We start from the raw sequence: 109,529 nt of genomic DNA on the forward strand, positions 1-109,529 counted from the left end.
CGCATCCCGCGACCCGCGCTTCTTTGCTGTCGGTGATTGTCCCATGGAACGCTCCTCCTTTCCCTGAATTGCACGGAAAGAAGATTAAGTGAACAACTAGAGCGGTTCTGGCACCTGCGACGGCCCTACAGCATGGAGCGCCTGGATGACATCGTCGAAGCGTTACGCCATGTTGGACGGACAGTAAACGAACGGTTGTTGGAGGCAGTCCTGTACGAGCTGCGGCGAGGCATTTCTCGGGGAGCTGACTCATTCAATGACGGGGAGAGATTACGCGAATTCCATCTCTACGGCCCGCTGCGCGGGACCTATGCCGGCGAAGTCCTGGACCGGATGCGCCAACACAGCTGACGCCACTGCCCCACCCAGGTCCTTGCACTGCCCATACGCCGTCGGGGAAGTGGCGCACCCGAGAGGATTCGAACCTCTGGCCTCTGCCTTCGGAGGGCAGCGCTCTATCCAGCTGAGCTACGGGTGCTTCGCGCGGATGCTATAGGCGAAAGCCGTGGCGCTCGCAAGCGCCCATCCGCGGATTCCGGCAATTTTGGTGCGCCTCCGGGTCAGGCAAATAGATCGTGACAAAGCTCCAGCCCCTCGACCAGCGCATCGACCTCATCCCGCGTATTGTACAGACCGAATGATGCGCGCACGGTTGCGGTTACGCCGAAGAACTCCATCAACGGCATGGCGCAATGCGAGCCCGCACGAACGGCGATTCCGCGCTTGTCCAGCACGGTCGAGACGTCATGCGCGTGGGCACCACCCTGCAACGTCATCGAGAAGATCGCGCCCTTGCCCGGGGCCGTTCCCTGCAGGTTCAGCCAGTTGAGACCCGAAAGCCGCGCTTGCGCATAGGCGGCCAATTCGGCCTCATGCGCGGCGATATTCTCCATCCCCAGCGCCATCAGATATTCCAGCGCCACGCCCAGCCCGATCTGCTGGACGATCCCGGGCGTGCCGGCCTCGAACTTCATCGGGGGATCATTGTATGTGACCACATCGCGGCCCACTTCGCGGATCATGTCGCCACCGCCCAGGAAGGGGCGCATCTCTGCCATGCGTTCCTTGCGTATCCAGATCGCGCCCGAGCCCGAAGGACCATACAGCTTGTGTCCGGTAATCGCGTAGAAGTCACAGCCGAGCTTTGCGACATTCACCGGCCGGTGCACCGCGGCCTGACTTCCATCCACCAGAACCGGAACATCGCGCTCGCGCGCGGCCTTGCAGATCGAGGCCACGTCAACGACGGTACCCGTGACGTTAGACATATGCGTCACCGCCACCAGCCGCGTCCGTGGACCGATGGCGTCGATCACCTTCTGAGGGTCCAGCGACCCGTCGGGCTCGGGCTCGACCCATTTCAGGACCACGCCCTGCCGTTCACGCAGGAAATGCCAGGGCACGATATTGGCATGGTGCTCCAGCACGGTCAGAACGATCTCGTCGCCCGCCTCAAGACGAGGTGCCGCCCAGGCATAGGAAACCAGGTTGATCCCCTCGGTGGACCCCGTCGTCATCACGATTTCCTCGGGGTCCGGCGCCCCCAGGAACCGCGCCACGATGCCACGAACGGATTCGTATCGCTCGGTCGCGACCGTCGAGAGGTAGTGCAGACCGCGATGCACGTTGGCGTATTCGTGCTCATAGACTTGTGTCATCGCATCGATCACCGCACGCGGCTTCTGGGCCGAAGCGCCATTGTCCAGATAGACCAGCGGGCGCCCGTTCACCTCTCGTGACAGGATCGGGAAATCGGCACGGATACGCGCGACATCATACATGGATCAACCTCCGGGCATCTGAGGCACAAGCCCCAGGGCCGAAAACACGATAGCGGCGGCGACCGCCATCAGAATGAAACCCGCAACAAGGCCCAGAAGAACCTTCATTGCATCGGCAAAGCCATGCAAGGCGGCGGTGAACTGGACCATCAGCCATACGAAGACCGCAAGCGCCGCAATTCCGACGGCCAGCCCGATGGGGGGTAGCAAAAGCAGCGCCACGGTCTGGACCAGCTGCGCAATGGTCAACACGAACTCGACCCAGGCGACCAGGATCAGCGCATCGGCAAAGCGTCCATTGCCACCGAAGATCCGCCCGCCCTGGGCGATGGCTGCCGAAACGATGGCAAGCGTCGCGAATTGCATCAACGCCGCTGTCAACGGGTTGGCCATCATCAGGAATGCCGGGCTCTGTCCCAACCGGGGAAGAATCATCACCGCCAGATGGGTTTCAATAACCGACAGGATCGAAACCAGCCCAAGCGCGGCCCAGCGCGCATCGACTGGCAGATCCAGCGCCATGAGCCGTTGCGCAGCAAGCCGCGGTTCTCGGAAGGTCTGGACCAGAAGGTCCCGCAGAAAATCAGTCAGCCTCATTCCCTGCCCCTTGCTGCAGCCGAAAGACCCGCCCACCAGAAGCAGGCAAACACGGCAAAGACCGCCAGCCCGACCAGCCCGGCCTGAAGCCCCGGACCCAGGAAGCCGCGCACCAGTCCATGCAGCAGGACCAGAGGCGAGACCGCCAGCAAGGCCCAAAACAAGGCCACGCGCGCCTCATAGCCCGCAATCCTTCGTCCGGCCAGACGCGCGGCAAGCCGCCCAAGCAACGCCAGCAGATAGAACACGGGCAACGCGGCCAGTGTCGCGAGAAACGCGGCGAACATCCTCTGCGTCAAGGGAATTTCGGGCTGAAGATGTGCGGCGCGGGCAAGCGCCGGCCATTGCGCCACATAGAAAATCAGCAACGCAAAGATCAGATAGGTCAGCGGCCGGGCCTCGTGCCGCTCGCCGCGCAAGATACGCGCGAACACGACACGAGGCCCGCGATAGGTCGCGACGATATCGTCCGTTACAGCCATCAGCCCTTCCGACGCTGCAACCAGGCTTCCAGCCGCTCGACGATTTCCGCCGCAAGGCGCTCGTCATCGATCTCTTCGATCGCATCGGCCAAGAAGGACATGACCAGCATCGCGATCGCATCTTCCTTGGGCACCCCGCGCGAACGCAGGTAGAAAAGCGCCGTCTCGTCGATCGCCCCGGTGGTCGAGCCGTGCGAACATTTCACGTCATCGGCATAGATCTCCAGCTCGGGCTTGGCCAGGAACTGGCTGTCGCCGTCCAGCAGCAGCGACTGGCTGATCTGATAGCCGTCGGTCTTCTGCGCGCCGGGACGCACCAGGATCTTGCCCTGGAACACGCCGACCGCGCCGTTCTTCAGAACCTTCTTGAAGACCTGGCGGCTTTCGCACCGCTCGGCGCCATGGGTGACAAAGACCGTGTCGTCCTGGTGGAACGGTCCCGTCTTGCCATCGCCCAGGGCCGCGCCTGCGACATGAGCCACGGCATCGTCGCCGGCAATCTCGATCACACATTCATTGCGCGTCAGCTGACCGTTGAATGTCAGCGTGAAGCTCTTGAAAGACGCGCCTTCAGCCACGCGCGCAAAGACATGCGTGATCGCGCGGCGTTCGTGGTCGCGCCCCTGAACCCGCACATGGTGAAAGCGCCCGCCCGAGGCGACATCAACCTCCATCACCGAATTGAGCCGCGCCGCCGCGGGACCGGTCTCGATCAGGGTAAACTCGGCGCCCTCTTCGACGCGGATGCAGTGATGCAGGACGGCGTCAGAAACGTCGGATTCGTGGCGATAGATCACATGCACGGGGCGATCGACCTTGCCGGTCACGCGGATCAGGATACCGTCGCGCGCCGCGGCTGTGTTCAACGCGGCGAAGGGCCGCGCGACAGGGGATTGTCCACGCGATTCGAGCACACCGTAAAGCGATTTCGCCCAGTGAATATCGGCCTCGTCCGCTTCGGCCAGTCGCTGGATCTCGACCCCCGCAAGCGCGGGATCATCCGATTCAGCGCTTGAGAACACGCCATCGACGAAAACGATACGCAGCGCACCGATTGCGCCGAACAGCTCGGGCTCGTCGTCCGTGAACACGGCCGCACCGGGCACATCCACCGCGTTCAGTGCCGCCGGATCGGTGAAACGCCAATATTCATCGCGCCGCGTGGGCAACCCCATCTCGCGCAGACGCGCCAGTGCGTCCCGACGGGCTGCGGCGGTAAAGCCACCCTCGGGCAGGTCCAGCGCCGCTATGCGGGCCTCGGTCATCTCGGCGCGCGTGTCATCCTTGCGAACCGGCGAGGCCATCACAGCACCTCCTTCAGGATGTCGGCATAGCCATTCTTCTCGACCTCGAGTGCAAGCTCCGGCCCGCCGGTCTTCACGATGCGGCCATCGGCCATGATGTGAACGACGTCCGGTTTGATGTGATCCAGCAGCCGCTGATAATGCGTGATGACCAGGAAGCCGCGATCCGGCGAACGCAGCGCGTTCACGCCGTCGGCGACCAGCTTCATGGCATCGACGTCAAGGCCGGAATCGGTCTCGTCCAGGATGCACATGCGCGGCTCGAGCACCGCCATCTGAAGGATTTCGTTGCGCTTCTTCTCGCCGCCCGAGAAGCCGACATTGACCGGCCGCTTCAGCATGTCGGAATCGATCTTCAGCGTCTTTGCCTTTTCGCGCACCAGCTTCAGGAAGTCGCCGGCGCTGATTTCTTCCTCGCCGCGCGCCTTGCGCTGGGCGTTGTATGCCGTGCGCAGGAAGTTCATGTTGCCCACGCCCGGAATCTCGACCGGATATTGGAAGGCAAGGAACAGTCCCGCGGCGGCGCGTTCCTCGGGCTCCATCTCCAGCAGGTCATGCCCGTCCATGACGACCGAACCTTCGGTGACGACATAGCCCTCGCGCCCGGCGAGGACATAGGACAGGGTGGACTTGCCCGACCCGTTCGGCCCCATGATCGCATGCACCTTCCCGGCCTCGACCGTCAGATCCACGCCCTTGAGGATCTCCTTGTCCTCTTCCTCGAGTTTCACGTGCAGGTTCTTGATTTCCAGCATGTTCATTCCTTTCAAATGCCGACAGCGGCCAGCGGGCCAGTCATGGCCCGGGCCGCAGGGATAGCTGCAGAAACAGGTTTGGCGGGCGCCGTCAGCCCGTTGGCGTCAAGCGGAAGTCCCGGCCTTTCTCGGCCAGGCTTGCGGCATAGTCTGCCGGGAAGAATTGGGCCCAAAGATCCGGCGCGTTCGCGGCAATCGCGACCTCGCCGTAATACATCGCCAGGCATCCCAGGGCGAGCGCCAGGGCGCGACCCTTGGTCATCAGCCCGAAGGCCACGATCATCAGAACCGAGATCACGAACGCGATCAGCACGACGCCGCGATCTTCCAGCGTATAGACCGCGGGCGGCAAATCCTCGATCTGCGTCAGGCCGAAATAGCCCAGCCGAGCCGCCAGCATGGCAATCATTCCGCAAAGAAAGGCGAAGGGCACCGCCAGCCTGGCCCGAAGCCCGACCTTCTTGCGTGCGGCTTTCTGCCGCTGCATCAGCCTCTTCTGCGCGTCCCTGGACAGAACATCCGACGGTTCCAGTTGCCGCCCGGACTGAATGCGCGCCAGCCTCTCGGCAAAGTCGGTGCGCTGCCGGCCGCTCATCGTCATGGACATCTGCCACCCCCGTGCAAGTCGTAACCCGCAGACAGGATGGCGTTGCATTGCGGCGGAATTTTGAAGCCATCGCGGCGATTTCCGCGCGGGTCACTACCGGGCCCGTGCGCATCTGTCCGCGAATGTCCTGCAACATCGCCGTCATTCCACCACCACCGCCGTGCCCGAGGCCGAAACCATCAGCATGTTGTTGATGACCTCGTAGTCCAGATCCACGCCCACGACGGCATTCGCGCCCATTTCGGCGGCGCGCTCTTCCATTTCGGCCAATGCCGTGCGACGGGCCTTGCCCAGCTCGCGTTCATAGGCGGCCGAACGGCCACCCACAATGTCGCGCACCTGGGCAAAGAGGTCACGGAAGATGTTCGCGCCCAGAATGGCCTCGCCGGTCACGATCCCCTTGTAGGCGGTGATCCGGCGCCCTTCGATCGAAGGCGTCGTGGTCGTGATCATCCCACCGATCCTTCCAGCGAAATCGCCACCAGGCTTTGCGCTTCCATCGCGAACTCCATCGGCAGCGCCTGCAGGACCTCGCGGCAGAAGCCGTTCACGACCAGCGCGACGGCCTCTTCCTCGCCCATCCCGCGCGAGCGGCAGTAGAACAGCTGGTCCTCGTCCACCTTCGACGTGGTCGCTTCGTGCTCGACACGCGAGGAATTGTTCTTGACCTCGATATAGGGGACCGTATGCGCCCCGCACTTGTCGCCGATCAGCAGGCTGTCGCACTGGGTATAGTTGCGGCTGCCCGTGGCCTTGGGGTGAATGGACACCAGCCCCCGATAGGTGTTCTGCGCATGGCCCGCGCTGATCCCCTTGGACACGATCCGCGAGCGGGTGTTCTTGCCCAGATGGATCATCTTGGTGCCCGTATCGGCCTGCTGCCAGTTGTTGGTGATCGCGATCGAATAGAATTCGCCGATCGAATCGTCGCCACGCAGGATGCAGCTGGGATATTTCCAGGTGATCGCCGATCCGGTCTCGACCTGGGTCCACATCACCTTGGACCGCGGCCCGCGGCAATCGGCACGCTTGGTGACGAAGTTGTAGATGCCGCCCTTGCCTTCCTCGTCGCCGGGGAACCAGTTCTGGACGGTGGAATACTTCACCTCGGCATCGTCCAGGACGACGATCTCGACCACGGCCGCGTGCAGCTGATGCGTGTCGCGCTTGGGCGCGGTGCAGCCTTCCAGATAGCTGACATAGGCGCCCTTGTCGGCGATGATCAGCGTGCGTTCGAACTGGCCGGTATTTTCCGCGTTGATGCGGAAATAGGTGGACAGCTCCATCGGGCAGCGCACCCCTTCCGGCACATAGACAAAGGACCCATCCGAGAAGACCGCCGAATTGAGCGTGGCAAAGAAGTTGTCCGAAGGCGGCACGACACTGCCCAGGTATTTCCGGACCAGATCCGGATAGTCCCGGATCGCCTCGGAGATCGAGCAGAAGATCACGCCTGCCTTCTTCAGCTCCTCCTTGAAGGTGGTGCCGACGCTGACTGAATCGAACACGGCATCGACGGCCACCTTGCGCCCGTCGGCCGGGGCGCTCTCGGACCCTTCGACGCCGGCCAGGATCATCTGCTCGCGCAGGGGAATGCCCAGCTTTTCATAGGTCTCAAGCAGCTTCGGATCGACCTCGTCCAGCGATTTCGGCCGCTTGGTCAGGCTCTTGGGCTTGGCATAATAGTACTGCGACTGGTAGTCGATCGGCGGGTATTTCAGCATCGCCCAATGCGGCTCTTCCATCTGCAGCCACCGGCGATATGCGGCCAGCCGCCATTCCGTCATCCAGTCCGGTTCGCCGTTCTTCTCGGAAATCAGGCGCACGATGTCCTCGTTCAGGCCCATCGGCGCGTATTCCGTCTCGATGTCGGTTTCCCAACCGTGCTTGTAGGCCCCCATGTTCCTGACGGTCTCGACCGTCTCGCGATCGACGCCCTCGCGAACCTCGAGCTCTTCACCTGTGTCCATGATCTCAGCCATCTTCGTTTCGTCCTTTCCTTGCCGGGCCGCCATCAGGCCGCCCGCGAACGCTGGCGCGTACGCGCGGCGGTCCACGCCGCCACCAGGCGTTCGATTTCCGATTCCGTGGTCGCAGGCCCCAGCGATACGCGGATCGCCGACCCGGCCTGAATTTCGTCAAATCCCATCGCCAGCAACACGCGGCTGACACGCACCTTGCCCGAGGAACAGGCCGAACCCGCCGAGACGGCGATTCCGGCCAGATCCATCTGCATCACCTGTGTCTCGCCCTTCCATCCCGGCGTCAGCAGACACGACGTATTGGCAACGCGCGGGCTGTCGCGGCCGACCACGATCGTCTCGGGTGAGGCATCGAGAATCCGGGCCTCCATTGCATCCCGCAATTGGCGAACGCGGTCCCAAACGCCCGCTTCCTGGTCCGACAAGGCCGCGCGCGCGGCCGCACCGAAACCGGCGATCCCGATGACGTTCTCGGTTCCCGAACGGCGCCCCATCTCCTGCCCTCCACCCGGACGCAGGGTCTCGATATCGACGCCCTCGCGCAGGATCAGGGCGCCGACGCCCTTGGGCCCGCCGATCTTGTGCGCCGAGAGAATCGCGAAATCGGCCCCTGTCCAGGCAAAGGCGAAGGGTTCACGCCCAACGGCCTGCACGACGTCCACAAACAGCCGCCCGCCGGCCAGATCGTCCAGCCGAAAGATCCCGTCTTCTCCGCGCTCGGGAGGTTGCGTGACAATGCCCGTTTCGCTGTTGACTACGCCAAGTGCCAGAACCGCCGCGCCATCGCCCGCATCGCCTTCGCGTTGATGGGCCACCACGCAATCATGCGCCGTCGGCTGCACCCGCACCGCGACACCGGCGGGCAATCCCGCCAGCACCGCTGCGGCCTCGGTCGCACCCGAGGTGAACACGATCTCCTTGGGCGAACATCCGACCAGGGCGGCCACGTCCTCGCGCGCGCGCTCGATCAGCGCCTTGGCCGCGCGGCCCTCGGCATGGACCGAGGACGGATTGCCCACGACATCCATCGCAGCGATCATCGCATCGCGCGCCTCGGGCCGCAGCGGCGCGGTCGCGTTCCAGTCCAGATAGATCCGTTCCTTCATTCGTCCACCATCTGGAACAGGGCCGGCACGGCCGGACAGGGCTTCAGTCGATTTTCCACGACATCGGCCAGCGTGGTCTGATGCAGGAAGACATAGACATGGGCGGAAAAGCCCTCCCACAACCTGTTGGTCAGCGACTGGGCCTTCGTGCCGGACTTCGCGCCGCTTGCCGCAGCCCCCGCACGCATGGCGCTGACGGTTTCGTCCACGGCCTGCAAGACCTCGCTGACGCGAATCTCGGATGGGTCGCGCGCCAGCCGATAGCCACCGCCCGGTCCGCGGACCGATTCGACCAGACCCGCGCGCCGAAGCTTGACGAATAGCTGTTCCAGGTAGGGCAGAGAGATATCCTGGCGTTCCGATATGTCGGCCAACGAGGTCAGGCCACCATCGCCCACCGTGGCAAGATCGGCCAGCGCCACCATCGCGTATCGTCCCTTGGTCGAAAGCTTCATCTGTCGGGCCGCCCTGAAACCGGTTCTCTTGCACCTGTCATCGAATCCGGCGCGCGACACGCCAAACACATTGACGCAAGGCGGAAGGGTGCTTAACTCCACTCCACACCACGGTCGGTCACGGCCGGAATTTAGAACTGTTCTAGGGTGTCCGAGCAAATCAGTCAAGAATGCACCCCGCATTTCTTGCCGCCCGGCCCCATCAAAGAGAGAATACAGGCGATGCCCGAAGTGATTTTCGCAGGTCCCGAGGGGCGGCTGGAAGGCCGATATCACCCTCAGAAGAATCCCGACGCGCCGATCGCGATCATCCTTCACCCGCATCCGCAATTCGGCGGCACGATGAACAACCGCGTGGTGTACCGTCTGCACTACGCGTTCCACGAGATCGGATTCACCGTACTGCGGTTCAATTTCCGTGGCGTCGGCCGCAGCCAGGGCGAATACGACCAGGGCGTGGGCGAACTTTCCGACGCCGCGGCCGCGCTGGATTACCTGCAGTCGATGAACCCCAATTCAAAGCATTGCTGGGTCGCAGGTTTTTCCTTCGGGGCATGGATCGGGATGCAGCTGCTGATGCGCCGGCCCGAGATCACGGGCTTTGTCTCGGTCGCTCCGCCGGCAAACATGTATGACTTCTCGTTCCTTGCGCCCTGCCCTGCTTCCGGGCTGATCATCAACGGCACGGCCGATCGCGTGGCTCCCCCCAAGGATATCCATGCCCTGGTGGCCAAGCTGCGCGAGCAGAAGGGCATCACGATCACGCATGAGGAAATCGAGGGCGCCGATCACTTCTTCAAGGACGAAGAGGCGCACATGAACCCGATGATCCGCACGGTGCAGGAATATGTCGCGCGCCGTTTGACCGAGGGTACGCGCTGACATGCCAACGACCGAGGAACTAGGCATCAGGCTGGCCGAGGAGGTTCTGAAGGCCGTCGAGGAGACCGGTGACGAGGCCCTGATCGCCGAGGTCAACCGCATCGTCGAATCCCAGTCATCTGCCTTGCAAGAGGCCTATATGGCGGCGGTCCGCGCCCAGCGTGCTGCCGCGGCCGCCCATCGCCATGTCGAAGCGCGTCTGAAAAAGGCGCGTCTTGCAAAGGCAAGCAATGAACCGGATCCGACGCCCGGCCAGGAAAATGCACCCCAATCGTGATGCGGACGGGCGCGGACGGGCTGCGCCGTGGCGGATTTCCTGACGAACCGCCGACGGGATCGCAGTATACCACCGCATACCATCTTTCCCTCGGCCCCGGTTTGGGCTATTAGACGCGCGGAACGTCAATCCCAGCGGAGAGGATCATGGCCAAGATCAAGGTTGAAAACCCCGTCGTCGAGCTCGACGGCGACGAGATGACGCGGATCATCTGGCACTTCATCAAGGAAAAGCTGATCCTGCCCTATCTGGATATCGACCTGAAATATTATGACCTGTCGATCCAGAACCGCGACGCGACCGATGACCAGGTGACCGTCGACGCGGCCCACGCGATCAAGAAATATGGCGTCGGCGTCAAGTGCGCCACGATCACGCCCGACGAGGCCCGCGTCAAGGAATTCGGGCTGAAGAAGATGTGGCGCAGCCCGAACGGCACGATCCGCAACATCCTGGGCGGCGTGATCTTCCGCGAGCCGATCATCTGCAAGAACGTGCCGCGTCTGGTGCCGGGCTGGACCAAGCCGATCGTCGTCGGCCGTCACGCCTTTGGCGACCAGTATCGCGCGACCGATTTCAAGTTCCCCGGCAAGGGCAAGCTGACCATCAAGTTCGTCGGCGAAGACGGCACGGTCATCGAGCACGAGGTCTTCGATGCACCGGGCTCGGGCGTGGCCATGGCCATGTACAACCTTGACGACTCGATCCGGGATTTTGCCCGCGCTTCGCTGAACTATGGTCTGATGCGCGGCTATCCGGTCTATCTGTCGACGAAGAACACGATCCTGAAGGCCTATGACGGCCGCTTCAAGGACATCTTCCAGGAAGTCTACGAAGCCGAGTTCAAGGAAGCCTTCGAAGCCAAGGGCATCCATTATGAACACCGTCTGATCGACGACATGGTGGCCTCGGCGCTGAAATGGTCGGGCGGCTATGTCTGGGCCTGCAAGAACTATGACGGCGACGTGCAGTCCGACACCGTGGCGCAGGGCTTCGGCAGCCTTGGCCTGATGACCTCGATCCTGATGACGCCTGACGGAAAGACCGTCGAGGCCGAGGCCGCCCATGGCACGGTCACGCGCCACTATCGCCAGCATCAGCAGGGCAAGGAAACATCGACCAACTCGATCGCCTCGATCTATGCCTGGACCGGTGGCCTGAAGCACCGCGCCAAGCTGGACGGCAACGAAGAGCTGAAGAAATTCGCCGAAACGCTGGAGCGCGTCACCGTGCAGTGCGTCGAGGACGGTTTCATGACCAAGGACCTGGCCCTGCTGGTCGGCCCCGATCAGAAATGGCTGACCACGACGGGCTTCCTGGAAAAGGTCGACGAGTATCTGCAGAAGGCTCTTGTCTGAACAGGTATCAGCCGACGAACGAAGGCCGGGCCATGCGCCCGGCCTTTTCGTTTTTGCCCAGCCGATGCAGGTCCGGCTGATACGAAAAACACTGACGGCCCTATGCTGTACGGTATAGTCTGCATTGACGTGTTCTTGGATTTGATTTTCAGCGTTTCGGATTGTTCACATGCCACAGGATCGACAGCACGCGCAGCGCAGCGCACCCCACGGCACGCTTGCGCCTGCAGGGCAGCCGCCACCGGTCCTGTCCATCGTCACCGCGGCCTATAATGAAGAGGACGTGTTGCCCGCGTTTCTTGCACGGCTGAAAAGCGTCCTGGATGACATCGGCGAACCTTGGGAAATCATCTGCGTCAATGATGGAAGCACCGATCAGACTCGCGAGATCCTGACCAGGGTCGCGCACGAAGACGCCCGGATCAAGGTGATCAACCTGTCGCGCAATTTCGGCAAGGAACGCGCCCTGACCGCGGGCATCGACCATGCCATGGGCCAGGCTGTCATACCCCTGGACGCCGACCTGCAGGACCCACCGGAACTGATCGCGGATTTCGTGCGCCTGTGGCGAGAAGGTTATGACGCCGTCTACGCAGTGCGCGACGAACGCGACAAGGACAGCTGGATCAAGCGCAATACCGCTTCGGCCTTCTATGCCGCGATGAACCGTCTGTCGAATGTCGAGATCCCCGCCAATGCAGGCGACTTCCGCCTGATGGACCGCCGTCTGGTTGATGCGCTGGGCCAGATGCGGGAACGCAATCGTTTCATGAAGGGATTGTTCGCCTGGGTCGGATTTCGTCAGACGTCCGTTAGCTACCGACGCCCAGGCCGGCCGGCTGGCAAGACGAAGTTCAACTATTGGAAATTGTGGAACTTCGCGCTGGATGGGATCACCGGCTATTCCACTGCCCCATTGAGGATCGCCGGGTATTTCGGGCTTCTCTTTGCCCTTCTTTCAATGTGTTATGGCGTTTTCCTGATCATTCGCACGATCGCGTTCGGCACTGACGTGCCGGGCTATGCCTCGACCATGGTTGCGGTGATCTTCATGGGCGGGATCCAGCTCTTCGTTCTGGGTATCATCGGCGAATATCTGGGCAGGCTCTACAGCGAGGCAAAACAGCGGCCGCTCTATCTGATCGAAAGCCGTATCGGCTTTGACGATCCTGCGCCGCCGCCCCGCGGGACCGGCGCGCAATGACCGGCCATGTTGCAGATCCAAGGGGGCAGCCGCCACGCTGGCGAACGGCCCTGCTGACGGCACTGGCATTGTATGGTGTCACGGCTGCCGCCGGAATATTGGCAGACGGCCATCACTCGGATGACTGGCGTCACATGGCCGGTGCGTCCGATCTTTGGGTTGCGGTCGAGGGGCGCTGGCTGCTTGACGCAATCTTTCGTTTTGTTCTGGGCGAACGCTTTCTGTTGCCGATGCAGATTGCGCTGGCTTTTCCATGCCTGTGGGGATTTTCAACGATCATCGCGCGGCACGCGGCAAGCCCCACAATGCGGCCAATCGCAACGCTTGCCATATTTGCTGTCGGAACGAACCACCTTTTCCTGGCAGACGCACTTAGCTTTGCCAGCAGCGTCTTTGCCTATCCACTGGCCCTGGTTCTCTCTGCCGCAGGATACGATCTGATCACACGGCAGGCACGCACGCCGATCAGGCGGTTTGCGCAACTTCTCGTGTCGGCGCAACTGATCGCCGCGTCCATAGGCATCTACCAGACCTATGCGGTCGCCGGGCTCATCGTGCCCACGGTGGTGCTCATCCGGTCAGACCGTCATTCTTTCCCAGCCGCGCTGCGCGTGGCAGCACTCGGCGCCGCGGTTTCGGTCGCGGCCATTGCGGTTTACCTGGTGGAATGGCGCACCTATGCGGCCGTGATGGACATGACGATCGAATCCCGCCGCTTTCAGCCCGTGACGCTGGACGGCCTGTTTGAGAAGTTGAGAGAATACCCCGCCCTGATAAAGAGCCTTCACACGGGCTCGATCATGCAGATCCCGCGACCGGTTCGCATGGCGATGGGACTCTTTGCAGCCTTTTCCATCCTGATGCCCATTCTTGGCGCAGCCGTCATGCGGGGCCGACAAGGCCCGGCTCTGAACATCTTGCGCTCGGCAATCGGGGCGGGTCTTGCGATGTTCATCTTTCCCACCCTCTTTTGGCTGTTTTATGCGGGCGACGCCGCGCCGGCGCGAGCGTTTGGCTTCATTGGTTTCTGGAGCGCTTCGCTGGTCATTTCCGGGCTCTCGCTGCTCGAAGACCGGACCTTGCGCGTTCTGCGACCAGGCCAGGCGATCGTGGGCGCTGCGGTCACGGCCATGGCCATGTTGAATGCCTTCGTCGTCAGCGCCTTCTGGTCGGACAGCGCCCATCTTGGCCAGCGGGACGAGGAACTGGCGCGCGCCATTCATGCAAGGCTGGCCGCGACCCAAGGATATGACGGAACCTTTCGCCTGGCCGGTGGAATACAGGACAGATCATTTTCCTGGGGTACGCTGGCCGGGTGGACCAGCTTTCATGCCGGCAACCCAAGCATCGGATTGTTCCGCGAGATGTTCGGCCTTGAAGGAAGTTTTGCCGCGCTGCCCGTCAGCCCGCGCGCCTGTCACGGATTTCCGGCCGCGGGTTCGGTGTTCCGTCATGAGGGCAAGACCTATGTCTGCCTTCAGGACCTTCCGGCCTATACCGACGACATGCGCTGCGCCGACATCGACAACATGCCGGGCGACAGGATATGCCTTGCCGATCGCGCCATCATACATGTCTCGATGACCTGCCTGACACGATCCGTCGGGAATGGCGATCTGAATTTTGCCTTCCTGTATCGCGACAGTTCTCACCGGGCGCTGCGGCGTTTCTCCACGGCCAACTTCCCCGTCCTCATGCACGACGAATGCCATACCATCGCGCTGGCTCCGCCGACGCGTAACCTCGATGCAATAGAATTGTGGATGCAGACGCCCGACGGAGGTGCCGCGTGGCGCGAGAGGATCGACATCAAGGCGTTCCGCGCCACCCCTTGACGGCGCGTCCCCGCAACGCCCGTGGCCGATTTGCGCGCCATGGCGTTTTCGCCCCCGCCCCGACCGAAGTCAGTCCGGACGCGGGCCCGACACCGATCGATCAGGACTATCCTTCCGCTGCCTCGCGCGCGATCTCGTCCAGCAGTTTCTCGACCTCGTCCATCGGGCCGTCGGGCAGATTGCGGTATCCGATCATCACCTTGCCATCCCTGTCGGTCACGAAGATGCCATAGGGACAATGGGCGATGTTCATCGGATCGGCCTCCATCACCTTTCGCGACAGGACGGCCGAACAGAAGAGGAAAACGTCAGCCTTGTCATAGATCTTCTTGTCGCTTCCGACATCCTCACCCGTGCGGTTCAGCATGTCACCGACATGGCTGCGGTAATCGATGACCAGGCCACGGTTCACGATGGCATTCTCGACCGCAAAGGTTGCGTCCTCGAAGCTTCCATCAAAGGAATAGGTTGTCGCCTCCTGGGCGGCCACCGGTGCGGCGCCAAGCAACCCCGCCATTGCGAAAGCAGCAGCAAGCATGTGTTTCATCGGAATTCTCCCTTCATGATCCTGACCGCGTTTCCTCAGATTTCCGGAACAAAGCGATAGCCATCTGCATTGCGCTCTGCCCGCCCCATTCCTCCGTCCGACAGATGATAACCGATCAGGATCATCTTTTCATGGACGATGCGCTCCAGCAGCGCGACCCGCGTCTGCGCTGCTGTTTCCATGTCCTGATCGTTTCCCGACAACCATTCGGGGCGCTCGAATGCCACGTGATGGTTGGCGATACTGTCGCCCAGGACCAGGACCGGGTCGGACGCGGCGATTTCGAACGCCATGTGACCCGGCGTGTGGCCCGGCGTCAGACGCGCAACCACCCCGGGCAGGACGTCTTCGCCATCTTCCAGCAAGCGCAATTGCCCGGCAAGCGTGTTCAGCCGTCTTGCCGCGCCAACGGCAAATGTCGTGCGCGTTTCGTCGATCGTGTTCACCGTGTCGGGATCGGTCCAATAGTCAAACTCGGCCCGCCCGATCATGTGCTGTGCATTGACGAAAAGCGGCTCGTCGAAATCGTCCAGAACACCCCAAAGGTGATCGGGATGGGCGTGGGTAAAGACGACGTGGGTAATGTCATCGACGGACACACCAAGCACGTCCAGTGCTTCGCTCAGCCGCCCGGCCGAGGCCTGGAAGTCAGGACCCGCCCCGGTATCGAACAGAACCGTGTTGGTCCCATCGCGAAGCAGCGTCACATTGCATGGCGGGGTCAGTTGGTCGGCAGACTGCCCATAGCGTTCCAGGATCGGCAGCAATTCATCCCGCGGCATATGGCCCAGGATGAAATTGCCCGGAAGTGTCAGGTAGCCATCCGAAACCGTGTCAATACGCATCCCCCCGGCTTCATAGCTCGTGGCGGCCCAGACACGCCGCGGGGCAAAGGGCGCACAGGCGGCAGCGGCGATGAGGGTGCGGCGGGTAAGCATCGTCTTCTCCTGTCATGCGGGGTGCGCGCACCGACCGGCCGCCCGCACCCCTGATTTCCGGCCTAGCCAAAGATGTCGGCGGTGATGCCGGCATACCAGCCAAGGCTTTCTTCATAAGTTGCCTTGCGCAGATCCGCGGGCTCTCCGGTCTGGCTGATGAAGCTGGATACCGACGCGATCTTTTCGTCGGTCGCTTCATACGAGGCGCCGACCTTGATCCCGTCATCGGTATCGATCAACGACCAGCAGGTATTCGAATACCGCGCCGGGAAACGTTTCGATCCAATCAGCTGGCTGCGGATATCCATGGCCGCAACCTTTGCCTGGCTGTTGGCGGCAAAGCCCGACTTGGGCATGTCTCCCTGGGCCGAAGAATCGCCCAGAACATAGATGTTTGAATCGACCCGGCTGGCCATGGAATGCGGATCGACGGGCGCCCAGCCGCTGTCGTCGGTGACGCCCGCGGCGGTCGCGATCGCGCCGGCCTTCTGTGCCGGAATGACATTGCAGACATCGACCTTTTGCACGTCGCCGTCGATCACGACTTCCATCGTCTCGGGGCGAACCTCGACCTTGTCGCCGCCGAAATCCGGTCCGATGCGATCGATCATGCCGGGATAGTGCTTCTGCCAGCCTTCCTCGAACAGCGCCTGCTTCGAAAACTTCGGCTTCGGATCCACGATCAGGATCTTGGCGCTTGGGTTCTTCTCTTTCAGAAGGTGTGCCACCATCGAGACGCGCTCATACGGTCCAGGCGGACAGCGATACGGGTTCGGAGGGGCGATCATGCAGAACAGGCCACCCTCACGCATGGATTCGACCTGCGATTTCAAAAGCTGCGTCTGCGGCCCGGCCTTGTAGGCATGGGGCATGATGTCGGCCTTGGACAGATCCCAGCCCGGAACCGACCCTTCGCGGAAATCGATGCCGGGGGCGATCACCAGGCGATCATACTCGACGGTTTCGCCACCGGCCAGCGTCACGACGCGCGCCTCTCGGTCCACGCCCGCCGCCATGTCGCGGATCAACCGAATGCCGTAATCGTTCGCCAGCTTGTCATAGCGGTGCGCGAGGCTCTCGAATGTCCGGAACCCGCCAAGATAGAGGTTCGAAAAGAAACAGGTGTAGTAGACCTCGGATGGCTCGATCAACGTGACGTCGATCGCACCGTCGGAGTCCTTGGCGACGTAGCGTGCGCAGGTCGCACCCCCCGCCCCGCCGCCGATGACCACAAGCCGTGGCCTGGCCTGGCCCAGCACCGCCGGAGCGGCGATCATCGCGCCCGTCGCGGCCGCCGATCCCAGGAACAATCTTCTGTTCAAGCGCATTTTGTTGGTCCTCCCTGTTCGCTTGAGTCAATGAATTTCTTCAAATCCGGAGTTATTCCTCCAGGGTCGCAAAATACGCGGCCAACCCGGCGATTTCTTCATCGCCAAGCCGCGAGGCAATCATCTGCATGACGGGATGCGGCCGAAGCTTCTGCTTGTAGGCGTGCATCGCCAGCACGAAGTCCTCTTCCGGCCACCGCGTGATCGAGGGGATCCCCTGATCCGAGCCATCGGCGCGGTGACAGGTCTTGCACTCCGCGGCAAGATATTCGCCGTATTCCGGGTCGCCCTTCAGCGCCAGGATCTCGGGCGACAGGTCCGGGTTGTCGGGCCGCGCGGTGGGCTCTGCCTCGGGGATGTCCCGAGGCTTGTCGGAATACTGGCGCAGAAACGCCAAAAGATCTTGGCGGTCCTGCGCATCCTTCATGCCAGGATAGGACATGCGCGTGCCGCTGGCAAAGACGCGCGGGTTTTCGATATAGGCGTCGAGCGTCTCGAAGGTCCAGACCAGACCATCCCTGCCGGCGCGCGTCAGGCTGCGTGAATACGGGAATCCCTCGATCGAGGCTGCCTTGCGCCCGAAAACCCCGTTCAGATGCGGTCCAATCGCATTTTTCGCATCCGGACCGATCCGGTGGCATCCCGAACACTGACTCCACAATTGGGCGCCGCGTTCGACATCGCCCGTTTCGGCGGCGGCCAGGGGCGTTGCCATGGCCACCGCGATGGTCAGGGATACCGACAGGCCGCGGATTTGCCCGACCCACTTCATCCTAACCTCCGAACGTCGAAAGATAGGCAATCACCGCGTCAATGTCCTCGGGCTTCTTGAGACCGGCAAAGGACATCTTGGTGCCCTTGATGAACTTCTTCGGCGCGGCAAGGTATTCGTGCAGGTTCTCGGGCGTCCAGACCAGACCGTCTTCCGCGGCGGCCTTCATGGCGTTGGAGTACTTGAACCCGTCAACCGCAGCGGCCGGGCGTCCGACGACACCGTTCAGGACCGGACCGGTGCCGTTCTTGGCACCCTCGCCGACCTTGTGACAGGCCTTGCACTTTCTGAACACCTTTTCCCCGGCCGCGACCAGAGCTGGATCGGGCGCGGCCATGGCCGTAGCTTCGGCCTCGGCCGCCGGTTCGGCCTGAGCCTCATCCGCGGGGGCTTCGGGTGCGGTGTCGTTCTGGGCAACTTCGAACCAGTCCGGAATCGTGCCTGCCGGGCGCCCGTCCGGGTCGGTCGGAGTCACTTTCAGGTCGGCCGCGCGCTTGGTGATCTTCACCTCGCCCTTGCAATCGGTCATGCAAGGTTCGACGCGGAACTTCGGATATTCGACCTCGGCCCGGTCATCGGGGTAAAAGCCGTTTTCATTGGGCAGGTGGATTTCGGTGAAGTTCTCTTTCGACAGCACGAAATCTTCGTCCACCAGTCCGTTCGAATACAGCAGGAAGGCCGTGATCGCATAAGTCTCGTCCGGGGTGACCGTCTGAGCGGCGCCAAACGGCATCGAACGGTGGATGTAATCCCACACGGTCGAAAGATAGGGCCAGTAAGAGCCGATCGTCTTGACCGGGCGGCGATCGGTAAGGGTTCCCTGGCCACCGGCCAGAACGGGCCAGTTGTCGATGCCCTCGGCGAAATCACCGTGGCACATGGCACATTTCTCGGCAAAGACCTCCTCGCCGGTGGAAACGTCGCCCGACCCTTCGGGCAGACCGCGCCCATCGGGCAGAACGACCACGTCCCAGGCCTCGATTTCCTCGGGGACCGCGGGGCGCCCAAGGCCCAGCTTGTCGGCCCAGACGGGGCTTGCGGCCATCACGGCGGCAAGCGACAGGGCAAGCTTAAGAGACTTCGACATTCTCGACCTCTCCGTCTTCGCGGACCCACCAGGTCTGGATCCCGTTGTTGTGATAGACGCTGTTCAGCCCCCGGATCTCGCGCAGCTGATCCTTGGTCGGCTGGACATAGCCCGTTTCGTCCATCGCGCGCGATTGCAGCAGCATTTCGCGCCCGTCCCAATCGATGTTCAGATGGAACCGGGTCAGGGCTTTCGGCTTGATGTCACCGCTCAGCTGGGCCTCGGTCCATGTACGGCCGCCATCCAGCGAAACGTCGACGCGGGCGATCTTGCCATGGCCCGACCAGGCAAGCCCGGTGATGACCAGCGGCCCCTTGCCGTGACGGATTGGCGCCTGCGGGCTGGGCGAGGTGATGACAGACTTGGCATCCATCACCCAGGTCCATTTGCGCGCCCGGCCATCGGGCATCAGGTCGGTATATTTCGACGTCTCCTCGCGGCTTTCGACCGCGCGGTCATAGACCGCGATGCGGCGCAGCCACTTGACCCACATGTTGCCTTCCCAGCCGGGAACGACCAGACGGACCGGATAGCCATGCTCCTTGCGCAGGGCCTCGCCATTGGCAAAGAAGGCCACCATCACGTCGTCCATCGCCTTTTCCAGAGGGATCGACCGGCCGTTCGAGGATGCGTCCGCCCCCTCGACATAGACCCATTTGCCTTCCGGCTTGATACCGGCTTCGTTCAGGATGTCTCGCAGCAGCACCCCGGTATATTCCATGTTATGGATCATGCCATGGGTGAACTGGGCGCCTTGCAGCTGGGCGCCGCCCCATTCCATCCCGCCATTCGCGGCGCATTCACAGAAGAAGGTCTGAACGTGGCGCGGGAAGCGCGTCAGATCTTCGTAGGTGAAGACCAGCGGCGTATCGACCAGGCCGTTCACCATCAGACGGTAATCCGATTTTGACAGCTCGATCGCGCCCGAATGGTGGCGCTCAAAGGCGCAGCCCTGCGGCGTGATCGTGCCCTCGAGTGCATGGATCGGCGTGAAGTTGATCGACGAAATCGGGCTTTCCGTCAGCCACGGCACGTTGCGACGCACCACATGGCTTTCAAAGCGGATGGGCATGCCATAGGGCGTGGCATCCACCGGGTCGCCGAATTCGCTGGCCCACGGTTGAACCTGCGTAATCAGCGGGTCGGGCACGGCCGCGGACACGCGCCCCGCGGCGATCGCCCCGCCCGCGGCAAGCCCTGCGCCCAGAATGGCGCGGCGGCTTGTGCCTTTCTTCTCGGTCTCGGACATTGAAACCTCCTGCACGTTGTGTTCCTGCCCCAACCGGGGCGACTTGATCAGGCGCCGACGACCTTCACCGAGTTGTTCGGATCGATCGTCACGGTCCCCTTGCGACGAATCCAGCTTTCCACCAGATCCCAGATCGCGGGGCCTTCGGTGCCCTCGTTCACGCTGGCCCAGCCGGCCACCACATAGCTGCGGTTCGGATCGATCGGCTCGCCGGTCTTCAGCAGCGTCATGTCCGAGATCCGGCTGCCTTGCGGCTTGGTGATACCGATGCGGTAGCCCATGCCACCGACGCGAACCATGTCGCCGCCCTGCTGGTAATAGGGATCGGGGTTGAACAGGTTGTCAGCGACATCCTCCAGTACCGTGTGCAGAACTTCGCCTGTCATCTCGGTCCTGTAGGCCTGCGGATAGGACATCGAGGTCACGTTGAAGAGATCCTCGCGCGTGATCGGTTCGCCCGGCAGCAGCGACGGCCCCCAGCGGAAACCCGGGCTGAGCGCGATATCGGCCTCGCGCTCTTCGATCAGAGCGTTGCAGATCAGGTCGTCCCAGGTTCCATTGAAATTGCCGCGCCGGTACAGCAGGCTTTCGGACGTGCCCAGGACCTCTTCCAGCTCGGACTTGTAAGGCGCGCGCTGCTCGTCGATCAGGGCCGCGATTTCGGCATCCGGCTGAATCACGTCCGAGAAGATCGGGATCAGCTTGTGACGGAAGCCCATCATCCTGCCGTCGCGGACGTCCAGATCGACCCGGCTGACGAACTTGCCGTTCGATCCGCTGGCGATCAGGATGGTTTCCCCGACCAGCACCGGCTCGGGCAGGGCGTCATGCGTATGGCCAGTCAGGATCACATCGATACCGGGCACGCGCGCGGCCATCTTGCGGTCCACGTCAAAGCCATTGTGCGACAGCACGACAACCAGATCCGCGCCAGCGTCGCGCACCTCTTGGACGACCTCTGCCATCCGCTCTTCCCGAATGCCGAAGGACAGGCCGGGGAACATCCATTTCGGGTTGGCGATCGGCAGATAGGGGAAGGCCTGGCCGATCACCGCGACCTGCGCGCCGCCGACCTCGAACATCTTGTAGGGTTCATAGGCAGGCTCTTCCCATTCGGCGTCGAAGATGTTGGCGCCCAGCATCGGGAAAGGAAGACTTTCGACGATCTCGTTCACGCGGTCGATGCCCAGGGTGAATTCCCAATGTGCCGTCATGGCGTCGGGCTTCAGCGCGTTCATCACGTTGACCATGTCCTGGCCCGCGGTGCGCAGCGCCGTCAGCGAACCCTGCCAGGTATCCCCACCATCAAGCAGAAGGGCATCGGGGCGCGCGGCCCGGATGGACTTGATCACGGTCGCCACGCGATCGAGCCCGCCCATCTTGCCATAGGTGCGGGCAAGCGCCACGAAATCCTCGTAGGTCAGCGCATAGGCTTCGGGGCTGCCCGGGGTAATACCGTAAAGCTTCAGAAACTCCGCACCGGTCACATGCGGCACCTTTCCACGCGCCTCGCCAACGCCAAGATTGATCTCGGGCTCGCGGAACCAGATCGGCTTGAGCTGCGCGTGGATGTCGGTAATGTGGATCAGCGTGACGTTCCCGAAATCGGGAAATTCCAGCAGTTGATCCTGGCTCAATTGCTGTTGTGCGGCCAGGCGGGCCCAGCGCCCGGTGCCCGAGCCGCCCCAGATCGCGGATGCCGCCAAGGCGGCCTGCAGGAAGTCACGCCGAGAAATCATGCTCTCACCCTGAGTTCAGGCAACAGAAAGACGTTCCCGCAAGCGGGTGACGCTGCCTGTTGATTGATCGATTGTCAGGCCGAGCGGTCGCCCGCCCGGCCAATATTCCAAGATGTCAGTTCCGCACCGAAGGTCCTTCGACCGACAGCCCATTGCCGCGCGATGCGACATAGACCTCGAGCGCGATGAATTCGGGCGACCCTTCCTTGAAGGTTTCCGCCCGCGTGTCGCGGATGCAGCCCTTGAAGCGGCTGTGGATCGAATTCAGCCGGGCGTTCTTCAGACGATAGGTCGGAAAACCGTTGATCTGCCCCTGGCTGAGGTGGTCGGCGCGAATGTAGTTGCCGTAATTGTCTTCGTGACAATTCGCGCAGGAAAGCTCCAGCTGACCGTAGCGGGTATAGTACATTTCCTTGCCCTTCTCCCAATAGGGGGCGGCAGGACCGTCAATCGCCACGTTCATCGGAATTCCGCGCGAAACATACGAGATCAGCGCCGTCATGTTCACCATGTCGGCGTCGTTCCAGCCCCAGGCCTCGGCGCCCATCCGTTCGGTGCGGCAGTCGTTGATGTACATCTCCAACGTGTACATCTCGCCCTTGGCCTCGTTGAACTTGGGCATCACGGCGCGCACACCGCGCAGCGATTCCGGTTCGCCATGGCAGCTGGCACAGGACTTGCCCTCGGTGCCGTCCGCGGTGTTCCAGACCTCCTTCGCCGCATCCACGGCCAACATGCCGGGATTGTCGAAATCGTCACGCTCCATGTCGCGCGTGTCCGCGTCGCGGAAATGCCAGCCCGAATATTGTTCGGACAGACCCTCGATATAGTCGGGGGCCTTTTCGGTATGGGTGATCATCTCGATTTCGCCGTTGATCACCAGCTTGTCTTCGGCCGGATCGGCCCAGGTCGCCATCCCCGTCAGGGCGACCAGTGCCACGGATCCCGCGAGTGTTCTGATTTTCATGCCTTCTCCTCCCTGAAGGGTGTCAGGCGAAAACCGCCCGACGCCTTCGCATGACCGGCCTCAAGCGATCTCGATCGACTTCGTTTCCTCGTAGACCGAGCCATCGTCGTCGTACCAGGTGAACTTGAATTCGCCCGACTGATCGACCCGCGCTTCGAACTCGAAATACGGGTTGGTCGAAATCGCGGGCTCGAGCGTCACATCGATGACGTTCTGGCCGTTGAAGTCGCAGGTAAAGCGATTGATGATCGAGCGCGGAATGATGTTGCCATCCTTGTCCTTGCGCTGCCCCGATTCCATCGGGTGGCTGATCAGGGTCTTGATGGTCACGACCTCGCCGGCAGAAGCCTTCGACGGGACCTTGACGCGGGGTTTGACATTGTCTGCCATGTTGATGCTCTCCCTTTCCTCAGCCGCCGCAGCCGCCGATCGTGACCTTCACGGTCGCCTGTGTCTTGACGACCGAACCGTCCGCCATCTTCGCCAGCGCGATGACGTCCTGGGTCTTGGCCAGGCGAATCCGTGTCGAAGCCGATTGCGAGCCGGCAGCCGGGCCGAACCTGAATGTCGCCACCGGCGGCGTCGGGTTGCCCGTGGCCAGAAGCATGATCGCCTCGGCGCCCGGGGCGCTGACGCTGACCGGGACGGTATTGCCGTTCTCGGCAATTTCCGGGGCCGTCAGCGTAATGCCGCCTTCGCCGATTTCGGCGCCACCGGCAAATTCCGCCATCAATTCTTCCACGGTGCTGGCCATGGCCGGCATGGGCAGCATGGTCGCGGCGATTCCGCCAAGACCGATCGCCAGGGCTTCTCGTCTGTTCAGTTTCATTGCGGTTTCCTCACTAGATCGTATGCGCGCGGCAACCCGACAGGTCGCGGCGTCATTCCTTGAGCGTCATCAGGTAGGCGACGACATCCTCGACCTCCTGCGCCGAAAGCAGCGGCGGCAGATCTCCCTTTGGCGCCTTGCCGGTAAACCCGTCGCCCGGACGGATATAGGGGCCGGTCTTGTAGAAGGACGGCATGATCGTGCCTTCAAAGGTCTTCTTGGCGTCCGCCACGATGCCACGCAGCTGCGCCTCGCTCCAGCGATCGCCCGCACCATCCAGCGCGGGGCCGATATTGCCCTGGAACGGCACATCCGGCAGCGCCGACACCTGATGGCAGGCCACGCAGTTTCCCTTGCTCTTGTTCGAGACGATTTCTGCGCCACGCGCGGGATCGCCCGGCTGGCCTGTCAGCGACTGGGCAACGGCACCATACTCGTCGTAAACGACATCGCCCGGCGCGATCTCTGCCATCGCGGCGCTGGCGAACGATGCCGTCAGGGCCAGGCCCCAGATTGTCTGACGCTTCATCGACGTCCTCCCTGTTCTCTCCCGCCCAAAGACTAGCGCATGGGTCGGGCTGCAAGCAACATGAAATTCGGTTGCGTGAATATGAGCCCGCGCAAACCTCTATTGAGACTGCCCGCCCGTCATCCGTTCGGCCAGATATTTCTGAAAATGCTGCCCGGATTCGTAACCGTGGTCGCGCACCCAGGTCAGAAGCGCGGCCGTGGTCCCCTTGCCGAAGGCGCCCGGCATCGTCGCGACCGCGGCCTGAGCGGCGGTCTGCCCTTCGGGCACCTCCTCGGGCAGGAAGATCATCGTCGGCGTGAAGACGACACCCCATTTCACGGCCATGTCCTTTTCCGGCAGCGTTTCGCCGTCAAAGTCGGTGACCTCGACATCACCGAACAGGTTCATCTGGATGACGAAGTAATGATCACGGATCAGCCTGTCGATCTCGGGATCCACAAAGACCTCTTCATGCATCTTCGTGCAGTAGATGCAGCCGCGCTGCTCGACGATGATCATCAGCCGCTTGCCTTCCGCATTGGCTTCGGCCAGGTCCTCGCGCAGATCCTTGAACGTGTCGCGCAGCCAGTCGGGCTTGTGAAGGCCGTCGTCGCCCAGGGGCGGCGGCTCGATCGCCGCGACCGGAAGCGCCATCGTCAGCGCCGTCAGGGCAGCAGCAAGTGTTTTCTTCATGGTTTCCTCCCTCCTCACAGGAAACGTGTCGTCCAGGGCATGTGTCGGATCATGAAATCGGCAATCGCATTCACGGACCCCGTCGCAATCAGGATCGCGAACAGGATCAGCATGACGCCCATCGCCTTTTCGACATAGCCAAGATATTTCCGATGCCGGTTCATCCAGCGCAGGAAGGGCCGCGCAAATGCCGCGGCCAGCACGAAAGGCGCGGTCATACCAAGGCCATAGACCAGCAAAAGCGCCCCGCCCTGCCAGATCGTATCCTGGCCCGAGGCCACCATCAGGATCGCGGCCAGCGCCGGACCAACGCAGGGGGTCCAGCCAAACCCGAATGCAAGCCCCATGACATAGGCACCAAGCATGGTCGAGGGCTCGACCTTGGCTTCAAGCCGTGCCTCGCGATACAGGATCGGGATGCGGATCACGCCCAGGAAATGCAGGCCAAACAGAAACAGGATGCCCGCCGCGACCCATGCCAGCGGACGCAACCATTCGCGAAAAAGCTGACCAAGGGCCGTTGCCCCCATGCCCAGCAGAACAAAGATCGTCGTCACGCCAAGCGCAAAGGCAATCGCCGACAGGACCAGCCGTATCTGCGCCCCCGGGGCGATGGTCGAATCCGACCTCAGCTCGGCCATCGAAATTCCGGCCATGTAGCACAGATAGAATGGCACCATGGGCAGGATGCAGGGTGAAAGAAACGACAGCAGCCCGGCAAGGGCTGCACCGCCAAATGTCGGATCGGTCAGCATGATCGGTGTGGCTCCTCCGCGCCGTCGGGCGCACAGATCGCCCAGGTTGTGCGCCGACGACATTCATATTAGAATTTTTAGATACAATTTTCGGGGCGTCAACATGGCTTTCATGCGCAGCCTGGCGACCGCTGCCCTCGCCGCCATGACCTTGCTTCTCGCCGGGACCTTGTCCGCGGCGGAATTGCGACTGATCATGGTCGAACAGCCCGGATGCATATATTGCGCCCGCTGGGATGCCCAGATCGCGCCGATCTACCCCAAGACGCCCGAGGGCAGGATCGCACCGCTTGAGCGCGTGCAGCTGCGCGGACCCTATCCTCCGGATGTCAGGCTTCAGCGCCCCCCGACCTTTACGCCGACCTTCATCCTCGTGGCCGATGGGGCGGAAGTCGGCCGGATCGAGGGCTATCCGGGCGAGGACTTCTTCTGGGGGCTGCTGGACCAGTTGCTGCAAGAGGCCGGGGCCTGGCCTGCGGAAACGGGCCAATGACGGCCGGCCCTGTTCACGCGCGCCGCGACGACAGCGCGGCGACGGCCGGCCCATCGCCGATTCTGGCGCCAGGCACGGCGGTCGAGGATGCGGCCGCATTCCTGAAGGCACTTTCGCATGAGGGGCGGCTGGCGATCCTTTGCCTGCTTCTTGACGGCGAAAAATCGGTGACGGAACTCGAAACCCTGCTGGACCAGCGCCAGTCGGCCGTCAGCCAGCAACTTGCCCGCCTTCGGCTGGAAGGGCTGGTTCAGCCGCGCCGCGAAGGCAAGGTCGTCTACTATTCGTTGCAGGATGATCGTTGCCGTCGCATGATCGCGCTGCTGAGCGAATTCTTTTGCGCGCCACCCCAGCCGAACGCCAAGCAGGCAAACGGGACGGGGCGAGCGAACGGAGACAGACCATGATCGAAACACTGCCCGCCGGTGTCTGGGCAGCCATATTCGGGCTGATCGGCGGTTGCGTTCTTGGGCTTGCTGCCCGTCTGGGCGACTTCTGTACGCTCGGGGCGCTGGAATCGGCGGCCTACGGTGCCGACCAGCGAAGGCTTCGGTTATGGGGCATCGTTCTGGGCGTTGCCATCATCACGACATTTCTTGCCGAAACCGCGGGATGGGCCGAGCCGCGCCAGACATTCTATCATACCATCTCGTGGAACCCGATTGCCTCGGTCCTGGGCGGGCTGATCTTCGGTTATGGCATGGCAATGGCGGGGAATTGCGGTTTCGGCGCCCTGGTCCGGTTCGGCGGGGGCGATTTGCGTTCCTTGGTCGTCGTTGTCGTGATCGGCATCTTTGCCTTTGCAACGCTTTCGGGCCCCATCGCGCCCCTGCGCGTCCTTCTTTTCCCGCAAGAGCCCGCAAGTACAACCCAGGGCATTGCACACTTGCTGGCCGCACAGACCGGCCTGCCGGCACTGACATATGCCACGATCGCCGGGATCGCGGCCATTTCCTGGGCCCTTGCACATCACCCGCTGCGCCAACGGCCCGGCATGATTGCCTGGGGCGTCGCCGCCGGGCTTGCCGTGACTTTTTGCCTGGTCGCAACCACCTGGGCGTGGCGCGAATCCTTTGGCGAAGTCAGTGTCGAGGGCCCGTCCTTCACCGCCCCGCTTGGGCGCACGCTGATCTATTTCATGACCTCGACGGCTGGAGGCATCAGCTTTTCCGTCGGCATGGTCGCAGGCGTGCTGGGCGGGGCCTTTGCCGGCTCGGTGTTCCGGGGTCGTTTTCGGTGGGAAGCCTGCGAAGATCCGCGCGAGCTTGGCCGACAGGTGATGGGGGCCGCGCTGATGGGCATCGGCGGCACATTGGCGCTTGGCTGTTCGATCGGCCAGGGCGTGACGGCAATGGCGACGCTCGCCGTCTCGGCCCCGGTGACGCTGGCCGCAATCGTTGCCGGCGGATTGATCGGGCTGCGCCAGCTGATCGAAGGCTACCAGCCTGACTAGACGTTACGGGCGGGGACAGCCCCGCCCGAGAGGTCAATAGATCACCACGCTGCGGATCGACTCGCCCGCGTGCATCAGGTCGAAGCCCTTGTTGATCTCGTCCAGAGACAGCCGGTGCGTGATCATCGGGTCGATCTCGATCTTCCCGTCCATGTACCAGTCCACGATCTGGGGCACATCCGTCCGCCCCCTGGCACCGCCAAAGGCCGTGCCTTTCCAGACCCGCCCGGTGACCAGCTGGAACGGCCGCGTCGAGATTTCGGCACCGGCAGGCGCGACGCCGATGATCACACTGACACCCCACCCCCGATGCGTGCATTCCAGCGCATCGCGCATGACCTTCACGTTTCCGGTGCAGTCGAACGAATAATCCGCGCCGCCGATCCGGTCGAAAGGCGTCTTCGTCATCTCCACGATTTCCTGGACGACGTTTTCGCAATCCTTGGGATTGATGAAATGGGTCATGCCGAACCGCTCGGCCATGGCCTTCTTGGCCGGGTTCACATCGACGCCGATGATCATGTCGGCACCGGCAAGCCTCAGCCCCTGGATGACATTCAGCCCGATTCCGCCCAGACCGAACACGACGGCCTTGGCGCCGATCTCGACCTTCGCCGTGTTGATCACCGCGCCGATGCCGGTCGTCACCCCGCAGCCGATATAGCAGATCTTGTCGAATGGCGCGTCCTCGCGCACCTTCGCCACGGCGATCTCGGGCAGAACGGTATGGTTCGAGAAGGTCGAGCAGCCCATGTAATGCAGGATCGGGTCGCCATCGAGCGTCGAAAAGCGCGTGGTGCCGTCCGGCATAAGCCCCTGCCCCTGCGTGTCGCGAATGGCCGTGCACAGGTTCGTCTTGCGCGACAGGCAGGACGGGCATTCCCGGCATTCGGGCGTGTAGAGCGGGATCACATGGTCGCCCGGACGCACGCTTTTCACGCCTTCGCCGACCTCGACCACGACGCCCGCGCCCTCATGCCCCAGGATCGCGGGAAAGCGACCTTCGGGATCCGCCCCGGACAGCGTGAATTCGTCGGTGTGACAGATGCCGGTGGCCTTGATCTCGACCAGAACCTCGCCCGGACGGGGGCCTTCCAGATTGACTTCCATCACCTCCAGCGGGTTGCCAGCCTCGATCGCCACCGCGGCCCTTGTACGCATTGTGTTCTCCCCCTGTCGGTTGCTTCGATTTGTAAATGATAGAACACCGCGTGATTGCCCCCGGGGCGAAAGCCGACCGGGCATCGGCGATCAACGGCGCGTGAGTCTGCGAAACCACCCCTTCTTTGGCTGCGCCTCGGTGTCGTCAGCCTGGGCGGCCTCGACCTCTGCCTCTTCGGGTTCCTCGACAGCCTCCTGAAAGCGAGAGAAGAACTCGTCAGCCAGCTTGCGGGCGAATCCGTCGATGATCCGACTGCCCAGCTGCGCGAGCTTGCCGCCGACCATTGCCTCGACTTCATAGGAAAGGGCGGTACCGTCTCCTTCAGGGGCGACAAGAACGCGCGCACTGCCCCTGGCGAAACCGGCTGGACCGCCTTTGCCCTCGCCGCTGATCGTCAGCGACCTGCCCGGCACGATATCGTCCAGCGAGACACGCCCCGTAAAGCGCGCCTTGACCGGTCCGACCTTCTGGACGACGACGGCCTCATACCCCTCTTCCGGACTGCCGTTCAGGCTCTCGCAGCCCGGTATGCAGCGGCACAGGACCTCGGGGTCCAGAAGCGCGGCCCAGACCGTATCGGGGTCGGCCGCTATGACGCGGTGATCCTTCAACTCCATGCAATCCTCCCTGCCCGCCTGACTTGGCCCTTGCGTCAAAGTGTGACCTGCCGCACGCGGACGCGCAACAGCGGGTTTCATCATGCAGGACGACACGTTGCGAAGGGGCGCGGTTTCGCCCATGATCGCCGCCGGGCAATCATGTGAAGGCAGGCAAGATGCGTCAATTACTGGTTCTGAACGGCCCCAACCTGAATCTGCTGGGCAAGCGCGAGCCACAGCTTTACGGCGCGACGACCTTGGCCGATCTCGAGGCGCTTTGCACGCGCACGGCCGCGCGGCACGGGTTACGGGCAGATTGTCGTCAATCGAACCGCGAATACGAACTGATCGACTGGATTCACGAGGCGCGCGACCAGCATGCCGCGATCGTCATCAATGCCGGCGCCTACAGCCACACCTCGATCGCGATTCTGGACGCGCTGAATGCCTTCGACGGCCCCGTGATCGAGGTGCATATCACCAACATCCACCGCCGCGAACCGTTCCGGCATCATTCCCATGTCTCGGCGCGGGCGGACGCGCTGATCGCGGGGGCCGGCGTGCAGGGATATGCCTTCGCGATCGAGCGTGTCGCATCGCTTCTGGACGGCACGGCCATCTGACTGATTACTCGGCCAATTGTCGACGATTGTGCAGGATCGAGGACACCAGCGCCATGCCGATGAAGGCCGACCCAAGCAGCCCCGTCACCAGTTCGGGAATGTGCCACAGGGTCTGGGCGAACATGATCACCGACAGGACGAGGATCGAATAGAAGGCGCCGTGCTCGAGATAGCGGAATTGCGCCAGCGTCTTGCGCTCGACCAGCATGATCGTCATGGAACGGACATACATTGCCCCGATCCCAAGGCCGATCGCGATCAGAAACAGGTTGTGGGTCAGCGCGAAAGCACCGATCACGCCATCGAAGCTGAACGAGGCATCCAGCACTTCGAGATACAGAAACGCCCCCAGACCGCCCTGGGCCGCAGCCGATGCCATGCGTTGACGGGAATCGAGCACATGGCCCAGAACCTCGACCGCCAGGAACGTCAGCAATCCGCAGATCGCGGCGAACAGGAACCGCGCCTGTTCATGCGGCGGCATGACCATGGCAAACAGTGCCACCGTGCCAAGGACAAAGGCAATTTCCAGCCCGCGGATGCTTGCACACTGGCGCAGACGACATTCCAGGCTGCGGATCCAGTCCACTTCCTTGCCTTCGTCGATGAAGTAGTTCAGCGCCACCATCATCAGGAACGTTCCACCGAACGCGGCGATCGAGTGATGTGCCCCGGCAATGATGCGCGCATATTCATCGGGGTGCATGGCGGCAAGACGGATGGCCTCGACAGGACCGATCCTTGCCGCAATCACGACGATCAGCAAGGGAAAGACGATCCGCATTCCGAAGACGGCGATCAGAATACCCCAGGTCAGAAAGCGGCGCTGCCACAGCGGTGACATCTGTTTCAGCTTGTTGGCATTCACGATCGCGTTGTCAAAGGACAGCGAGATTTCCAGCACCGACAGGACCGCCGCGATGACCAGGAAGCTCAACGCACCGGTCAGGCCATGGCCATATCCCCAGCCCAGCCAGAAGGCGGCGGCAAGTCCGCCCAGCGTAACGGCAAAAGCCCAACGGAAATAGTGCATCGCGGTGGATGTCATGTGCTGTGCGCCTTCCTGGCCATCCTGCATACCCCGGTGATTGCTGCGCAGATAGGTGCGATGACCGGCAGCCACAAGGGCCCACCCTTGGCCATCGGTTTGAACGAAACTGTCGCCGTTGTCTCGCCGCAACACCGCGTTAGGACATCGACAACGTTCCGGCGGCAAAATTCCCCACCGGTGCCGCATTCGTGCCGCGTTTGCTGGCAAGGATGTCTTCATGGTGCAAAGGAGTCAGTGATGCAGTTTCTCAGCCAGATCTCGTTCGACGAAATCGTCGCCAGCCTTCTGGCATGCCTCATCCTGCGTGAGGTGATGATCCTCGCGCTGCCTGACCGGATTGCCGGCCCCGGCGGCTGGCTGATCGACACGGGCGAGGAAGAAGCCTGATTCCGAGGGACGAAACGTCCCGCCCGCCTGCACGCATCTGGTCAAGCGCGGCCGAATATGGTTGTTGCTAGCGCAAAGCCACATGGAACGCGCGCAAAGAATGACCAATTCCGACAGGCCCATTTCCCATTCCGATCCGTCAGATCCCCGGCAGTTCCGGGAGGCACTGGCACATTACGCGACCGGTGTGACCGTGGTCACCGCGGTGGGAAGAACCGGTCCGGTCGGGATAACGGCCAACAGCTTTACCTCGGTATCCCTGAATCCACCGCTTGTTCTGTGGTGCCCTGCCCGCGCCTCGGCCCGGTTCGAGACATTTGCCAAGGCCGATTTCTACGCGATCCATGTCCTCGCGGCCGATCAGCTGGACCTGTGCAAGCGATTTTCCCGCTCTGGCACGGATTTCTCGGGGCTTGATATCCAGACCACCCCCGAGGGCATGCCGATCTTGCCGAATTGTCTGGCGCGCTTCGATTGCCAGGCCCATGCCTGTCACGACGGAGGAGACCACGCGATCCTCGTCGGGCGGGTCTTGCGCGCGACAACCCGCGACGGCGATCCTTTGCTGTTCTGGGGCGGGCGCTATGGCGACTTCATGCATCACGACTAGATTCACGCCGCGTTCATGCCTATCTTCGCCTCGCAAGCCCAAAGCCATGATGGATGTTCACGTGCCGGCAACAGCGACACAACTTGCGCAGGCCAAGCTTGACGAAGACACCGTCGCGCGTATGGCCCAAAGCGCGGACAACGCCGCCGCGTTCCTCAAGGCACTTGCCCATGAAGGCCGGCTGATGATGCTGTGCCATCTGTCGACGGGCGAAAAATCCGTGACGGAGCTCGAGCAATTGCTGGGCGCGCGGCAGGCCGCCGTCAGTCAGCAGCTTGCACGCCTGCGTCACGAAGGGCTGGTGAAGGCCAGGCGCGACGGCAAGGCAATCTACTATTCCCTGTCGGACCCCAAGACGACGCGGCTGATTGCGCTGCTCTATGACCTGTTCTGCCGCGACGTCTGAGACCAAAGCCTGACCCGACCGCCATGCCCAGACAGGTACACGGTCTCATCGTGACCCTGGTCGTGCGTATTTGGAAACCGGAATTTTCTGCTTGTCTGGTGCCCCCAGAGTGGGGCGGAATTCTTAATTCAGACAACGCGATAGGCCGTCCCGCGCGGAATTTCTGCGACAATCCGCCTGGACGATGCTTTCGCTTCCATCCCTGAGAGACTGGGGATAACCTCGCGGCGAATTCGCTCCAGAGTAGACCACCATGATGCATTATCCCGATATCCGGAAGCCGACCGACAGCACACCCATGGCAGGCATCTTCCTTGGCGCAGCGGTGGCCTTCCTGGTTCTCTGCGCCGCCTTCTGGCCATTCGTCGCCGATGACGCCTTCATCGTGGGCCGGTATGCGCTGAATGCCGCGAACGGTCACGGCCTGGTCTACAACATCGGGGAGCGGGTCTCGGCGTTGACCTCGCCGCTTCACGCCCTGATCGAGTCAGCCGTTGCCATTTTCACCAGCGACCCCGTGCATGTCTATCGCCTTGCCGCGCCGCTGGTCGTACTGGCGGGGTGGCTGGTCGCCATTCGGCACACCGGCCTACGCGGGCATGCGCTTTGGACGTTCACGCTTCTTTCGCTGTTTTCGCCCTTCCTGATCCTGTGGACGGTCGGCGGGCTCGAAACGCCCCTGCTGACCTGCCTTGCCACGATCTTTGTGGCCCGTCTGACAGTCATCGTGCGTCGGGGGCGTGCCTTTGACGCCGATTTCCTCTGGCTTGGGGCGCTCGCGGCGGCGATGTTCCTGACGCGCCACGACAGCGCGGTCGTCACCGCCCCGATCCTTCTGGCGATCACGTTTGCGGAATACCGTCGCCCGTCGCTCTGGCGCGCGGCGATCCTGGCCGCTGTCATCGCCGGGTCGTGGTTGGCCTTCGCCGCCATCTATTACGGAGACATCTTCCCGACGTCCTTCTACCTGAAGCTGGCGCTTGGCGGACGCGCCCCGATCGACAGCATCTCGGCGCTCGTGAACTTTGTCGCGCTTTCCGGCCTGCTGGTCGCGGCCCTGGCCGTTCGGCTGCCGCGAATTGCCGAACGGCCTGCCATCTCGCGCGCCATCCTGCGCGGGGGCGCCGTCGCGACGATCCTCTTCCTGGTCTATGCAAGCCGGGCGTCGGGGCAGCACATGATGTTTGGCTATCGCCTTTTCGTTCCATGGCTGATGCCGGCTGCGCTGGTTCTGTCGCAGGCGATCGCGCGGCCGCGGGCCGCCATGACCACGGTCTTTGCGATCTGGCAGATCGTGATGCTGGGCGTGGTGTACTTCATCGGCGTCAATCCGGCCCCGCTTCGGGCCCTGCCCGGGCTGAACCATGCCTTTGCAGAATATGAGTACATCCGCCCTCGTATGTTTCTCGAATGGAGCGAGATGCTGAAACACCAAGCTGCGGATATCACGCAGCATTGGGAAGATCTAAACCGCACAGAAACTCCAAAAATCTATCTCAGATCAGGCGGCATGGGCTATTGGCTGCCCGATTTCTACGTCTTTGAGACGCTCGTATCCTACCGACACGATTGCGGCGAGCCTGCTCGCGCGATGATCCGTGCATCGCATTACGCGCAACAGCTGGGTTTCAGCATGACAGGGACCATGGTCGAGCAGATCGCGCGTGAACGTGCCGACATTCCCGACGACGCACCGCTGCTGTTCGCCACGACGATCGAATGGATGGGGCGGCCTGAAGTCACAGGCTACCTGTTCGGGCCAGAACCTGTGGAAATCTCCCTTGGAGATACCGTGAACGCGAAATGCGTCCTGAACGACGCGGCCCGTCAGATCGCGGAAACAGAGTAGAACGCCCCAGGCGCCTGCATATTGTCATGCACCGCCGCAATCCACGCATCCGGCACGATGTCATGGCGCAGCCAAGCGTATTGGTAATAGGCTTCGCCGACCTGTCCAAGGGAATGGCCATTCAGCCGGAACTTCGCCGATGCTGTATTTGGCCGCACTGCCGTCGCGGAATCGAACCCGGTCACGGTGCCGTTGACGAATAGTTTGCGGCCATTCGTCCCGTCATGCCATCCAGCGATCGCGAATTTCTCGTATCCCGCTGGATTAACCGCAGGGGACGTGTAGAGCCATCCATCGCTGCTGTTCCACATGCCCAACTTGTCGGGACCTTCGTCGTAGATCAGGTGCTCCATATTTGAGGAGGCCCCACCGTCATAGGACAAGAAAGCCTGTTGCAGATCGCCCGCGGGATGCTGCCACCACACCTCCGCACCCATCGACCATTGTGCCGCCGGGGCAAGTTCGGCCCAGAAGGTGGCGTAGTGCAGCCGCGCCCAGTCATGGCGGGCCGGGTCGATCATCAGCCGTTCGGCGTCACCGTCACCGTCCATGATCCAGAGATAGGTGCCGTCCCACGCCACGCCTTCGTTGGTGCCAGTCGTCGGGCGGTTGTAAACGGGCGTCGTGTTCACGGTCCCGTCGGTCCAGACTTCATACAGCGGATTGCCGGACTGATCGCACGACAGGATGAACCGATCCCCGATCCAGGTTATCCCTTGCGCGTTTATCTGCGCGGCGGACAGGGTGACAGCGCCATGATAGGTGCCGTTCAGATCGTATTTGTGCAGCCTTTGGCCGGTCTCGTAGTTGCAGCCGTAAAGACGCGCCTGTCCCGGCACATAGGTGATCCCCGAAATCTGCTCGCCTGCCAGTCCTGACAGGTTGTAGGTGCGCTTGAGCGCCAGCGTCGCCACGTCGAAAACCGCAAGGTATTCCTGGTACGGACTCTGCGCCGGGTAGTTGTTCACCGGCACCCACAATTCGTCCCCGATGATCGTGCCGTCGCACAGATGGTCCACCGTGCTTCCGGTTGCGGTCCGCACCGCCCCGCACGGGTCGGCATTGCTGGCCACGACAGTCGTCAGGTTCGGCCAGACATGGCGGCGCAGATAGTTGGTGTCGATGGTGATGATATTCCCAGCCCCATCCACCGCGATCCCCTGGTGCGGGTTGCCGGGAAACTCGTGATACAGGTCGCGCTTCCATGCGTGCCATGACGGCGTGGTGCCACCCTGCGTGTAGGTCTTCCCGGTTCGGTTCACGGTCTGCGGGAAAACCCAGACCACTTCGTAATCCGCCCAGACGGCATTGCGCCCGATGGGATCGGTCACGGCGGGCGCGGTATTGGCAGGATCGGTGATGGCAAGAAAGATCGTCGTGGCCTGGGACGCGCCAAGCGTCGGCACGCGCACGAAGGCACGGCCACGCTGGAGCGACGGATAGAACGCCGTCACGTCCAGCGGCAGGGGTGTCGTCATGGCCTGATCGGCAAAGGCCCGCAGGTTCCCGCCATCGGACCGCAGGTTCGGGCTTGACCAGAACGACGCCGGGAACGTGCCGAAATCCAGCATCAGGGGATAGCCGGACAGGTCCGATCCCACCGTTCCCGCGGGGACTGTTACCGAAAACAGCGAGGCAGAAACCGGCGGCTGCGTCTGTTTGCGACGCTTCAAGACGGCAGAAGGGATATTGAGCATCATGTCATGCCTCTCCCTTCAACGTGATCCACAGCCCGGCGATCGCGGTGTCTGCCGTGCTTGGCGCGACAAAATCCAGCTTGCTGCCAGACGCAACCGTAACCGGCTGCCCTGCTGTCGTGGCGAATGTCGCGGCCCCGGCAGTCGAAATCGTCACGGTTCCGATCTCCGTCCCGTCATCACGGACGGACAGCACGAAAGCCTGTGACGGCGGCGTGGCGACGAATGCCACCGATCCGGCGAAGTTCGCCGGGAACAGAATGTCGCGCACGACAGGGATCGCATCGATCAGCTCGGACGCATCGGGTGCGTCGAAAAATCCCGTGCGAATGTCGTACCCCTGCACGCCGCCTGTCTGCCCGGGCACCCAGACCAGGTTCGTCGCGTCCCACACGATGGTGTCGCCATCCGCCAGCCCCGACAGATCCACGTCCGCAAGGTCCCCGACCGACGGGGTCGCCGCGTTCCACGCAGCGCCGTCGTAGACGATCGTCACGCCCTCGTCCTCGACCCATGCACGCCAGCCAGTGCGCGGCGGCAGCCGCATCCACGCGCCGTCCACCCAATATGCGATCGATCCGTCCCAGCCCGCCCAGGCACCGGTCGCCCCGGGCGCCACGAGGTAGCGCGCGCCATCCGCCGGGCTCGCTGGCGGGGCCGTCAGATCGCGATCCACGACCGACAGCTGCACGATCCCGTCAAGCAACCGCAGCGCGTCGTTGTGGGTGACGTGTTTCTGCGCCTGCGCGGCCTGCAGATAGGGCAAAAGCAGATTGACCGTGTTACTCATTACAGCACCTCTAGATCACGATTGTGGCGGCCAGCGGATACCCGCGACCGACGGCATTCGACAATTGATAGATCCGCACGTCCAGCGTATCCCCGCGCGCCAGGGCCGCGCCGAAATCCGCCACCTGCTGGGCCTGCGTGTAGACGACACTCGCCGTCGTCGCGGTCAAAACCCGCTTCACAGCAGCACCCTGCAGGATCTCGACCTCGTAGGCCTCGGGCGTATCCAGCAGAGGAACCTCGACGCTGTTCCAGCTGTCAGCGGCCAGTGCCCGCGATCTCCTGATCCAGCTGATCGTCAGATCGCCCTGGCTGTGAGGCGCGCGCCAGACCTGCACGGGATGGACGGGCGAGAACGGCCGCAGCCCGACGCCGCCCGGCGTGAACGAAAATTCGTCATAGGCGTCCGACGATACCGGCTCGCTGGCCGGACCGATCCGCCAGTTCCACGGAATGCCGATATCCGTCTCGGCGATCGGCACGGGCACCACGGCCTCGTCCAGCAGGACCGCCACCGCGCCCGCGGGCGTCGGATTGCCCATCGCATGTTCCGTCCCGCGCTGCCCGCGCAGGAGCCGGGCCAGGCGATACTGGTTTGTCCCGATCAGCGTTGCCTCGCCGAACTGCACGACCTCCCAGACGCCGTCCGCGCTCTGGATCGCAAGCGCGTTCGCCCCGCCGAGGACCGACAGGTCCGTCGCGCTGGTCAACTGGCCCTCCTCGAGTGTCAGCACGATCTCGTTGGCGAGATCCCAGCGCGATGTCGGGCCGGCAGGCAGGGACTGGTCCAGGTATCCGATCACGGCGGGCGCGTCGATCGTCGTGACCAGCTCCCAGCCGTCGGTGGATGCGCTGCGATAGAGAGCGAGCGAACCGGGCCACGGTCGCGCCCAGCCGAACACCAACGGGCGGTGGGCGGCGTAATCCTCGCTCAGCTGCGGCATATCCATGATCGCGGCGATCGGCGGCCGTGCCACCGGCAGGCTCTGCACCCGCGCCTCGCGGGCCTCGCCTGGCGGACGATCATAGACCCAACGGTCGTGCCGCACGAGCTCAAGCGCGCGGTCCTCGCCGTCGGCCGTCGACACCACGCGCCAGGGCAGGACGCGGCCGTCATGTTCGATCTCGATCACGTCGGCAGGGTCGACAGCCAGCCGCGACGGCGGCAGGCGCAGGGTGGCGGTCTCCCGGCCGATCCACGTCTCGGCCAGCGCGCGGCGCACGCGCTTCTCGGCCTCCTCTGGCGGCACGGCGACCGGATGCGTCTCCGTCGTGACCCGCGCGGAATCGACCGTGATCCGCCGCGCCTCGACGACGGCGTAATCGTAATCCTCGTCGGCGCGCGCCAGCTGCCACTGGATCGCCTGCGGCAGCTCTGTCTCCTGCGCCCGCGTGAACTCGATCACGTCGCCCTCGCCAGGCTCGACCAGGTCGTCATGGCCTAGCCTGGCCACAGGCTCGCGCCCGCGCATGACGAAGCGGATCACGCCGCCGGTTTCCACCGCGTCGAACCCGAAATGCCGCGCAAGCGTCTCGATCGACGCCCGCGGACTTTCCAGCGCGGAAATCACGTAGCCGTCTACCGCGCCCCACAGGCCGGAAACGTCCACGCGATCGGCAGGCAGGCCCGCGCGCAGGCACAGATGGCGCACCAGCGCGGGCAGCGAGGCCGCGCCCAGGCGCCCCGTCAGCCAAGGACCCAGCCGCCACCGGTCCGCATCCGCCCAGCGATCCTCGAGCGTCGGAAACCACGGATAGGGACGCACGTCCCACCGCGCTACAACGGTTTCGTCCGTGTCGATCATCCGCCCGCCATAGACGGAGGATGTCGGATTGTGCGCCGGGTCGCTCCAGTATCCCAGGACAGCGTCCAGGTAGGCGCGCTGGATCTGGTCGTCGCGCCAGCCGCGCGAGTACCGCGGCAACGGCATCGATGTCGGCGACACGTGCAGGTCAGGCTCGTTCGATCCCCGGTCCACGGCCGGGCAGGACACCTCCGTGAAGCGGATCGGCTTCGACTCCGGCACCCATGCCGTCGGCGTTCCGCTCTCGACACCGCCCGGACGCGCATGGTGCGGGTTCGACCACCAGTTCACGATGTCCTTCTGCCGGAACACCCAGGGCTTCCCGCCGGGATCGGTGATCGGGGTGCGGATCTGCGCATCGCGGTCGGCCTGGCTCGCGTAATACCAGTCAAAGCCCTCGCCGCCATCGATGTTCGCCTGCAGATAGGCCCGGTCGTAGATCGACGGCCAGCCAGCCTGCGCATCCGCGTGCTCGAACCCGTCGCGCCAATCCGACAGCGGCGCGCGCCAGTTGATACCAACGAAGTCGATATTCGCATCGGCCCACAACGGGTCCAGCGGAAACAGGACGTCGCCGCTGCCATCGGTCGGCACGTAAGCGCCGTATTCGTTCCAGTCGGCCGCATAGCCGATCTTGACAGACGGGCCCAGGATCGAACGGACGTCGGCCGCAAGCTGGATCAGCTGCTGCACCGCCGGATGCGCGCCCGTGTCGTCGCGCACGATCGTCAGCCCGCGCATTCCGGATCCGATCAGGAACGTGTCCACGCCGCCCGCCGCCGCGCAGAGATGCGCGTAGTGCAGGATGAAGCGCCTGTACCCCCAATCACTTGACGGGCCGGCATAGGTGACCGCCGATCCCGACCGCGTGAAATCCGATGGCTGGGCCGCGCCGAAAAACGTCGCGATCTGGCTGCCCGCGTTGGACGTCTTGTCCGCCGTGTTCGGATACCCGGGCGCCTGGCTGACGGTGATCAGGCGCGCATCGGGATATGGCGGCTGCGTGCCGTAGAACGTGTCATTCGCGGTCGAATATGGCGTCGGGCGGAACGCCGGAACATCCATCAGCAGCTTGGGCGCCAGCGTGACACGCAGCCCGCGCGACTGCAGGTCCGCGATCGCATCGATCACGGATGCGTCGTTCGGCGTTCCGCCATAGGCTGGCAGGCCGTCAATCTGGCTCACGATCCGCGCGTTCCAGCGATGCAGGCCATCCACGCGCCACTCGCGGCTCGTGATGATCTCGTCGTCCGACACGGCCGGCTTGATCTTGGTGTTCCAGCACCGCAGGTCGTCTGCAATCCACGCCACTGGCAGCGTGACTGCCTGCAACCCTTCGGCAGCCGCCTCCAGCGCGTCCATGCTGGTGACGTAGTCGGCCACGGTGCCGCCAGCAGAGACATTCACATAGTTCTTTTTCTTCTTGGCCTCCTGAATCTTTTTTACAGCCTGGATAAACCCTAACGCCGTGTAGGCAGACTGCATCTGATCCCCGAACGGATCGTTCCGTGCCCTCAGCAGATCCGCGAGGGCCAGAAATTCTACTTCCGATCCTGAACCTAATATCCTGTTGAGCCTTGAAAGAAGGCCACCGCTGACGTAGGGCTTGGCGTCTACAGGCTTCGGATCATAGGCGAACTCCCCGTGCCCGGGACCGATCGTCACGGACGGGGCGCCCAGATCGCCATCAACACCGGCAAACACCTCGAAGGTCAGCTGAGGAATGCGGTTGCCGTAATCCGTGAGATTGAGCTCCTCGAACACCACGTAGGCCGTGCCGCGATAGGCCGGGGCATTCCCAGCCCCCATCTTCGCCTCGATGAACGGATCCGGCAGCTGAGCCTCGTCGCCCGGATACCAGCGCAGCGTGACCTTGGATGTGTCGAGCAGCTCGCCATCCGCCCAGATGCGGCCGATGCCCCTGATCGGACCATCGCACAGCGCGACGGCGAAAGACGCGTAATAGGTATAGGTCGTTGTCTTGACCTTCGGGCCGCCACCCTTGCCGCCAGATTTCTTGGTCTTCTTTTCCTCGCGGAAGTCGGTCGCCCAGATCACGTTGCCGCCGATCCGCATACGTCCGTAGACCCGCGGGATCACCGCGCCCTCGGTCGACGACGTGAGGCGGAGGCTATCGAGCCGCGCGCCCTCGATTCGCTGCGCCGGGGCAAGAGACGACAGAATCATGCTGTCGACGACCGAGCCGATGGCCGATCCGATCATGCCGCCGATTGCAGCGCCGGAAAGGCCGAGGATCGTCCCGCCGAACGCGGCGCCGATCGCGCTGCCAGCGGCCCCCAGAATGAGCGTCCCCATCAGTGCACCTCACCGGCTGGAAGCAGGAACTGCGCCGCCACGCGCCGCGCCCAGGCGCGCGTGAACGGCTCTTCGATGACGCCCGTCCGCTCGTAGGCATGCACGAACGTGCCGTCGCGTGTGAGAACACCAAGGTGCTTGGCCACGGCGCCGGGAACCATACGGAACACCAGGACACATCCCGGCTGCGGCTTGGCGACCTCGATCATCCGCGCGCGGCACTCGCGCAGGACATATTCCCTGCGCCCCACCTCGCCCCAATCGGCGCTGTAGGGTGGCAGCCCAGCGGGCTCTGGCCCCACGACCTCCCGCCACACGCCACGCACCAGCCCAAGGCAATCACACCCGACGCCGCGCAGCGATGCCTGGTCGTGATAGGGCGTGCCCAGCCATGCCCTGGCGGCCGAGATCACGCGATCAGGATCGGCGCCGACCATCACAGCACCTCCCCGGTATTCGACCCGCTCTGCTTGCCAAAGCGCAGGACCGTATCCTGCCCCGGAATATGCGGGAACCCACGGAAATTCAGCGCGTTGTTGAAGCGCGCGGCGCAGGTCTCAAGCCGTTTGTCGCACCCCGCGCGCAGGATGAACAAATGCCCGTTCGCAATCGGCCTCACCGGCGCCTCCGCCAGCGTCACGTCGACGACAGCATAGAAGGCTACCTGGAACGCGCGAACGCGCAGAATTTCTGCGCGGCGACCGGCATTCGGACCCGTCGTCCACTCGATGGTGCCCAGGTCGTAGAGACCTGAATTCGCCTTGTCGACATATCCAAGCGGCGCCTCACAACGAAACACGCGATCGTCGATCCTGGCCGTGACGCCGTAGGTGTACTGATCAAGCCTGTAGGCCGGATCATCCAGATCGACCCCGCAGCGCGCATCGCCCAGGGTTGCGTCACAGCCATACTGGAAGGTCCGCCCGACCGTCTGGTTCAGGACATGGGCCAGAGAGCGCATCTCGGCCACGAAGGCGACCCTACCGCGCCGGATCTGCCCGATATTCCCGCGCCGCAGCAGCGCCCGCTGCGACGTGTCGGCCCAGTTCACGCGCCAGACCTCGACGGCCGCGTTGTCCCAGCGCCCGTCCAGGATGTCGGTTTCGGTGATCCGGTCCGAGCTCAGCACGCCTTGCGCGTCCTGCGCGTCCACCGCCAGATCGGCACCGCCGCGCAGCTCCGAGGCCGTGAACCCGCTTTCCGGCTCGAAACTCGTTCCGTCAAAACTCAGCGTCCGGTCGTGGTCGGTAAAGCCGAACACCTGCCCGTCCGACCGCGTGATGCGCCAGCACCAGGCCAGCGTCGTCGTGCCGTCGTCCAGATGCGCCTGCAGCGCGGGATCCAGCGCTTTCATCGACACACCCCCGTCATCCGATCGTCAAGGTCCGCGATCCAGACCGCCCACGGGCGCGGCACCTCAGCCACCGACGCAGCAGACGGTCGCGCCAGACGTGCCTCGGCATACGCCGCACAGCCCGCATCACCACCGCCCGTCGTTGCGGCGCAGCCGCTCAGCAGGATCGCCAGCGGCGCGGCCATCGCGCACAGCTTCGCGCCCGCGCTCCAGCCGCTTACTCGCATTCGCCTGACCATCTCGCTCTGCCTCCCGTCTCCCCGCGCGGCGGCCGGCCAGATGACCGGCCAGCGCTCCAACGATCACACCGATCACCGCCGCGATCGCGGCGAGTATCTCAGTCACGCCCACCCCCCTGATCGATCAGCCGCCCGATCAGCCCGCCGATCGCCACGGCCGAGACGATCCAGGGCATCCATGCCTCGGGGACGTAGGATTTCAGGTCGGGCGGCAGGCTGACCCACACCGCGGGCAGCACTGCCAGCGCCGCGAAGGCCTGCGCCGAATACCAGCGCCATGCCTTTCGCCAATCCTTGACCATCCTCATCACGCCCTCCCGACCAGTCGGCCAAGCAGCTGCACCAGCGCCACCAGCCAGCCGGGCGCATCGCCCGTGGGCGGCTCCTGCCGCTGATCCTGGCGCAGCAGCGCCAGCGCCTCGGCCTCGCCCAGCAGCTGGTAGGGCGCGCTCCAGTCGATCCGGCCAGCATCATCCACCCGCCAGACCGGGATCGGCCCGCGTGGGTATTCGCCGCGCAAGAAAAGGTCACGCTCGGCGCGGCGGCGCGGGATCACGGATTCGGGCTTGGACCAGTTCATCAGCGCGAACGCGGCTTCGCGCCGGTGCCCGCCGTTGAGCAGCTTCGTGGCGGTCGCCCGCGCAATCCCGCCGGTGTTGTAATGGAACGAGACCAGCGCATCGAACTCGTGCTGCGAGAGCGGCACGGTCACGGCGCGGCGCACTTCGTCCTCGTATCGCTCGACATCGGCGCGGAACAGGCGCAGCGCCCGGCCGATCTCGGCCATCACGTCGCGCGGCATGCCGCGCGGCATCTTCGCGGGGTCCGGCGCGCCTGCCTCCGCCGTGTGGCCGACGCCATAGGTCCAGACTCCCCTCACGTCCCGATACGGCCCCGGCACGATCCCCTCGTGGCGCACCAGCGCCAGCAGCCCCTTTTCGCTCATCCTCATCATTTCCCGCTCCTTCCCTCGATCCGCGCCAGCGTCTCGGACACCCGGTGCAGCGTCTGGATCGCGTCATTGGCCAGGGGCAGCAGCGCCTCGATCCCCTTGCGCGCGGCCTCCAATTCCTCGTGGACACGCGACGTCTCGTTGCGGATACCTTTCAGCTCCGCGTTCGTGATCCGCCATTCCTTCAGGTTCTCGGCCAGCTGATCGACCTGGCGTCCGGCCAGTTCCTCGACGCGCGATCGACGCTGCAGCCACTCGATCAGGGGCTGGCGATAGATGATCAGGCCGATCAGGATCAGCCCGTAGACCACGAGCGGTTCGCGCAGCAGGTTAACGTCGACCGGCATCCCACACCCCCCTGACCAGCGCGGCCACGTCGACCGCCGTGTTGACCCACACGACGACAGACACGGCAGCAACGAACGAATAGACGGCCCACGCACTTGCCGCGGCGTAGAGTGCGTGCCACGCCAGGAACAGCGCCACGCCGGTCAGGCCACCGACGCCAACCAGCCGCACGACCGGCGACCAGCGCCAGCGGCCGTTGATCCGGCACCCGATTGCCAGCACCAAGCTCGACAGGATCACGGCGATCCCCGTCGCGCGCGACTGCTGGTAATCCAGCCCGGCCCAGCCCAGCCCCGGCGAGCCCGGCCACAGCGCCACAACCGCGCCCCAGTAGAGCGCCGCAAGCCCCAGGAATATCTCGCCCGCGCGCGGGTGCTGCGTGATCCCCAGCCTCATCGCCGCACCTCCACCAGCGGGATCGACGGGATCGACCCCAGCCGCTCGATATCCAGCGTCAGGTCCAGCGTGTCCGTATCGAACCGCACCGGCACGTCGAACTCGAACCCGGCGGTGATCACGGCGCCAGACGCGGGCGCAGAGGTGAACGTCACGACACCGGTCGTCGTGTCGACCGACCAGCCGGATGCCGTGGCTCCGTCCACGGCCACCGTTACCGTGCCCGCGACCGGCTTGGTGATCACCCGCGTCCATGTGCGGCTGCCGGACGTGTACCGCTTGACCAGCTGGAACGCCTTGGTCGACCCGTCGCCCGTGCCGATCTGCTGGTCGGTGGCCGCTGGCGTCTGCGACGGCAGGCAGGACTTGTAATCGGCCCAGTCCTTGAACCGGAACCCGTACAGCCGCCCGTTCCGCGCCTCGAAGAAGGCCACCACCGCCGCCAGGTCATCCGCATGCCGGATGCCGTAGGACACGTCATAGCGCCGGCGGCTGTTCGCCCAGCTGGCGTTGCGCTCCTCGTCGCCCGAAGCCAGCTCCACGACCTGCGTGCGCCGCTCGGGCCCGCCGCGCGCGCCGCGGCTGATCGCGTCGGGGAAACGTACCTCGTCGAACGCCATCACATCCCCCTCCGCCCGATCGAGATCGCCCGGCTGATGTCCGCCGCGATCTGCGTGCGCGACTTGCGGAAGCTCTCGGCATCCCGCGCATTGATCGTGATGTTCACCGCAGGCTGACCGCCGCTCCCCATCTGGGCCACCTCGCGGCGGCTCAGCACCCGCTCGCCGCGCTGCAGGATCGCGGGCACCTCGTCAGGCCTCAGCCCCGCCCAGCCGCCGCTGTGCATGCGCGGCGCGCTCAGGAACACGCGCGGGTCCACCCGCCGCGTGGCGGGAACGGAACCGACGACGCCGCCGGAATGATGGACGGCTGCCCCGCCGCCAATCCATCCCGTCAGGGACGAGATGAAACCGCCCAGAAGCCCTGATCCACCGCCCTGCGTCGCGAACATGCCCTCGTTGAACAGCAATGCCTCGAACGCGGCCCTCTGGATCACGCGGATCAGGTTCGAGAATGCGTCCTCAAGGCTGGTGACATCGCTCAGGGCGTCCAGAACGCCGGATTTGAGGCTCTCGGCGAACTGATCGGCCCCGCGCGAGGCTCCGTCCAGGCCCTGCTTCACGCGCTCCAGGACGTCCGCTGCAACGTCCTTGCTGACGATCCCCTGACGAACGGCGTCGTTCACGATGCGCTCGGCCTCCGCGTATCGCTGCTGCGCCGCATAGGCGTCGTCCACGCTGGCGCGAAGACGCTCGAACGCATCGCGGGTCTTGTCCGTATCCCGGATCGTCGCTGCCGATGCGGAACGAGACACGGACCTGCCGACAGAACGCCCGCCACGGTTCGACGAAACCAGCGCCTGCTGGTTCCGCGCCGCCTCCTCTGCCGCAGCCACCGTCTCGGCAAGCCGCTGGTCGATCTGCGACCGCAGGATCGGATCGAATCCGGAATAGTCGCCAACGCGCGACTTGAACCGCTGTTCGGCCAATGCCCCTGCAAGCTTGACCGGATCGTCCTTGAATTGCACGCGCAGCTGGCTCTCTCGCGCCGCATCCGACGCCGCGGCAGCGGCATTTGCAGCCGCATTCCAGGCGCGCTCCATCTCGCCGGCCAGCGCCGAGGCCTGCGCGGCAGCAGCCGCGATGCCGCCCGCAATGTCCTCGGTCGCCAGCCCGCGCGCAGCGTCCCATGCCTCCATCAGTGACTGCTTCAGCTCGTCGCTGATCTGCATTTCCTCGACACGCGCGGCGAAGGCGGCCCGCGCCTGCTCCACGCGCAGTCTCTCGACCTGGACGCTGTCCTCGCCGTAGAGCTTGATCGCGGCGCGGATCTGCGCCTCGTCGTTCAGGGTGGCCAGCATCGCCTCTGCGTCCTGGCGCGCCTTCTCGGCCGAGCGCGAGTGCCCTTCCATGGCGGCGTTGACCCGAACCACCTCGATGGCCATCTCGCGCGCGGCCCGGGCTGCTTCGCGCGTCGTCTCCGGCAGATCGCGCGTGCGCTCCAGAACCCTGTCGAAGGCCTCGTTGACCCGACCGACGGCATCGGCGATCTGATCCGGCCCCTGGGCACCGGCAAGGTCATCAAGCGCGGCGGCGAGATCGCGTGCCTCCTGTTCCGTCAGGCCGAAATCCTCGCGCAGGTTGGACAGGATGCGCCGACGGACGAACGCCTGGTCGTCCGGGTGCTCCCCAAGCGTCAGCGCGTTGTCGAGCACCTGCAGCTGGCGGACATAACCGGTGATGTCTTCCAGCTCTGTGCGCATCGCCTGCGCCGCGCCGACAATGTTGTTCGTGGCGTCCAGCATCGCCAGATCCGCCATTGCGGAATAGAGCTCGCGGACCTGAGCGGCCGAGTCTCCGAAATCGATCCGGAGTTCCGACAACGGGGCAACCGACAGTTCGCGCAGCTTCTCCATCTCGCGGATTGTGTCGCGCAGACCGTCCAGCTCCTCGGCCAGAGACTTTGCTTCTTCCCTGCTCGACGTGAACCACTGCACAAGGGCCGCGCCAGCAGCGATCGACCCAAGCGTGATCAGGTTCATCGGCGACAGCATGGACATGAGCGCCTGCCCAAGGGCACGCACCGCACCAGCTGCTCCCATCGGGCCGAGAACCTGCGTGATCTGGGTGCCCTGCTGGATGGCCAGCATGAGCGGGCTTTGCCCGGCCGCGAGCATCTGCCCGATGTCGTTGAACTGGGCCGTCAGGTTCGCCACGGACCCCGCGGCCAGCTGCATATTCTCCTTGGTCTGCTTGCCCCCTTCGGCGGCCTTCTTGCCGGACGCACGGGCCTTCTCGCCCATCCGCTCGACGGACTTCGCGGTTTCGTCGATTTCCTTGCGTGCCGCGCCAGTCTCCGCGTCGACGCGCAGTCCTACTCGCAGGTCAGCCATCGGCACCTCCCGCCAGCCCAAGCGCCGACGCTGCGGTGTCGATGCCGTCGAGATCACCGACGCTTTCCGAGCCGCCGATCACGCGGCGCAGGTCGTCCTGGGAACCCCAGACCGCCATCCGCACGGTGATCAGCGTCTTGCGCTCGGTCATCTCATCAAGCTCCACATGCGCGTCGACCAGGGCCCGCACTGCCGCGAGCGTCAGGCCGAGGATTTCGTCGAGGCTGTGCCCGTTCCGGACGAGGTAGGCGAAGACCCCTGCCCAGCTGTCACTTCCGCCACCGTCCGCATCGCCTCCGCCACCGCCGGGGCGAGGCGTTGGGCGAAAAAATCCGAGTTCACCCGCAACACGACCGACAGCAGGCGCACGAGGTCGTCGGGGTGACGATCCTCGAGGAAGCCGCGTTCGACGTCGGTAGCGGCGATCACGAGGTCGATGACGTGTTCGGACATCCGCAGCGCGACGGCCGCCGCGTCCTGCCCTGAATTGATCGCCTCGATGATCGGCGCGACGGCCCGCCCGAAAGCGGGCAGCTGACGCACCCGGATCGGCTCGACGGCGATCTCTCGGTCGCCGATCGTCACGACTTCGCGCGGCGGAACGAAGGCGTCGAGATCGCTCATGCCGTCACCACCGTCAGCTCGTCATCGCCAGACTGCGGCAACAGCGTCAGCTCGGTGCCCAGCAGCACCGTGCCCTCGTAATCGACCACGGACGGGGTGCGGCGCTGGACCGCGGGCGCGAACAGGCGCACGATGTTGCCCGCCTGCGATCCGTGCTGGAAGCCCAGCGAGGTCAGCACGATGTTGCGGATGTCTGTCAGCCACGCGACCTCGTCGCCCGCGGCCAGCTCGACGGACAGGTTTCCCTGAACCGCGCGATCCGTGATCTCCGCCCGCTCGGAGCCGAGCAGAAGGATGTGGTTGACCGTCGTGTTCAGGTCGATGCGGAATTCCCGCATGTTCACGGCCGTCCCGCCGCTCAGCGTTCCGCTGGCCGGAACATAGCTCGAGCCGATCAACAGGCTGGAATTTGCCGCCGGCCGCACCGTGTTCGGCGTCTGCCATCCGGCATAGGACCCGGACGCGCTGGCGGCGACGGATCCACCGTCGAGGCCGGTGAACTCGAAGCGCACGATCGGCCGGGAATAGGCGTCGAGCGTCCAGGTCGCCGTGCCGCGCGCGCCAAGCGCGAGATGGGTCACGCCGTCGACCACGTAGCGCAGGGCGAGGCTTTCGAACCCGTCCGAGATCGGCGTGTATTCGACATGCGATCCCGTGACCACGGTCTCGGCAAAGCCGCAGGCGCGCAAGAGCTTCCCCCACGCCGGCGGGGCGTCGGCCGTGCCGCTGCCGGCAACCTCGACGTCGAAGGCGATCTCGACGCGACGCGCGCGGATAAGGCTTTCGCTCGCCCCAAGCGTCGGGCGCAGGAGATCGCGCGACACCTCGTCCTGGACAAGGTTGACGGACGGGTTGGAGATCAGGATCGCATCCGAGCCGCCCCATCCGCCCGGGTCGGTTCCGTACGCGGTTTCCAGCTTGGCCTGGATGACGGTCTTGCGCGTCAGACGGCTCATTTCGTGCCCTCCTTATCGGCCTTCGCGGCCGGTTTCAGCTTTCCGGTTTTCGGGTCCCTGACCCATGCGCCGCCACGCGTCGGGCGCTCGATCTTGCTGCTCATGGAGACCTCCATTCATCCTCGACCGCGAAATCGAGGGCGTAGATGACGATGCCCGACCGGATCGACACGAGGTCGCCGCGAACGAGCGTCATGGTGCCGCGCGCGGACGCGGCGATGGACGGCGGCTCGTACCCAGCCAAAGCCGACATCACGCCAGCGATCAGCGCCTCGAGGTCGGGCCGGTCCGCGGCTCCCTGACCGTCATACGCGCGCATCGCGATGACCACGGACACCTGCCGACTGATCGTCTGGCGGTATGCACCGACGATCCCCTGCTCCTGCTGGCCGACGATCGCGCCCGGCAGGACCCAGCAATAGGGTGACGCCGCCAGCCTGACCTCTCGCCCCATCAGCAGGCCGAGATCGAAGGCAGTGCCAACCCGTCCGGCGAGCGACGGGACCAGCGCCTCGAGACGGGCAACGACGTCCGACACGATGCTCATGTCACGTCTCCCAGCCAATCGGTGATGGCGTCGACGATTTCGGACCGCGCCTCCGCGGACACGCCCAGGAACGGACGCGCCGGGATGTCGCCCCATGGGATCGGCGCGCCGCGCGATGTGCGGCCGAACGCCCCCTTCCGCGCCCCGAACTGGTGCGTGGCGGCATATTCGACACGCGACCCGACGACGACGCTGCGGGGGCCATCGACGTCGCGCGTGATGCTCTGGCGCAGGACGCCGGTGTCCTGCAGGATGCGATGCGCCGTGCCACGCCGCCTGGCGACGGTGACGGGGCTCAGCGGCCGCCACGCCGCCCCTTCGGGCGATGCCTGATCGGAGAAGGCCTCCATCGAAGCCTCGCGCAGGGCCTCGCCGATCTCCGCCATCACCGGGCGCATGTCGTCCAGCCTGTCCGACAGCTTGTGCAGACCGGAGATGACGTCATCATCGTCGACGGTAATCGTGATCATCTCGGCCACCTCGGAAGCATCGGCGCCAGGGCGCTGTCGGTGAAGGCGCGCTCGGGCCCGAAGGCCCGAAGGCTGGGAGACGACACGGACGCGCCGTTGCCGTCGATCAGCTCGATCTTGCCAGCGGCCGCATCGCGCAGCGTGGCGATCGCATCGCGGTAGGCGACGTAGTACGGATGCTCCGGATCGACGTCGCGGCGCGCGAGGTTGTAACGGGCGATGACCGCCACGATCTGCTTGAGCATCTCGGGCACCGGGGTCGGCAGAGGGCCGGAAAGCGCGGGGCCGAGACGCGCGATCGCCTCGGCCTCCGCATCCGCGATAGCGGCATTGATCACACCGCTGTCCTCGCCCCCATCCGCGTCGCGGTCCGCAAGGCGCGCGATCTCGTCGACACCGAAGCGGCTTTCGAGATCGGTCTTGTCGATGATCGCCACCTGGGCCCCCTGCTCACTTGCCGCTCGGCTTCGCCTTCTCCGGCTTGGCCTTGTCGCCAGCTTCCTTCACTTCCACGGCGCGGCCGTCACTCACGAGCGCCTTGGCCTTGGCGTCCGGCAGATCGATCACGCAGCCAGCGTTGATGATCTGCGTTCCGGACTGCAGCGGCTGGATCAGCTTCACTTGCATGGCGTCCTCCATCAGTTCGAGCTGAACAGCCGGACCAGGACGGCCGGGCGCTTGCAGATGGGCAGGCTGTTGGACTGGCTGTGCAGCTCGTAGCCGCGCTCGAACTCGACGGGCCGGACTTTCGCGTAGAAGGGCTGCCCAATCGTGTTGACCGCCTCGTTGAAGTCGGCCGGCGCGTAGTAGGTCGAGAAGGTGTCCATCGTGCCCTCGGGGAAGGCGTGGCCTTCACCGGCGGCGATGAAGTTCTGGCCGCCGATATTGGCCCGGTATTCCTCGAAGGTGACGCCGCCGAAGGTGAAACCGCGCCGGGTATCACCGGACGCCAGAACCGAGGCGTTCTGCCAGTTGACGAAGAACTTCTCGACGTTGGCGTGGGCCACGAGACGGCGCCAGAAGTCGGGGCTGACCAGCGCGCGCACGCCGGTCATGGCGTCGTCTCCGAGGTTGTCGGCGATCTGATCGACGACCTGCTCGCACTTGGCCCGGATGTCGGACGTCGCCGTTCCGAGCTCGAAGTCGACCGAGACGGGCGTGACGTTGAACTCGCTGAACAGGTTGACGATTGTCGAACCGGAGGCGTTTGCGACAATGCCCTTCAGCGCGCCCATGCGGCGCCATTCCAGCGTGATGTCGTGCTTGGCGCGCATCCGCTGCAGGCGCCGGGCGATGACGCCCTGTGCGGTTTCCAGCGCGCTGTCCGATCCGAAGGCGCGGATGTCCTGGATGTCGTCGGGCAGCACCTTGTCGTTGTGCACCGTCTGCGGGATGTGCAGGGCGCGGACCAGGCGCGCCTCGGGCGCGGCGACGGTGCCGTTGCCGCCCCATTCGTGGGCGTCGAGCACCGCAAGCGTTCCCGCGCGCTCCTCGATGCGGATTTCGCGCGTGCGCACACCCTCGTCGGTGAACAGGCCCATCTGGTTGATGCGCCCCCACTGGACGGGGAACTTGTTGATCGCGGCCGTGAGAGTGGCGGCGTCGAAAGCGTCGGTAAGCATGTGATATCCTCCGTCAGGCGGTCTTGCGTGCCAGGATGCCGCTCGCGGCAAGGCTCGCGATGGCGGCGTCCTTCTGTGCCTGGGTCGGCGATCCCGCCCAGACGAGGTTGTCGGAATCGACGACGATGGCGTGGCGGGCCACGATGACGGACTGCACGTCTCCGTTCGTCGCGTCGGCATTGGCCGCCATGACCCCGATCGCGGTCTCGGAGCCGTCGGTGGCTGCCGGGTCCCACGCCTTGATCTTGCCGCTGGCCGTGATGCGGCCGACCACGGTTCCGGCGGTCAGGTTCTGTCCTGCGACGACGGTCACATCGTCGCGCGAATAGCCCATGGGCGCTTCGTACTTCACGAAGTCGCTGGCGGTCTGCTTGAGAATGGTCGGCATGTCAGTTCACCCGATTGCGTGTTGAAAGGGCCTCGACCGCCTGGAACAGGCGGGCGGACGGTTCGATGTTGCTGCCGCTCGTGGCGCGGTCGATCGCGGACGAACGGAACAGCTTCGGGTCCACGGGGGGCTTCGCCCCGGCCTCGGACAGGGCAGACAGGGCAGCATCGAAGGCCTTGTCGCTCATCTCGACCCATGGGCCGATGTCATCGGGCACCTCGCGTCCATGCGCGGCAAATGCCGCGCTGAGGCGCTGCTTTCGAACCTCGGCGCGCATCTCGGCGATCTGTGCCTCAAGCTCGGTGACCCGCGCGGTCGCGGCCGCAAGCTCGGCCTCAAGGCGGGCGCGCTCGGGATCCTCCTGCGGCTCCGGGTCTGACTTCGGAGGCTCGATATCCGCGCACATCATCACCTCGCGAACGCCGGCGAACTGGTCGGCGGGGACCGCGACGAACGAAACCTCGTGGATCTTCGGGTCGCGCAGTACAAAATCGACGCGCACGCGCCGACCGTTGACGTCCGTCTCTTCGGTCATCTCCTCGAAACGCGACCGAAACCCGATCGACATGCGCAGCGGGAAGCCCTCGGCCAGAAGCCCGGAGATCTGGCGCCCGGCTTCGGTCGTGCGGGACAGCTGGCCTTCGATCCGCAGCTCCTTGCCGCCATCCTCGGCATCGGCCACGAAGATGCGGCCCTTGCCTGCCAGGGCGTCGATCTCGTTGTCATGGTCCGTCAGGACCGGAATCTCGGCGTCGGTGACGCCAGCCAGGTCGACGACGAACGTCTGCCCGTACTGATCGACAGGGTTTCCCGAATAGGCAACGCCATGGAAGCGGACCGGGCCGTCCTCCTGGCTCTCGTGGCTGACCGCGAACGTCACGGTTGCCGTCCGCTGCTTTGTCTTGGTCATGGCGGTCTCCGATTGCACCATCTTCGGCGCGATCGTGCCACACATCGTCGAGCGAGTTGTGCGGACAGCGGTCCGACAACTTTATCAAGCTATATTAATGACTTAGATGTGTTTCGCCGGTGCGGCGGTACAGATGATGCGGTGTCATGGCCGCGCCACGGATGGATTGACCTTTCGCGCTTGGCGGGCAATCGTCCAGCATCATGATCGGGGAGAGTGCATGAGACTCAGTTGGCCTGAAGTCAGGGCGCGCGCGCAGCAATTTGCCGATTCTTGGCGCGGCGAATCCTATGAGAAGGGCGAGGCCCAATCGTTCTGGAATGATTTCTTTCAGGTGTTCGGCGTTCCGCGGCGCCGTGTGGCACAGTTCGAGCGTCAGGTGCAAAAACTCGGCGGCGGCACTGGGTTCATTGACCTGTTCTGGAAGGGCGTCATGCTCGCGGAACAAAAAAGCGCCGGCCGTGATCTGGCGCAGGCACGTCAGCAGGCATTGGACTATCTCGACGGCCTCAAGGACTCCGAGTTGCCACGCTACATCGTGCTCTCTGACTTCCAGACCTTCGAGATGCTTGACCTCGAGACGAGCGAAGAAACGCAGTTCTCGCTTGAGCAATTGCCCGATCATGTCGAGAAATTCGGCTTCATCCTCGGGGTTACACCGACCACCTTCCGGGATGAAGACCCTGTCAACCTTGAAGCCGCCGAGCTTGTGGGAAGACTCCACGATGCGCTCAAGGATGCGGGCTATTCGGGTCACGATCTTGAGCGCTTTCTGGTTCGGATCGCCTTCTGCCTCTTTGCAGACGATACGGGCATCTTCGAGCGCAACCTGTTCGTTGACACGCTCGAGTCGCGCACCCGCGAGGATGGGTCCGATACTGGGCCGCTGCTTGCCCAGATATTCCAGGTTCTCAATACGCCGGAAGACCTCCGTCCGCGTAATCTTCCGGCCGACATTGCCGCTTTTCCATACGTCAACGGCGAACTCTTCGCCGAGAGTCTCCGCATCCCTTCCTTCGATGGCGACATGCGTGAGAAACTTCTCGAAGCGGCGCGCTTCGACTGGTCCGGGATCTCGCCTGCGATCTTCGGGGCGCTGTTCCAGTCGGTCATGGACCCGCAGGCCCGCCGGGCGCTGGGGGCACATTACACGTCCGAGAAGAACATCCTGAAGGTCATCGGACCATTGTTCCTTGATGATCTTCGCGACGAATTCGAGCGCATCCGTGTCCTCAAGACAGGACGTCGGAAGCGACTGGAGGAGTTCCACGCCCGCTTGGCATCCATGACCTTCTTCGACCCGGCCTGCGGTTGCGGCAACTTCCTCGTCATCGCCTATCGAGAGCTGCGCCAGCTCGAGATCGACCTTCTGAAGGAGCTGCAGGCGGAGCGCGAGGATGCGCGCACTCTGGAGATGGACGTCCAGTTCATGTCCCGGATCGACGTTGATCAGTTCTACGGCATTGAGATCGAGGAGTTTCCGGCCCGCATCGCCGAGACCGCGCTGTGGATGATGGATCACATCATGAACGACCGGCTCGGGCGCGAATTCGGGAAGTCTTTCGCGCGAATTCCGCTGAAGAAGAGCCCGAACATTCGCCACGCCGACGCGCTGGAAACTGACTGGGATGACCTTCTGCCGGCCGAAAGGTGCAACTTCCTGTTGGGCAACCCGCCCTTCCTGGGCGCCAAGGTCCAGACCCCCGCGCAGCGCGCCCAGGTGCGGCGGATCGCCCGGCTGGGCGGCTCGGGCGGCACGCTCGATTTTGTGGCGGCATGGTTCATCAAGGCCGCGGAATACGCCGCAAAGGCCGATAAAGCCGGCGCCGCCCCGCCCCGCATCGGCTTCGTCGCCACCTCCTCAATCTGCCAGGGCGAACAGGTTGCCCAGCTCTGGCCGATCCTGTTCGGGCGCGGGGGCGTCGAAATCTCATTCGCCCACCGCCCGTTCAAATGGGGCAACGAGGCGCGCGGCGTGGCGCAGGTGCATGTGGTGATCGTCGGGCTCGACCGGCGCGGGCGCGCGCCGAAGGACAAGCGGCTGTTCCTCTATCCCAGCATCACCGCCGACCCGCAGGAGGTCAGCGTGCCGGTCATCACCGCCTACCTCACCGACGGACGGCGGCTGGCCGATCCGCATGTCGTCGTGAAGGAGGAGGCGCGACCCATCAACGGGATGCCGTCCATCATCTCGGGCTCACAGCCGATCGATGACGGGCACTACATCCTCAGCGAGGAGGAATACCGCGAACTCGAGGCCTCCAAACCGGCCGAGGCGCGCTGGTTCCGCCCCTTCATCGGCGCGCAGGAATTCCTCAACGGCGGGCGGCGATGGATCGTGCATCCCGACTCGATCCCGCCCGCGGAACTGCGCCGTCTGCCGGGCATCCTCGAACGAATTCGAAAGGTTCGAGAATTCCGATCGAGAAGCAAAAGAAAGCAGACGCTTGAGAAGGCGCAAACCCCAGGCGATTTCAATGTCACCGTCATCCCTGACCGCCCTTTCCTCGTGCTGCCCGAGGTGAGTTCGGAACGCCGCGACATCATGCCCATCGGCTGGCTGGAGCCGCCGGTGATCCCGAGCAACAAGCTTCGGATACTCCCGGATGCCACCTTGGCCCATTTCGCGCTGCTGACCTCTGCCATGCACATGGCCTGGATGCGGCTTGTGACCGGGCGGCTCAAGAGCGATTACCAATATGGTATCGGAATTGTATACAATACCTTTCCGCTGCCGCCGGGCGGGCTGGAAACGCTCGCAACCCCGCGCATCGAGTCGCTGGCGCAGGCGGTGCTCGACGCCCGCGCCGCGCATCCCCAGGCCACGCTGGCCGACCTTTACGACCCCGACGCCATGCCCGCCGACCTGCGCGCCGCCCACCGCGCGCTGGACCGCGCAATCGACCGCCTCTACCGCCGGCAGGGCTTCGACACCGAGATTGAACGGGCCGAGCATCTGCTGGCGCTTTACGAAGCCGCCGCCGCGACCCTCATCAGGCGGCCACGGCGTTCCAGAAGTCGTTGATCTGTATCCTTTGGCGACTTGAGCAATTGAAATCCGCTGCGATATCCAACACCATCATGCGGGAAGCGCTGTCACGGCGGACCCTGCCATGCCTTGCATGTACGCGGGACCGGGCGCCACCCGGGGCGCTTCTCACCGCAGCATTTGACAATGGACGAGACGCCCACAAATATTTCGCCTGAGCTGTCGGCAATGGCTCCCTCACCCTTGGCATTGCCATGAGGAGGTGACCGGGCGTGCCGACCCGGGACAGCTCGCGCTTTTACTCAACGCAAAGTCACGCTATAGTGTGGTCGGCAGCGTCGCTATCAGGCTGGCTTGCCCTTGCGCCCAACGGCGCTTGATGAGGCAACCGGGATCCGCCGCCCCGGGCCGCTGCCAATCATCGGATACGCGTCGATTTTGCGGGCACAAGCTTTCTTCCGCCAACTCTGAACAGAGACACGGCCCAACTCCACTGAAGGCTGCGTTCGACCTTCACGGTCAGCCTGTATCCTCCAAGTACGAAAAGGAAATGGCGATCTGAACGCGCTGCCCATACATGCCCCGATGTGGCCATTTCCTGTATCATTGCGTATTGCTCGGCACCGATTTCAGGATGCTTTGCGAGATGGGATGCAAGCGTCTGCCGGGACAGCCAGACGACCCTGTTCCGCACTCCGAGTGTCGCCATCAGGTCATCGTCCAGCGCGGCGATCGGCCATAGATCTGGCGCCCCAGGCGCGCCTTCGACGAAATCCCGAAACAGCTCCGTTCTCGCTGCGGCGGCGCACGTCTCGGGGTCCGGGCGCGTATATGCCGTCAGCAGGGTCAGGAGCTCCGCCGCGCGTGCCTCCGAGCACCAGATCGGCCTGCCCGTCGGGTCAGACACGAAGTCGCGCGCATCGCATCTTGCGGCCCTTGCCTCGACGGGATCGCTCAGGCGCTCAAGCAGCTTGCGCGGCCGCCTGCCCCATTGCCCGCCATCGGCGTGCCCCTCGGCCGGAATGATCTCGGTCCTGCCGCCGCGACGACGCGCGGCCCGGTCGGTCAGGGACCGCAGCGTGCAGCGGCAATTGAACCCCAGTGGCGGCGAGATCCTGTCCCATACCGGATCGTCCACGGCCCGGATCACGCCGTCCAGCGCGAGATGATGCGGCCGCACGCGGCTGTCGTTGATGGCATCGAACATCAGCCAGGGGCGCGAACGGCGGGCCAGCTCGAAGTTGCGCCAATGCCCGGCCATGTAGTTGGTCTGCAGGTTCGTGCGGAAGATCGTCTCGAGCCGGTGACGCGGTAGTGTCCATTCCTGCGCCTCGGCCCAGGCCTTCCACCTGGCGAAGGACCAGCCTTGTTCCTCCGCCCGGATCAGGCTGTCGGCAACGGCCTGCACCTGGTCGAGCCGAGCGAGCCCTGAGACCGTGAATGCCAGCGCGCGCTTCTCCGGCGTCAGGCCGTAGAACGCCTCGGCCAGCATCGGTGCCATGGCGCGCGCCTGGGCGACCTGTACATGAAACGGCGCATCGAAGGAGATGCCGCCGCCATCTGCTGCGGGCATGTCACTCCTCCGCCGTTCGCTCGGCCTCGATGACGCCCGTCAGGTCAGCCGCCAGCATCGCGCGCTCCAGCATCTGCCTGAACGTGTGGTCGTCCGCTCCGGCGGCCACGACCGCCAGACGCGCGGCCAGCTCTGCCTTGTCCCGCGCCCCGCGGATCGCCGATGCGATGGCCGCCGGCGGGATCGGGCCATGGGCGGAGTCCGTGAGGCCCGCGATCGCGTCCTCGATGCGCTGCTGCCCGTCGGTGAAGCGCTGCTGGGCGTCGGTGAACGAGAAGGCCGCCCGGCCACCGTCCTGAGGTTGATCGATGGCGAAGTCGTCGGGCTCAAGCCCGTATTTCTCCTCGTAGTAGCGCGGCGTGAAACGGACGCCCTGCCGCCAGAGCACCTCGTCGCGCGACGCGCGGTCGGCCTCGAGGCTCTTGGCGTCCTCCATGACGAACGACAGCCCGCGCCCGAAGCCGTTCAGCCACGACAGGCGGTCGACCACGGTCTGCATCGTGCGGACCACCATGCGGATATCGGCGCGGCGCTTTTCCTCGCGCACGCGCTCGTGCACCTCGCCCAGGGCGCGGTTGCCCGATCCGCCGTCGGTGCCCGACGTCAGCGTCTGGCCGAGGATCAGCCGCTGGATCCGGCGCGCGCAGGCCTCCTCGAAGGCCTCGAAGTTCCGGGACGGCGACTGGCCCTGCTGCTGCACGTCCTCGTCCGGGCCGACGATGACCGCCGGGCCCGACGTGATGGCCTTCAGCTGCTCGATAACCGCCTCGCGATCCGTGGCCGAACGCCCGACCAGGAGAGGCACGGCCGTGTTCTCGAGGAACCGTGACCACATCTTCCAGCCATGCGTGCGGAAGAACCACGGCCACCACGCCTTTGCCAGCAGCGCATCGCCCATCGGCTTGCGGATCGAGCCGTTGTGGACGGTCAGGAAGAACTTCTCCGGCACGTCCTCTGGCTGCATCGTGTCGCGGCGCAGCAGCGTCCCGTCGGGCCGCACGACGTACCAGTCGAACGGCAGCCGCACGATGCGCTCGATGCCGATCCGACCGCCGCCGCGATCCGCGAACACGACCTCGAAGACCGAGTAACCGTATGGGACGGCCTCCCAGATCGCTTCCATGATGTCGACGGCGTGCGGCTCCAGCTCGGACCAGACGAAATCGCGGGCCCTTGCGCGCTGCCCCTCGATGCGCCAAGGCGTTCCGACCACGGCGTGCCGCCGCGTCTCCAGCGCCGATGCGACCTCGTCGTCGTCGGCCACCTGACGCAGCGCCGACCGGCTGATGCCAAGGCGTAGCAGCAGCTCGTCGGCATCGCCGATCCATGTGAACCGCGACAGAATGCGCTCGATCGAGATCGCGGACGTGAGTGTTGCAGGTTTCCGTGCCATGGGGTGACGATGGCACATTGCCGCGATCAAATCTGCCGGACCGCTGTCCGACAAAAAAGGGCCAGCTGTGCCGGCCCTTGCGAGTTCGAGGGTTCGAGATGAAGTTTACCCGGGGAAAAGCTCAAAGAGACTGCGGCGCTCGAACGTCGAGCCGCGCGAAGCGCCGAAGGTGGTCTTCAGGCCGATACCGATGAAGGTTTCGGAACCGCCGCCCAGCGACTGATCCAGTTCCCCGGATCCGATTTCGCCGGTGACACTGAATCCACCCATACCGTATTCCCCGCGAAGGGCAATCCGGGAGGCGTCGAACCCTTCCAGGTCCACGTTGTGATAGGCAACACCGAGCTTGAACGCTTCGGTGACGGCATAATCGGCGCTGATCCCCAGAAGCGTGACATCGGCACCTTCGATTTCCGAGAGCGCCACATAGGCCTCTCCGGACAGGCTGCCGAACTCGTGCCCGACCTCGGCCCCGTAGACGGTTTCACCGAAGCCTTCGAATTCTTCGCGACCAACGAAAAGCCCGACGGATGTTGCATCGCTCACATGGCCGATGCCGTGCAGCGTGAGGTAGTTCGAGTCGATGTCATTGTCGAAGAACCTGAAGCCGATATCGCCCTGAACCGAGAATTGCTTGGTAAATCCAACCTCGACGGAGCCGGAAATCGACGTCGCATCGTAGTCGAGGTCATCACCGGTGAATGTCGAATATCTCAGCTGGATATCACCGCCAGTGACCTCGGCAGCAAACGACTGACCTGCCAGAAGCGACGCGATCAAAGCCGCTGTAGAAACGTATTTCATAACTGCTCTCCTGCCTTTGCGGGTTGCATCCCGCGCGTGCAGTAAAAGCAGTTCCGCCGGCATCCACAACGCGATGACACGTCGCGCGCCACAACTGTTGCGCGCAAGTCACCTTTTGTGATCACATCTTGGGAGGCAGCAGCGGCAGCTGCATCTGGCTCGCTTCGATCTCCTGGCGGACATTGCTGGCGATCCGCCGGACATGCCGAACGCTCACGCGGCCGATCACACGGACGTCGGCGGCAACCTCTTCTGGGCTGCGCCCCTTGCGAAGCTCGCGAATGATCGCGTTCCTCAGCTGCTCTCTCTGTCCGTCCGCGTTGGTCGGAACGTAGATACGCTCGCCGGAGAACAGGTGCACGAATCGCGCCGCCTCTTCATCGCCAAGGGCCGAGACCAGCTTCGCCCAGGTATTTCCGGCCCGGCGCCTCGGGACGCGAAGATCGGTGCCGCCGAAGGCCTCCACAAGCTTCAGTGCCGTCTTCGGACCGACGTATTCGGCCAGCATCTCCATCGTCGCGCACAGGGCCATCAGAACACCCTCCGGCCGGGAATGACCACCGGCCCCGACGACATGCCAAGCGCGGCGAATGCGTGCGCGGCGGCATCGACACCGTCGTCATGCTGTCCCTCGGGGAAGGCGAGAAGCTCGTCGCGGAACCATGGCGGCACGCCGGACGGGTCATGCACGACCATGCCCTGCTCGTAGCGCGTGAGAAGCGGCAGGAACCTCGTCACCTTGTCGCGATCCGGGCGCACCCCACGAATGGGCAACTTCGTCGTGCGCGCCAGCTCCTGCACGACCGCCGCCTGGAACTGCGTCTGCTCGATCGCGACCAGCTTCGCCCGGTGGCGCTCGGCCGATGTCCTGATCCTGTCCACGATCTCCCGGAACTCGCCGCGGAAGCGCTCGGCCTCGACGATGTAGACGGTCCCGGTATTGGGATCCCGGGTCATGGCGACGATGGCCGTGAAATCCGCGCCGTCCCTGGTCGAGATGGCGAGATCCACGCCAAGCGTGATCGGCAGGTCGCGCGGCGCGGCGCCGAGGCGGACCATCTCCGGCTTGACCAGCCCCGCGCCCATCGTGACGAACTCGGCCAGGTATTCCTGCCGGAACACCAGCTCGGGCAGCTGGGCGCGGGCCTCCTCGATCTCTTCGGGCGCGATGTACGGATTGGCCGATGTCGGCATGTGGAACGAGGCCCAGTTCTGGTATTCCTCGCTCTCGCCGCGCCGGAACAGATCGTGGAAGAAGTTCAGCCCCTTGGGCGTCGAGATGAACCACGCCTCGCCGCGGTAATCCGTCAGCGTGGGCCGGATCGCCTGTTCCCAAGCGTCACGCAGGTGCCGCGCATGGGCCGCCTCGTCGATCACGATCCGCCTGTAACGCCGCCCGCGGCCGGCGTCCGGGTCCTCGAGCGTCCAGAAGTCGATGGCCCCGCCCGTGACCAGCTCGATCCGCATCTCCTGCCGGTTCACCCGCTTCGCCACGCCCGCCATCGTGCGCTCGATCAGGCCGAACACCTCGGACAGCAGCTTGTAGGTCGGCGCGAAATACGCGACCGGGCTGCCCTCGATCGCGGCCCCCGGCAGAAGCGTCAGCCACTCGCAGGCGAGCCGCGTCTTGCCGAAGCGCCGCCCGCATGACGCGACCTTGAAGCGGGCCGGATCGTCCAGGATGCGGCGCTGCCCCGGGTGCAGCTCGGGCGGCGCGATCCGGATTTCCAAGGCCTCGCCCATCACCACTCCCGCTTGATCTCGATCTTCGGCGCCGGGTTGGTGTCCTCCAACCCCCAGGCAAGGCGCTCGCCGCGCTGCCGGATGGTCAGCATCTCGGCGTTGATCTTGGCGTGCTTTCCGCTTTCGAAATCGGTCGTGACGGCCCCGAAGCGCTGGCGGTGTTGCTCCCAGTCCGCCTTGTGCCGCTCGATGACCTCGGCGGCGCGCTCGGCCGCCCTGTCGAGCGCCTCGGCCCTTCTTTTCGGGTCAGCGGTACTAACCATTCCGCTAACCTTTTCGCTAACTTTCCGGCGGATTGCCTCGCGCACATCGGTGCCGTCGCCCCACCCTTCGGCCTTGGCGCGCTTGACGATCGCGGCATCGCTGACGCCGAACTTGTCGGCCAGCTCACGGAATGTCGCGCCCGCCTCGCGCTCGGCTCGGACGTCGGCCCATTGTTCCGGACTCAGTCTCGGCATGGCTCACATCCCCAGCGCATCGCGGTAGAGCTGGAGGACGGCCTGTTCCTCCTGCACCTCTTCGCGGCTTCTGGCGCGTTCGCGCACGATCTGGCGCATGGCCTTGGTGTCGTATCCGCGCGCCCTGGCCTCGGCCATCAGCTCCTTCTGCTGGTCGGCGATTTCCTTCTTGTCGGCCTCGAGACGCTCGTAGCGTTCGACGAACTGTCGCAGCTCGAGCGCGGTTACGCGAAAGGCCGTATCTGCCGCCTTCTCGAATTCCGTGTCGTGCCTGTATTTCATCTTCACCCCCATTTTTTGCTCTCTGACGCCCGCTAGCCGCTATCGGCACCCCCTGACACCCGAAATACGCCAAAGGCTGCTCAGCGGCCAGCATATCGGCTCCACGGGCCATTTCCTGCGCTGGATCAGCATGTGATCGCCACCCATTGCCAGATCCTTTCGCCGTCCGCCGTGAAATGCCTGGTCGGCCGCTGGGCAAGCGTGCACTTGCCGGCGTGGTGCATCCTGCGCGCCGCCTCGGCGATGTTGCGCGGCAATAAGCCCGGCCTTCCCTCGTGGTAGACGATGATTTCGCGCCGTGGCGCGCTTTCGATCGCGACGATCAGGCTTTCGACTTTTGGATCCACGCGCTTCATCTTGCCCTCTCAGAACGGGATGTCGTCGTCCATGGCCGTGCGCCGGGGCAGGTCCGTGGCTGTGTCTGGCGCGTCTGATGCGCTTGGCGTGCCGCTGAGCATGACCATCTGCGCGCCGAAGCCCTGCAGGACGATCTCGGTCGTGTATCGGTCCTGGCCTGACTGGTCCTGCCACTTGCGGGTCTGCAGCTTGCCCTCGAGGTAGACCTTGGACCCCTTGCGCAGGTAGCGCTGCGCGACGTCGGCGAGCGGTCCGAAGATCGCCACGCTATGCCATTCGGTGCGCTCGCGGCGCTCGCCCGTGGCCTTGTCCTTCCAGGTTTCGGAGGTTGCCACGCGCAGGTTGCAGACCTTGTTGCCGTCCTGGAACGTCCGCACGTCCGGGTCCGCGCCGAGGTTTCCGACGATGATTGCCTTGTTGACGCCAGCCATGGTTCCCCCCTCATGCCGCCGGTTTCGTCGCCGAGACGGATGCCGCGGCCGTGGCCAGGATGCGCGCCGCGGCGGCTGCGCTGGCCCTGCGGTCTGGCCGCGCGCCTGTCTGCGGGCGTTCCGACGCCGCGCCGAGGCAGGCCTCGTGATGCGCCGCGAGCTGGGCGATGCGCGCCGCGGCGGCAGCCTCGCCGTAGAGGTCGACGAGCTCGGCGGTGTAGGCCAGCCGGGCCCGTTCGATCTGCTCCCGGTCGACCCTGCCCGATCGGATGAGCTCGACGGCGTTGCGGCCCCACAGGTCCATTTCGCTGACGGGCAGGCCTTCGCGGATGCGCCTGGCGAGGACGTCGAGCTGCCATTCTCGGGACCCGACCTCGACCTCGACGGCGGCGTCGGGCGCCTGGCGTGCCGATCTCGGCGTCTGGGACGCGGCCTCGCTGACCTCGCGCGGCGACGGCCAATGGCGCCCGTTGCCGGCGTCCTCGAGGCGGCGCTCGAAGCGTTCCCACCATTCCGCGAGTCCCGCCTGGTCGGTGGGTGCGTAGGCGACGATGCGGCGGGCGAGCGCCTCGATCTCGGCGTCGGTTGCCTGTTCGTCCTCGGCCAGGTGGCGCGGCTTTGCCCTGCGGCGCAGGAAGCTGGTCAGCCGCCCGGTGATCGCGATCTTGTGCATCTGGTTGGTCATTGGAGCCTCAAGTATTTTTCGAACTCTTCGTCATCGACGCCTAGCCGCTTCTTGAGCCGCTCGAGGTATCCGTCGAAGTAATCCTTCTGCGACTTGCCGCCGGTCCGGGTTTCCTGCTGGGCCGCGGGTTGCGGCGTTTCGATCTGGTGGTTCTTCTCGGCGGCGTAGCGGCGCATGGCGAAATCGAACGCCTTTGGGCTGGTGGGCCTGTCGTCGAAGCGCGCCTGCGTCTGCCGCACGACCTCGACGATCTCGTCGTCGGTCAGGTCGAGCTGGCGCCACTTGGCGACGTGGAGCGTTGCGGCCGGTGGCAGCCACCATGTCGGCAGCCTGCCCGATGTGAGGCCTGCGGCTGCGAGGACGCGGTCGTAGAGCTCGTCGGCCGAGGCGGTCGCGGCGGCGGGATGCGGGACCACGTTCGACCGATCAACCGGAAGCTGATCGCGCGCGCGCGCATCCCCCACCACCACCATACCATTGGTGGTTAATGGTGGTTCGGGTGCAGCTGCTGCGGGGTTTTCTGCACTCAGCTGCGGGGTTTCTTCCTTGAAAGGTGCAGCTGCTGCGGGGTTTTGCGCCGAAAAACGGTGTTTCTCCTGCGGGGTTTCGTCTTTAATCCCCGCACGCAATGCGGGGTTTTCGCCTGTAAACGGTGCATCTGGTGCGGGGTTTTGTTTTAGGTCAACGGGCAACACGATGGTGTAGCGGTTGGTGTTGCTGCGACCGCCACCGGCCACAACGCGCACCCATCCTGCCTTCTCAAGGCGCCTCAGGATCGACTGGACACCGCGCTCCGAAAGACGCGTCTTCCTGCACAGTCCGTCTATTGATGGCCAGCACTCTCCATGCTCATTCGCGTAGTCAGCAAGTGCCACCAGCACGAACCGCTCGTTCGGCGACTCCGGCCCGCGGTCCCAGATCGCCCTGATCAGGTCGATACTCACGCCCAGCGCCTCCCATACCATGCGATGAGCGCGGCTTCCGCGCGCCCGTCGTCCTTCGCGCGCGACCATTGATGCGCGTCGTCGGGAAAGAACTCTTCCGCCCGCCTGCGCGCGGCGGCCTTGTCGGCCGGCACGTTCAGGCTTGCCTTCCACTCACGCGGCGCGACTTCCCGGATCGGGATCCCGGCCGCGAACAGCATCGCCTTCAGAGCGCCATAGCCCTCGGCGATCCGGGCGATGCTGCGGATGCCGATATGCGGCGGGTAGAACGGCTTCTCGACCACCGCGAACGCGGCAGGCCGCGCCTGCGCCAGCGCGATCTCCAGGTCGCCCGGCGTCTGCGGCAGGTCGATCACGTCAACGCGCCACATGCCGCAGTCACCTCGGTACAGGCGGGCCATGCCGCCGTTTCGACCCGGATCAATGCCAATGATGACGGTCATGCGTCCCCCTTCCCGCTGCCGGAAATGCGCTACGGCCGAAGGGCGGCTGCGGCGTGGGCAAAGGATGTAGGCCACCCACGCCGCGTCCCGACGACCTTACCTTGAAGAACCGGCACCCCGCCGGCAGGGATCCGCCGCGACATGCGGCCGGACGTCGTATGCGCCATCGGCGCGAATTGGGCTCCCAAAAGGCCCCGGCGGGCAGACCGCACCGCCGGGGAGTCGAGGCAGGCACATCGCCCAACCAACAGGGAGGATTGCCGGGATCGCGGCCGCGCCGCCCGGCTCGACGCACCAGGGAAACCACCACTCGTCACCCGGCCGCGCATTCTCATTTCTGGGCCTCCAAGGCAGCCCGCGCCGCGCGCAGTGCCTCGATTGCCTCGTCAATTTCCGTGATTGCCTGGGCTCTGTCTGACAGACCGCCGCTCAAGGCTGCCCCGGTCATCGCGGCAATAGCCTCTCCTGCCTCCTTGGCAAGCGCTTTCGCGGCATCGACAGGGCTAAGGGATGATCTGCACCATTCGATGCGTCGCGCCAGAAGCTTGGTGACCGGATAGCTTCCAAGAGCGTCCTCGATCGCGACGACATCCATAACGGACCACGACAAAGAACCTGATCTCTTGCGCGATATCGTCGCGTGGCAGGTGTTCGTGCCCCACCTTGCGGCGATCAGCTCGGCAATCGCGTCGTGGTCACCGTAGCGCTCGCACATCGCATCCATCGCGGTGTCGATGTGCAGCCTCTGAACGGGCGCGGAACGATGTTTTCCGTGCCTTTCAGCCGGTCCAGCGGGACGATCGTCTGACCATGTCATGCCGCGCGCTCCATCCGCCTTGCCATTTCCTGCCGAAGCTTGAACAGGTCCTCCGGCGTCACGACATGCCCTGCCCGCCGCGCGGCCTCGATGATCGCCGCGTCGTGCTTCGCCGGGATGGAGCCGCGCTGGAACCAGTGGTTGACTGTCGCTTCCGGCTTATTCAGGGCGCGAGCAAGCGCAGCTGCGCTTCCCCAAATCGATATGAGTTCCTTCTGGTTCATGCGGTGCAAAATGGATTGCTTTAGCATTCATGTCAATCCCTTTCGCACCGCACAAGGCGTTATGAGTTCAGCCATGGAGCCAAGTGAACGACTACGTTTAGCCAGAGAAAGAGCTGGCTATGAAACAGCCGCCGACGCAGCGCGCCGGTTCGGTTGGCAAATTGTAACCTATAGACACCACGAGAACGGGACACGTGGGTTCAGGAGACCAGACGCCATAAAGTACGCCCGCGCCTTCCGCGTTTCGCCGGAATGGATACTGTTTGGCACGGGCGGGCCGGAGAAGAAGGCAGTCCCGCTGGTCGGCTATGTCGGTGCGGGTGCGGAAGTGTTCACGCTGGATGACGGAACGGGTGCCCTGGACGAGATTGATCCGCCGCCGGGGATCGGGCCCGATGCGGTTGCCGTCAGGGTCAGGGGCGACAGCATGTGGCCCCGGTACATGGACGGTGACGTGCTGATCTACGACCGGCACGCGCCGCTGGATCGGATCGACGGCCGCGAATGCGTGGTTGGGCTTCCCGACGGGCGCCGCTTCGTCAAGATCGTCCGCAAGAACCCTGACGGGACGTTCACGCTGGAAAGCTGGAACGCGCCGCCGATCCACAACGTTAAGCTGGACTGGGCGGCAGAAATCGCCTGGGTCAAGCGCGCATGAGCGGCCACGCCATGCGGTGGGGCGCCGGTGGGGTTGATGATGTGGTTGCATTCTGGGCTGATTTGACGCTGCCGGGATCCCGTTCGACGGTGCATCTATTGCCGCAATTACAGAAGCCTCATCTGCTTTGGACCCGGGACATGCTTGATAACCCGGATGATGCGCGTGCCAAGTTTCTTGATCTCGGATCCGATCTCCTGCTCCTCCCGCAGGCGCACGAGGATCTTGTCGGCGGCGGAAAACGCAACGTCACCGTTCTCGACCTTCGTCAGAAAGTCCTCGTCCTCAATGGTGGCCGTAAATGTGTTCTCACCGTCGGTGAAGCGCCACTTGTAGCCGCCCTTGAAATGCGTGCTGACCAGCTCTAGCCACACCTCGCGTTCGGTGGTCACTATTTCCGGTTCGGCACCTTCCAGTGCCGGAAGGCGCAAGGACAGGGCATCCGAACGGGGTAACGACCAGATTTTCTTGCCATCGTTGCCGACTGCGAAAGTTTCATCAATTCCCTCGGTTGCGCTGACCCGCTCTCCCAGATCAGCAACCCGCTCGCGGAAGGCATGATCCTCGATCAGCTTCGCCGCTGGCAGCGAAAGGTGGATCTTCGCCCCGTCGACCTCGATGGTGATGGAACCATCGCCATGTCGTTCGGTGGCATCCGGCCTGCGCCCGCGCAGACGCCTGATCACCTCGAAAAGGCCAACAGCGCCGCCGCAAACGGCGCCGGACTTGAGAATGAGATCAAGCAGCGCATTGGCGGCTGTTATGCGGCCGGGATTGTCGGCGACAGAATCGAGCAGACCAAGAAGCTGATCCATGACGCCAACATCGACGGCCAGCTGCACGAGAAAACTGCCCGGGGCTGTCGCCTTGACGGCGACACGGGTCGTGGCGCGATCCCCGTTCAATGCGGCACTGGCCGCCTTGAAAACTTCCGCCCAAGCCACAAGCAGGGGCGCCAGATCGGCAACCTCCATTTCGCCTTGGGCGGCGGCCCCCTCGAAGCCGATCGTGACCTGCGCCTTGCTCATGCTCATCTCGCTCCTGGGTTCAGGCGCGAATTAATCACAACTCGCGCGTCGGCCGCAATCCTACCCTGACCCGAACGCCGCGATTCGTGGCGCGGCGTCTGGGCGGGCACTAATGCGCGGTGCATTTTGGATTGACATGACACCACGCGGTGCATTATGGATTGCCTATGGCCGCCGAAGAAGCACCAGCCGATCGCGGCCATGAAGCAACCATGGGAGGCAATCATGACCGCCACCGTTACCTATATCCGCGACAGGGCGTTCCTGGAGCTGGTCCGCGCCCGCCAGATCGCGCGCGACCCGGACGCAGCCCAGGGCTGGGAGATCGCAGCAGCGATCAACGTCCTGCGGCGCAGCGCCGACATCATCGACCACCGCGACGCCGACCGGCTCGAACGGCTGGCGCGTGAGGGCGGATCGGCCGCGAACGGCATCCGCGCCGAGATCGCCGCAGCCATGGCACGGACCCGGGTCCGCGTTCGCCAGATCATCAGCGACGGGGCGGCATGATGTTGGGTCCGATCAATCAGAACGTCATCAAGCCGAAGAAGGGGCAGCGCGATGAATAACGCAGAATGGATCGACAGCCTGCGCGACAGGCGGGGCATCGACCTCACGATCGGCGACTGCGCCGAGATCGAGAAGATGCTGGCCAATGGCGACCTGCGCCACGTTGACGGCGCGTTCGTCACGGCGCTGGCCGACCTCGCGGACCTCGGTCGCGCCGAATATCGCGGCGCCACGATCAAGCGCGAGCGCAGCGATGCCTACCGGGTGTCGTTCGACGGCGACGAATGGGTCGAGGACAGCGCGATCGCCACCCTCTTCGCCATTGAGGAACGCATGCGCCGCGAACGACTGACCGTCATTTCTTCCGGCACGCTGTCTGCGCTGCGCGCGAAAGGGGGCGTGTGATGGCCACGGGAACCTGGAACGGCGCAGAGCTGACCGTGCGGTTCAGCGCCCCGATGATGCGGTGCGACTACGCGGTCCCGCGCTCGCCCACATGGTGGGAGCCTGACATGGGGCGCGTCCAGATCGACGGCGTCGAGATACTCGGCGTTCCGGTCGATCCGCGCGATCTGCCCGCCGACGTTCGCAAGGCATTGGCCGAGCTGGCCTACGATGTGGAGTTCTCCGATGATTGACGCCGGAATTCACCGCATCGATGCGGCGACATATCACGCGGATAAGCTGCGCGATGTGCCGACGCTCAGCTCGACGCTTGCGCGGCTGGTGATCGATCGCAGCCCGCTGCACGCTTGGACTGCGCATCCCCGTCTGAACCCGGATTGGGAGCCGTCCGACAGCAAGACCTTCGACATCGGTCGGGCAGCCCACCGCGCGGTGCTGGGTGACGGGGCCGACTGGGTCGTCATCCCAGACGATCTTCTGGCCGCGAACGGGGCCGCATCGACGAAGGCCGCCAAGGAGTTCGTGTCAAGCGCCCGTGATGCCGGTCTGACCCCGCTGAAATCCGCCGAGGCGGAACAGATCGAGCGGATGGCCGAGGCCGCGCGAAAGGCTTTGGACGCCAACCGGATCACGCTGGACCCTTCGCGGTCCGAGATGACCGCCCTCGCGATGGTCGATGGCGTGTGGTGCCGCGCGATGGTGGACAACGCGCCCGAGGATCCGTCCCTGCCGCTCTACGACTTCAAGACCACGACCAACGCCAGCCCGGACGCGTGCCTGCGCGCGGTGATGACCTACGGCTACGACATGCAGGCAGCGCACTACATGGACACATGGAAGGCAGCGACAGGCCAAGAACGCGCCTTCCGCTTCATTTTCCAGGAGAAGGATGCGCCCTACGGCGTCTGCGTGATCGAACTCGGCGGCCTGACGATGGAGATGGCCCGACGCAAGATGCGCCACGCGCGCGAGGTCTGGCGCGATTGCCTGACCAGCGGCGAGTGGCCCGGATACCCCGCAGGCGTCCACCACGTCGAACTGCCCGAATGGATGGCCGAACGCTGGCTCGAACGCGAGACGGCGATGATGGACCAGTCGCGCCCGAGCGCGGCCGCGATCGAAGCGGCCATGCAATGGCAAGCCCCGTGAACAGGAGAGAACAATGACCGCCCAGATCCGTTTCATCCCGGTATCAGAGCTGCACGACCCGCTGACGATCACGCTGGGCCTGTGCGGCGCCTCCGGTTCCGGCAAGACCTATTCGGCCCTGCTCGTGGCCCGCGGCATCGCCGAGGGCATCACCGGGAAGAAGGGCGCGCCCATCGGCATCGTCGACACCGAGAACCGCCGGGCCCTGCACTACCGCGACGCCTTTCCCGAGATGGTGCATTTCGACATGAAGGCCGTGGACGAGTCCGGGAACATGATCGGCTTCGGTCCCGAGCGCTGGATCGAGGTGATCGACGCGGCCGAGGCGGCCGACCTGCCCGTGCTCGTGATCGACAGTTTCAGCCACGCCTGGGAAGGCGTCGGCGGCGTCCTCGACCTGCACGCGCAGACGCTGGACCGCCTGACGGGGGGCGACGAGAGCCGCCGCGATCGCATGAGCCAGCTCGCCTGGGCGCAGGTGAAGCCGCGCTATCGCCGCCTGATCGACAGGATCGTGCGCGCCCGCACAAACATCGTCATCTGCACACGCGCCAAGCCCGTGATGCAGGACCCTAAGACCGGACGGAACGCGCGCAAGACCAAGACCCGCCGCTCCGACGTGCCGTGGGACCCCGCGGCCGACGGCGACCTGATCTTCGAGATGACCGCGATGATGATCCTCGACCCGGCGCATCCCGGCTGCCCGGTCTGGCAGATCAAGTGCGCCGACCAGTTCAAGCCGCTGTTCAAGGCCGATATGCCGCTTGGCGTCGAAGTCGGCCGCAAGATGGCAGAATGGGCCAAGGGCCAGGGCGACACCGAGCGGCACAAGAAGATGCTGGACGAGGCACGCGCAGCGGCGCGGGGTGGTCGAGAGGCCTTCGCGGCATGGTGGAAGTCAATCGGCACAGACCATCGCGCCGTAGCCCGTACGATCATCGATGAGCTGCGCGAGATCGCCGAGGCTGCGGACGCCGCGCGCGAGGACGACGACGATCCGTTCGGGCTGCCGCCTGTCGAAAAGCCTGCGGTGATCGACGAGCTTCGAGAAGCGCTCGACAGCGGCGTCAGCGTCGAAGCGGCGCGCAAGCATTTCGCCGACCAGATCGCGGCTGCCGACGCATCCGTCCGTGCCGAGGTCGATGCCCTGTTCTCCAGCTATGCGGAGTCCGCGCAATGACCAGGGTGATCCGCTTTCCCGACGGCGAACTGATGCGCCAGAGGCGGCTGGCGACGGCACGCGCCGCGCTGGCCTGCCTGACGGACGACGAGGCGCGCGAGCTGATCGCGCAGGTCGCCGAAGATCGCGGCCGCGCATGGGGTGACGCCGTCGTCAACGCGATCCGCCGCGCCCAGGTGAGGAGCCGTGAGTGATGAGCAAGCGTGACCTGCTCCCCGAACTCCGCAGCCAGGACGAGCTGGACGCCGACCGGCCCTGGCCGTCCGGCTGGTGGATCCTGCCGATGGCGCTGGTCGGGCTGGCAGCCTGGGCGGCGGCTGGATTGATGATCGTATGGATGTGGTGATGGCGACGAAACCTGATCTGCACAAGATCGCGAACACGCCCGGCTACGGAACCGGACGCGCCGTGATCGAACGGGCGAATGCGGAAAGCGAGTGCCTGGCTCTGCTGCCGTCTCCGTCATCTCTGCCCGTGTTTGTCGCCAAGCGGGCCCGAGACGTCAGGCAGGGCCTGCCGATCATGACTACAGGCTACTCGAACGAGGATGGCGACGACTGGTGTATCGTCGCCTTGAACGGGACGGAGGCTGATGCCGTTGGGCAAGACGCGATGGACGACGCCCGCATCATCGCGGCGATCCTGAACGCCTACAGGCTCGACCTAATCGTTCCGCGACTGCTCGCAGACTGGCCGGAGGACGAATGATGGGCCGCGTATTGGTCGCCTGCGAGTTCTCTGGGGTCGTCCGGCGCGCATTCGCGGCGCGCGGCCACGACGCATGGTCGTGCGACCTGCTCCCGGCAGAGGACAGATCGAACAAGCACATCGTCGGGGACGTCCGGGACATCCTGGATTGGGGCTGGGACATGCTCATCGTGGCTCACCCGCCATGCATCAGGCTCTGTAATTCCGGCGTCCGCTGGCTGCACAGACCGCCTGCAGGCCGGTCCCTGGACGAAATGTGGCGCGAACTTGACGATGGGGCTGCCCTGTTCTCGGACCTTTGGCATGCGCCCATACCGCGCCGCTGCATCGAAAACCCCGTGATGCACCGCTACGCCAAGGAACGGATCCGCGACTATCGGCCGCCAGCTCAGTCGATCCAGCCATGGCAATTCGGAGACCCTGAAAGCAAGCGCACCTGCCTGTGGCTGCACAACCTGCCGCCGCTCGAGCCGACGGTCACGCAGAAGCCGGATGCCGTCGTCCACCGCGTGCACCGCATGCCGCCGGGGCCGGATCGGTCACGCGAGCGCAGCAGGTTTTTCCCAGGCGTCGCCGCCGCAATGGCCGACCAATGGGGGCCGCTGATCGAGGATGAACCGGAACAGGTGGAGATGCAGATGTAAACGATGAATGAAACCCGACACGTCATGGTTTTACTGATGCGGGACTGGATGAAATGTCGAGATGAATTGGAGCAAGCCGGTTGGCGAATGATCCGGTCGCCAGTGATGAAATACTACGGATACAGGAAAAAAATGGCGGTGATCGTCAACGATTTTGAATTTAAGGGAGCGGACAATGAATACCAGCAATAGTGGGGTTCCAGAACGCATGGATGCCCCGACCACCCCTCCGCCACCGAGAAAGCCGCCACGCGAGGTCGAGCGTTACGATGGCGGGTGGCTGCCCATGTCAACCGCGCCGGTCAACCCGGCAGGCACGGCATACGGTCCAGAGGTGCTGATCTGGTGCACAGCGGATGCCCGTCCGTGGCCTGCCTATTACGATCCCAGATATTTTTGGGATGACCGCGATCCAGGCCCAGCTTGGGTTGTCCCGGACAGCGGAGAGGCTATCGCGCTAGAGGATGCAGGCGGGTGGATGCCCCTGCCACCAGCGCCGAATGAGGAATGACAATGACCCCCACCTGCCAGATGTGCGGCAGCAACGGCATGATCTGCGTGCACTGCGACGGCTCCGGCGTGGCCGAGGCCAGCGCGCACCAGGCTCTGCGCCTGTGCCTGCCGCACCTTCGGGATGACCTGCGCGGCTGGATCGAGGGCGAGGCACGGCGCGAGCGCTGCCCGGACGGCGGCTGGCGCACGGTGATCGAGCCGGTCAGCCCCGAGGTCGGCGCGATCATCCACCAGCTGCTCGACGCGATCCGTGTCGCCGAGTCCATCGTCGGGCGAATCCACGACGACCAACCCGCTTGGCTGGACGAGATCATCGACGGACGCAGGCAGATCGAGATCGAGGAGGTTCGGTAATGGGCGAGCTGAAACTGACGATCGTGGACCAGCAGACCCTGGACGAGATCCTGCGCGAGGTCCGCGCCCTGCGCCACCGCATCGACACGCTGCGGGTCGAGCCCGAACCCGAATGGGTCACGGTCGAGGAATACGCCCGCCGCGCCGGCAGGACCGAGTCCACTGTGCGCCGCTGGATCTCGGACGGCCGCCTGAAGACGAAGCGCGCCGGTAAGCGGGTCCTGGTGCGGGTTTAGGCTTGGCAGCGGATCGCCGTCGGGCTAGTCAGCTGCACACAATAAGGCATGGAAAATGCAGAACGTCTCGCACGCGGTAATGGCTCAGCGGCACGAGCCGAAAGACAGCAATGACGACTTTCCCACACCGCCATGGGCTACGCGAGCCCTGCTTCATCATGTCATAGGACATGTGCCGTTTCACCAATCTACATGCCTAGAGCCAGCCTGCGGGCGCGGTTACATGAGCCGTCCACTGGCAGAGAAATTTGCCTCTGTCGAATCCTCCGATCTTGTAGATTACGGGTTCGGGCACACAAGGGATTTCCTTGCCTATCCTTACGCACGCGGTGGATACGATTGGGTGATCACGAACCCGCCGTTCAAGCTTGCGATGGAGTTTGCTGAAAGGGCACTTGAAGTCGCTCGGCAAGGTGTCGCAATTCTTGCACGCACCGTATTTCTGGAAAGTATCACACGATACGAAACGCTCTTCCTGCCGAGACCACCGACATATGTGGCACAGTTCGTCGAGCGCGTTCCGATGGTGAAGGGCCGCGTCGACCCGAAGGCGTCAACGGCTACCGGCTACGCTTGGTTTGTGTGGGACAAGACACAAAATTCAGCGCCGACGCGGCTTGTCTGGATACCGCCTTGCCGCAGCAAACTCGAAAGGCCTGAAGACTACATTCAGGCTTCGTTTCGATCGTAGGCGGCCAGACCGTCCACAAGCGCCTGGCGCGCTGCAGCGGGATCATTCGCATCAAGGGCCTGAATGGCCTTCCTGACGTAGCCGCGCAGGCGGCGGCCCTTTGGCCCCGGAGCACCCCTCGGCGGCAACTCGTGCTCAGGAGCCGGCGTTACGTTTCCGAATGCGCCTTTTTCAACCTCGACAATTCGAGCCTGGTTTTCGCCAAACCAGGCTGCGATATCGTGCTGCTTGTCACCTCTCAGGATCATGCCCATTACGATACGAGCGTCATTGTTGGTCAAAGCCATAATTATCACCATGATTCGCAATCAACTGACGGGCGAATTCTATGTGCAAGTCATTCAAAGGCTACAATTTCTTGATGGATGGCGCTAATCCAGCCGCCGCGCCAGCTCCTCGGCCGTCTCGTTGTAATAGACCTGCAGCATCCGCAGGTCGGAATGGCCGACCATCCGCGCCAGCGCCAGGACGTCCAGCTTGCGCGCCAGCCGCGTGATGGCCGCGTGCCGACTGTCGTGGAACGTCAAACCCGACACGCCCGCCTTGCGACGCAGTGCCCGCCACAGGGCGTCCAGCTGACGCGGTGTCAGGCCGAAGACGGGGTCTCGGCGCGGCAACTCGCGCAGCAGACGGACGGCCTCGGTGGACAGCGGCACATCGCGCGGGCGGCCGTTTTTCGTCTCCCTCAGGCGCGCGACGCGACGATCAAGATCCACGTCATCCCAGCGCAGGGAACAGATCTCCCCTGCCCGCATGGCCGTCTCCAGGGCAAACAGGAACGCGTGCAATGCCCGGGCCGTCAGGCGCTCGAGGTCGTCGCCGGCCGCCGCGCGCAAAGCCGCGATCTCGGCATCCGTCGGCAGCCTGTCGCGCGGCGGGGGACTGCTCGGGCGGCGGACCTCGGACAGAGGGTTGTCAGCCAGCATGCCCCATTCGCGCCGCGCGGTGTTCAGAACCGATGACAGGAAACCCATCTCGCGCCGGACCGTGGCCGGACCCACGACGCGCAGCCGATCGTCGCGCCAGGCCGAGAACACGTCAGGCGTCAGACGGCCGAGCTTCATGCGGCTGATCGGATCGCGCTTCAGCCGCTCGATGCGGATCTCTTCGCTTCTGCGCCCGCGCTTTCCTGGCGTGACCTCGCGCCGGTAGCGGTCCAGCAGATCGCCCAATGTCGCGTCAGCTGCCACCTCCTGCGGATTGTCCAGCTCGAACTCGACACGCGCGGCCCATTCCCGCGCCTCCCGGCGCGTTGGGAACACCTTGGACTTGCGCTGCCCCTTGCGATAGACCTCTGCGCGCCACTTCTCTCCCAGTCTGCGAATCGAAGCCATGCCCTGCCGTGCGTAATTTTTGCGTAGTGACGTGCGCAAAAATGCGCAGCATCCACGCGCATTGGCAAGGGCATCATATGGGGAAGTGCCTGAAACTACGCATTTTCACGCATATATGCGCAGTTTGGCGCGCGCGGCTGGTGCCCCCAGAGAGACTCGAACTCCCGACCCTCTGATTACAAATCAGATGCTCTACCAGCTGAGCTATAGGGGCTCCGCTGCGCTCATACTGCGAGGCGAGCCCTTGTGCAAGGCTCGCCGCGTTCTTCCCGCCAATCCGGGGCCGAAATCAGAGATAGAGCTGGCCCGCGAAAATGCGGCGGATCTCTCCATCACGGGTCAGCCCGCGGGCGGCCAGCTCCTCATCGCTCATCTGGTTCAGACGTTCGATCTCGCGCATCGCGCGGCTGGATTCGGCGATGCGGATCAGAATGCGGCCCAGCGCGGCAAACGGCGCAGCCAGCAGCTGCAGCAGGCCGTGATGGGAATGTTCGCGGTAGGTGGCAGTTCCGGCCATCGCACTCTCCTGCAATTGAATCATTCGTGTCCTCGCGCATCAGATGCTGCGGCGCAGAATGAATGACAAGTGCCGAGTGGGAATGCCCGCATTGCAAGGATTGCAAGGCGGGCGGTCAGTGGCGCTTTTCAAACAGATGCGCGCGCGCCATCAGCCCGACGGCGACCAACCCGACGGCCATGACCAGAAGCGCCGGGGGCGCCGCCTCGGCTATGTTCTCAAGGCTTGCCTTTTCATGCGCGCGGGTTGCCAGGGTGTCGAAGTTGAAGGGACGAAGCAGCAAGGTCGCCGGCAATTCCTTGACGCAGTCGACAAAGACCAGCAGCAGCGCGGTGCCCACGGTGCCGCGCATCAATGGCAGATAGACCTCGCGCAGGGTTCCCCCCGCACTGCGCCCCAGCGACCGCGCTGCCATGGGCAGGGATGGCGGAATGCGCCCGAAGGCCGCATCCACGGCACCCTCGGCAATGGCGAAGAAGCGCACCAGATAGGCCAGCACGATGGCCGCAGCCGAGCCGGTCAGGATCAGCCCGGGATCGCGGCCTGTCAGCCAAAGGATCGCGTCGGCAAGCCTGTGGTCGAATGCGGCCAGGGGAATGAGGATGCCGACGGCCAGAACCGCCCCGGGCGCTGCATAGCCGATTGTCGTCACGGGCAGCAGCAGGCGCGGCAGACGCCGCCCCGTCAGGCGCACACCATAGACCATGAACACCGCCGCCGCGACGGTCAGGAACGCGGCCAGCCCGCCCACGCTTATCGTGTTCCACAAGGCACGGCCCAGGCCACGGCTGAACCAGATTTCCGGACGATCCATTGCGTGCGACGCAATGACCAGAACCGGCAGCACGAACCCCATCGCGAAGGGCAGAACGCAAGCCAGGGTGGCAATCCACGCCCATGGACCCGTAATTCGCCGCGGTGTGACCGGTCTTTGTTGACGCGCCGACTGAAAATAGCGCGAGTTGCGGCGACTGGTCTTTTCCAGGGTCATCAGGATCAGGATGACGGCAAGCATCACACAGGCGATCTGCGCCGCCCCCCCGGCATTCCGGGTCTCCAGCCAGACCGTGAAAATGCCCATTGTCAGGGTTTGCACGCCAAAGAAATCGACCACGCCGAAATCATTGACGGTTTCCATCATGACGATGGCAGCCCCCGCCGCAATCGCCGGGCGGGCCAGCGGAAGCCCGACCCGCCAGAACAGGCCCAAAGGCCCGGCGCCAAGCGCCCGGGCGACCTCGTAGCTTCCCGCCGACTGCTCGCGGAAAGCCGCCCGCGCCATCATGTAGACATAGGGATAGAGCGCCGAGGACAATACGACCACGGCGGCCCAGCGGGATCGGATCTGCGGAAACCAGTAGTCCCGCGCCGAGCTCCAGCCGAATGTCTCGCGCAGCGCGACCTGGACCGGGCCCGAATAGTCGAGGAAATCGACCAGCGCGTAGGCCGCGATATAGGCCGGAATCGCCAACGGGAACAGCAGCGCCCATTCCAGGATCCGCGCGCCGGGGAACCGATACATCGTCACCAGCCAGGCCGCCCCCGTCCCGATGGCCGCGGCCAGCGCCCCCGCGCCCAGTGTCAGGATTGCGGTATTCGTGGCATAGCGCGGCAGAGTCGTGCGCAACAGGTGTGGCCAAATATTCTCGGTCGGCGACAGCGCCATCACGACGACCGAAAGAATCGGAAGCAGGACAAGCGCGGCAATCAGCGCCGCCCCGATCGACCAGATACCGCTGCCCGGTGCGGACAGACCGCCACGCCCAGACACGCCACGCATCGATTCTTGAGCAATTTCGTCAGCCATGGACGCGAGTTACAGGAAAGCGGTTTTCCTGTCCACAAAGCGCGTATAGGGTCCGCGACATGAACAGGATCCAATCGGCGGAAAGATGAAGATCGTCTATCACCTGGGCGCCCATGCGACCGACGATGATCGCCTGATCCGGGCGTTGATGAAGAACCGCGCCATGCTGGCGGAAATGGGCATCGCCGTGCCCAGCCCGCGCAGTTACAACAAGCTGATACCGAAGGTCGCGAAATCGCTGAAAGGTGCGCCCGCCGGCGAAGAGGCGCAGCATGTCATCCTTGATGCGGTGCTCGAGGACAACTCGGCCCATCGCGTGATCTTCAGCAACGAGAATTTCATCTGCTTTCCCGCCAACGTCGTGTCCGAATTCGGCTTCTACGCGACGATGGCGATGCGCCTGCGCGCCTATGCCAATCTGTTTCCGCAGGCGCGGACGGACTTTTTCCTTGGCCTCGTCAACCCGGCCGTCCTGATCCCCGCGCTTTTGCGCAAGGTGCCCGAGACCAGCTACGAATCGCTCATGGCCGGGCGCGATCCACGCGACTTGCGTTGGGCCCCGGTCATCCGCCGCGCCATCGCGAACGTGCCCGAAGCCGGCATGACCGTCTGGTGCAACGAGGATACGCCGTTCATCTGGCCCGAGATCCTGCGGATCATGGCCGGAGTGCCGCCGGAAACCGAACTGGATGGCGACTGGGACCTGCTGCGCACGATCCTGACCGAGGAAGGTCTGACCCAGCTTCAGGCTCATATGGAACGCCACCCGCCCGCCACGATCGAAGAACGCAGGCAGGTCACGGCCCGGTTCATGGAAGATTACGCGCGCCCGGACGAGATCGAAATGGACGTTCCCCTGCCCGGCTGGACCGAAAAACTGGTCGAGGATCTCTCGCGCCAATACGAGGAAGACTGCGCCGAGATCGCGCAGATCCCTGGAATCCGGTTCATCGAACCCTGAGGCAAATCGTGCCGCCGCTGGCGGGCATATGGATGCGCGCTCAAGGGAAAAGGGCAGGCCGCCGGCCTGCCCTACCATCGCCCTGATCTGCGCTCAGGCCATGCCCAGCGCGGCCTTGTACATCTCCAGCAGCGCCTCTTCCTCGGCGATGTCGTCCCTGTCGCGTTTGCGCAGCGCGATCACCTTGCGCATCACCTTGGTGTCATAACCACGCGCCTTGGCCTCGGCCATCACCTCTTTCTGGCGTTCGGTTATGTCCTTTTTCTCGGCCTCGAGGCTTTCGTACTGCTCGATGAACTGGCGCAGCTCCTCGGCGGCAAAGCTGTAGGCGGCGTCGGATGCGGACTGGTTCATTGGATTCCTCCTGATCGGGTCGGCGCATTGAGTAGACGCTTGGCGCCCATCCTTCAAGACAGCTTGAGACCGCCTGACTTGTGCGGGGCACGACTTCGCGCTAGGCCCGGCGCGAGGTTCGGTTTGGCAAAGGAATGAACGATGGCCCTGTTGATATGGATCGGTGCCGCCGTGACGCTGGTGGGGCTGGCGCTTCTGGTCTGGTGCATATTGCGCGTACAGGCCGCACGCCGCGCGAACTTGCCCGACGAGGAAATGCGCGCGCGGCTTCAAAAGGTAATCGCCCTGAACCTTGGGGCGCTGCTGCTGTCGGCAATCGGCCTGATGATGGTCGTGGTGGGAATCGCGCTGGCCTGACCCCGCGCGAGACCCAATCGCTCAATTCCCCGGCGCGCAGTTCTTGCAGAACGGCGTGGCGGGCAAGAGATCCAGCCGCTCCTCCGAGATCCGGTCACCGCAGGTGACGCAATAGCCGTATTCGCCTTCCTCCATGCGCTTGAGCGCGGCCTCGATCATGCGCAGTTCGTCACGCGCGGCGTGCCCCAGATCCTCAAGCACTTCGTCGGTCTCGCGCTCGGTCGCCATTTCCTCCCAATCCTTCGAGTCGTGGCTGTCGAGTTCGTTATCGACCTTTTTCATCCGCTCCAGCAATTCGGCCTGACGTGCAAGCAGCTGCGCCTTGCGTTCGGCATCGGATTTCATCTGGTCCTGTCCTTTCGGATTGCGTTTCCCCTGACTTCTCAGGCTGGTGCGGATTCGGCGTTGATTCAAGTCAATCCCGTATGGTCTTTCGCTTTTTGCCGGGCGCGGATAATGTGCGCCCGCGTCCAACCAAGGTGGTTCGAGGCAAAGAAAAGGCGATCACGACCATGGAATTGCGCCCGTTGACCGAAGATTATGCCGTCTCTCCCCAGATCGAGCCCCAGGACCTGGCGGCCATACGGCAGGCCGGATTCACGATGATCATCGACAACCGCCCCGACGCCGAGATCCCGCCCGAGTTGTGGGCCGAACGCATGCGCGCCGCGGCCGAGGCCGAGGGGCTGACCTTTGTCGTCAATCCGGTCGTCGGCGGCGCGATCACGATGGACAACGTTACCGCTCAGGCCGATGCCATAGCCAGTTCCAAGGGGCCGGTGCTGGCCTATTGCGCCTCGGGCAACCGGTCGTCCATCGTCTGGGCGCTGTCACAGGCGGGCCGGATGCCCACCGACGAGCTGATCGCGCGGGCCGCGCGCTGGGGCTACAACCTCGAACCCTTCCGTCAGACGATCGAAAGCCTCGCCAACCGCGGCTGAGCTTCGGACCGCTCAGGAGGTCTTCGCGCGCTCGATGATCTCCTTCGGCGGACGGACCGGCAGGGACACGCGGAATGCGGCGCCGCCCTGTCCCGGCAGATAGGTGATCGAGCCGCCCAGATTTGCCATGATCTCGCGGCAGATGGCCAGGCCAAGCCCGGCACCGCCGGCCTGATTGTTATCCGTCAGGCGCGAGAACTTTTCGAAGATCAGGCGTCGTGCCTCTTTCGGAATCCCCGAACCGTTGTCGATGAAATCGACGATGATCCGTCCGCCGCGCTTGCGGGCGCTGATGGTCAGCTCGGGCCTCTCGGCATCGCAATATTTGCGCGCGTTCGAAATCAGGTTGATGAAGACCTGAAGCAGTCGGTCGGTATCCGTGATTACCGGGATATGTTCGGCCGGCGGGTCTCGGTGCAGGGTGAAGGACCGCTGGGGCTGCGTGGACGACGCCGCGCGCACGGCCTTTTCGATCAGGTCATGCAGGTTCGCGACCTTGATGTTCAACTGGACCTTCCGGTTCTCCAGAACCGACAGATCCAGCAGATCGTCCAGCAGGCGCGTCAGGCGGATCGTTTCGTCGTGAATGATCTCGGCGTATTTCTGCTGCATCCCGGGCGGCAGTTCGGGATCCATCAGGATCTCGGAAAAGGCCCGGATCGAGGTCATCGGTGTACGCAGTTCGTGGCTGATCTGGCTCAGGAAGGCGTCCTTCTGCACCGACAGGTCGCGCAGCTTGTCGTTGGCCTCTTGCAACTGGCGCGCCGTGCGGGCCAGTTCCTCGGACTTGGCTTCCAGCTGGATCGAATATTCCATGATCTGCTGCGCCTCGGAGGCGACCGCCATCAGGTCCTGCGCCGACACGACTGCGCCCTCGGCAAACTGGGCGATCATCGCGTGGGCCGTCGCGGCGCCGACCGCGCCTGCCAGCCGACGTTCCAGCCTGTCGATGAATTCGGGCGTCGTATCCGGCAGCAGACCGGCCTTGCCCTGCGCTTCGGCCTCGGCCTGAAAGAAGGCTTGTGCCTCGTCCGCGCCAAGGATGCCCTGTGCCATGATCAGCAGATCTTCGGCCTCGGCACCGCCGCGTGACCAGCCGCGCGTATCGGCATCGGTGTCAAAGACGTTGACAAAGGCCACGCCCTGCATCCGCTCGATCGGAGAGGGAAACGTGAAGAGCGAACCGCACACAAAGGATATCGCATTCAGCGACAGCGACCAGAACAGCGTGTGCAGGACCGGATCCAAACCTTCGATCCCGAACAGGGCATGCGGACGAAGCCAGGCGATGCCCCACGGCCCAAGCTGCATCAGGTCATGCGAGATCAGGCCATCCTCGCCGAACGAAGGCAGATACAGCGTGTAGATCCAGACAATGAAGCCGACGATCAGCCCCATCGCCGCGCCCGCCCCTGTCGCACCGCGCCAGAAGATGCCACCCAGCATCGCCGGCAGGATCTGTGCGGCGCCAAGGAAGGCGATCAACCCGATCGAGGCCAGCGCAGCCGAGCCTCCCGAGAGGTGATAGTAGGAATATCCCAGCGCCAGCACGCCACCGATGGACAGACGCCGCGCCATCAGGACCATGCCGCGCACATCGCCCGTTGCGCGGCCCTTCGCGGTTCGTTGCCGGATGCTGAGCCAAAGTGGAACGACGATATGGTTCGACACCATCGTCGCCAGCGCGATCGAGGCCACGATGACCATCGAGGTTGCCGAGGAGAATCCCCCCAGAAAGGCCAGCATGGCAAGCTGCCCCTGGCCCTGGGCCAGCGGAAGCGTGAGAACGAACAGGTCGGGGTTGGACCCTGCAGGCAGCGTCGTCAGACCGACCGCCGCGATCGGCACGACGAAGACGCTCATCAACAGAAGGTAAAGCGGGAAGGCCCATGAGGCCGTCGCCAAATGACGCTCGTCGGCATTCTCGACGACCATCACCTGGAACATCCGTGGCAGCGTGAGGATCGCCGCCGCGGAAACACAGGTCAGACCGATCCACCGGCCCGGTTGCAACTGCCACTCCGCGATGGCCGAGCTGTTGATCGTCTCGACGACGCCCTGCCAGCCGCCAGCGATGCCCCACACGACGAATATTCCGACCGCGACAAGGGCAACCAGCTTGACGACCGCTTCCACCGCAATGGCGATGACCACACCGTGGTGGCGTTCATTGGCGTCAAGGTTGCGCGTGCCAAACAGGATCGTGAACAGGGCCAGTCCCGCCGCGACCCACAAGGCCGTGGCGCTTTGGTTGGGCAAGGCCCAGCCCTCGGGCGCGTCGCTGGCAAACACGCCGAAAGACAGCGTGACCGATTGCAGCTGCAGCGCGATATACGGCGTGGCGGCGACGACGCAGATGACCGTGACCAGCACACCCAGAAGGTTCGACTTGCCAAAGCGCGAGGAAATCAAGTCGGCGATCGACGTCACGCGCTGGCGACGTCCGATCCGCACCAGCTTGCGCAAGACCAGCCACCAACCGACCATGACCAGGGTTGGACCCAGATAGATCGTGAGGAACTCCAGCCCCGAGCGCGCGGCGTAGCCGACCGCGCCATAAAAGGTCCAGGCCGTGCAGTATATCGACAACGAAAGCGTATAGACCAGCGGCGACCGCAGCCATCCGACACGCCCGCGCGCGGCGCGACGCTCGGCGGCAAAGGCGATCAGGAACAGAAACCCCACATAGACAAGGCAAACGGCGACAAGGATGTTGAACGGCACCATCAGTCCCGCATCTGATCGGTTGCAAGGGGGTCGCCGGACGACAGGCGCGCCTCTTCCTCTTCGGCGCGGACCAGAAAACGCGCCAGAACCAGCGCAAGGGCAATCAGTACGGCCCAGGCCATGAAAAGAAAGATCCAGCCGCGCGCCGTGTCAGGTTGTGGTGTATCGGCAGGCCGCCACAGGATCGGAAGAAAGAACAGGAACATGCCCACAGCCGGCAGCATCCTGGCCGCGTCCATCATGCGACGAAGGCGATAGCTGCGCCGGGCCAGGAACAGGGGACCCCTGGGACGTTTCATTCGCGCCCCCATTTCGGAAATGTCGTCATGCCCCGGGCCCGGTTCATCGCGCTGCGACCTCTCGCAAGGCACGTACGATCTCGTCATTTCCAAAAGGCTTGGCCACAAAGCCGCTGGCGCCGGCTTGATGCGCGCGCGCGCGCTCCTGCGCCTGGCCCATGGCCGACAGGATCAGGACAGGAAGACCGTGCAATTCGGGATCGGCCCGGATCTCTGCCAGGATGTCATGTCCCGAACGGCCCGGAAGCATCAGGTCCAGGATCACCGCGTCGGGACGTTCCCGACGCAGCACCCGCATCGCATCCGCGCCCTCGCCATGCGTCACGACCTGCCAGCCGTCGCGGTCGAGCACATAGCGGATGGCTTCCGCGATATGCGGCTCGTCCTCGATCAAGAGGACCTTTCCGGTCATCTGCCGCACTTCCTCCCCGTGGCTTGCGCCATTCTGATGAGCGACCATTGCCCAGTTGACCGACTATTGCGCAGTGCGCGCAGGCTGTCAAAGCCGGCGACAGCCGAATTACCGGCCTTCAGCGACCAGGATCGAGGGTTCGCGCCGCGCGGCACAATCCCGCAGCGGGCAGATGCGGCAGGACGGGCCGACGGGCACGACCCGTTCGACCACCGGGTCCGGCGGAGGCAGGATCAGCATCATCGAACGGATGACCTGCGGGCCGTCGAACCCGGCCGGATAATGCGGTTCGCAATAAGCGTAGCACAGAAATCTTTGCGGAATGCGGCCTGCCATCTCGACCACGCGCCGGATCGGTGTCACCGGGCGCTGCATTGCTTCGAACAACGGCCACAGGGGACAGGCCGAACCATGGCGTGGCAGCGAAAAGCCCGGAACCGGGCGCCGAAAGATCAGCGTTCCCGAACCGTCGCAGACGACCAGCCCAAGCGGCGGCGTCGCCCCCTCGGGCAGACTGGCCAGACGCCTGAAGACGGGTGCAAGCCCGGTTCCGAAATGGCGGGCCAGCGTCAGCGGATCTGGGCCATGGCTCTCGACCGCCGACAGAAAGCGCCCAAGCGGCAGGGCCATTGCATCGGCGCGATAGCGCTCCAGATGATTAAGCGCCAACTTGCGGGCCGCGCCGCTGGCAAATTCCGGCACGCCCGAGATCAGGCTTTCGGCCGGCGGCGGGTTCGGTCGTTCCAGCGCGGGCAGATGCCAGTTCATGCTCGCCAGCCAGGCCTCGACCTCTTCCTGCGGCGAAGCGAGGCCGGTTTCGGCCTCTTGCGTGCTGTCCAGATAGGCCACCAGCGCCAGCGCAGCTTCGGACAGCCGGATGCTGTCGGCGTGGACGTTGCGATGGAAGCGCGCCTGCCATTCCGGTGCGATCTCTTCATCCTCGGCCAGGATCGAGGCAGTCGAACGCAGCGAGGTCACGGCCGAGACGATCTCGTGCAGGGCCGCCGACAGGTGCGGGTCATGCGCCATGCGTTCGTTCAGGGCGACGACCGCGCGCTCCAGCTCTTCAAGCCGCGTGTGCTGGGCGGCGATCAGTCCTGCCCAGCCGGGAAAGCGGCTGACGAATTCCTCGATCCGCGCCACTTCCGGGGGACGTTCGCCATCCATCCCGGCGGCTGCCTGGCGGAGACGTTCGAACAGGACATGCTCGGCCCCTTCGGCAAGCGAGTCCGCATCGACGCCCAGCGCCTTGGCGATACGGTCGAGGATCTGGCCCCCGACCCGGCGGCGATTATGTTCGATCAGGTTCAGATAGGCGCCCGAAATGCCCGCGGCGCGCGCCAGTTCGGCCTGTTTCATTCCGATCGCCAGGCGGCGCTCCCGGATGCGCGTTCCCGCCAGCGCAGATCGTGCCATGTCACGCCCCCGTCCGACCCAGGCTGGGAGTTTACAGGCTTTTCACGCCCATGGAAGCACTTGCGGCCCCGTCAGCAATTCGGCGGGGCAACATCGTGGATGCGCGGCACGGCCGGTTCACCGTTCACGCATTCGGTCAGCTTGTAGGGGCTGCGGGTACAGGCCTGCACCGAAAGGGCAAGCGCGCACAACAGAACCACGATGCCCGCCTTTCCATGCGCGTTTGTCAAACCGCTCATGCCTCTTGCCATCTGTCTCTCCCCTCTGGCCTGGCATCGAACCTCTGCCCGAACCGAGGTAAACCCCGCCATGCCGTTCCGGGCAAGAGGAAATCCATCTTCTGCGGCCATACCGACCACCCCCGGGAAGCCCGCGATCGTCCGTTCCCGGCCTGTGCCCGCGCGTATTCCTGAACTATTGGCCAAGTTGACCATGCGGCGCACAGGCTTCAGCCTGATCCATGGAAGCCGACAGACACGGAGCGCGAATTGACACGGATCGGGCCCAGCCGCGTGCGATGGTTCCATGGAGGTCGGGCGCGCATCCTGTACAACCTGATTTCGTGGCATCTGCGCAACGCGACGGATCTGCGCTTCATGAATTACGGCTATGCCGAAGAAGCCGATGCAGGCAATGACGGTGACCAGACCGAACGGCTTTGCGCACGGCTATACGATGCCGTCGTAGCTTCGGCCAATCTGGCCGGGGCGCGGATCCTGGATGTCGGGTCAGGCCGCGGCGGGGGCGCATTGCATCTGCTGCGACATCACGGTGCGGAAGAAGTTACCGGGGTCGATTACTCCGCCCGTGCGATCGAATTCTGCCGGCGGGTCTATGAAAATGAAAACCGCCTTTCCTGGCTGCAGGGTGATGCTGCCGCCATTCCGGTTCCCGACGGACAGTTCGACATCGTGACAAATGTCGAAAGTGCCCATTGCTATCCCGACCGTCGGGCGTTTCTGCGCGAGGCATTTCGCGTCCTGCGCCCCGGCGGCTGGCTGCTGCATGCCGACTTTACCCCGCAGGCTGACGCACCTTCCGGCCATGTCTCGGCTTTGGCAAGCCAGGTCACGCGGTCGGGCTTTCAGGACATTCGTGTCACGGAGCTCACGCAAGGGGTCTTGCTTGGGCTATCCCTGGACGCCAAGCGGCGCGGCGACGAGATCACGCGGCGATTTCCCGCGCCAGTTCGTCCCGTCGCCCGGCTTTGGGCGGGCTTGCCCGGTTCCTGGATCCATCGCGATTTTGCCAGCGGCCGGCGCCTGTATTACCGGCTGAGCGCCCGAAAGCCCGAATAGACCTGCCGAAAATCGCGGAAATTCACGCTTTGGGTTTGACCTTTCGGCCAGGACTTCGCAATCAGGGGGTGTAAGAGTAACCGTGAGGTAAACGTGTCGGATCGACAACCTGGCCCCGACAAACGCAAAGATCATCTGCCCGCAAGGCGCCCCGCCCCGGGGCGCACACGCATTCAGCGGCGCAACAGGCAGACGATACTGGAGGCCGCGCTGGACGTATTCTCGCAATACGGTTTTCGTGGCTCGACGCTGGACCAGATTGCCGCCGCGGCCGGATTGTCCAAGCCGAACCTGCTGTATTATTTCCCGTCCAAGGAAGCGATCCATGTCGAGCTACTCTCGACGCTCATGGATGCCTGGATCGATCCGCTGCGCAGGCTGAACCCCAACGGCGAACCTGTCGAAGAAATCCTGGCTTACATGCGCCGCAAGCTGGAGCTGAGCCGCGACTTTCCGCGTGAAAGCAGGCTGTTCGCCAACGAGATCCTTCAGGGCGCGCCCCGCATCATGGAGGTCCTGCGCGGACCGTTGAAGACGCTGGTAGACGAAAAGGCCGCCTTGATCCGTTCCTGGGCGCAGGCGGGTCGCATTGCCGACGTGTCGCCGCATCACCTGATCTTTTCGATCTGGGCGCTGACCCAGCATTATGCCGATTTCGACGTACAAGTGCGGGCCGTCCTGGGAGAGGGTCACGACCCCTATGCCGAGGCCGGCGCCTATCTCGACACCTTGTTCCGCAAGCTGCTGGCCCCGTGATCTGTCGTGGCAAGCGCCCGGATCGCCGCGTCCAGGCATTCCGGCGGAAGCAGGACCAGCATCCGTTCGCTGTCGAAGTCCAGCTCGACGGGCCCGGTCGCACGGTTCGAGGTTCCGACCCGTCCGTCGGGCGCGAAATCGATGCCATCGATCGGCCATTCCAACCCCTTTGACCTGCCGCGAACCGGGGCGATGGGAAACAGCGACACGCGCGTATCCCTGTGCAGATCCAGCCTCAGACGTCGCGGGGCAAGAAAGACCACATCCTGCGACCCGATCACAAGGCACCGGCGTGACGGGTTTCGTGCAAGCGCGTTCCACACCGCCAGAACGTGATCCTGCCTGTCACCGGAAAAGCCGACCGCCAGGATATATGGCGCGACGATGCGGATCAGGCATTTCTCGAAATCGGTTGTCTCCTGCTCCGCGACGCGGATCAGCCGCTCGCGGGACAAGTCTGCCAGAACCTCGGGCCCGATCGAGTCCATGTCACCGATCACGAATTCGGGTGCCAGACCTTCGGCAAAGGCCTTGTTCGCGCCGCCATCGGCCGCAACAAGAAACGGGGCCCGCTTCAACGCCGCCTGCAGCGCGCGGCGATCGACGCGCCCGGCCCCCAGAAGCGTGACGGGTTTGTCGGAACGTATCAATTCTGATGGGTCGGACGCGAACGACATGCGAAATTGATGCCTCAGCCACGCAACGGGCACAATATTGCCAGATTAATGTGCGCAAGATTTCCGAACGATTCAGATCTGCCGCGCCCGACAGGCGGCGAATCCGAACAGACCGGTTGCAGCAGGAGGCTACGTTTCATGGCCAAGTCGAACAGGAACTCCACGGCCAGATCGCACAAGGTGCTGACGGTATCCTATGGCAGTTTTTCCTGCACGCTCGAAGGGTTCGACGATCCTTTTGCCGCAATGAAGGCGATCGCGGAATATTTCCGCGAATTGGCTGAAAAGGATCGCTATTTCGGGGCCGAGCCCCCCGCCATGGATCCCGAGATGCTGCACCGGATCGCCGAACGCGAAACGAAGCGTCACGTCGACGCCCGCATCAGCGAGAATGGCATCGTGCTGACCGCGCGACCGCAATCGGCCGAACCCGCGGCAGAGGCAACCGAAGAAGCCCCGGCCGCCATGCATGATGACGCCACCGAACAGCCGGAGCTCGCAGAAAACGGCAAGGACCCCGAAAGCATCGCGGCCAAACTGATGCGCATTCGCGCAGTGGTTGCCGCCTCCCGCGCGGCGGCCCAGGCCGCAACCGGCGCCGAATCCGATGACGGCTCGTTGCTGCCCACGACCGAGCTGGACGATGACGAGATCTCGGGGCCCGAGGAATATGACTTCGGCATCGATCTTGATGAGGGCCTGGAAGTCGTTGACCGTGCCGACGAATCGGCGGCGACCGATGAAGACCGCGACCTGCCGGAGCCGTCGGGCCTTGAGGACGAATTCCATGCCGATTTCGACGAGGACGTGACGGCATCGTCAGATGGGGATCTGCTTGCCGATCCGTCCGGTATCGAACAGCCCGAGGAAATCGAAGAAGACAGGCTGGGTCAGGCCGAACTGGCCGAGGACGAGGACGTGTCCCGGGATGCGACAATTGAAACCGTCGATGCGGACAAGATGGAAGATTCCATCCCGGCTCGGGCGGCCGCCGAAGACGAGACCGCGGTCGAGGCCCTCGAAGATCCCGCGCAGCCCGTCGCCGATACGGCAATCGAAGCCGATGCCCCCATGCCATCGACCGAGAAGCTTGTTCTGACTTCGGCAATCGATGCGGTCACCGAGCCCAGCGACCCGGACGAGCCGCATGCTCAGGATGACGACACGACGGCAGAAGAACCTTCGGCAGCCGAACAACTGACGGAAGAGGAACAGGACGATACCGCCGCGGCCATATTTGCCGCCCTGTCGGCGGACCTGCCTGCCGAAGACGACGCGTCCGCGAGGGACAGTTCCGACGAAGCCGCGAGAGATGCCATTCTTCGCGCCGAAATTGGCGCGGCGATCGGCAAGACCGACGAACACGACGACCCCGAGCTGGAGCGTCAACTGGCGCAGCTGGCGCGCGAGGTCCGCAGAGAAGCCAGCGAGGGACGCGAAATCCTGCGTCGCACCGGCAGCAAGACAGAATCGCTCGACCGTTTGCTGGACATTGCCAAGTCAAAGCTCGACGAACCCGAATCCCGCCGCCGGTTTTCGGCTATCACGCATCTGAAGGCCGCAGTCGCGGCAACCGTCGCCGACCTGCAGGCCGGGCCCAGCGGCGCGGGCCCCGAGCCGGTCGATCGCGAAGCCGAGGCGATCAGCCGCTTCCGCAACGATCTGTCGGAAACGGTTCGGCCGCGCCGGCCGGACCCGAAGGGTGAAACCACGACACCGCGCCCCGAAACCGGATCGGCAAAGCCGGCGCCCTTGGTTCTTGTCAGCGAATACCGCGTGGACAACGCGCCGGCCAAACCCGCACAGACCATTCCCGCCCCGCAGGCAGCGCCACAGGCTGACAAGCAGCAATCCCCCGATCAGCCGCGGCCCGAGGACGCGAAATCCTTTGCCGAGTTTGCCGAGGCTCTGGGCGCGCGCAACCTGGCCGAGCTTCTGGAAGCCGCAGCCGCCTACACCGCGCTGTTCGAAGGCATGGAGAAGTTCAGCCGCCCGCATATTCTGCGCAAGGTCGCCGAAATCGACGCGGACTCCGATTCCGCGCGCGAAGAACGGCTGCGCACCTTCGGGATGCTGCTGCGCGAAGGACGGATCGAAAAGATCGGGCCCGGTCAGTTCAAGGTATCAAGCAATTCGCGCTTTCTGGTCGAAAGGCGCGCTGCATCCCAATAGCGGACCGCAAGGCCAAGACCATTCCTGATCGGAAAGGGGCGCATCAGGTGCCCCTTTCCGCTTTCACTGACTATTCGGGCTTGTCGTCCGATACCGACGCGTCGGGATCTGCCTTGCCAACCCCGCGAAAGATCGACCGGAAAGGCAGGATCCAGACCACGCCCAGCGCAACATAGATCAAGACCTCGATCCAGATCGGCTGGCGACCGAAACGCGCATCCATCCAGTTCACCGCGCTGACCGACAGCACGATCCACAACGGCATCCCGACCAGCAGGATCAACAGCGCCAGACGGCGGCGGGTGCGATAGGGCAACATCAGTCAGCGAAGGGATCGGTGACAAGAATGGTGTCGTCACGCTCGGGGCTGGTCGACAGCAGCGCCACGGGGCAGTCGATCAGCTCCTCGACGCGCCGGACATACTTGATGGCATTGGCTGGCAGATCGGCCCAGCTGCGCGCGCCTTCCGTCGATTCCTGCCAGCCGGGCATTTCCTCGTAGATCGGCTTGCATCGCGCCTGCTGTTCGGCCGCCATCGGCAGGTGGTCAAGACGCTGGCCATCAAGCTCGTAGCCGACGCAGATCTTCAGCGTGTCGAACCCGTCCAGCACGTCCAGCTTGGTCAGCGCAATCCCCCGCACGCCCGAGGTCGCACAGGTCTGACGCACCAGACATGCGTCGAACCAACCGCAACGGCGCTTGCGGCCCGTCGTCGTGCCGAATTCGTGGCCGCGTTCGCCAAGACGCTGGCCGATTTCATCGGTCAGCTCGGTGGGGAACGGCCCCTCGCCCACGCGGGTCGTATAGGCCTTGACGATGCCCAGCACGAAATCGATGGCACCCGGACCGATGCCCGTGCCCGTTGCCGCCTGCCCGGCGATCACGTTCGAGGACGTCACGAAGGGATAGGTCCCGAAATCGATATCCAGAAGCGCGCCCTGGGCGCCCTCGAACAGGATGCGACGCCCGGCCTTCCGGGCCTCGTTCAGCACTTTCCAGACCGGGCCGGCATAGGGCAGGATCTGCGGCGCGATCGCGCGCAGTTCGGCCAGCAGGGCTTCGCGATCGATCGGCGCCATGCCCAGACCGGCGCGCAGCGCATTGTGGTGGACAAGGGCCCGATCGACACGCAGCTCAAGGGTGCGGTCATCGGCCAGATCGGCGACACGGATCGCACGGCGTCCCACCTTGTCCTCATAGGCCGGGCCGATGCCCCGGCCGGTCGTGCCGATCTTGGCGACGCTGTTCTGGGATTCGCGTGCGCGGTCCAGCTCGCCATGGAAGGGCAGGATCAGCGGCGTGTTCTCGGCGATCATCAGCGTGTCGGGGCTGATTTCCACGCCCTGATCGCGCAGGGTGGCGATTTCCCTGACCAGATGCCAGGGATCAAGAACCACGCCATTGCCGATCACCGACAGCTTGCCGCCGCGCACGACGCCCGAGGGCAGGACATGCAGCTTGTAGACCGTGCCATCGATGACCAGCGTGTGACCGGCATTGTGGCCGCCCTGAAAGCGCGCGACGATGTCGGCGCGTTCCGACAGCCAGTCAACGATCTTGCCTTTGCCCTCATCACCCCACTGGGCCCCTACCACAACGACATTGGCCATGCGTCACGCTCCTGTTCCGGCAAACCCGCGTCGGTATAGCGAGGCTTTGGGACGGACGGAACCGATTTCTTGCCTTGGGCATGACGTGAAACGAAAAGGGCGCCGGTCGAAGGCCCCGGCGCCCGTGTTCCCCGATTCAGGCACGCCTTACGCAGGTATCAGCATGCCCTTTTCGGCCGCAAGCTTGCGCATTTCCTTCTGCAGCTTCTCGAAGGCGCGGACCTCGATCTGCCGGATGCGCTCGCGGCTGACGTCATACTTGGCCGAAAGCTCCTCGAGCGTCAGGGGATCGTCTCGCAGGCGACGCTGGATCAGGATGTCGCGCTCGCGTTCGTTCAGGACGGACATCGCCTTTTCCAGAAGCTCGCGGCGCGCCTCCATCTCCTCGGCTTCGGCATAGCGCTCGGCCTGGTCGGCATCCTCGTCCTCAAGCCAGTCCTGCCACTGGGCGGTGCTGTCATCAGAGCCGATCGTGGCGTTCAGCGATGCGTCCGAACCGGCCAGACGGCGGTTCATCTCGATCACTTCGTCCTCGGTGACGTTCAGATCCTGCGCAATCCTGGCGACCTGTTCGGGCCGCAGGTCGCCATCCTCCAGAGCGCCGATGCGGCTCTTGACCTTGCGCAGGTTGAAGAACAGCTTTTTCTGGGCGCTGGTCGTGCCCATCTTCACCAGGCTCCAGGACCGCAGGATATATTCCTGGATCGAGGCCCGGATCCACCACATGGCATAGGTCGCAAGCCGGAAGCCCTTTTCGGGATCGAAGCGCTTGACCGCCTGCATCAGGCCCACATTGGCCTCGGAAATGACCTCGGCCATCGGCAGGCCATAGCCGCGATAGCCCATCGCGATCTTGGCCGCCAGCCGCAGATGCGAGGTCACCAGCTTGTGGGCGGCCTCGGTATCCTTGTGCTCGACCCAGCGCTTGGCGAGGATGTATTCCTCTTCCGGCTCGAGAAGCGGAAACTTGCGGATTTCCTGCAGGTAGCGGTTCAGCCCGTGTTCGGGGCTGGGTGCAGGAAGGTTTGCGAAATTCGACATCGGCTCTGCCCCTCTTCTCCGGTCGAGGACCACGCACAATAAGAACGGCACGGCCCCCATGCAAGGGCCGCAGGCGCGCGGCCGTCATTTGCGTCGGCAACCGTAGAACGGCAACCTGGCGGATTTCCGTCGCATTGCCATTGGCTATCCATGCCGCTCACGCGGAATTCAACGCGCCGATCAGGTGGCGGTTCCGCGCAACAGGTCAAGCAGCGCGGTAAAATCCGGCGGCAGAGGACTTTCGAATTCCAGCCTTTCCCCGGACACGGGGTGATCGAATCCCAAGGTCGCGGCGTGCAATGCCTGTCGGGGAAAGGCGCGGATCGCTTCCACGGCCTGATGACCCAACGCACTGGCCGACGCGCGGCGGCGGCCGCCATAGACCGGATCACCGATCAGGCCATGCCCGACATGCGCCATGTGCACGCGGATCTGGTGCGTGCGCCCGGTTTCCAGCCAGCATTCGACCAATGCGCAGGCGGGCGGTGTGCCAAAGCGTTCCAGAACCCGAACCCGGGTCACGGCGTGGCGGCCGCCATGGAATAGCACCGCCTGACGCTGGCGATCGGTCTTGTGACGGGCAAGCTGCGTCGTGATCTTCAGCACGCCCCCCGGTTCGAAATTGGTGCCCCGTATGCCATGCAGGCGCGGATCGGCCGCGTCGGGCGCACCATGGACCAGCGCCAAATAGCGCCGGTTCACGCTGTGGCGTTCGAACTGCGCCGCCAGCCCGTGATGGGCGCGGTCGGATTTGGCCACGACGAGCAGGCCCGACGTGTCCTTGTCGATCCGGTGAACGATGCCCGGCCGCCGCTCGCCTCCCACGCCGGACAGGGACGCGCCGCAATGGTGTAGCAGCGCATTGACCAGCGTGTCCCGGGGCGAACCCGGAGCGGGATGAACCACCATGCCCGCGGGCTTGTCCACCACGATCAGGTCTTCGTCCTCCCAGACGATATTCAGGGGGATGGGTTGTGCCGGTGTCTCGACCGGTTCCGGCGCGCCAAGGGCGATCGTGTAGGTCTCGCCCTCGCCGGGCCGCAACTTCGGATTGTCCACGATCTGGCCATCGCGGCTGACCGCGCCCTCGGCCAGCAGCCGCGCAAGGCGCGAGCGCGAAAGCGCCGCTTCGTCTGGCACATCGCGCGCAAGCGCCTTATCAAGACGGTCGGGCGGGTTTGGCCCGATCACAACCTTCAGGATGCGGTTTTCGATGTCAGACATGGACAAGACTCCGAAGGACGGGACTGGCACACCGCCCGAGCTGCGCTTTCTCAAGGCTCTGGTGACCGTATTGGCGGGAACGATGATCGTGGGGCTGATAACCCTGATCGCGCTGCTTGTCACGCGCCTGCCGGGAACCGCCCCCCCTGCCCCTGTCCTTCCTGCACGGATCACCTTGCCCGACGGCGAAAGGGCACGCGCGGCGACCTTTGGCAATGGTTGGATCGCCGTGGTCACCGAAAATGACGAAATCCTGATCCTGGATGCCCGGACCGGCGAGTTGCGTCAGCGCATCAGGATCGACCTGACCGACCGGTAGGCCTCACCTCTCGATCTTCAGGCCGATCTTGCCGACATGGCGTTTCGAAGCGAATGCCTCCTGTGCGTCCCGGATGTCCCGCAAGGAATAGGACCTGGCCAATAGCGGGCGCACCTGCCCGGATTCGATCCAGCGTACAAGCCCCGCGAAGACGCCATCGTCAAGCTCGGTGCAGCCATACAGCGTCAGGTCCTTCAGGTACAGATCGCGCAGGTCCAGATCGACCACCGGCCCGCCGACCGCGCCCGCCACGGCATAACGCCCGCGGTGCCGCAGGACGGACAAGAGTGTCGGAAAGGCCGGCCCGCCCACCAGATCGACGACCAGATCAAAGCTCGCTTCGCCAAAGCGCGTCTTCGGATCCTCGTCGCGTCCGATCACCTCCGTGGCGCCGATATCCAGCAAGACCGGCGCCTTGTCGGGCTTCGAGACGGCCACGACCTCGCATCCGCGCGCGGCCGCAAGCTGGACCGCGGCGGAACCGACGCCCCCCGATGCACCTGTCACCAGCACGCGCTCACCTCGAGCGGCGCCGGCGCGTGACAGCATGTTCTCGGCCGTGGACCAGGAACAGGGAAAGGTTGCCAGCTCCTCATCCGAAAGGGGGCTGTCGATTGGATGCGCATTGACCGCGGGCACCACGAGATATTCCGCAAAGGCTCCGTCCATTTCGGACCCCAGATATTCGGGCGTGGCCAGGCGCCGGCCATTGCGTTGACGGATGCAGGGTTCGACAAGGACTCGCTTGCCGATCAGGTCCGGATCGACGCCCGCCCCTGCATCTTCGACCATACCGCAAGCGTCGATGCCCTGGATCAACGGGAACCGCAGGGGCTTGCCGCCCCAGCTTGCGTCCTCGGCCGCGTTGCCCTTGCGCGAATACCAACCGACGCGGGTATTGATGTCGGTGTTGTTCACAGCGCTGGCCCGCACGCGGACCAGAACCTCACCCGGCCCCGGTTCGGGGCGCGGCAGATCGTCCCGCCATTCCAGCTTTTCAGGCCCGCCATGACCGGTCAGAACCACCCCGAACATCGTTTTTTCAGACATCCTGCACCCTTGGCATTCCCATCAATCCGGCCGGAACGGTAACGGGGCGTGCCCCGGGCGGCAAGTCACGGCCCATCGAGTATATCCGCCGTCAGCCCCAGGTGGTGGTCGTGTCGTCCGGCAACTGGACGATGCGGCACCCCTCGTGAAAATCATCGAAAGAATGCGGCCAGACAAGGCCGGGCCATACCACGTGCATCCGACCCTCGGCGGGCCAATAGGCCGCAGTGTACAGCGTGCCGAAGCCCTGGCCGAAGGCGGTGGAATACAGCGGCGGACGCAGGAAGGCCTCGATGAAGCGCGTTTCGGTTTCGGGATGCATCGTCAGTCGGTTCAGCAGGAAACGCTCGCGCTCGACCGTCGCCGTAAAGCGGGCATGGCTGGACCACTCGACGCGTTCCTGATGGTTGGTGGCAACGGGGGATCGGGTGATGACCGGTTCGCGATCCGGGGCCAGATAGATCGTGGCCACATGCCGCGACCGATCAAGAACGGTCACGTTGTAGCTCATGTGACAGGGAATGCGGGCCAGGGCGCGGATTGCCTCGGCCGTTGTCTCGCAGGTCTGCAGGACATAGCGCAGGATCAGGGGCACGCCGAACCCCTCGCCCACTGCCTTGCGACCACCAAAGGTCAGCGAAACGGCGAGGCCCGCGCGATTGACGCCGTCCAGCAAGCCCCAAAGACCGTCCGACATGCCCATGACCGGCCGATCAAGGAATTCCGTCCGGAGGATCACGCCATCAAAGGCCGCGGGGGCGTAATCGTAATTGCGCACCAGAAGCGGCAATGGTCCCTGCCATACGGCCTGGCTGCACCCGGAAAGGTAGGGCGGCGGGCACCAGAACGACAGGAAGCGCGCGGCATTGTCCCCGCCTCCGCCCACCTCTTCGCAAAGCGCGTCGTACAGGTCCAGAAGCTCCGGCATGTGGCGTGCCAAGGCCGCGCGGCATTCCCGATAGGTCGGGCGCGCTGTCAGGCCCTCGCGCGCCCACCAGCGGCGCCAGGCGGGCCAGTATTCCCTGAACAGGGCCGCCAGCTTGGCGCCGGGACGATCCTCCGAGATCGCGCGAAAAACCAGTGACGACACCGTGCGCGACCCTAGAGGATCTTGAAGGCAGGCTCGGGTACGGGGCTGACCGGCTGCGCGGCGGGCAATGGGCGGGCCTGGAAGGCGGACTTGATCCCCCAGATCCAGCGCTTTGATTCCTCGGTCAGCTGGAATCCGCGGGTCATCGAACGCCCACGCTTCACGAGGATGCCCATGTCGGCCCCTTCATAGCGATAATCGCCCGGCTTCAGGATGCGCAGGAAGAACGCCTCGTTGTCGCCCACCGCGCGCCGGTGATAGTCGAAGCGGTCGAACACGACCCGCCCGTCCTCGAGCATCTTGTAGATCCCCGATGGCGGTGCTTCGGTGACGATGTCGACACTATCGTCGGTATGCTTGATGACCATCTGCGACCAACTGTCGATCATGTCGGGATCCGACCAGCGGGCATTGATTTCGTCCACGTCGATCTCGAACGGCTTGTCGGAAAATTCCAGCAGGTGGAACAGGAACAGCGGCGCGTCGGCATGGGCAAAGGCCGCATGGTTGGTCATCGAGCTTGCGCCGGTGATGCGGGGATTGAGCTCGCCCAGCCACAGATCGCCGGTCTTCTTGTCGATCAGGAAATCCAGCTCGAAATAGCCGCGATAGCCCTCCTTGCGCAGTTGCTCGCCAAAACGGAAGGTCATGTCGCGCGCCTTCCTGCGCAGCTCCGGCGTGAAGGCCGTTGCGAAGATCTCGTTGCCGCACCAGCCGCCGCGATAGGGCGTAAGTTCCTTGAATCCCACCAGTTCTGTCATCAGCGGGCCAACGATCGTTCCCTGCTTGGTGGCGCAGGCCTCGATCGCCGCGCCGCGGCAGTCGATGCGCTTCATGATCTTCATGTCGCCCTGGCCGACGATCTCGTGTTCGTGACGGCGAAAGTCGGATTCGGATTTGACGAAGAAGGTCGTATGGCCGGAATCGCCATACGGGGTCTGGATGACCAGATCGTGGCCCAGGCCGGCCTTCTCGGCGATCCGGCGCAGATGTTCGTAGCTGTCGATCTTTGACAGCGTGTTGGGCACCGATGGCACGCCCGCCTTGTTGCCGATGCGGACCGTCTCGACCTTGTTGTCCAGCTTGGCACGCAGCCGCGCCTTTGGAAACCAGACCTTGCCGCCCAGCTCCTTGACCAGACGTTCGGTGGTTTCGTCGAACATCAGAAAGACGAATTTCGGCTTGCCGCCGCGACGCGTGACGCGGTCGATGACCTCCTTGTGCTGCAGCAGATAGTTGTTGATGTCCTCGATCGACTGGAATTCGTCATGCGGCATCTCGGAGGGAACGAAGACGTTCGGGTGCCGCCCGTCGAAGCAATCTATGTAATTGATATAGGAAAAGTTCCGCACCCATTCGTCGATGCCAAGAAGGTTGAAATTCGTGGCCGAAACGAAATAGATCGGGTCGCGGTTGGTATGGAAGTAGCGCCGGATCTCGGAGATATTCCGCAATACCTTCCTTTGCATCTGTCAGGTCCTCCCCCAGTATCATTGTTTGTCCGCCAGGACATCCGGCGTGAAAATGCGCAGGCCCAGATCGGGCCGGTAGCCGTGAATCTCGGTGACATCCAGCGCCATCATGAACCGGACGATCTCGGCGCTGATGATCTGGCCCGGCACAAGAATGGGAAAACCCGGCGGATAGGGTATGACGAAGGCGGCGGAAACCATCTCTTCGCCCTCTTCCAGCCGCGCCAGAAGGTCCGGCCCAAGATCGACATAATCACAATGGGTCTCGTCATAGGACAGGAAGAAGGCACTTCGCAGATCGCCTGCCGGCAGATTGGGCTCGGGTCGGAACGCCGGATGGAACGCCGAGAAATCCGGCAGCGGCGGGACGTCGTGCACAAGACTTTGCACCCGTCGCTCCCACGCGCGCCGCTCCATCCGGCTGTCTTCCTCGTGGATCGTGTCCAGATCGCGCGCGATCTCGGCCAGAACCTCGATCAGATAGGCGACCGAGCTGCGCGTGGTCCCGATATTGGTCATGAACAGGACCGTGTTGCGCGAGGTCTTGTTGATCTGGATACCATAGCGATCCATCAGGATCTTGTTCTTGAACGTGTCGCCATCCCACCCCGTGCGCCCGATCAGCAGCGTGATCCGCGTCGGGTCCAGGACGAATTCATCCTCGCGCCAGCTGCGCCAGAAGTCCTGCCAGCCCTGCTCGGCATCATAGTAGCTGGTTACACCCGACTGCCGGAATTGTTCCGGGATCATGTCACCGGCCGTCAGGACCTTGAAATACTTCGAGATCAGCGGATGCGTCGCGACCGCCCGGCGGATCGCCATGGCGGTTTCGATCTGGCGCTGCACGAAGTCGAAACCCTCAAGTTCGACCTGACGCCGCCCCACATCCAGCGAGGCGATGATCTGGTAGTTCGGACTGGTCGAGGTATGGGTCATGTAGGCCTCGTGAAAGGCCTCCTCGACCTCGCCGCGGAAGTCCTGATCGTGCACGTGGATCATCGAGCCCTGGCGCAGCGAAGTCAGGGTCTTGTGGGTTGACTGGGTCGCATAGACCCGAACGCGCGCATGCGGCGGCGCGATCAGCCGAGTATTCAGCAGGGTTTCCTCGTCGGCATCGGCCAGGCTCTTCTGCTGCTGCTCCCACGCGGCCGCATGTTCGGGCGCGCGCAGCCGTTCCTTCAGCGTCTCGGCGGCAGCCATGGCGGTGCGGCGCCGATAGGTCGGGGTGAATCGCGCGAAGGCGAACCACGCTTCATCCCACAGGAAGACAAGATCCGGCTTGATGGCCAGGCATTCCTCCATGACGCGCTCGACGTCATAGACGATGCCATCGAAGGTGCAGTTGGTCAGCAGGACCATGCGCACGCGATCAAGCTGCCCCGCCGCCTTCAGACGCAGAAGATGACGCTTGATCTCCTTCAGCGGCACGGCCCCGTACATGGAATATTCATGCAGCGGATAGCTTTCCATGTAGACCACCGAGGCCCCCGCCAGCACCATCCCGTAGTGATGGGACTTGTGGCAGTCGCGGTCCAGCAGCACGATATCGCCGGGGCGCACGATGGCCTGCACCACGATCTTGTTGCAGGTCGATGTGCCATTGGTGGCAAAATAGGTCCGTCGGGCGCCGAATGCGCGCGCGGCCAGTTCCTGTGCTTCCTTGATCGGTCCGCGCGGCTCCAGCAGGCTGTCCAGCCCGCCCGACGTGGCCGAGGTTTCGGCCATGAAGATGTTGGGCCCATAGAAGGCCCCCATGTCCTGGATCCAGTGCGACCGGCTGATCGACTTGCCCCGGCTGATCGGCAAGGCGTGAAAGACGCCGGTCGGCTGCTTCGAGTATTCCTTGAGCGCGTTGAAGAACGGCGTGCGATAGCGCCGGTTGACGCCACGCAGGATGTTCAGGTGCAGTTCCAGGAAATCTTCCTGATTGTAGAAGACCCGCCGGCACAGCCCCAGATCCATGCCCGCGATGTCTTCGGCCGAATGATCGGTGATCAGATAGGCGTCGATCTCGGGCCGCACGCGGGCGATCAGGCGGCAGGTTTCGGGGCCATATTCCGAGGGATAGAGCTCTTCGAGCGCCTCGGTCGCCGAGCGCGACAGGAAGTGATCCAGTATTTCGACATCGTTTTGCGAGCGCAGCTTCAGACCCGGCCGGATGACGACCGCCTGAACGTCGCGGTTGAAGAGTATGCCGACCAGCACATCCTCGACCGACGGCACGATGACGGTTTCATAGATGAACGGATCCTCGTCGCGGCGCATCGCCTGCAGGGCCGATCGCAGATATCGCTCTTGCTGGTCCGAGACGTCATCGACGATCAGCACCTCGAAATAGGGTCGGCCCAGGGACCGTTTGTCCGAAGGCAGCGTGGTATCGTCGCCAAGGTCGTCGAATTCGCTTTCTTCCGGCACAAGCGGGATGGCACGGCGCCGATAGGCGCCCGAGGCCAGCGCCCTGGCCACGCGACGGACAAGCAGCGCAAGTTCTTCGTGGCCGTTCAGATCCAGCAGGCGGCGAAGGTTCTGGAACGCGGACAGACCGGGGAAGGCAAAGTATCTTTCGATGGTCTCAAGCGCTTCGAACAGGGCGGCGGCACGCTCACGCAGACGCGTGATGTTCTTGCCGGATGTGCCCTCTCGGGCCAACGCCTCGGTCGTCTCGCGCAAGGCGCTCCAGCGATCCATACGAAGTTGCGTTGCGCTGAAATGCTCCGACAGCGACGGCACCTTCGTGATCGAATCTCGAGCGCTCAATTGATACCCCCCCCCCATTCGTGGAATCGGGGCCTCGGCGGAGCTGCGTTACTCCCCCTTGCCGCGATATCCGGCAAAGGCTTCGGCCCCCATCATTTCGTCGTCCCAGCGTTTTCTTTCACCGGGCTTCTCTTCCACAATGCCCAATGCCGTGCGTGGGTCAACAAGATTGATGCTCTTGCCCTTTGTCGGCATTTCCAGCGGGCCCAGCGTTTTCAGATAGGCGTCCGCGCCGCTGGTCCTGTCATAGATGGGAAAGTCGATCGCGCGGTCGCGGAAGCTCTTGAGCACCTGGCCCAGACCACGCAGGCCGGTGGCACGCTGGCGGCGCACAAGGTCCATGTCCACCTCGATCGGGAACATCTCTTCCTGACCGGCGCTCTGGTGCAGGATGTTGGCCGCGGGATCGACGACGATCGACCGCCCGACCCCGCCCGCGGACAGCCCGTTCACGGCAAAGACATAGATCTGGAACTGCGCGGCGGTCGCGCGGGCGATGGCAAGTTCGGCATCCCGGTCCGTCGTGCCCGTCAGCACCGGGTTCAGCAGAACTTCGGCCCCCATCGCGGTCAACTGGCGCGTGACCTCAGGGAACCAGATGTCATAACAGATGGAAACGCCAAATCGGCCGACCTCGGGCACATCGAAGACGCAGAACTCGGTTCCCGGTGCGACGCCCTGTTCATAGGGCAGGAACGGGAAAAGCTTGGAATATTTCGCGACGATCTCGCCCTGCGGGTTGATCACAACCGCGGTGTTGCGGATTGCGCCATCCTCGCACTTCTCGAACATCGATCCCGGCAAGAGCCAGACGCCATGCCGGCGGGCATCTTCCTGAAACTGTTCGATCGTGGCATTCGGAAAGGCCTGCGCATGGGTCAGCAATGGACCATAGGGGGCAAGCTCGCTGAACACGACCATCTGCGTCCAGGGAAAACGCGCCATCAGAACGTCCAGCCGATGGCGCATGCCATCGACATTCGAGTGCAGCGCCGACACGTGCATCTGGATGCCCGCGATCGCAAAGGGTGTCATGGCCTGGTTTCTCCGTGTTTCCTGCCTGCCGTCATGGGTTGAAAGCGGCAATGCCCGATACCGCGCGATCATCGCGCCTTGGCCGGGCAGTTGCAAGGCAGGCAGCCACGGACGTCACGGCATTGGCGGCCATGGTTGCCGGCGTGGCATGTCGGAACGCGTCACCTGGCCACGACCAGCTCGGCCTTGAGACCGCCCAGCCGCTCGCTTGTGCCAAGCCGCAGGCTGCCGCCATGGCTGCGCGCGATGTCGGCCGTGATCGCCAGCCCCAGTCCGACCCCCCCGCCCCGATCCTGGTTGCGCGCACGGTCCAGCCGCGTGAAGGGTTTCATCGCGTCGTCGCGCTGATCGCGCGGAATGCCCGGCCCGTCATCCTCGACCGTGATGCGGACCGAGCGGTCCAGTATCGCGACCGAGATCTCGGCGCGGTTTCCATAGCGCACCGCATTGCCGATCAGGTTGTTCAATGCACGGCGGATGGCAGCGGGTCGAAGACGGGCCATGCCCCTGCCCTCGATGGAGTGCAGCGCCACCTCGTGCCCGGCGCGGCGGGCATCTTCGATGACCGACCGCACCAGCTCCACGGGATCGACCTCTTCGGCCTCTTCCTCGGCCGCGTCGCCCCTTACGAAATCAAGGAAGGAATCCAGAAGGCGCTCCATCTCGGCGACATCGCGCAACAGATCCTCGACGCCCTCTTCGCCCTCCATCATCGCAAGGCCAAGCTTGAGCCGGGTCAGAGGCGTCCGCAGATCATGGCTGACACCAGACAGAAGAAGCGTGCGCTGCTCGATCTGCCGCTCGATCCGCGACCGCATGGACAGGAACGCCGCGCCCGCGGCCCGCACCTCGAGCGCGCCCGAGGGCTGATACGGTTCGACCCGCCCCTTGCCGAAGGCTTCGGCAGCGCGGGCAAGCCTGCGGATCGGGCGCAGCTGGTTGCGCAGGAAGATGAAGGCCACGGCCGTCATGAGCAGACTGGTCACGACCATGACAACCAGCAATTGATGCGGATTGCTGGCCGAGACGCGGCTGCGATCGAAGGACAGCCCCATCGGCCCGTATCGCGTTGGCAGGGCCAGCCGCACGGTCTTCAGATTGGACAGGTCCACGCCGGAAATTCCGGGAAATGCCGCACGCAAGACCGCAATCACGACGCGCCCCGAGAAGTCATAAAGGATGCGGTCATCCTGGTGCGGCGCCGACATGGCCGGCAGTTCCACATCGATCGAGAGAGCCTCGCCAAGCTCGCGCGCGATCCGGCCTGCGGATCGCGCGTCCGGCGCCGCCTCGACCCGGTCGGACAACAGGGCGATCTCGTGGACCAGATTCCGGGTCATCTGGCGGGTGACACCTTCGAAATGCCGCTGGATGAAGGCTATGGACACGACCAGCTGGATCGTCACGATGGGGACGATCAGGATAAGCGCGGCCCGCCCATACAGGCCACGCGGCAGGAGTCTTTTCATCCAGATCGATACCATGGCCCGACCCTAGCCGGGCCGCGAAGGGGAAGGAAGGGCAATGAAGGCGATGATGCAGACGGCGGGATTGGTCACGCAGCTGGAACCCGGCTTGCGCATGATCCTTGCACCGAACCCTTCGCCCATGACCTTCCGCGGCACCAATACGTTCATTCTTGGCGAGGGCGATGTCGCCGTGATCGACCCCGGCCCTGAAGATCCCGCCCACCTGCGGGCCATCCTTGACGCGCTGCGGGGCGAGCGTATCAGCCACATCATCGTCACCCACGCACATCTGGACCATGCCCCGCTGGCGCGAACGCTGTCGCACGCCACCGGCGCGCCCGTCCTGGCCCATGGCGACGCCCGTGCCGGGCGCAGCCCGGTCATGGAACGCCTGTCGCGCGACCATCCGCTTTCCGGCGGCGAGGGCGTCGATACCGGCTTTGTGCCGGATATCGAACTGCCCGATGGCGCCCGAATCGCTGGGGCGGGATGGAGCCTGCGCGCATTGCACACGCCGGGACATTTCGGGAATCACATCTGCCTTGTCTGGCACGATCGGATCTTCACCGGGGATCATGTCATGGGATGGGCCTCGACCATGGTATCGCCGCCCGATGGCGACATGGGCGCCTACATGCGATCGCTCGAGCGGCTGACGGGCATCCCGTCGCGCCGCATGTATCCCGGCCACGGCGAACCGATCGAGGACCCCGCCAGCCGCCTTGCGGAACTCATCGCCCACCGCCGCGCCAGAGAGCAGGCAATCCTTGATGCGCTGGCCCGCGGCCCCGCGACCGCGCGCGAGCTGACGATGCGAATCTACACGGACACGCCTGCCGCGCTCTTGCCCGCCGCCGAACGCAATGTGCTGGCCCATCTCATTGATCTGAATGAACGATCCCGGATTCGTGCGGTCGATCCGGTGTCTCCAGCGGCCCGTTTCCAGATCGTGTGAGAAACATCAATTTTTTGCCCGACCCCTCTGGACGAGGCCTGAATCGCTTGCTATACGGCGCCCCGTGTTCCGGCGTAGCTCAGCGGTAGAGCAGGTGACTGTTAATCACTTGGTCGTAGGTTCGATCCCTACCGCCGGAGCCATAATCAACCTAACCCGTTGATTCTGAAGGAAAACGGAAAGCAGCTTCGTTTCCTTCTACCCTCAGGTTCGCTTGTGGCTCACAGGCGGCTCACGCGAGGGTCACAGACGGCTCACTTTGCGTGTCCCCTCCTCCGCGATGGCTCAGCCGTCGAGGACAGACATGACGACCTGCCGTTACCTTTACTGCAAGCGCGACCGCTTTCATTTTCGCCGTCGCCTGCCCGGGTTATCCACATATACCGCACCGGTCAGCATCCCGTTGGGGACGACAGATGCCGGTCTCGCGCATATCTGGATCGGACACCTGTCCCAGGAGTTCGACCGGATGTTCGACAGCTTCCTCATGTTGGCGCCGTCCCTGCCCGACGCGCTTGTCGCGCGGTATTTCGAGCGGTGCCTTGAAAAAAGCCTGTCCGATCTGCGCCGCCAGATGCGCATGGCGCGCATGATGGGCCGGTTCGGCGCGGGTGATGAACTGCGCCAGGCCCTGCTGCCGATGATCTACGAGAGTTTTCTCGCGGACGGGTTCCGGGCGAACCTTCCTATTCATCGCGTCGATCCCGATTGGTCGCGGGAAACGCTGGACGCAGCCCTTCATCTCTATGCCGTCGAAGCGCGAAAGGTGCGCTCGTCCGAGACCGACACGCAACTTGAGCGCGCGCTGCGGGAAATCTCCGAAGTCCCCGTGACCGGTGCCGAGCACATGGCGCAACTGCGCGAAGCCCATGTCCGGGCACGGCTCGAAGCTTTGCGTCAAGGCAGCGTCCCTAACCTTGAAGTCATGCCTGTAACGGAGGCGGAGACCAAGAGCGCCCCGGCCATGGCGGAACTTCCGGCGATCGCCATGATGCAAGCCCCGGCGATCGTCTCGCCACCGGCCGCCCCGCCCGTCATCGCGACCCGCAAGCCCGCGCCGCCGCCCGCGTCCGCCGACACGGGCACGATGGCGACGCTGGAGGCGCATTTCGACGCGGCGCGCGACACCGCCCTTGCGGCTTCACAAGCGGAATGGTCGACGGAAATCGCCCATGTCTTCTGGCGCGCGGCGAAGTCCAATGACATGAGCGACCAGGTCATGAAGCAGCGTTGTTCCGATGTCCGCCGCTTTATGTTCATCACCGGCCTCGGCTCCGTGGACGAGATCACGCAGGCGCATCTCACGCATTGGTCCGACACGCTCAAGGTCTTCCCCAAGACCTTCCTTCGGTCGGAAAAGGATGCGCATCGCAGCCTGAAGGAGGTGCTGACGGGTGCCAGTGGCTTGCCCGCGGGCGATCTCGGCCTCTCTCCGGACACGATGCGCCGCCACGTGAAATCCATCGAGCTGCTGCTCGACCGCGCCCGGGCCGAGGGCGTCAACCTGCCGCCGCTCGATCCGGCCAAGGTGAAGCCGAAGAAATCGTCCCGCAAGAAGCACAAGGCGCGCCCTGTCTTCCGCGTCGAAGAGGCTCGCGCTGTGTTCCGACACCCGATCTGGACCGGCTGCAAATCAATGGACCGCCGTCACGAACCGGGCAAGGCCATTTACAAAGATGGCAAGTTCTGGATCCCGCTGGTCATTGCATACACCGGCGCGCGCCGCGCCGAAATTGCGGGGATGCTGGCCGAGGACGTTCAGGTGATCGACGGCATTCCGGTCATCGTGATCCAGTCGAACCGCTACCGGGGAATCAAGGGCGAGGCGGACGGCGCGCTGGAAGACGAACGCCGCACCCGCATCGTGCCCATCCACTCGCATCTGATCGAACTCGGCTTCCTCGACTTCGTCGCGAAGGCCCGGAAAGGCCATCCGCTGCTGTTCCCGGATGTTGTGCCGACCCCCCGCAAGGGCTCCCGCCGCGCGAAGGCCGCGGATCCTGCCCTGTTGGTCGAGAAATTCGGAGAATCCTTCGACGATGCCTGGCGCAAGGCGTTCAAGCTGGCGTTGGACGACAATCCCCGCAAGCTCTGCATCCACAGCTTGCGCCACTACGTCAACCATACGCTGCTGCACATGCCGGGCGTTCACGACGTGACTCGCATCGACATGTTGGGACACGTGCAGGACGACGACGAGGAAAGCATCAACACCTCGACCTACCGCGACGAGACCCCGCTGGACATCAAGCGCGCGGCCATCGAAGCGTTGCCCCGCCTGATGTAAGGGTGGCCTATCGTTCCGGATCGACGGGGCTTATCGGAAAAGGGTTGACGGCGCTGTCACGTCCACATGATGGACCATCCTTCGCGCCCAACGGGGCGGCGGGGATGCGTCCGGAGGAGTGGGCGGAACAGTGCGGTCAAGCGGCCTCGAAGGCTCCGGCATGCCGAGGTGGTGCGTTGGAAGATCGGGGCCTGTTACCCGATCCACAGCACCACCGAGGGAACAGAATCCGCGCAGCGGATTGTGCAGGTCGGACGAGGCCGCGGACGCTTTTCCGGGAAGCCAATATCTTGAACGATAGGCTACATGCTGCAGTCGGAGTCTGTGTCGGCTTCCGGCTTTTCGAGCGGCCAGCCGAGGCTGTCGCAGATAATCTCTTGCAACGAGGCTAAGGCTGCCTTCTCGCCATATGCCTCGATGAACTCGTTCTCATGCAGGTCCAACGTGATGCTCGAGCCGTCGTCGAAGAGCAGCTCAAGCAGCCCGTCGCCGCGCCGCCGGAAACGCACCGACAGTCCCGCCCGACCAATACCCCGGGCGAGCCGGACCGCCGCGCCGGCCATCAATCGAGAAGCTGGCCAAAGACCCGGTTCATCGTCTCCATCCTGGCCTCGATCCGGTTTAGCCGATCTGCGGCTGCGATCAGCTTCTCGAGAATCTTCTCCATCAAGCTTGGCAAGGGCTCCAAGAAGGCCTCCAACACGCTTATACGCGTTTCGAAAGAGGCGAGAACCGCGGGGTCCAGCGGTGCGGCTTGCGGAGTGTCCGCTATCTTCTTCACCGTGTTCGCCATGACCTGCTGGTCCTCTTGGATCTCGGTCAGGAGGGCGATGAGCCGCGCCGCGAACTCCGCCCCCGGGTTGCTGTCCGTCGTATCCAAGAGCTGCATCAGCGGATGAAGGGTCTTCACATCCTTGCGGGTCTCGTCGATCTTGCGAGCCAATGTCTCGCCTTCCGGGGTCATGGTCATGGGGCTCTACGTCCTTGGTTGTGGTGTCGAAGAATCGAAACGGCACATGGTTCGCGACATGCGCGAAAAAGCGCATGAGGCGAAGGCTCTCCAAAGCTGCCATCTCTGCCAGCCGTTTCAGGATGGCGCGCGAGCTGTAGCGCATGCCGAAGGTGCGCGGATTCCGGGTTGTCTCCGTCTGCCAATCCAGCACCAAGAGCTCGTCGAGTTCATCCGCCATCGAGATGCCCCAACGCGGTGACACCGCGCGCAGGGCTGCATCCAGGGCCCGCACGGTCGTCGGACGAAACCGGTGAAAGGCATTCTCTAGGGCGATCGGGAAGCTTATGGATGTGGCAGGACCGCTTGGGTCGTTAAAACCTCGCCGCGCCGCCAAGAGCAAAGCTGGTGGCTCCGGCAAGTCCAGACGGTGACACAGGTCGAGTTGCAGCGCGTCTGTGAACGCGACGCTGGTCTGCACGCCCAGCGGGCGCCCGCCAAATGTCGAAAGGGCCCCGAAGACATGGACATGATCACAGGACGTCTGCTCCCGCCCAATGGCGATCCATGGTAAGAGATCCGGGGGGAGACCCGACGCGGCAAGCACGTGCCGGATGACCGACAACCAATCTTCGTCGGACAGCGTCATGCCCCTCGGCATTGACAGCGTAATGTGGAAGACTGTCTTTTCGTCCGAACGTGTCAACCTGGCAAGGAACTTCGCCGCGGCCTTCGGCGTCATCGCGGGGACCGTCCCCCCGATCATGACCGCAGAGGCATCCGGGTAGTCCCTGACAACATCTGCTTGCCAATGGAATGTCAGGAACCTGCGCATTACGGGCGCTCGGCAAGCGACGCCATCGCATCGGCAATCCTGGACAGCAGCGTACTAACGGCCTTCAGGTCTTTCTTTTTCAGAAGATGTAGACGACCGATTTGCGCGCGGCGGATCTGGTGAAGTGTGAAAACCGCGTCGGCGAGGAGCCGAAACTCAGCCTCGTCATGGTGGCTCTCCTCGAAATGCAAACCGGCATAGCGGAGAAACGCGCTACGGGATGAGAAACCACGCTCTTTCCAGAGACGGTCGATTTCGGCGAGTTCGTCATCGGGTATCTTGATTGTCGTCGTCTGCATCTCTCGGTCCACATGTCGCTCGACACAAAACTAGCGAAATCTGGATCAGCGCTAAAAAGAATTCCTGCCAAGGCAAGAGGTGGAGCTGCGTAGTTTCCTGACTTAGTAAATTCAAATCAGTGGCTTGTGGACCGATGCTCACCAAGACCGAAATCTGCCGCACGCTGACCGCCTGGGAACACCGGCCATTTTTGGAAATTCTTTTTCAAGGACATGAGGTAAGTCTAGATACAGAAGACGTAGAAACCTGCTCCGCGTAGACTGGCTTCCAGCGATGCGGGCGATCAGAGGACATCTGCGCATCACCGACACCCGGCCGCCAGATACCAAGGCAACCCAGATCGTTTTTGTATTCTCCATAATCAGTTTCGTCATAACATAGCCATACCGCCTTAGGTTCTTACTCCGGAAAACCTGATGGCTCACGAGACGAGCCTGATTCCGGTTGCACCGTAAGCGGTGGCTGAGCGGCACGTTGAACTGAGCTACTCCCCGAAAATTGGACACTGACGTAGGCTACGAATTGCTGTCTGCTGATCTTCGACGAAGAGGAAATCAGAGATGTCGAAACGGAAGCAGCATTCGCCGGAATTCAAGGCGAAGGTAGCGCTTGCGGCGCTGAAGGGTGAGCAGACGGTCGCTGAGCTGGCGAGCCGGTTCGGGGTTCACCCGACGATGATCCACAGCTGGAAGCGGGCGCTGCTGGAAGGGGCGTCCGGTGTGTTCGAGCGCGGTGGCGCGAAGAAGCCCGAGATTGACGAGGAACGGGTGAAGGAACTGCATGCCAAGATCGGGGAGCTGGCTGTGGCCAATGATTTTTTGTCCAGAAAGCTCAAGCCATGGACCGGCA

Annotated in this window: 126 protein-coding genes and 3 tRNA genes (1 of these 129 running past the window's edge); 39 read left to right on the forward strand and 90 right to left on the reverse strand. The window is 64.0% G+C overall.

Translation table 11 applies throughout. The features are described 5' to 3' along the window. Positions 1–401: 401 nt before the first annotated feature. From LV82_RS12415 to iscR, 11 genes are all read right to left on the reverse strand, one after another. A tRNA-Arg gene (locus LV82_RS12415) sits at positions 402–478 on the reverse strand. Between the two features lie 82 nt (positions 479–560). Next, positions 561–1,781, reverse strand: coding sequence for a cysteine desulfurase (locus tag LV82_RS12420; RefSeq protein WP_104072175.1), 1,221 nt, complete (start codon positions 1,779–1,781; stop codon positions 561–563). A gap of 3 nt (positions 1,782–1,784) precedes the next feature. Beyond that, a complete protein-coding gene (locus tag LV82_RS12425; protein WP_104072177.1) occupies positions 1,785–2,378 on the reverse strand; it encodes a Yip1 family protein in 594 nt (197 codons plus the stop codon). After that, positions 2,375–2,860 (reverse strand): YIP1 family protein, encoded by a 486-nt coding sequence (locus tag LV82_RS12430; protein WP_104072179.1) that lies wholly within the window; start codon positions 2,858–2,860, stop codon positions 2,375–2,377. The genes LV82_RS12425 and LV82_RS12430 overlap by 4 nt, the downstream gene beginning before the upstream one ends. After that, a complete protein-coding gene (locus tag LV82_RS12435; RefSeq protein WP_104072181.1) occupies positions 2,860–4,164 on the reverse strand; it encodes a SufB/SufD family protein in 1,305 nt (434 codons plus the stop codon). The genes LV82_RS12430 and LV82_RS12435 overlap by 1 nt, the downstream gene beginning before the upstream one ends. After that, positions 4,164–4,919: a Fe-S cluster assembly ATPase SufC gene (gene sufC / locus LV82_RS12440; protein ID WP_104072371.1), complete on the reverse strand. Its 756-nt coding sequence runs from the start codon at positions 4,917–4,919 to the stop codon at positions 4,164–4,166. The genes LV82_RS12435 and sufC overlap by 1 nt, the downstream gene beginning before the upstream one ends. 91 nt (positions 4,920–5,010) lie before the next feature. Beyond that, positions 5,011–5,526 (reverse strand): hypothetical protein, encoded by a 516-nt coding sequence (locus tag LV82_RS12445; RefSeq protein ID WP_104072183.1) that lies wholly within the window; start codon positions 5,524–5,526, stop codon positions 5,011–5,013. Positions 5,527–5,667: 141 nt separating this feature from the next. Continuing rightward, a complete protein-coding gene (locus tag LV82_RS12450) occupies positions 5,668–5,979 on the reverse strand; it encodes a heavy metal-binding domain-containing protein (RefSeq protein ID WP_104072185.1) in 312 nt (103 codons plus the stop codon). Continuing rightward, positions 5,976–7,508, reverse strand: coding sequence for a Fe-S cluster assembly protein SufB (gene sufB, locus LV82_RS12455; protein ID WP_425427752.1), 1,533 nt, complete (start codon positions 7,506–7,508; stop codon positions 5,976–5,978). Before sufB ends, LV82_RS12450 begins: the two co-directional genes overlap by 4 nt. 32 nt (positions 7,509–7,540) lie before the next feature. Further along, positions 7,541–8,614 carry a cysteine desulfurase family protein gene (locus LV82_RS12460; protein ID WP_104072187.1) on the reverse strand — a complete coding sequence of 358 codons (1,074 nt, stop codon included), beginning with the start codon at positions 8,612–8,614 and terminating at the stop codon, positions 7,541–7,543. Continuing rightward, on the reverse strand, positions 8,611–9,069 hold the full coding sequence (iscR, locus tag LV82_RS12465) for a Fe-S cluster assembly transcriptional regulator IscR (protein WP_104072189.1): 459 nt from the start codon (positions 9,067–9,069) through the stop codon (positions 8,611–8,613). The genes LV82_RS12460 and iscR overlap by 4 nt, the downstream gene beginning before the upstream one ends. 222 nt (positions 9,070–9,291) lie before the next feature. Here iscR and LV82_RS12470 point away from each other — a divergent pair, with 222 nt between their 5' ends. The 5 genes from LV82_RS12470 to LV82_RS12490 all read left to right on the forward strand — a co-directional run bounded on the left by LV82_RS12470 (position 9,292) and on the right by LV82_RS12490 (position 14,625). Next, on the forward strand, positions 9,292–9,951 hold the full coding sequence (locus LV82_RS12470) for an alpha/beta hydrolase (RefSeq protein ID WP_104072190.1): 660 nt from the start codon (positions 9,292–9,294) through the stop codon (positions 9,949–9,951). A gap of 1 nt (position 9,952) precedes the next feature. Beyond that, complete coding sequence (locus LV82_RS12475) at positions 9,953–10,228, forward strand: hypothetical protein (RefSeq protein ID WP_104072192.1); 276 nt, start codon at positions 9,953–9,955, stop codon at positions 10,226–10,228. 146 nt (positions 10,229–10,374) lie between these two features. Beyond that, complete coding sequence (locus LV82_RS12480) at positions 10,375–11,586, forward strand: NADP-dependent isocitrate dehydrogenase (RefSeq protein ID WP_104072194.1); 1,212 nt, start codon at positions 10,375–10,377, stop codon at positions 11,584–11,586. 169 nt (positions 11,587–11,755) lie between these two features. Beyond that, entirely contained in the window at positions 11,756–12,790 is a 1,035-nt protein-coding gene (locus LV82_RS12485) for a glycosyltransferase family 2 protein (RefSeq protein WP_104072196.1), read from the forward strand. Further along, positions 12,787–14,625 (forward strand): glucosyltransferase domain-containing protein, encoded by a 1,839-nt coding sequence (locus LV82_RS12490; RefSeq protein WP_104072197.1) that lies wholly within the window; start codon positions 12,787–12,789, stop codon positions 14,623–14,625. Before LV82_RS12485 ends, LV82_RS12490 begins: the two co-directional genes overlap by 4 nt. Before the next feature lie 106 nt (positions 14,626–14,731). On the opposite strand, the gene LV82_RS12495 is transcribed toward LV82_RS12490, so the two are convergent. The 13 genes from LV82_RS12495 to LV82_RS12555 form a co-directional block, all read right to left on the reverse strand. Next, a complete protein-coding gene (locus LV82_RS12495) occupies positions 14,732–15,172 on the reverse strand; it encodes a DUF302 domain-containing protein (RefSeq protein ID WP_104072199.1) in 441 nt (146 codons plus the stop codon). A gap of 35 nt (positions 15,173–15,207) precedes the next feature. Further along, complete coding sequence (locus tag LV82_RS12500) at positions 15,208–16,110, reverse strand: MBL fold metallo-hydrolase (RefSeq protein ID WP_104072201.1); 903 nt, start codon at positions 16,108–16,110, stop codon at positions 15,208–15,210. Positions 16,111–16,172: 62 nt separating this feature from the next. Further along, a complete protein-coding gene (locus tag LV82_RS12505; protein WP_104072203.1) occupies positions 16,173–17,438 on the reverse strand; it encodes an NAD(P)/FAD-dependent oxidoreductase in 1,266 nt (421 codons plus the stop codon). Between the two features lie 52 nt (positions 17,439–17,490). Then, positions 17,491–18,210: a c-type cytochrome gene (locus LV82_RS12510; protein ID WP_104072204.1), complete on the reverse strand. Its 720-nt coding sequence runs from the start codon at positions 18,208–18,210 to the stop codon at positions 17,491–17,493. A gap of 1 nt (position 18,211) precedes the next feature. Continuing rightward, positions 18,212–19,297: a c-type cytochrome gene (locus LV82_RS12515; RefSeq protein ID WP_104072206.1), complete on the reverse strand. Its 1,086-nt coding sequence runs from the start codon at positions 19,295–19,297 to the stop codon at positions 18,212–18,214. Beyond that, the gene (gene soxC / locus LV82_RS12520) at positions 19,281–20,546 is read right to left on the reverse strand and encodes a sulfite dehydrogenase (RefSeq protein WP_104072207.1); all 1,266 of its coding nucleotides are present in this window, start codon (positions 20,544–20,546) and stop codon (positions 19,281–19,283) included. Before soxC ends, LV82_RS12515 begins: the two co-directional genes overlap by 17 nt. Positions 20,547–20,593: 47 nt before the next feature. Then, the gene (soxB, locus tag LV82_RS12525) at positions 20,594–22,285 is read right to left on the reverse strand and encodes a thiosulfohydrolase SoxB (protein WP_104072209.1); all 1,692 of its coding nucleotides are present in this window, start codon (positions 22,283–22,285) and stop codon (positions 20,594–20,596) included. Positions 22,286–22,400: 115 nt separating this feature from the next. Beyond that, positions 22,401–23,252 carry a sulfur oxidation c-type cytochrome SoxA gene (gene soxA, locus LV82_RS12530; RefSeq protein WP_104072211.1) on the reverse strand — a complete coding sequence of 284 codons (852 nt, stop codon included), beginning with the start codon at positions 23,250–23,252 and terminating at the stop codon, positions 22,401–22,403. A gap of 60 nt (positions 23,253–23,312) precedes the next feature. Beyond that, the gene (soxZ, locus tag LV82_RS12535; RefSeq protein ID WP_104072213.1) at positions 23,313–23,642 is read right to left on the reverse strand and encodes a thiosulfate oxidation carrier complex protein SoxZ; all 330 of its coding nucleotides are present in this window, start codon (positions 23,640–23,642) and stop codon (positions 23,313–23,315) included. Between the two features lie 19 nt (positions 23,643–23,661). Next, on the reverse strand, positions 23,662–24,081 hold the full coding sequence (gene soxY, locus LV82_RS12540; RefSeq protein WP_104072215.1) for a thiosulfate oxidation carrier protein SoxY: 420 nt from the start codon (positions 24,079–24,081) through the stop codon (positions 23,662–23,664). A 52-nt stretch (positions 24,082–24,133) separates the two neighbouring features. Then, entirely contained in the window at positions 24,134–24,610 is a 477-nt protein-coding gene (gene soxX, locus LV82_RS12545; RefSeq protein WP_104072217.1) for a sulfur oxidation c-type cytochrome SoxX, read from the reverse strand. 99 nt (positions 24,611–24,709) lie between these two features. Next, positions 24,710–25,285, reverse strand: coding sequence for a SoxW family protein (locus tag LV82_RS12550; protein ID WP_104072219.1), 576 nt, complete (start codon positions 25,283–25,285; stop codon positions 24,710–24,712). A gap of 14 nt (positions 25,286–25,299) precedes the next feature. Then, positions 25,300–26,040, reverse strand: coding sequence for a cytochrome c biogenesis CcdA family protein (locus tag LV82_RS12555; RefSeq protein WP_425427753.1), 741 nt, complete (start codon positions 26,038–26,040; stop codon positions 25,300–25,302). A gap of 112 nt (positions 26,041–26,152) precedes the next feature. Between LV82_RS12555 and LV82_RS12560 the strand changes: the two genes are divergently transcribed. From LV82_RS12560 to LV82_RS12570, 3 genes are read left to right on the forward strand one after another with little or no spacing between them, the layout of a single operon-like run. Then, positions 26,153–26,533, forward strand: a complete 381-nt coding sequence (locus tag LV82_RS12560; RefSeq protein WP_211289216.1) for a hypothetical protein — start codon at positions 26,153–26,155, stop codon at positions 26,531–26,533. Further along, complete coding sequence (locus LV82_RS12565) at positions 26,530–26,940, forward strand: ArsR/SmtB family transcription factor (RefSeq protein ID WP_104072223.1); 411 nt, start codon at positions 26,530–26,532, stop codon at positions 26,938–26,940. Before LV82_RS12560 ends, LV82_RS12565 begins: the two co-directional genes overlap by 4 nt. Continuing rightward, the gene (locus LV82_RS12570; protein ID WP_170063426.1) at positions 26,937–27,986 is read left to right on the forward strand and encodes a YeeE/YedE family protein; all 1,050 of its coding nucleotides are present in this window, start codon (positions 26,937–26,939) and stop codon (positions 27,984–27,986) included. The genes LV82_RS12565 and LV82_RS12570 overlap by 4 nt, the downstream gene beginning before the upstream one ends. A 33-nt stretch (positions 27,987–28,019) precedes the next feature. On the opposite strand, the gene LV82_RS12575 is transcribed toward LV82_RS12570, so the two are convergent. Further along, positions 28,020–29,147, reverse strand: coding sequence for an S-(hydroxymethyl)glutathione dehydrogenase/class III alcohol dehydrogenase (locus LV82_RS12575; RefSeq protein WP_104072225.1), 1,128 nt, complete (start codon positions 29,145–29,147; stop codon positions 28,020–28,022). 90 nt (positions 29,148–29,237) lie between these two features. Next, positions 29,238–29,765, reverse strand: coding sequence for an SRPBCC family protein (locus LV82_RS12580; RefSeq protein ID WP_104072227.1), 528 nt, complete (start codon positions 29,763–29,765; stop codon positions 29,238–29,240). 158 nt (positions 29,766–29,923) lie between these two features. Here LV82_RS12580 and aroQ point away from each other — a divergent pair, with 158 nt between their 5' ends. Continuing rightward, positions 29,924–30,370 (forward strand): type II 3-dehydroquinate dehydratase, encoded by a 447-nt coding sequence (gene aroQ / locus LV82_RS12585; RefSeq protein WP_104072379.1) that lies wholly within the window; start codon positions 29,924–29,926, stop codon positions 30,368–30,370. Between the two features lie 4 nt (positions 30,371–30,374). On the opposite strand, the gene LV82_RS12590 is transcribed toward aroQ, so the two are convergent. After that, on the reverse strand, positions 30,375–31,418 hold the full coding sequence (locus tag LV82_RS12590; protein WP_104072381.1) for a DUF475 domain-containing protein: 1,044 nt from the start codon (positions 31,416–31,418) through the stop codon (positions 30,375–30,377). 240 nt (positions 31,419–31,658) lie between these two features. Here LV82_RS12590 and LV82_RS14950 point away from each other — a divergent pair, with 240 nt between their 5' ends. The 4 genes from LV82_RS14950 (at position 31,659) to LV82_RS12605 (ending at position 34,673) form a co-directional block, all read left to right on the forward strand. Further along, positions 31,659–31,808, forward strand: coding sequence for a hypothetical protein (locus tag LV82_RS14950; protein WP_170063427.1), 150 nt, complete (start codon positions 31,659–31,661; stop codon positions 31,806–31,808). Positions 31,809–31,908: 100 nt separating this feature from the next. Next, complete coding sequence (gene ferA, locus LV82_RS12595; RefSeq protein ID WP_104072383.1) at positions 31,909–32,418, forward strand: flavin reductase FerA; 510 nt, start codon at positions 31,909–31,911, stop codon at positions 32,416–32,418. A gap of 121 nt (positions 32,419–32,539) precedes the next feature. Continuing rightward, complete coding sequence (locus tag LV82_RS12600) at positions 32,540–32,824, forward strand: ArsR/SmtB family transcription factor (RefSeq protein WP_104072385.1); 285 nt, start codon at positions 32,540–32,542, stop codon at positions 32,822–32,824. 253 nt (positions 32,825–33,077) lie between these two features. Continuing rightward, a complete protein-coding gene (locus LV82_RS12605; RefSeq protein WP_104072229.1) occupies positions 33,078–34,673 on the forward strand; it encodes a glycosyltransferase family protein in 1,596 nt (531 codons plus the stop codon). Here the strand turns inward: LV82_RS12605 and LV82_RS12610 are convergent. From LV82_RS12610 to LV82_RS12715, 22 genes are all read right to left on the reverse strand, one after another. Next, the gene (locus LV82_RS12610; RefSeq protein ID WP_104072231.1) at positions 34,652–36,373 is read right to left on the reverse strand and encodes a hypothetical protein; all 1,722 of its coding nucleotides are present in this window, start codon (positions 36,371–36,373) and stop codon (positions 34,652–34,654) included. The two genes, LV82_RS12605 and LV82_RS12610, sit on opposite strands and share 22 nt — an antisense overlap. Before the next feature lies 1 nt (position 36,374). Then, positions 36,375–37,160, reverse strand: a complete 786-nt coding sequence (locus tag LV82_RS12615; protein WP_104072233.1) for a DUF2793 domain-containing protein — start codon at positions 37,158–37,160, stop codon at positions 36,375–36,377. A 10-nt stretch (positions 37,161–37,170) separates the two neighbouring features. Further along, entirely contained in the window at positions 37,171–41,280 is a 4,110-nt protein-coding gene (locus LV82_RS12620) for a baseplate multidomain protein megatron (RefSeq protein WP_104072235.1), read from the reverse strand. Continuing rightward, a complete protein-coding gene (locus LV82_RS12625) occupies positions 41,280–41,717 on the reverse strand; it encodes an NlpC/P60 family protein (protein WP_104072237.1) in 438 nt (145 codons plus the stop codon). The genes LV82_RS12620 and LV82_RS12625 overlap by 1 nt, the downstream gene beginning before the upstream one ends. Then, on the reverse strand, positions 41,717–42,634 hold the full coding sequence (locus LV82_RS12630) for a DUF2163 domain-containing protein (protein WP_104072238.1): 918 nt from the start codon (positions 42,632–42,634) through the stop codon (positions 41,717–41,719). The genes LV82_RS12625 and LV82_RS12630 overlap by 1 nt, the downstream gene beginning before the upstream one ends. A 126-nt stretch (positions 42,635–42,760) precedes the next feature. Further along, positions 42,761–42,979, reverse strand: a complete 219-nt coding sequence (locus LV82_RS14800) for a hypothetical protein (RefSeq protein ID WP_146065165.1) — start codon at positions 42,977–42,979, stop codon at positions 42,761–42,763. Then, positions 42,972–43,181: a DUF7940 domain-containing protein gene (locus LV82_RS12640; protein ID WP_104072242.1), complete on the reverse strand. Its 210-nt coding sequence runs from the start codon at positions 43,179–43,181 to the stop codon at positions 42,972–42,974. Before LV82_RS12640 ends, LV82_RS14800 begins: the two co-directional genes overlap by 8 nt. After that, on the reverse strand, positions 43,181–43,828 hold the full coding sequence (locus tag LV82_RS12645) for a lysozyme (RefSeq protein WP_245873163.1): 648 nt from the start codon (positions 43,826–43,828) through the stop codon (positions 43,181–43,183). Before LV82_RS12645 ends, LV82_RS12640 begins: the two co-directional genes overlap by 1 nt. Beyond that, positions 43,825–44,172 (reverse strand): hypothetical protein, encoded by a 348-nt coding sequence (locus tag LV82_RS12650; protein WP_104072245.1) that lies wholly within the window; start codon positions 44,170–44,172, stop codon positions 43,825–43,827. Before LV82_RS12650 ends, LV82_RS12645 begins: the two co-directional genes overlap by 4 nt. Next, positions 44,156–44,569: a hypothetical protein gene (locus LV82_RS12655; RefSeq protein ID WP_104072246.1), complete on the reverse strand. Its 414-nt coding sequence runs from the start codon at positions 44,567–44,569 to the stop codon at positions 44,156–44,158. The genes LV82_RS12650 and LV82_RS12655 overlap by 17 nt, the downstream gene beginning before the upstream one ends. Further along, the gene (locus tag LV82_RS12660; protein WP_104072248.1) at positions 44,566–45,189 is read right to left on the reverse strand and encodes a DUF2460 domain-containing protein; all 624 of its coding nucleotides are present in this window, start codon (positions 45,187–45,189) and stop codon (positions 44,566–44,568) included. The genes LV82_RS12655 and LV82_RS12660 overlap by 4 nt, the downstream gene beginning before the upstream one ends. Then, positions 45,189–47,522, reverse strand: a complete 2,334-nt coding sequence (locus tag LV82_RS12665) for a phage tail length tape measure family protein (protein ID WP_104072250.1) — start codon at positions 47,520–47,522, stop codon at positions 45,189–45,191. The genes LV82_RS12660 and LV82_RS12665 overlap by 1 nt, the downstream gene beginning before the upstream one ends. After that, complete coding sequence (locus LV82_RS14955) at positions 47,515–47,673, reverse strand: hypothetical protein (protein ID WP_170063428.1); 159 nt, start codon at positions 47,671–47,673, stop codon at positions 47,515–47,517. Before LV82_RS14955 ends, LV82_RS12665 begins: the two co-directional genes overlap by 8 nt. 50 nt (positions 47,674–47,723) lie before the next feature. Beyond that, positions 47,724–48,146 (reverse strand): hypothetical protein, encoded by a 423-nt coding sequence (locus LV82_RS12675; RefSeq protein WP_104072253.1) that lies wholly within the window; start codon positions 48,144–48,146, stop codon positions 47,724–47,726. After that, positions 48,143–49,102, reverse strand: coding sequence for a phage tail tube protein (locus LV82_RS12680; RefSeq protein ID WP_104072255.1), 960 nt, complete (start codon positions 49,100–49,102; stop codon positions 48,143–48,145). Before LV82_RS12680 ends, LV82_RS12675 begins: the two co-directional genes overlap by 4 nt. A 100-nt stretch (positions 49,103–49,202) precedes the next feature. Beyond that, positions 49,203–49,649 carry a phage tail terminator protein gene (locus LV82_RS12685; RefSeq protein ID WP_104072257.1) on the reverse strand — a complete coding sequence of 149 codons (447 nt, stop codon included), beginning with the start codon at positions 49,647–49,649 and terminating at the stop codon, positions 49,203–49,205. Beyond that, on the reverse strand, positions 49,646–50,119 hold the full coding sequence (locus LV82_RS12690; RefSeq protein WP_146065166.1) for a phage virion morphogenesis protein: 474 nt from the start codon (positions 50,117–50,119) through the stop codon (positions 49,646–49,648). The genes LV82_RS12685 and LV82_RS12690 overlap by 4 nt, the downstream gene beginning before the upstream one ends. Next, a complete protein-coding gene (locus LV82_RS12695) occupies positions 50,116–50,556 on the reverse strand; it encodes a phage protein Gp36 family protein (RefSeq protein ID WP_170063429.1) in 441 nt (146 codons plus the stop codon). The genes LV82_RS12690 and LV82_RS12695 overlap by 4 nt, the downstream gene beginning before the upstream one ends. Before the next feature lie 13 nt (positions 50,557–50,569). Continuing rightward, complete coding sequence (locus LV82_RS14960; RefSeq protein ID WP_170063430.1) at positions 50,570–50,746, reverse strand: hypothetical protein; 177 nt, start codon at positions 50,744–50,746, stop codon at positions 50,570–50,572. An 11-nt stretch (positions 50,747–50,757) separates the two neighbouring features. Further along, positions 50,758–51,741 (reverse strand): major capsid protein, encoded by a 984-nt coding sequence (locus LV82_RS12705; RefSeq protein ID WP_104072265.1) that lies wholly within the window; start codon positions 51,739–51,741, stop codon positions 50,758–50,760. Positions 51,742–51,754: 13 nt separating this feature from the next. Then, a complete protein-coding gene (locus LV82_RS12710; protein WP_104072267.1) occupies positions 51,755–52,129 on the reverse strand; it encodes a head decoration protein in 375 nt (124 codons plus the stop codon). Between the two features lies 1 nt (position 52,130). Beyond that, on the reverse strand, positions 52,131–53,039 hold the full coding sequence (locus tag LV82_RS12715) for an HK97 family phage prohead protease (protein WP_170063431.1): 909 nt from the start codon (positions 53,037–53,039) through the stop codon (positions 52,131–52,133). A 220-nt stretch (positions 53,040–53,259) separates the two neighbouring features. Between LV82_RS12715 and LV82_RS12720 the strand changes: the two genes are divergently transcribed. Continuing rightward, on the forward strand, positions 53,260–56,064 hold the full coding sequence (locus tag LV82_RS12720) for a class I SAM-dependent DNA methyltransferase (protein ID WP_104072271.1): 2,805 nt from the start codon (positions 53,260–53,262) through the stop codon (positions 56,062–56,064). A 382-nt stretch (positions 56,065–56,446) separates the two neighbouring features. On the opposite strand, the gene LV82_RS12725 is transcribed toward LV82_RS12720, so the two are convergent. From LV82_RS12725 to LV82_RS14805, 14 genes are all read right to left on the reverse strand, one after another. Continuing rightward, entirely contained in the window at positions 56,447–57,601 is a 1,155-nt protein-coding gene (locus LV82_RS12725; protein ID WP_104072273.1) for a phage head morphogenesis protein, read from the reverse strand. Between the two features lies 1 nt (position 57,602). Further along, on the reverse strand, positions 57,603–58,994 hold the full coding sequence (locus tag LV82_RS12730; RefSeq protein WP_170063432.1) for a phage portal protein family protein: 1,392 nt from the start codon (positions 58,992–58,994) through the stop codon (positions 57,603–57,605). 105 nt (positions 58,995–59,099) lie between these two features. Further along, positions 59,100–59,798, reverse strand: a complete 699-nt coding sequence (locus tag LV82_RS12735; protein WP_146065167.1) for a hypothetical protein — start codon at positions 59,796–59,798, stop codon at positions 59,100–59,102. A gap of 121 nt (positions 59,799–59,919) precedes the next feature. After that, on the reverse strand, positions 59,920–60,330 hold the full coding sequence (locus LV82_RS12740; RefSeq protein ID WP_104072278.1) for a hypothetical protein: 411 nt from the start codon (positions 60,328–60,330) through the stop codon (positions 59,920–59,922). Continuing rightward, entirely contained in the window at positions 60,330–61,541 is a 1,212-nt protein-coding gene (terL, locus tag LV82_RS12745; protein ID WP_104072279.1) for a phage terminase large subunit, read from the reverse strand. The genes LV82_RS12740 and terL overlap by 1 nt, the downstream gene beginning before the upstream one ends. Then, on the reverse strand, positions 61,541–61,999 hold the full coding sequence (locus tag LV82_RS12750; RefSeq protein WP_104072281.1) for a helix-turn-helix domain-containing protein: 459 nt from the start codon (positions 61,997–61,999) through the stop codon (positions 61,541–61,543). Before LV82_RS12750 ends, terL begins: the two co-directional genes overlap by 1 nt. A gap of 3 nt (positions 62,000–62,002) precedes the next feature. Next, positions 62,003–62,281: a DUF2312 domain-containing protein gene (locus LV82_RS12755; RefSeq protein WP_104072283.1), complete on the reverse strand. Its 279-nt coding sequence runs from the start codon at positions 62,279–62,281 to the stop codon at positions 62,003–62,005. A 125-nt stretch (positions 62,282–62,406) separates the two neighbouring features. Further along, on the reverse strand, positions 62,407–62,637 hold the full coding sequence (locus LV82_RS12760; RefSeq protein WP_104072285.1) for a hypothetical protein: 231 nt from the start codon (positions 62,635–62,637) through the stop codon (positions 62,407–62,409). Between the two features lie 9 nt (positions 62,638–62,646). After that, positions 62,647–63,069 (reverse strand): single-stranded DNA-binding protein, encoded by a 423-nt coding sequence (gene ssb, locus LV82_RS12765; RefSeq protein WP_104072287.1) that lies wholly within the window; start codon positions 63,067–63,069, stop codon positions 62,647–62,649. 10 nt (positions 63,070–63,079) lie between these two features. Beyond that, entirely contained in the window at positions 63,080–63,754 is a 675-nt protein-coding gene (locus LV82_RS12770; protein WP_104072288.1) for a hypothetical protein, read from the reverse strand. Continuing rightward, complete coding sequence (locus LV82_RS12775; protein ID WP_170063433.1) at positions 63,751–64,698, reverse strand: helix-turn-helix domain-containing protein; 948 nt, start codon at positions 64,696–64,698, stop codon at positions 63,751–63,753. The genes LV82_RS12770 and LV82_RS12775 overlap by 4 nt, the downstream gene beginning before the upstream one ends. Further along, positions 64,695–65,141: a RuvC family protein gene (locus LV82_RS12780; protein WP_104072292.1), complete on the reverse strand. Its 447-nt coding sequence runs from the start codon at positions 65,139–65,141 to the stop codon at positions 64,695–64,697. Before LV82_RS12780 ends, LV82_RS12775 begins: the two co-directional genes overlap by 4 nt. Positions 65,142–65,472: 331 nt before the next feature. Then, positions 65,473–65,958 (reverse strand): hypothetical protein, encoded by a 486-nt coding sequence (locus LV82_RS12785; protein WP_146065168.1) that lies wholly within the window; start codon positions 65,956–65,958, stop codon positions 65,473–65,475. Beyond that, a complete protein-coding gene (locus LV82_RS14805; protein ID WP_146065169.1) occupies positions 65,955–66,209 on the reverse strand; it encodes a carph-isopro domain-containing protein in 255 nt (84 codons plus the stop codon). Before LV82_RS14805 ends, LV82_RS12785 begins: the two co-directional genes overlap by 4 nt. A 46-nt stretch (positions 66,210–66,255) precedes the next feature. On the opposite strand from LV82_RS14805, the gene LV82_RS12790 reads away from it, so the two are divergent. Then, positions 66,256–66,840: a LexA family transcriptional regulator gene (locus LV82_RS12790; RefSeq protein ID WP_170063434.1), complete on the forward strand. Its 585-nt coding sequence runs from the start codon at positions 66,256–66,258 to the stop codon at positions 66,838–66,840. Positions 66,841–66,947: 107 nt separating this feature from the next. Here the strand turns inward: LV82_RS12790 and LV82_RS12795 are convergent, their stop codons facing one another. After that, positions 66,948–67,874: an LAPAL motif-containing putative phage structural protein gene (locus LV82_RS12795; protein ID WP_146065171.1), complete on the reverse strand. Its 927-nt coding sequence runs from the start codon at positions 67,872–67,874 to the stop codon at positions 66,948–66,950. A 219-nt stretch (positions 67,875–68,093) separates the two neighbouring features. Here LV82_RS12795 and LV82_RS12800 point away from each other — a divergent pair, with 219 nt between their 5' ends. The 13 genes from LV82_RS12800 to LV82_RS12850 all read left to right on the forward strand — a co-directional run bounded on the left by LV82_RS12800 (position 68,094) and on the right by LV82_RS12850 (position 74,258). Beyond that, complete coding sequence (locus LV82_RS12800; protein WP_146065172.1) at positions 68,094–68,378, forward strand: hypothetical protein; 285 nt, start codon at positions 68,094–68,096, stop codon at positions 68,376–68,378. Positions 68,379–68,429: 51 nt separating this feature from the next. Next, positions 68,430–68,783 (forward strand): hypothetical protein, encoded by a 354-nt coding sequence (locus LV82_RS12805; RefSeq protein ID WP_104072301.1) that lies wholly within the window; start codon positions 68,430–68,432, stop codon positions 68,781–68,783. Beyond that, positions 68,783–69,016 carry a hypothetical protein gene (locus LV82_RS12810; protein WP_104072302.1) on the forward strand — a complete coding sequence of 78 codons (234 nt, stop codon included), beginning with the start codon at positions 68,783–68,785 and terminating at the stop codon, positions 69,014–69,016. Before LV82_RS12805 ends, LV82_RS12810 begins: the two co-directional genes overlap by 1 nt. Then, a complete protein-coding gene (locus LV82_RS12815; RefSeq protein ID WP_170063435.1) occupies positions 69,009–69,932 on the forward strand; it encodes a PD-(D/E)XK nuclease-like domain-containing protein in 924 nt (307 codons plus the stop codon). The genes LV82_RS12810 and LV82_RS12815 overlap by 8 nt, the downstream gene beginning before the upstream one ends. Positions 69,933–69,945: 13 nt before the next feature. Further along, positions 69,946–71,112 (forward strand): AAA family ATPase, encoded by a 1,167-nt coding sequence (locus tag LV82_RS12820; RefSeq protein ID WP_104072306.1) that lies wholly within the window; start codon positions 69,946–69,948, stop codon positions 71,110–71,112. After that, entirely contained in the window at positions 71,109–71,306 is a 198-nt protein-coding gene (locus LV82_RS12825; protein ID WP_104072308.1) for a hypothetical protein, read from the forward strand. The genes LV82_RS12820 and LV82_RS12825 overlap by 4 nt, the downstream gene beginning before the upstream one ends. Then, positions 71,306–71,458 carry a hypothetical protein gene (locus LV82_RS14965; RefSeq protein ID WP_170063436.1) on the forward strand — a complete coding sequence of 51 codons (153 nt, stop codon included), beginning with the start codon at positions 71,306–71,308 and terminating at the stop codon, positions 71,456–71,458. Before LV82_RS12825 ends, LV82_RS14965 begins: the two co-directional genes overlap by 1 nt. After that, on the forward strand, positions 71,458–71,820 hold the full coding sequence (locus LV82_RS12830; protein WP_104072310.1) for a hypothetical protein: 363 nt from the start codon (positions 71,458–71,460) through the stop codon (positions 71,818–71,820). The genes LV82_RS14965 and LV82_RS12830 overlap by 1 nt, the downstream gene beginning before the upstream one ends. Further along, entirely contained in the window at positions 71,817–72,464 is a 648-nt protein-coding gene (locus LV82_RS12835) for a hypothetical protein (RefSeq protein ID WP_211289214.1), read from the forward strand. Before LV82_RS12830 ends, LV82_RS12835 begins: the two co-directional genes overlap by 4 nt. Positions 72,465–72,467: 3 nt before the next feature. Next, positions 72,468–72,656, forward strand: a complete 189-nt coding sequence (locus tag LV82_RS14810) for a hypothetical protein (protein ID WP_146065173.1) — start codon at positions 72,468–72,470, stop codon at positions 72,654–72,656. A 321-nt stretch (positions 72,657–72,977) separates the two neighbouring features. After that, entirely contained in the window at positions 72,978–73,331 is a 354-nt protein-coding gene (locus tag LV82_RS12840; protein ID WP_146065174.1) for a hypothetical protein, read from the forward strand. After that, complete coding sequence (locus LV82_RS12845; protein ID WP_104072313.1) at positions 73,331–73,567, forward strand: MerR family transcriptional regulator; 237 nt, start codon at positions 73,331–73,333, stop codon at positions 73,565–73,567. The genes LV82_RS12840 and LV82_RS12845 overlap by 1 nt, the downstream gene beginning before the upstream one ends. Positions 73,568–73,790: 223 nt before the next feature. Then, positions 73,791–74,258, forward strand: coding sequence for a hypothetical protein (locus tag LV82_RS12850; RefSeq protein WP_211289215.1), 468 nt, complete (start codon positions 73,791–73,793; stop codon positions 74,256–74,258). Here LV82_RS12850 and LV82_RS12855 read toward each other — a convergent pair. The 5 genes from LV82_RS12855 to LV82_RS12875 form a co-directional block, all read right to left on the reverse strand. Then, complete coding sequence (locus tag LV82_RS12855; RefSeq protein ID WP_170063425.1) at positions 74,237–74,545, reverse strand: hypothetical protein; 309 nt, start codon at positions 74,543–74,545, stop codon at positions 74,237–74,239. The genes LV82_RS12850 and LV82_RS12855 overlap by 22 nt on opposite strands. A gap of 84 nt (positions 74,546–74,629) precedes the next feature. Next, complete coding sequence (locus LV82_RS12860; RefSeq protein WP_104072319.1) at positions 74,630–75,592, reverse strand: site-specific integrase; 963 nt, start codon at positions 75,590–75,592, stop codon at positions 74,630–74,632. 138 nt (positions 75,593–75,730) lie between these two features. Then, positions 75,731–75,806: transfer RNA gene (locus LV82_RS12865), tRNA-Thr, on the reverse strand. A gap of 75 nt (positions 75,807–75,881) precedes the next feature. Continuing rightward, positions 75,882–76,109, reverse strand: coding sequence for a DUF1127 domain-containing protein (locus LV82_RS12870; RefSeq protein ID WP_146065175.1), 228 nt, complete (start codon positions 76,107–76,109; stop codon positions 75,882–75,884). 115 nt (positions 76,110–76,224) lie between these two features. Continuing rightward, positions 76,225–77,889 (reverse strand): ABC transporter permease, encoded by a 1,665-nt coding sequence (locus tag LV82_RS12875; RefSeq protein ID WP_104072388.1) that lies wholly within the window; start codon positions 77,887–77,889, stop codon positions 76,225–76,227. Positions 77,890–78,001: 112 nt separating this feature from the next. On the opposite strand from LV82_RS12875, the gene LV82_RS12880 reads away from it, so the two are divergent. Continuing rightward, entirely contained in the window at positions 78,002–78,877 is an 876-nt protein-coding gene (locus LV82_RS12880; protein WP_104072322.1) for a hypothetical protein, read from the forward strand. A 93-nt stretch (positions 78,878–78,970) separates the two neighbouring features. On the opposite strand, the gene LV82_RS12885 is transcribed toward LV82_RS12880, so the two are convergent. Beyond that, on the reverse strand, positions 78,971–79,231 hold the full coding sequence (locus LV82_RS12885) for a DUF2312 domain-containing protein (RefSeq protein ID WP_104072324.1): 261 nt from the start codon (positions 79,229–79,231) through the stop codon (positions 78,971–78,973). A 141-nt stretch (positions 79,232–79,372) separates the two neighbouring features. Between LV82_RS12885 and LV82_RS12890 the strand changes: the two genes are divergently transcribed. Then, a complete protein-coding gene (locus LV82_RS12890; RefSeq protein ID WP_104072326.1) occupies positions 79,373–79,588 on the forward strand; it encodes a hypothetical protein in 216 nt (71 codons plus the stop codon). Positions 79,589–79,609: 21 nt separating this feature from the next. Here LV82_RS12890 and LV82_RS12895 read toward each other — a convergent pair whose 3' ends face one another. After that, positions 79,610–79,933: a TraR/DksA family transcriptional regulator gene (locus LV82_RS12895; protein WP_104072328.1), complete on the reverse strand. Its 324-nt coding sequence runs from the start codon at positions 79,931–79,933 to the stop codon at positions 79,610–79,612. A gap of 167 nt (positions 79,934–80,100) precedes the next feature. Between LV82_RS12895 and LV82_RS12900 the strand changes: the two genes are divergently transcribed. Further along, complete coding sequence (locus LV82_RS12900) at positions 80,101–80,529, forward strand: protein tyrosine phosphatase family protein (RefSeq protein ID WP_104072389.1); 429 nt, start codon at positions 80,101–80,103, stop codon at positions 80,527–80,529. Between the two features lie 12 nt (positions 80,530–80,541). On the opposite strand, the gene LV82_RS12905 is transcribed toward LV82_RS12900, so the two are convergent. From LV82_RS12905 to LV82_RS14970, 5 genes are all read right to left on the reverse strand, one after another. Next, positions 80,542–83,253, reverse strand: a complete 2,712-nt coding sequence (locus tag LV82_RS12905; RefSeq protein WP_170063439.1) for an ATP-binding protein — start codon at positions 83,251–83,253, stop codon at positions 80,542–80,544. 2 nt (positions 83,254–83,255) lie between these two features. Beyond that, complete coding sequence (locus LV82_RS12910) at positions 83,256–83,555, reverse strand: hypothetical protein (protein ID WP_104072332.1); 300 nt, start codon at positions 83,553–83,555, stop codon at positions 83,256–83,258. Positions 83,556–83,598: 43 nt separating this feature from the next. After that, positions 83,599–83,967 (reverse strand): response regulator transcription factor, encoded by a 369-nt coding sequence (locus LV82_RS12915; protein ID WP_104072334.1) that lies wholly within the window; start codon positions 83,965–83,967, stop codon positions 83,599–83,601. A 108-nt stretch (positions 83,968–84,075) separates the two neighbouring features. After that, positions 84,076–85,383 (reverse strand): helix-turn-helix domain-containing protein, encoded by a 1,308-nt coding sequence (locus LV82_RS12920; protein WP_104072336.1) that lies wholly within the window; start codon positions 85,381–85,383, stop codon positions 84,076–84,078. Between the two features lie 71 nt (positions 85,384–85,454). Then, on the reverse strand, positions 85,455–85,622 hold the full coding sequence (locus tag LV82_RS14970) for a hypothetical protein (protein ID WP_170063437.1): 168 nt from the start codon (positions 85,620–85,622) through the stop codon (positions 85,455–85,457). 249 nt (positions 85,623–85,871) lie between these two features. Between LV82_RS14970 and LV82_RS12925 the strand changes: the two genes are divergently transcribed. Next, a complete protein-coding gene (locus tag LV82_RS12925; protein ID WP_146065176.1) occupies positions 85,872–86,681 on the forward strand; it encodes a class I SAM-dependent methyltransferase in 810 nt (269 codons plus the stop codon). Positions 86,682–86,816: 135 nt separating this feature from the next. Beyond that, the gene (locus LV82_RS12930) at positions 86,817–87,437 is read left to right on the forward strand and encodes a TetR family transcriptional regulator C-terminal domain-containing protein (protein WP_104072391.1); all 621 of its coding nucleotides are present in this window, start codon (positions 86,817–86,819) and stop codon (positions 87,435–87,437) included. On the opposite strand, the gene LV82_RS12935 is transcribed toward LV82_RS12930, so the two are convergent. Further along, a complete protein-coding gene (locus LV82_RS12935; RefSeq protein ID WP_342750188.1) occupies positions 87,398–88,087 on the reverse strand; it encodes a thiamine diphosphokinase in 690 nt (229 codons plus the stop codon). The genes LV82_RS12930 and LV82_RS12935 overlap by 40 nt on opposite strands. 165 nt (positions 88,088–88,252) lie before the next feature. Here LV82_RS12935 and LV82_RS12940 point away from each other — a divergent pair, with 165 nt between their 5' ends. Further along, positions 88,253–90,286, forward strand: a complete 2,034-nt coding sequence (locus LV82_RS12940) for a prolipoprotein diacylglyceryl transferase (protein WP_104072343.1) — start codon at positions 88,253–88,255, stop codon at positions 90,284–90,286. 70 nt (positions 90,287–90,356) lie between these two features. Here LV82_RS12940 and LV82_RS12945 read toward each other — a convergent pair whose 3' ends face one another. The 4 genes from LV82_RS12945 to LV82_RS12960 all read right to left on the reverse strand — a co-directional run bounded on the left by LV82_RS12945 (position 90,357) and on the right by LV82_RS12960 (position 94,162). Continuing rightward, positions 90,357–90,608: a DUF2842 domain-containing protein gene (locus LV82_RS12945; RefSeq protein ID WP_211289217.1), complete on the reverse strand. Its 252-nt coding sequence runs from the start codon at positions 90,606–90,608 to the stop codon at positions 90,357–90,359. Further along, positions 90,605–91,897, reverse strand: coding sequence for an adenylosuccinate synthase (locus LV82_RS12950; protein WP_104072346.1), 1,293 nt, complete (start codon positions 91,895–91,897; stop codon positions 90,605–90,607). Before LV82_RS12950 ends, LV82_RS12945 begins: the two co-directional genes overlap by 4 nt. Before the next feature lie 147 nt (positions 91,898–92,044). Further along, the gene (gene rpoH, locus LV82_RS12955; RefSeq protein ID WP_104072348.1) at positions 92,045–92,938 is read right to left on the reverse strand and encodes an RNA polymerase sigma factor RpoH; all 894 of its coding nucleotides are present in this window, start codon (positions 92,936–92,938) and stop codon (positions 92,045–92,047) included. Positions 92,939–93,118: 180 nt separating this feature from the next. Next, positions 93,119–94,162, reverse strand: coding sequence for an RluA family pseudouridine synthase (locus LV82_RS12960; protein ID WP_104072350.1), 1,044 nt, complete (start codon positions 94,160–94,162; stop codon positions 93,119–93,121). Here LV82_RS12960 and LV82_RS12965 point away from each other — a divergent pair. Next, positions 94,152–94,481 (forward strand): DUF6476 family protein, encoded by a 330-nt coding sequence (locus LV82_RS12965; protein WP_245873164.1) that lies wholly within the window; start codon positions 94,152–94,154, stop codon positions 94,479–94,481. The genes LV82_RS12960 and LV82_RS12965 overlap by 11 nt on opposite strands. A gap of 3 nt (positions 94,482–94,484) precedes the next feature. On the opposite strand, the gene LV82_RS12970 is transcribed toward LV82_RS12965, so the two are convergent. The 6 genes from LV82_RS12970 to LV82_RS12995 all read right to left on the reverse strand — a co-directional run bounded on the left by LV82_RS12970 (position 94,485) and on the right by LV82_RS12995 (position 103,369). Further along, a complete protein-coding gene (locus LV82_RS12970; RefSeq protein WP_104072354.1) occupies positions 94,485–95,531 on the reverse strand; it encodes an alcohol dehydrogenase family protein in 1,047 nt (348 codons plus the stop codon). Positions 95,532–95,622: 91 nt separating this feature from the next. Further along, positions 95,623–96,612 (reverse strand): C45 family autoproteolytic acyltransferase/hydrolase, encoded by a 990-nt coding sequence (locus LV82_RS12975; protein WP_104072393.1) that lies wholly within the window; start codon positions 96,610–96,612, stop codon positions 95,623–95,625. 20 nt (positions 96,613–96,632) lie between these two features. Beyond that, on the reverse strand, positions 96,633–98,090 hold the full coding sequence (locus LV82_RS12980; RefSeq protein ID WP_104072355.1) for a biotin carboxylase: 1,458 nt from the start codon (positions 98,088–98,090) through the stop codon (positions 96,633–96,635). A 21-nt stretch (positions 98,091–98,111) separates the two neighbouring features. Beyond that, positions 98,112–100,868, reverse strand: a complete 2,757-nt coding sequence (locus tag LV82_RS12985; protein WP_104072357.1) for an aminotransferase class I/II-fold pyridoxal phosphate-dependent enzyme — start codon at positions 100,866–100,868, stop codon at positions 98,112–98,114. 30 nt (positions 100,869–100,898) lie between these two features. Further along, complete coding sequence (locus LV82_RS12990) at positions 100,899–101,885, reverse strand: carbon-nitrogen hydrolase family protein (protein WP_104072358.1); 987 nt, start codon at positions 101,883–101,885, stop codon at positions 100,899–100,901. Between the two features lie 161 nt (positions 101,886–102,046). Then, on the reverse strand, positions 102,047–103,369 hold the full coding sequence (locus LV82_RS12995; RefSeq protein ID WP_104072360.1) for an ATP-binding protein: 1,323 nt from the start codon (positions 103,367–103,369) through the stop codon (positions 102,047–102,049). A 40-nt stretch (positions 103,370–103,409) separates the two neighbouring features. Here LV82_RS12995 and LV82_RS13000 point away from each other — a divergent pair, with 40 nt between their 5' ends. The 3 genes from LV82_RS13000 to LV82_RS13010 all read left to right on the forward strand — a co-directional run bounded on the left by LV82_RS13000 (position 103,410) and on the right by LV82_RS13010 (position 106,596). After that, positions 103,410–104,309: an MBL fold metallo-hydrolase gene (locus LV82_RS13000; protein ID WP_245873165.1), complete on the forward strand. Its 900-nt coding sequence runs from the start codon at positions 103,410–103,412 to the stop codon at positions 104,307–104,309. Between the two features lie 68 nt (positions 104,310–104,377). After that, positions 104,378–104,452 (forward strand) — tRNA-Asn (locus LV82_RS13005). A gap of 161 nt (positions 104,453–104,613) precedes the next feature. Further along, on the forward strand, positions 104,614–106,596 hold the full coding sequence (locus LV82_RS13010; protein WP_104072361.1) for a site-specific integrase: 1,983 nt from the start codon (positions 104,614–104,616) through the stop codon (positions 106,594–106,596). Between the two features lie 302 nt (positions 106,597–106,898). Here the strand turns inward: LV82_RS13010 and LV82_RS13015 are convergent, their stop codons facing one another. The 3 genes from LV82_RS13015 to LV82_RS13025 form a co-directional block, all read right to left on the reverse strand. Continuing rightward, a complete protein-coding gene (locus tag LV82_RS13015) occupies positions 106,899–107,159 on the reverse strand; it encodes a hypothetical protein (RefSeq protein ID WP_104072363.1) in 261 nt (86 codons plus the stop codon). After that, positions 107,159–107,566 (reverse strand): hypothetical protein, encoded by a 408-nt coding sequence (locus tag LV82_RS13020; RefSeq protein ID WP_104072365.1) that lies wholly within the window; start codon positions 107,564–107,566, stop codon positions 107,159–107,161. Before LV82_RS13020 ends, LV82_RS13015 begins: the two co-directional genes overlap by 1 nt. 813 nt (positions 107,567–108,379) lie before the next feature. Then, the gene (locus tag LV82_RS13025; protein WP_104072367.1) at positions 108,380–108,679 is read right to left on the reverse strand and encodes a ribbon-helix-helix domain-containing protein; all 300 of its coding nucleotides are present in this window, start codon (positions 108,677–108,679) and stop codon (positions 108,380–108,382) included. 561 nt (positions 108,680–109,240) lie between these two features. On the opposite strand from LV82_RS13025, the gene LV82_RS13030 reads away from it, so the two are divergent. Next, a protein-coding gene (locus tag LV82_RS13030; protein WP_104072369.1) for a transposase crosses the window boundary here: on the forward strand, positions 109,241–109,529 show its 5' portion. It continues 5 nt past the right edge of the window; 289 of the gene's 294 nt are visible here — the first part of the coding sequence; it begins with the start codon at positions 109,241–109,243; its stop codon lies off the right edge, out of view.

It is taken from the genome of Albidovulum inexpectatum (assembly GCF_002927635.1).
GTDB classification, from domain to species: domain Bacteria; phylum Pseudomonadota; class Alphaproteobacteria; order Rhodobacterales; family Rhodobacteraceae; genus Albidovulum; species Albidovulum inexpectatum.

Coding starts and splice junctions, on each gene's coding strand:
- LV82_RS12420 (WP_104072175.1), bottom strand. CDS start 1,781: ATGTATGATGTCGCGCGTATCCGTGCCGATTTCCCGATCCTGTCACGA.
- LV82_RS12425 (WP_104072177.1), bottom strand. CDS start 2,378: ATGAGGCTGACTGATTTTCTGCGGGACCTTCTGGTCCAGACCTTCCGA.
- LV82_RS12430 (WP_104072179.1), bottom strand. CDS start 2,860: ATGGCTGTAACGGACGATATCGTCGCGACCTATCGCGGGCCTCGTGTC.
- LV82_RS12435 (WP_104072181.1), bottom strand. CDS start 4,164: ATGGCCTCGCCGGTTCGCAAGGATGACACGCGCGCCGAGATGACCGAG.
- sufC (WP_104072371.1), bottom strand. CDS start 4,919: ATGCTGGAAATCAAGAACCTGCACGTGAAACTCGAGGAAGAGGACAAG.
- LV82_RS12445 (WP_104072183.1), bottom strand. CDS start 5,526: ATGTCCATGACGATGAGCGGCCGGCAGCGCACCGACTTTGCCGAGAGG.
- LV82_RS12450 (WP_104072185.1), bottom strand. CDS start 5,979: ATGATCACGACCACGACGCCTTCGATCGAAGGGCGCCGGATCACCGCC.
- sufB (WP_425427752.1), bottom strand. CDS start 7,508: ATGGCTGAGATCATGGACACAGGTGAAGAGCTCGAGGTTCGCGAGGGC.
- LV82_RS12460 (WP_104072187.1), bottom strand. CDS start 8,614: ATGAAGGAACGGATCTATCTGGACTGGAACGCGACCGCGCCGCTGCGG.
- iscR (WP_104072189.1), bottom strand. CDS start 9,069: ATGAAGCTTTCGACCAAGGGACGATACGCGATGGTGGCGCTGGCCGAT.
- LV82_RS12470 (WP_104072190.1), top strand. CDS start 9,292: ATGCCCGAAGTGATTTTCGCAGGTCCCGAGGGGCGGCTGGAAGGCCGA.
- LV82_RS12475 (WP_104072192.1), top strand. CDS start 9,953: ATGCCAACGACCGAGGAACTAGGCATCAGGCTGGCCGAGGAGGTTCTG.
- LV82_RS12480 (WP_104072194.1), top strand. CDS start 10,375: ATGGCCAAGATCAAGGTTGAAAACCCCGTCGTCGAGCTCGACGGCGAC.
- LV82_RS12485 (WP_104072196.1), top strand. CDS start 11,756: ATGCCACAGGATCGACAGCACGCGCAGCGCAGCGCACCCCACGGCACG.
- LV82_RS12490 (WP_104072197.1), top strand. CDS start 12,787: ATGACCGGCCATGTTGCAGATCCAAGGGGGCAGCCGCCACGCTGGCGA.
- LV82_RS12495 (WP_104072199.1), bottom strand. CDS start 15,172: ATGAAACACATGCTTGCTGCTGCTTTCGCAATGGCGGGGTTGCTTGGC.
- LV82_RS12500 (WP_104072201.1), bottom strand. CDS start 16,110: ATGCTTACCCGCCGCACCCTCATCGCCGCTGCCGCCTGTGCGCCCTTT.
- LV82_RS12505 (WP_104072203.1), bottom strand. CDS start 17,438: ATGCGCTTGAACAGAAGATTGTTCCTGGGATCGGCGGCCGCGACGGGC.
- LV82_RS12510 (WP_104072204.1), bottom strand. CDS start 18,210: ATGAAGTGGGTCGGGCAAATCCGCGGCCTGTCGGTATCCCTGACCATC.
- LV82_RS12515 (WP_104072206.1), bottom strand. CDS start 19,297: ATGTCGAAGTCTCTTAAGCTTGCCCTGTCGCTTGCCGCCGTGATGGCC.
- soxC (WP_104072207.1), bottom strand. CDS start 20,546: ATGTCCGAGACCGAGAAGAAAGGCACAAGCCGCCGCGCCATTCTGGGC.
- soxB (WP_104072209.1), bottom strand. CDS start 22,285: ATGATTTCTCGGCGTGACTTCCTGCAGGCCGCCTTGGCGGCATCCGCG.
- soxA (WP_104072211.1), bottom strand. CDS start 23,252: ATGAAAATCAGAACACTCGCGGGATCCGTGGCACTGGTCGCCCTGACG.
- soxZ (WP_104072213.1), bottom strand. CDS start 23,642: ATGGCAGACAATGTCAAACCCCGCGTCAAGGTCCCGTCGAAGGCTTCT.
- soxY (WP_104072215.1), bottom strand. CDS start 24,081: ATGAAACTGAACAGACGAGAAGCCCTGGCGATCGGTCTTGGCGGAATC.
- soxX (WP_104072217.1), bottom strand. CDS start 24,610: ATGAAGCGTCAGACAATCTGGGGCCTGGCCCTGACGGCATCGTTCGCC.
- LV82_RS12550 (WP_104072219.1), bottom strand. CDS start 25,285: ATGAAGAAAACACTTGCTGCTGCCCTGACGGCGCTGACGATGGCGCTT.
- LV82_RS12555 (WP_425427753.1), bottom strand. CDS start 26,040: ATGCTGACCGATCCGACATTTGGCGGTGCAGCCCTTGCCGGGCTGCTG.
- LV82_RS12560 (WP_211289216.1), top strand. CDS start 26,153: ATGCGCAGCCTGGCGACCGCTGCCCTCGCCGCCATGACCTTGCTTCTC.
- LV82_RS12565 (WP_104072223.1), top strand. CDS start 26,530: ATGACGGCCGGCCCTGTTCACGCGCGCCGCGACGACAGCGCGGCGACG.
- LV82_RS12570 (WP_170063426.1), top strand. CDS start 26,937: ATGATCGAAACACTGCCCGCCGGTGTCTGGGCAGCCATATTCGGGCTG.
- LV82_RS12575 (WP_104072225.1), bottom strand. CDS start 29,147: ATGCGTACAAGGGCCGCGGTGGCGATCGAGGCTGGCAACCCGCTGGAG.
- LV82_RS12580 (WP_104072227.1), bottom strand. CDS start 29,765: ATGGAGTTGAAGGATCACCGCGTCATAGCGGCCGACCCCGATACGGTC.
- aroQ (WP_104072379.1), top strand. CDS start 29,924: ATGCGTCAATTACTGGTTCTGAACGGCCCCAACCTGAATCTGCTGGGC.
- LV82_RS12590 (WP_104072381.1), bottom strand. CDS start 31,418: ATGACATCCACCGCGATGCACTATTTCCGTTGGGCTTTTGCCGTTACG.
- LV82_RS14950 (WP_170063427.1), top strand. CDS start 31,659: ATGCAGTTTCTCAGCCAGATCTCGTTCGACGAAATCGTCGCCAGCCTT.
- ferA (WP_104072383.1), top strand. CDS start 31,909: ATGACCAATTCCGACAGGCCCATTTCCCATTCCGATCCGTCAGATCCC.
- LV82_RS12600 (WP_104072385.1), top strand. CDS start 32,540: ATGGCCCAAAGCGCGGACAACGCCGCCGCGTTCCTCAAGGCACTTGCC.
- LV82_RS12605 (WP_104072229.1), top strand. CDS start 33,078: ATGATGCATTATCCCGATATCCGGAAGCCGACCGACAGCACACCCATG.
- LV82_RS12610 (WP_104072231.1), bottom strand. CDS start 36,373: ATGATGCTCAATATCCCTTCTGCCGTCTTGAAGCGTCGCAAACAGACG.
- LV82_RS12615 (WP_104072233.1), bottom strand. CDS start 37,160: ATGAGTAACACGGTCAATCTGCTTTTGCCCTATCTGCAGGCCGCGCAG.
- LV82_RS12620 (WP_104072235.1), bottom strand. CDS start 41,280: ATGGGGACGCTCATTCTGGGGGCCGCTGGCAGCGCGATCGGCGCCGCG.
- LV82_RS12625 (WP_104072237.1), bottom strand. CDS start 41,717: ATGGTCGGCGCCGATCCTGATCGCGTGATCTCGGCCGCCAGGGCATGG.
- LV82_RS12630 (WP_104072238.1), bottom strand. CDS start 42,634: ATGAAAGCGCTGGATCCCGCGCTGCAGGCGCATCTGGACGACGGCACG.
- LV82_RS12640 (WP_104072242.1), bottom strand. CDS start 43,181: ATGAGGATGGTCAAGGATTGGCGAAAGGCATGGCGCTGGTATTCGGCG.
- LV82_RS12645 (WP_245873163.1), bottom strand. CDS start 43,828: ATGATGAGGATGAGCGAAAAGGGGCTGCTGGCGCTGGTGCGCCACGAG.
- LV82_RS12650 (WP_104072245.1), bottom strand. CDS start 44,172: ATGCCGGTCGACGTTAACCTGCTGCGCGAACCGCTCGTGGTCTACGGG.
- LV82_RS12655 (WP_104072246.1), bottom strand. CDS start 44,569: ATGAGGCTGGGGATCACGCAGCACCCGCGCGCGGGCGAGATATTCCTG.
- LV82_RS12660 (WP_104072248.1), bottom strand. CDS start 45,189: ATGGCGTTCGACGAGGTACGTTTCCCCGACGCGATCAGCCGCGGCGCG.
- LV82_RS12665 (WP_104072250.1), bottom strand. CDS start 47,522: ATGGCTGACCTGCGAGTAGGACTGCGCGTCGACGCGGAGACTGGCGCG.
- LV82_RS14955 (WP_170063428.1), bottom strand. CDS start 47,673: ATGACCGAGCGCAAGACGCTGATCACCGTGCGGATGGCGGTCTGGGGT.
- LV82_RS12675 (WP_104072253.1), bottom strand. CDS start 48,146: ATGAGCGATCTCGACGCCTTCGTTCCGCCGCGCGAAGTCGTGACGATC.
- LV82_RS12680 (WP_104072255.1), bottom strand. CDS start 49,102: ATGAGCCGTCTGACGCGCAAGACCGTCATCCAGGCCAAGCTGGAAACC.
- LV82_RS12685 (WP_104072257.1), bottom strand. CDS start 49,649: ATGAGCATCGTGTCGGACGTCGTTGCCCGTCTCGAGGCGCTGGTCCCG.
- LV82_RS12690 (WP_146065166.1), bottom strand. CDS start 50,119: ATGATCACGATTACCGTCGACGATGATGACGTCATCTCCGGTCTGCAC.
- LV82_RS14960 (WP_170063430.1), bottom strand. CDS start 50,746: ATGCAAGTGAAGCTGATCCAGCCGCTGCAGTCCGGAACGCAGATCATC.
- LV82_RS12705 (WP_104072265.1), bottom strand. CDS start 51,741: ATGCTTACCGACGCTTTCGACGCCGCCACTCTCACGGCCGCGATCAAC.
- LV82_RS12710 (WP_104072267.1), bottom strand. CDS start 52,129: ATGCCGACCATTCTCAAGCAGACCGCCAGCGACTTCGTGAAGTACGAA.
- LV82_RS12715 (WP_170063431.1), bottom strand. CDS start 53,039: ATGACCAAGACAAAGCAGCGGACGGCAACCGTGACGTTCGCGGTCAGC.
- LV82_RS12720 (WP_104072271.1), top strand. CDS start 53,260: ATGAGACTCAGTTGGCCTGAAGTCAGGGCGCGCGCGCAGCAATTTGCC.
- LV82_RS12725 (WP_104072273.1), bottom strand. CDS start 57,601: ATGCCCGCAGCAGATGGCGGCGGCATCTCCTTCGATGCGCCGTTTCAT.
- LV82_RS12730 (WP_170063432.1), bottom strand. CDS start 58,994: ATGGCACGGAAACCTGCAACACTCACGTCCGCGATCTCGATCGAGCGC.
- LV82_RS12735 (WP_146065167.1), bottom strand. CDS start 59,798: ATGAAATACGTTTCTACAGCGGCTTTGATCGCGTCGCTTCTGGCAGGT.
- LV82_RS12740 (WP_104072278.1), bottom strand. CDS start 60,330: ATGGCCCTGTGCGCGACGATGGAGATGCTGGCCGAATACGTCGGTCCG.
- terL (WP_104072279.1), bottom strand. CDS start 61,541: ATGGGCGAGGCCTTGGAAATCCGGATCGCGCCGCCCGAGCTGCACCCG.
- LV82_RS12750 (WP_104072281.1), bottom strand. CDS start 61,999: ATGCCGAGACTGAGTCCGGAACAATGGGCCGACGTCCGAGCCGAGCGC.
- LV82_RS12755 (WP_104072283.1), bottom strand. CDS start 62,281: ATGAAATACAGGCACGACACGGAATTCGAGAAGGCGGCAGATACGGCC.
- LV82_RS12760 (WP_104072285.1), bottom strand. CDS start 62,637: ATGAAGCGCGTGGATCCAAAAGTCGAAAGCCTGATCGTCGCGATCGAA.
- ssb (WP_104072287.1), bottom strand. CDS start 63,069: ATGGCTGGCGTCAACAAGGCAATCATCGTCGGAAACCTCGGCGCGGAC.
- LV82_RS12770 (WP_104072288.1), bottom strand. CDS start 63,754: ATGACCAACCAGATGCACAAGATCGCGATCACCGGGCGGCTGACCAGC.
- LV82_RS12780 (WP_104072292.1), bottom strand. CDS start 65,141: ATGACCGTCATCATTGGCATTGATCCGGGTCGAAACGGCGGCATGGCC.
- LV82_RS12785 (WP_146065168.1), bottom strand. CDS start 65,958: ATGACATGGTCAGACGATCGTCCCGCTGGACCGGCTGAAAGGCACGGA.
- LV82_RS14805 (WP_146065169.1), bottom strand. CDS start 66,209: ATGCTAAAGCAATCCATTTTGCACCGCATGAACCAGAAGGAACTCATA.
- LV82_RS12790 (WP_170063434.1), top strand. CDS start 66,256: ATGGAGCCAAGTGAACGACTACGTTTAGCCAGAGAAAGAGCTGGCTAT.
- LV82_RS12795 (WP_146065171.1), bottom strand. CDS start 67,874: ATGAGCATGAGCAAGGCGCAGGTCACGATCGGCTTCGAGGGGGCCGCC.
- LV82_RS12800 (WP_146065172.1), top strand. CDS start 68,094: ATGACCGCCACCGTTACCTATATCCGCGACAGGGCGTTCCTGGAGCTG.
- LV82_RS12805 (WP_104072301.1), top strand. CDS start 68,430: ATGAATAACGCAGAATGGATCGACAGCCTGCGCGACAGGCGGGGCATC.
- LV82_RS12810 (WP_104072302.1), top strand. CDS start 68,783: ATGGCCACGGGAACCTGGAACGGCGCAGAGCTGACCGTGCGGTTCAGC.
- LV82_RS12815 (WP_170063435.1), top strand. CDS start 69,009: ATGATTGACGCCGGAATTCACCGCATCGATGCGGCGACATATCACGCG.
- LV82_RS12820 (WP_104072306.1), top strand. CDS start 69,946: ATGACCGCCCAGATCCGTTTCATCCCGGTATCAGAGCTGCACGACCCG.
- LV82_RS12825 (WP_104072308.1), top strand. CDS start 71,109: ATGACCAGGGTGATCCGCTTTCCCGACGGCGAACTGATGCGCCAGAGG.
- LV82_RS14965 (WP_170063436.1), top strand. CDS start 71,306: ATGAGCAAGCGTGACCTGCTCCCCGAACTCCGCAGCCAGGACGAGCTG.
- LV82_RS12830 (WP_104072310.1), top strand. CDS start 71,458: ATGGCGACGAAACCTGATCTGCACAAGATCGCGAACACGCCCGGCTAC.
- LV82_RS12835 (WP_211289214.1), top strand. CDS start 71,817: ATGATGGGCCGCGTATTGGTCGCCTGCGAGTTCTCTGGGGTCGTCCGG.
- LV82_RS14810 (WP_146065173.1), top strand. CDS start 72,468: ATGAATGAAACCCGACACGTCATGGTTTTACTGATGCGGGACTGGATG.
- LV82_RS12840 (WP_146065174.1), top strand. CDS start 72,978: ATGACCCCCACCTGCCAGATGTGCGGCAGCAACGGCATGATCTGCGTG.
- LV82_RS12845 (WP_104072313.1), top strand. CDS start 73,331: ATGGGCGAGCTGAAACTGACGATCGTGGACCAGCAGACCCTGGACGAG.
- LV82_RS12850 (WP_211289215.1), top strand. CDS start 73,791: ATGAGCCGTCCACTGGCAGAGAAATTTGCCTCTGTCGAATCCTCCGAT.
- LV82_RS12855 (WP_170063425.1), bottom strand. CDS start 74,545: ATGGCTTTGACCAACAATGACGCTCGTATCGTAATGGGCATGATCCTG.
- LV82_RS12860 (WP_104072319.1), bottom strand. CDS start 75,592: ATGGCTTCGATTCGCAGACTGGGAGAGAAGTGGCGCGCAGAGGTCTAT.
- LV82_RS12870 (WP_146065175.1), bottom strand. CDS start 76,109: ATGGCCGGAACTGCCACCTACCGCGAACATTCCCATCACGGCCTGCTG.
- LV82_RS12875 (WP_104072388.1), bottom strand. CDS start 77,889: ATGCGTGGCGTGTCTGGGCGTGGCGGTCTGTCCGCACCGGGCAGCGGT.
- LV82_RS12880 (WP_104072322.1), top strand. CDS start 78,002: ATGAAGATCGTCTATCACCTGGGCGCCCATGCGACCGACGATGATCGC.
- LV82_RS12885 (WP_104072324.1), bottom strand. CDS start 79,231: ATGAACCAGTCCGCATCCGACGCCGCCTACAGCTTTGCCGCCGAGGAG.
- LV82_RS12890 (WP_104072326.1), top strand. CDS start 79,373: ATGGCCCTGTTGATATGGATCGGTGCCGCCGTGACGCTGGTGGGGCTG.
- LV82_RS12895 (WP_104072328.1), bottom strand. CDS start 79,933: ATGAAATCCGATGCCGAACGCAAGGCGCAGCTGCTTGCACGTCAGGCC.
- LV82_RS12900 (WP_104072389.1), top strand. CDS start 80,101: ATGGAATTGCGCCCGTTGACCGAAGATTATGCCGTCTCTCCCCAGATC.
- LV82_RS12910 (WP_104072332.1), bottom strand. CDS start 83,555: ATGAAACGTCCCAGGGGTCCCCTGTTCCTGGCCCGGCGCAGCTATCGC.
- LV82_RS12915 (WP_104072334.1), bottom strand. CDS start 83,967: ATGACCGGAAAGGTCCTCTTGATCGAGGACGAGCCGCATATCGCGGAA.
- LV82_RS12920 (WP_104072336.1), bottom strand. CDS start 85,383: ATGGCACGATCTGCGCTGGCGGGAACGCGCATCCGGGAGCGCCGCCTG.
- LV82_RS14970 (WP_170063437.1), bottom strand. CDS start 85,622: ATGAGCGGTTTGACAAACGCGCATGGAAAGGCGGGCATCGTGGTTCTG.
- LV82_RS12940 (WP_104072343.1), top strand. CDS start 88,253: ATGGCCAAGTCGAACAGGAACTCCACGGCCAGATCGCACAAGGTGCTG.
- LV82_RS12950 (WP_104072346.1), bottom strand. CDS start 91,897: ATGGCCAATGTCGTTGTGGTAGGGGCCCAGTGGGGTGATGAGGGCAAA.
- rpoH (WP_104072348.1), bottom strand. CDS start 92,938: ATGTCGAATTTCGCAAACCTTCCTGCACCCAGCCCCGAACACGGGCTG.
- LV82_RS12965 (WP_245873164.1), top strand. CDS start 94,152: ATGTCAGACATGGACAAGACTCCGAAGGACGGGACTGGCACACCGCCC.
- LV82_RS12960 (WP_104072350.1), bottom strand. CDS start 94,162: ATGTCTGACATCGAAAACCGCATCCTGAAGGTTGTGATCGGGCCAAAC.
- LV82_RS12970 (WP_104072354.1), bottom strand. CDS start 95,531: ATGTCTGAAAAAACGATGTTCGGGGTGGTTCTGACCGGTCATGGCGGG.
- LV82_RS12980 (WP_104072355.1), bottom strand. CDS start 98,090: ATGCAAAGGAAGGTATTGCGGAATATCTCCGAGATCCGGCGCTACTTC.
- LV82_RS12985 (WP_104072357.1), bottom strand. CDS start 100,868: ATGGGGGGGGGGTATCAATTGAGCGCTCGAGATTCGATCACGAAGGTG.
- LV82_RS12990 (WP_104072358.1), bottom strand. CDS start 101,885: ATGACACCCTTTGCGATCGCGGGCATCCAGATGCACGTGTCGGCGCTG.
- LV82_RS12995 (WP_104072360.1), bottom strand. CDS start 103,369: ATGGTATCGATCTGGATGAAAAGACTCCTGCCGCGTGGCCTGTATGGG.
- LV82_RS13000 (WP_245873165.1), top strand. CDS start 103,410: ATGAAGGCGATGATGCAGACGGCGGGATTGGTCACGCAGCTGGAACCC.
- LV82_RS13010 (WP_104072361.1), top strand. CDS start 104,614: ATGACGACCTGCCGTTACCTTTACTGCAAGCGCGACCGCTTTCATTTT.
- LV82_RS13015 (WP_104072363.1), bottom strand. CDS start 107,159: ATGGCCGGCGCGGCGGTCCGGCTCGCCCGGGGTATTGGTCGGGCGGGA.
- LV82_RS13020 (WP_104072365.1), bottom strand. CDS start 107,566: ATGACCATGACCCCGGAAGGCGAGACATTGGCTCGCAAGATCGACGAG.
- LV82_RS13025 (WP_104072367.1), bottom strand. CDS start 108,679: ATGCAGACGACGACAATCAAGATACCCGATGACGAACTCGCCGAAATC.